Genomic DNA, 113,286 nt, shown 5'->3' on the forward strand with positions numbered 1-113,286 from the left:
ATCAGGTTGATAGGTCTGAGGTGGAAGTGTGGCGACACATGGAGCTGACAGATACTAATCGATCGAGGACTTAACCACATTTTGAATGATGTCACACCTGTTATCTAGTTTTGAGAGAATAAGTTTTTTCAAAAAAACACTTGATTTTCTCAAGAATACATAGTATAATGTTAAATGTCACTGAAATTGTCTGGTGATGATGGCGAAGAGGTCACACCCGTTCCCATGCCGAACACGGAAGTTAAGCTCTTCAGCGCCGATGGTAGTCGGGGGTTTCCCCCTGTGAGAGTAGGACATCGCCAGGCAGACTTCATTCCGCAGTAGCTCAGTGGTAGAGCTATCGGCTGTTAACCGATCGGTCGTAGGTTCGAATCCTACCTGCGGAGCCATTATTGGAGAGCTGTCCGAGTGGTCGAAGGAGCACGATTGGAAATCGTGTAGGCGGTCAACTCCGTCTCAAGGGTTCGAATCCCTTGCTCTCCGCCACTGATACTTATACATAATTACAATTGAAAGTCTGGGCCCGTTGGTCAAGCGGTTAAGACACCGCCCTTTCACGGCGGTAACACGGGTTCGAATCCCGTACGGGTCATTATATGATGGAGGATTAGCTCAGCTGGGAGAGCATCTGCCTTACAAGCAGAGGGTCGGCGGTTCGAGCCCGTCATCCTCCACCATTATATCATCGCGGGGTGGAGCAGTTCGGTAGCTCGTCGGGCTCATAACCCGAAGGTCGCAGGTTCAAATCCTGCCCCCGCAACCAAATTTTAAAATGGTCCGGTAGTTCAGTTGGTTAGAATGCCTGCCTGTCACGCAGGAGGTCGCGGGTTCGAGTCCCGTCCGGACCGCCATTTAAATACTTAGGCTCGGTAGCTCAGTTGGTAGAGCAACGGACTGAAAATCCGTGTGTCGGCGGTTCGATTCCGTCCCGAGCCACCACCTATGCCGGTGTAGCTCAATTGGTAGAGCAACTGACTTGTAATCAGTAGGTTGGGGGTTCAAGTCCTCTTGCCGGCACTGTTTTTTCAAAATTTAATGTGGAGGGGTAGCGAAGTGGCTAAACGCGGCGGACTGTAAATCCGCTCCCTCAGGGTTCGGCAGTTCGAATCTGCCCCCCTCCACCATTTATAGGGGCATAGTTTAACGGTAGAACAGAGGTCTCCAAAACCTCCGGTGTGGGTTCGATTCCTACTGCCCCTGCCAAATTTATGACATCTTGAGATTATGGCGGTTGTGGCGAAGTGGTTAACGCACCAGATTGTGGCTCTGGCACTCGTGGGTTCGATTCCCATCAATCGCCCCATATTATCATTGGGCTATAGCCAAGCGGTAAGGCAACGGACTTTGACTCCGTCATGCGTTGGTTCGAATCCAGCTAGCCCAGTCTCACTTTTTATATCAACTGCATATAGTGTATTAAGTCCATTAAAAATGCGGAAGTAGTTCAGTGGTAGAACACCACCTTGCCAAGGTGGGGGTCGCGGGTTCGAATCCCGTCTTCCGCTCCAATTACGGCGGCATAGCCAAGTGGTAAGGCAGAGGTCTGCAAAACCTTTATCCCCGGTTCGAATCCGGGTGTCGCCTTCTTATTGCCGGGGTGGTGGAATTGGCAGACACACAGGACTTAAAATCCTGCGGTAGGTGACTACCGTGCCGGTTCAAGTCCGGCCCTCGGCACCAATTTTACTTACATGGTAAGTTGAATTGGTGTTTGTGTTTTATCATTATAACTAATCATATTAATGATCTACTTATGTAGATCATTTTTTTAATGCTTTGATTTATCATAACAAGTTAAGTTCCGAGGCCTATTATAAAGCGGCTGTATAGCTAGTCTTTCAACACTTTTATTTTATATTTCCATAAAAACTTTTTTGAAATACGTTGACACTTTATGAGATCCATGATATATTTATATTCGTCGGTTAGATACGACGTAAAACTTGCCGGTGTGGCGGAATTGGCAGACGCGCACGACTCAAAATCGTGTTCCTTCTGGAGTGTCGGTTCGACCCCGACCACCGGTATACTGAAAAACCCGTTTCTTAACAGAAACGGGTTTTTATTTTTTATTAAAGAAAAGGAGCCTCGGCTCCTTTTTATACTTACTCAGCGTATTGGTCTAGGATCTCTTCTAGCACCTCTTCTAGCTCTTCTGTATCTTCAAGCTCTGATTGGCTGAAACGGACGCGTACAAGCTGTTCTCCGTCATTATACATCTCTTCCAGCCGCCCTCGGAGTCCTCTTGCTCTGCGGTCGACTTCGAAAATGATTTCCAAACCGTCTTCGTCTAAAAGGAAAATGAGCTCTAATTCATCAAGCATCTGACGATAATATCCGGAAGTCGGAACGAATTCGAATTCCTGAACGAACGGAAGACGACGCTGGAAGTAGGGCGCTTGTTCGCAGTCTGCTTCGTTAAGACGGAAGCCCAGGTTTTCGATTGCTTCAAGCACATTTTCAATCCAAGGGTGCGCTTCAACGAAAATGCGGTCATGATCGGATTTATCGATACCGCCTTGAATGTCAAGGTCTGTCACCACGGCAACCTCTACTTTCCCTACAGTGATCGGCGTATCTAGAGGCAGAGTGAATGTGAACGGAAATTGATGCTCTTCACCAGGCTGAATGGTAAATGAACCAGTGACCCGGAAAGAATGAATTGTAGCGTATTTCCGGTGCTCTTCATCGTCTTTTACAATGACATACCGTGTACTAAGCTGTAAATCGATATAACGGATGTCCTGAGCGATTTTTCCGCCTTTGACATGTACAGTTCCCTGTACTTCTTCTCCAGGAAAATATGCGTCTTTCTCTAAAATAGTATCAACTTTTGCTGCTCCAATTCCGGCACTTGCCGCAAGCTTCTTAAAAAGTGACATGTTAGATCTTCCCCTTTTTCTTTTTTCTCAACAGATATACGTAAGAAGGAGGAAAAAAGATTCATCTGATTCATACTTTTTTCCTATTATTCGTCTCGGCCTAGGGACAGACTAAGAAAATAAAGGAGTGGATGGAAGTGAATAAAGAAAGTTTGGTTGCAGATGAATTACACAGAATGTTTTTGGCTGGTGAGCTGCAAATCACAGTAGAGGAGGATATAAACAATATTTCCGAAAGGCTGAGAAACGGTGATCTCAGTTTAGACCGATTAAGCGGTGAAGACGCGTTTATAAAAGAAACGGTAAACGAGGCTTTAAGAAGAGTGGAGCAATAAAAAAGAGACGGCATCTCATCTTTGAGATCCCGTCTCTTTTTGTGGTCTTTACTGCAAGATAAAAGCGTAATTGCTCACCCGAGCCACCCCTTTTCTAACAGAAGATCTGACAGTTCATCATGGAGATAAACAGTTGTATCTAATTGATCATGCAATGCTCTTCTGATGTGGGGATTTTCGGCTTCTGTTATTGCGACAGTGTATTTGTTAATGCTGGTTTTTATTGTTGTTAACAAATCAAGAATATCTTTGGGACAAAGACTTTGTTCAATGGGAAACCACCTCCTTTGTTTTTTTAGCAGCTCCTGATAAGAAAGTATTTGGCTTTGTTTCTTGCTTCTATACAAAATGCTATAATAAGCAACAAATTTTGTTGGGGGGTGTGATGATGAAGCAGATTATTGCGATGGGGGGCGGGGGTTTTTCGATGGATCCGGATAATTTGTCCCTCGATCAATATATCCTCAATCAATCAAAACGAGAGCAGCCTCGTATTTGTTTTTTGCCGACGGCGAGCGGAGATTCCCAAAACTATATTCAGCGGTTTTATCATGCATTTAAAACACTGGATTGTGTGCCGTCTCACTTATCTTTGTTTAAGCCGCCATCAACAGATTTAGCTTCTTTTGTTATGGAAATGGACGTGATTTATGTTGGCGGTGGAAATACGCGGAATTTACTTGTGTTATGGAAAGAGTGTGGGCTGGATCATATTCTCAGGGAAGCATGGAAGAACGGTGTGGTTGTAGCTGGATTAAGTGCCGATGCGATCTGCTGGTTTGAAGAAGGGGTGACAGATTCAGCCGGACCGCTGACAAGTTTGAAAAGTTTAGGTTTTTTGCAAGGGAGCTTTTGTCCCCATTATGACGGGGAAAAGGATCGGAGACCGGCATACCACCAGCTGATATCTAACAAGTTCTTATGCAGTGGCTATGCAGCGGATGATGGGGCTGCTCTCCATTTCATAAATGATCAGCTGTTTCAGACTGTGAGTTCAAGGTCGGGTGCAAAGGCATATCGGGTGATGATGGCTGAACATGAAATAGCTGAAATCCCGTTGCCGGTCAAATATTTAGGGTGAAATTGGCTGAATATTATCTATATTCCTCTTTTTTTCAGATTGATTTTATGATAAGATGAGTGCGAAATCAATAGTTACTGGGGGTGCCCGCTTTCGGGCTGAGAGAGAAGGTAAGCTTCTTAACCCTTTGGACCTGATCTGGTTCGTACCAGCGTGGGGAAGTAGAGGAATTGTTTTTGTTATTGTCGTGCTGGGCAATAATATGTTTCTTTCTGACTGTAACCGGGTTCATTTATATGAATCCGGTTTTTTGTGCTGGTTATGGGCTTGATTTTGTCCTTTCAAATGTAGAGAGGGGAAGGAAAGTAATGCAAAACAATTCAGTGCAGCAAGCCAACATTTCCATTATGTCAAGTTTTTCAGGCAGCAAGAAGGTATACGTGGAGGGTTCTTCTTCGGACATCCAAGTGCCGATGAGGGAGATTGCATTGAGTCCGACGACGGGATCGTTCGGCGAAGAGGAAAACGCGCCTGTGCGTGTCTATGATACAAGCGGACCGTATACGGACCCTGAAGTAACCATTAATATTCAAGAAGGATTAAAGCCGCTCCGCCAAAAATGGATCACAGAGCGCGGTGACGTGGAAGAGTATGAAGGTCGGGCTATAAAACCAGAAGATAACGGTTATAAAAAAGCAAATCCAAACGTAAGCTACCCAGGATTAAAGCGGAAACCGCTGAGGGCGAAGGCAGGTCAAAATGTCACACAAATGCACTATGCAAAAAAGGGGATCATTACACCTGAGATGGAATTTATCGCCATTCGTGAGCATGTGTCTCCTGAATTCGTCAGAGACGAGGTAGCCAGCGGCCGGGCGATTATTCCTTCAAACATTAATCACCCTGAAAGTGAGCCAATGATTATCGGCCGGAATTTTCATGTGAAGATTAATGCGAATATCGGGAATTCAGCGGTTACGTCATCCATTGAAGAAGAAGTGGAAAAAATGACGTGGGCCATCCGCTGGGGAGCAGATACAATGATGGATCTCTCTACCGGAAAAGATATTCATACGACGCGTGAATGGATTATCCGCAATTGCCCCGTGCCTGTGGGAACTGTTCCGATTTATCAGGCGCTTGAAAAAGTAAACGGCGTAGCGGAGGATTTAACGTGGGAGATTTATCGTGATACGCTAATCGAGCAGGCAGAGCAGGGAGTGGATTATTTTACGATTCACGCGGGTGTTTTGCTTAGGTATGTACCGCTGACTGCCAAACGGACAACTGGTATTGTGTCACGCGGGGGAGCGATTATGGCGCAGTGGTGTCTGGCTCATCATCAAGAAAGCTTTTTATACACACATTTTGAAGAAATATGTGAGATTATGAAAACGTATGATATTGCTTTCTCTCTTGGGGATGGTTTGCGTCCCGGATCAATTGCTGATGCCAATGACGAAGCGCAGTTTGCTGAATTAGAGACGCTTGGAGAGCTGACGCAAATTGCCTGGAAGCATGATGTTCAGGTGATGATTGAGGGTCCTGGACATGTTCCGATGCATAAAATCAAAGAGAACGTCGATAAACAAATGGACCTTTGTAAAGAAGCGCCTTTTTACACATTGGGGCCGCTGACAACGGATATTGCTCCGGGATATGACCATATTACTTCAGCGATCGGAGCGGCGATGATCGGTTGGTACGGGACAGCAATGCTTTGTTATGTAACGCCGAAGGAGCATTTAGGGCTGCCAAACCGTGATGATGTTCGTGAAGGAGTCATTACATATAAGATCGCTGCGCACGCTGCGGACCTTGCAAAAGGGCATCCCGGAGCGCAACTCCGGGATGATGCGTTATCGAAAGCCCGTTTTGAATTCCGCTGGCGGGATCAGTTTAATTTATCTCTTGATCCGGAGAGAGCCCTTGAATACCATGATGAAACCCTGCCTGCTGAAGGAGCAAAAACCGCTCACTTTTGTTCCATGTGCGGTCCGAAATTTTGCAGCATGAGAATTTCACAGGATATTCGGGATTATGCGAAGAAAAACGATCTCAGTGAAGCAGAAGCCATAAATAAAGGATTAAAAGAAAAAGCAAAAGAGTTTGTCGATACGGGAAGCAATTTATATCAATAAAAAAATGAAGATGGAGAATGCTCCATCTTCATTTTTTGTAGAAAAACAGAGAGCGTCGAAGCGGCGGAATGCTCTGTTCAAAACGGAAAACATTTTCTGGATCATATTTCGTTTTGACACGGCGGAGTCGTTCAACGTTTTCGCCGTAATATGTTCTTGGCCAGTTTCTGATTTCGATATCTGGCCAATTTACGTAGTCTCCCATCGTTTCTTTCGAAAGGGACGTTCTCAGCCCCTCAATCCAGCGGACGTTTTGTCTTTTTTCTTCAGGAGATGTCCAGTTTGTTAAGTATTCCTGGGCGATGATTGCATCACGATAATAAAATGCCGTTTGGTCGGGAGCGATCCGTCCGGCTGCCCCGCCGAGTGCTTGCTGCCAGACACTGGCGTTTTGATTCGGAGCGTGCTCTAAAAAGTGTTTTATTGTTGAAATCGCACGTTCTGATAATGGCTTTTCAATGAAAGAGCCGGAGCGTTTCATTTTTTGAGGCTGATTGCCTCCCGGGCTGTTAAAAAAGGTTACCGCTTCGATGAACGGCATTGTTTTTACCATTCCGCTTGTTGGGCTTCCTGCTTTCAATAAAGGCTTTAACAGTTTTTTTAACTCTGTTTTTGGCCCGACAAATTGGCCGAGGGCTTCTATGCGGTTTACTTCTTTAGGCCAAAACTCTATTGATGATGTAAGCCGGTCATCTGTATACGGGGCCCAGTGCTGCCACGTGTTAAATACTTCCTCAAAATCATCCCATCCCCATGTTATAGAAAAAATCGACACTTGAGAGATGGGCACTGCTTTAAATGTCATGGAGGTGACTATGCCGAAATTGCCTCCTCCGCCTCCCTGAGACGCCCAAAATAAGTCTGGATGATTAGAACAGCTGACTGTAATCAGATCAGCGCCCTCTTTTTCGTCTGCTACGATCATCTCAAGCTGCACGAGGCTGTCGCAAGTAAGGCCGGCAGCCCTTGTTAAAAGTCCAATTCCCCCTCCGAGAGTTAAACCTGTGAGCCCTACATTAGCAATGGTGCCTGCGGGAAGCGTCAGGCCGTATTGCCAGAGTGTCCGATAGACTTCTCCCAATTCAGCCCCCGCTTCAATATAGGCCAGCTTTTTATCCTGATTCACAGTTATTTTTTTCATCTCGCTTAAATCAATAACAAGACCGTTATTTAAAAGGGAAAAGTTCTCATAGCTGTGTCTGCCGCCTCTAATACGGAAAGGCACACGGTTTTCACGCGCCCATTTCAGCGCATTGAGTGCATCCTGTTTGTTTTGGCAAAACACAATGATGTCAGGATACCTTTCTAAGCTTAGGTTAATATTGGTTCTTGCTTCGTTATAGTCCGGATCATCCCGTGTCACGATACGTCCGGTCAATTTTGTCTTTTCCACACTCCCACATCTCTTTCTCTCGTATTCTAGTTTCTCTAGCTTATGCGTCAGGGGAAAAGAGTGTATAAGGAAAAAGCGGGGATGCAATCTGATACAGTGTCAACACCCTCAAAAAATAGTTGACAGGTCGGTATTGTATGAATTAACATGGTCAGTACAAATTTTTCAAATTTATCGCGCTGATCGGAACACCGAAGGCTCTTATCGTTTAGATAAGGGCCTTTTTTGTATGAAAAAGGAGGGATTATTGATGGGAGTCAAAAAAGAAAAGGGGAGAAAACGATTCAGGAAGCGAAAAACCTACGGGAATCAGATTTTGCCGCTTGAGCTGCTGATTGAAAAAAACAAACGAGAGATTATAAACAGCGCGGAGCTCATGGAAGAAATTTATATGAAGATTGATGAGAAGCATACGCAATGTGTAACTAAATATAAAAAAACCCGCTGATTACAGCGGGTTTTTGCATTTCTACATTAAGCATCTTTTTTAATCGGCAATCCAAGGCCTTCTGCCACGCGTTTTCCGTATTCAGGATCCGCTTTGTAGAAGTGCTCGATTTGGCGCAGCTTGATTTCTTCTTTTTCTACCGGCTTCATAGCATTAACGATATTTTCAACAAGGCGGGTACGTTCATCTTCACTCATTAAACGATACAGATCACCGGCTTGAGTGTAGTGATCGTTGTGATCGTAGCTTACGCTGTCAGCGATACCTTGTACCGGATATGCTGCTTGTTTATCCTCAGGTGACTCTTTTGGACCGCCGAAGCTGTTAGGCTCGTAATACACAGATCCGCCGCCGTTATCGTCAAAGCGCATTTGTCCATCACGCTGATAATTGTTTACTTTGTTGCGTGCGCGGTTGATTGGCAGCGCTTGATGGTTTGCACCGACACGGTAGCGGTGTGCATCATGATAAGCAAACAGTCGGCCTTGAAGCATTTTATCCGGTGAAACATCAATACCAGGCACGAGTGTTCCAGGTGAAAATGTCGCTTGTTCTACCTCTGCAAAGTAGTTTTCCGGATTTCTGTCTAGAACCATGCGTCCGACCTCGATTAACGGGTAGTCTTTTTGAGACCAAACTTTTGTGACATCAAACGGATCGAAACGGTACGTGTTTGCATCTTCTAAAGGCATGATTTGCACATATAGTTTCCATGCAGGATAATCACCGTTTTCGATTGCATTGAAAAGGTCTTCTGTATGGTAATCAGGGTTTTCACCAGCAATTTTTGCTGCCGTATTGACATCAAGGTTTTTTACGCCTTGTTCCGTTTTAAAGTGATATTTAATCCATACGCCTTCGCCTTCGGCATTTGTCCATTTGAATGTATGGCTTCCGAAGCCGTGCATGTGGCGAAGTGTTGCAGGAATTCCGCGGTCAGACATCAGGATTGTCACTTGGTGAAGTGACTCTGGTGAAAGTGACCAGAAATCCCATACAGCCGTAGGGTTTTTCAGGTGTGTTTTTGGATCTCTTTTTTGTGTATGGATGAAATCAGGGAACTTAATCGCATCGCGGATAAAGAATACAGGCGTATTGTTGCCGACGATGTCGTAGTTTCCTTCTTCAGTATAAAATTTAACAGCAAATCCGCGCGGGTCGCGAACTGTGTCAGCAGAGCCAAGTTCACCGGCAACTGTTGAGAAACGGATGAACAACGGTGTGCGTTTGCCGACTTCAGAAAGGAAAGCGGCTTTCGTGTATTTTGTTACGTCGTTTGTCACTTCAAAATATCCGTGTGCGCCTGCTCCTTTGGCGTGAACAACACGTTCAGGAACACGTTCTCGGTTGAAATGGGCCAATTTTTCGAGTAGATGTACATCTTGAATTAAAGTTGGTCCGCGAGAACCGGCAGTCATTGAGTTTTGATTATCTCCAACCGGAGCGCCCCAGCTAGTTGTCAGTTTATTTGAACTCATGTTATCACCTCTTGGAATTTATAAGAACATAATATCATCTCTAAGTAAAAAGTCAATATTATTTTATAATTATTATAAAATAGTTATCTCTATTAAGCGATATCTAGTATTGAAAGTGTGGAAAAACCTTGTTGGAACAGCTTTTTATGGCACTTGATAATTTTTGAAGAAATAATTTTTTCTTCTCTATTTGCGAAATAAGCAGAGTAAGTGATAAACAAGGATATCAAAAATCGTATTTAAAAAAGAGTTGACATATCGGAATAATTTGAATTAACATGTTATTCAAACAAAAAAACAATTGGGCAGCTGATCGGACCGCCGAAGGCTCTCATCTCTACAAGAACAGAGATGGGGGCCTTTTTGTTTTTTTTGAAGGCGGGGTTGGCAGAAAGAGAGGGATAAAAGTGGCTGTGACCATCAGCATCAAAGAAAAGGCATTTGTTCAAGAGGGCCGCAAAAACACGGTCTTAGAGAACATAGAATTATCAATCGCACCAGGCGAATTTCTAACGCTTATCGGACCGAGCGGGTGCGGAAAAAGCACCCTGTTAAAGATTATTGCAGGGCTTGATTCTGAATATGACGGGAGTGTTGAAATTAACGGCCGCAGCGTAACAGCTCCGGGTATTCAGCAAGGATTTATTTTTCAGGAACACCGCCTCTTTCCTTGGCTGACTGTTGAGCAGAATATTGCCGCCGACTTGAATTTGAAGGACCTAAAAGTCAAACAAAAGGTGAATGAACTGATCGAGATTGTCAGATTGAAAGGATCGGAAAAAGCATATCCGCGCGAGCTGTCAGGCGGCATGTCACAAAGAGTAGCCATCGCCCGGGCCCTTCTGCGGGAGCCTGAGGTGCTGCTTTTAGATGAACCGTTTGGTGCACTCGACGCATTTACAAGAAAACACCTGCAGGACGTGCTGCTGGATATATGGAGGAGGAAAAAAACAACGATGATTCTCGTGACTCATGATATAGATGAATCTGTTTATTTAGGAAATGAGCTTGCGATCCTTAAGGCCAAACCGGGGAAAATCCATAAGCTGATGCCCATTCACCTGGCGTATCCGCGGAACCGGACGACTCCGGATTTCCAGGCGATCAGACAGAGAGTGCTGTCGGAATTCGAGAAAACAGAAGATTTGGAGTACGCAGAAGGATCAGGGATATAGAAAGGGCGGAAGCGGAAATGAAAAAAGGACTCATTGTATTGGTAGCCGTTATTTTTCTGCTCGCAGGCTGTGGAGCAAATGGAGCCAGCGGTGACCACAAACAATTGAAGGAAATTCGTATTGGTATTCAGCAAAGCTTAAGCCCGCTTTTGATCGCAAAAGAAAAAGGCTGGTTCGAAGATGCATTTGAAAAAGAAGGCATCAAAGTGAAATGGGTGGAGTTTCAAAGCGGTCCGCCCCAATTTGAAGGCCTTGCGGCAGACAAACTTGATTTTTCTCAAGTCGGTAATTCGCCTGTGATTGCTGGACAGGCGGCAGGCATTAACTTTAAAGAAATCGGTTTGTCTCAGGACGGTTTGAAAGCAAACGGCATCCTTGTCAATCAAAACAGCGGCATTCAAGACGTTAAGGACTTAAAGGGAAAGAAAATTGCAGTCGCCAAAGGCAGCAGCGGGTTTGATTTTTTGTATAAAGCGCTTGATCAAGTGGGGTTGTCAGCTAACGATGTGACAATTATTCAGCTTCAGCCTGATGAAGCAGCTTCCGCATTTGAAAATGGATCTGTTGATGCCTGGTCCATTTGGGAGCCGTACTTGTCCTTAGAAACAATGAAACACGGAGCAAAAATCCTTGTGAACGGAGAAAGCACAGATTTATATTCACCGGGTTTTACTTTAGTAAGAACAAAGTTTTCAGAGGAGCATCCAGACGAAGTGGTCCGTTTTCTGAAGGTGTTTAATAAAGCCGTTGTATGGCAAAAGGAACATCTGGATGAAGCAGCGGACTTGTATTCTGACATTAAAGATCTCGATAAAAAGGTCGTCGAAAATGTGCTGAAAAATACTGAACCTCTGAATGAGGTCATCAGTGACGACATTGTGAAAGCGCAGCAGGAAACAGCAGATTTTCAATTTCGAACAAAGGCGATAGATAAGAAGATTGATGTGAAGGATGTTGTCGATAACACTTTTATCAAAAAAGCATTAAAGGAACATTCCTCAGGAGGTGATCAATGATGAAAGCAGAGGCTGCGGGCTCGCTGCCCAAAACGAATGCGGAAGCGGTGCGAAAAAAGCCCGGAAGGAAGAGATACGGCTGGATGAAGGGGCTTTTACTGCCCGCTGTCATCATTGCCATCTGGCAGGTCATCGGCGGGCTGGGGGTTGTGTCCGCTACAGTGCTGCCTACACCTGTTACGATTGTTCTGACCTTTAAGGAGCTTATTTTGTCCGGCGAACTGTTCGGCCATCTGCAAATCAGCATTTATCGGGCGGCGCTTGGTTTTTTGCTTGGCGCGGGGCTTGGATTGATGATCGGGACTTTGGCCGGATTCTCCAAACGGACGGAGCTGTATCTTGATCCGTCGTTGCAAATGCTTAGAACCGTACCTCATCTGGCCGTCACGCCGCTGTTTATTTTATGGTTCGGATTTGACGAAGTATCTAAAATTTTGCTGATTGCGCTCGGTGCCTTCTTTTCTGTCTATATCAATACGTTTAACGGCATCCGCGGGGTTGACGCGAAGCTGTTTGAAGTCGCCCGGGTGCTTGAATTTAAATGGCATCAGCAGATATCCAAAGTGATATTGCCGGCAGCCCTGCCCAATATATTGCTAGGCATTCGCTTATCGCTCGGCATTGCATGGCTCGGGCTCGTTGTGGCAGAGCTGATGGGCTCAAGCTCGGGAGTCGGCTATATGATCATGGATGCGAGACAGTTTTCACAAACGAATAAAGTCTTTGCAGGGATTATCATTTTTGCAGTGGTTGGAAAGCTGACGGATTCCTTCGTCAGGCTGCTGGAACGAAAGCTGTTAAAGTGGAGAAACAGCTACGAAGGATAAAAGATATAAAGGGGAGATGAATATGGAAATTCTTTGGTTTATACCGACTCATGGAGACGCGAGATATTTAGGATCTGAAAGTGATGGACGGACTGCGGATCATCTTTACTTTAAACAAGTCGCGCAGGCGGCAGACAGGCTGGGATATACAGGAGTTCTTCTGCCAACGGGAAGATCGTGCGAGGACCCGTGGCTTACAGCGTCGGCGCTGGCAGGAGAAACAAAGGACTTAAAGTTTTTAGTCGCGGTAAGACCTGGTTTAATGCAGCCTTCTCTGGCAGCCAGAATGACATCAACCCTAGACCGCATTTCAGACGGCCGGCTGCTGATCAACGTTGTGGCTGGGGGCGATCCGTATGAGCTGGCAGGCGATGGCCTGTTTATCAGCCATGATGAGCGCTATGAAGCAACAGACGAATTTTTAACCGTTTGGCGGAGACTTTTGCAGGGAGAAACGGTTTCCTATGAAGGAAAGCATATAAAAGTGGAAAACAGCAATCTGCTTTTCCCGCCGCAGCAAGAGCCGCATCCGCCCATCTATTTCGGTGGTTCGTCACAGGCTGGGATTGAAGCTGCCGCAAAGCATACAGACGTATACTTGACATGGGGTGAGCCGCCTGAACAAGTAAAAGAAAAGATAGAGAGAGTCAAAAAGCAAGCGGCAAAAGAAGGGAGATCCGTTCGATTTGGCATTAGGTTGCATGTCATTGCCCGTGAAACTGAACGAGAGGCGTGGGAAGCGGCAGAGCGCTTGATCAGCCACTTGGATGATGACACCATTGCCAAAGCGCAGGCAGCTTTGAGCCGTTACGACTCTTCAGGCCAGCAGCGGATGGCCATCCTTCATCAAGGCGATCGGACGAAACTTGAAATCAGCCCGAATCTGTGGGCGGGGATCGGCCTGGTCAGAGGAGGGGCAGGAACAGCTCTTGTCGGTGATCCGCAGACGATTGCCGACCGGATAGCGGAGTACCAGGCACTCGGCATAGAATCGTTTATATTCTCCGGCTATCCGCATTTAGAAGAAGCGTATTATTTTGCAGAGCTTGTATTTCCGCTTTTGCCGTTTGAAAATGATCGGACGAGAAAGCTTCAGAACAAAAGGGGAGAAGCGGTAGGAAACACTTATTTTGTCAAAGAGAAAAATGCATGAGTTTAACTAAAATACAGTCCCCGAACATGGTATGATATTCAAAAAAAGGGGGCTTTTTTTCTGAAAACATTGAGAAGCGCGGCAGTCATTTGCCTCATAGCTATGCTGTCAGCATGCGGACATTCAAAACAGATGGAAATCAAAGCGGCGGACATATCAGAACTTGAAAAAAACAGAATGGATGTTGCAGCTTCACAGGCATTCACTGCTGAAGCCGTCAATATCGGTGAAGGTATTTCTTCAGCTGACATGTACATCGAACATTATCAAAAGGGAAAGCTTGTTGAGAGGTTAGGACCGGCTAGTGCAGATTATTCAGAGGAAAAACCCGATACCATACAATTTGTTTATTTTGAGAATGAAGAGGGGGAAGGAAAGAATAAACATACCACCATTCATTTTGGCATTGTGGATAAACAGGGAAATATAGCGGCTGATTCATCGGTGAAACGCGACGATAGCACAACACGGGAAATGACTCAGAATATTTCATCGCCGGAACCGATTACTTTCGAGAAGCCTGCTTTGATCGGCAGCAGTATTAGAGGGACTGACGAGACAATGCACACCTCTGAACATAAAAAAGAGCTCATTAAGCATCAAGATGCGTTACTGTATTATGTGGAATTGCATCATTAGAATGGGCGGCTTCAGGCCGTCTGTTTTACAAAGCGGTATGCTTGCTTTTTTGAATGGTGCATGATACATTTTAAATCGTAATAATTTCGATTTAAAAGGGAGGCTATGTGACTTGGCTAAAAAATCAAAAGTGGCAAAAGAGTTAAAACGCCAACAGCTTGTTGAACAATACGCTGATATTAGACGCGCGTTGAAGGAAAAAGGAGATTACGAGGCACTCAGCAAGCTGCCAAGAGATTCAGCACCGGGAAGGCTTCACAACCGCTGCATGGTAACGGGGCGCCCGAGAGCATATATGAGGAAGTTTAAAATGTCCAGAATCGCTTTCAGGGAGCTGGCCCATAAAGGCCAGATTCCCGGTGTGAAAAAAGCAAGCTGGTAAGAAAAAACTCTGGCCGATTACAGCGCGCCGGAGTTTTTTTCGTTTTTCTTGAAAGAGATGACGTAGGAAAGGTGTTGGATGATCATGATGATAAACACAATAATAATAGGGAAAAACGGAATACGCGATTGAAAAAGCGGATAAAAAATGAGAAGAACGGCTGCGGCAGGCAGCGAGAAGTAGACAGCGATATATGACGCGCGGCATGCTTTTGCCGTCATCATCTGCTCTCTTTCATCCTGCTCTTCAAACTCATCAGGCAGAAGAAGCTGCTTTCTGGCAGGGCGGCTTTTTTTCTGTAAGTACAAATAAACCGCAGACGCCGCAACAAACAGAATAAAGGGGGTGAGGTTTAATTCAAATACCATCCCGCCGCTCTTTGTGCCGAAAAAAGATGCTATGCCTTCTGAGGCTTCAAAGTATGAAATCAGCGTCCAGCATGCAAGGCCAAATAATACAAGGTGAAAAGCTGCTTTTGTTTTCATGCTCATCTTAGTTTTCCTCCTCTAACCAAAAGACATCCTCCATTTTCATGGAGAAGGCTTTGCAGATTTTCAGTGCTAACAGCAGTGAGGGAACATAATCGCCTTTTTCAATCGCTGCCACAGTCTGTCTTGTGACGCCGACCGTTTCTCCGAGTTTTTCCTGAGAATAGCCGAAGCGTGCCCTCAGCTCTTTTACTTTATTTTTCATCATGACGTCTGTCCCCTTCACAATCCCGATTGATTATATTGTATAGTATACTTAACATTATGTAAATGAAACTTAACAACTTTACAAAAAGATAACTTTTTTTCGACAAATTTTTTATATTCCCTTGACGAAAAATAAATAAACATGTAATATAAAAAAAGTCAGAGCGGTACTGTTACTGACAACCACAAATGCGGGTGTAGTTTAGTGGTAAAACCTCAGCCTTCCAAGCTGATGTCGTGAGTTCGATTCTCATCACCCGCTCCATACATACGTTATTAACGCAGTGTTTCGTTTCTCAGATAAACGAAGTATTGCGTTTTTTTATGTAAAAAAGAACACGACATTCGTGTTCTTTTACGTAAGCCAATGTACTGTATGGGTGCCGCCGTGAATTTGTTCAAACATTTTCGTTAATGATGATAAGAGGTTAACAGTGCTGCTTTTCTCAATAGATGGCGGGAAAAAAATGATTTGCAGCATATTCTTAGTCTCGTTTGAAACGGGATAGTGGTTGACGCTGTTTTTGAAATCGCCAAAAATGCCGTTTTCATCAGAGAAAAGCAGTATATTTTCTTTTTCTCCCAATGAGATTTGGACCGGCTCATGAAGCTTTCCGGCATCATAAATCATAATAGGCAGAGAATATTTTAATGCGAAAAAATCGATTGTGTCATGGGCCGAGTCTTTACTTTCCATGAATTGTTCCTTGGATATCGGGACCAGCATGTCCTCCATTGGGGTTGTTTCTCCCTCAAATGAAGGGTTAAGCTGTTTAAAGAGTTCCTGCCATTCCTTGACGAAGGATTCATCGGACATACCGCCGTCCGCATAGTCGAAAAACAAGGATTCTTGAAACAGGCGGAGTCTGCCTTTCAGCATTTGCGGTGAGGAGCCGACTTCGATATTCTCATAAATGACAGCAGCTGCATGTAAGCCGGCCGCACGTTCAGTAATAACAGAATCAAGTTTGATATTCACTAGCATTCACTCCAGTTACGTGATATCAACCTATTATAAACGCTGTATCGTTTTATCACAAAGAAAGGAGGCTGTGCAAAACATGAACGTTTATCAGCTCAAAGAAGAATTAATTGAATACGCGAAAAGCATTGGCGTGGACAAGATTGGTTTTACGACCGCTGATACTTTTGACAGTTTAAAAGACCGTTTGATTCTTCAAGAATCACTCGGCTATCTCTCCGGCTTTGAAGAGCCAGATATCGAAAAAAGGGTGACGCCGAAGCTTCTTTTGCCGAAAGCGAAATCAATTGTGGCAATTGCTCTCGCATATCCTTCCAGAATGAAGGATGCGCCGAGAAGCACGAGAACTGAGCGCAGGGGCATTTTTTGCAGAGCTTCCTGGGGAAAAGACTATCATGATGTGCTGAGGGAAAAGCTTGATCTGCTGGAGGATTTTCTAAAAAGCAAGCATGAGGATATCAGAACGAAGTCAATGGTTGATACAGGTGAATTGTCTGATCGCGCCGTTGCGGAACGTGCCGGAATCGGATTCAGTGCGAAAAACTGTATGATCACAACACCCGAGTATGGCTCTTATGTGTATTTGGCGGAAATGATCACAAATATCCCTTTTGAGCCTGATGTGCCGATTGAAGATATGTGCGGGTCCTGCACGAAATGTTTGGACGCCTGTCCGACGGGAGCACTGGTTAATCCCGGGCAGCTTAATGCGCAGCGCTGCATCTCTTTTCTGACCCAGACAAAAGGATTTTTGCCTGATGAATTCCGGACAAAAATCGGAAACCGCCTGTACGGGTGCGATACGTGCCAAACGGTATGCCCTCTCAATAAAGGGAAGGATTTTCATCTACATCCGGAAATGGAGCCTGATCCTGAGATTGCCAAACCGTTATTGAAGCCTCTTTTGACCATCAGTAATCGGGAATTTAAGGAGAAATTCGGGCATGTCTCAGGTTCTTGGCGCGGGAAAAAACCGATTCAGCGAAACGCCATTCTCGCGCTTGCGCATTTTAAGGATGCTTCCGCACTGCCTGAATTGACGGAACTGATGCACAAGGATCCGCGTCCTGTCATCAGGGGGACAGCCGCATGGGCAATCGGAAAAATCGGAGACCCCGCCTACGCGGAAGAGCTTGAAAAAGCGCTGGGAAAAGAGAAGGATGAAGAGGCAAAGCTGGAAATTGAAAAAGGAATTGAGTTGCTAAAAGCTTCAGGCATGACTAAACAAGGCCTGTCCTGACATACGTATAGAGCAGAAGGAAAAAACACTTGAGATCATCCAAGTGTTTTTTCTCTATAAAAAAGTATGGCGGGTGGGGTGAGCTTGAAGCACATTTTAGAACAATTAGCGGAGGAGCGGCTGGGCTTTCTGGTTAACGGGCATGCTATGAGACAGGAGTCTCAAGTCGGAGACCTTAAAGTCATGGAGCGTAAGAAAAAGCTTCTGGAAAAACGTAAAGTTGACATCATAAAAGCGAAAGCAAAGGCCGTGATTAATCATGTGCGGGTTGAGGATGACGGAACGACCTGCCTTTCGTATACCATCCATTACGAATACGTGTGTAAGGAACAAGATGACAGCTTGTATATAGAAGAGCACATAGAGGAGCGAATGGCTTTCCTGTATGATCACATTTTGATTAGTGATCAGGAAATTGCGAAAAAGCCGGCTGGATTTCATGAAGGGACCAGTATTATTGACTATTCTGAAGCTGAAGAGGAAAGAGAAGCGTTTGGCAGGGCTTTTCAATACGATCGTCTCGGCGCTGTCCAATATGCCGAGAAATTTTGGAACAAGCGCAATCCTGCTTATAAAAATTTCAGCGATAACTGTACAAATTTTATTTCTCAGTGTCTTCATGCAGGAGGCGCGCCGATGCGCGGTCATCCGAACAGGGGATCAGGCTGGTGGATGAAACAAAGCTCATGGAGCTACAGCTGGACGGTGGCGCACTCTATGAAAATGTATTTGTCGAATTCAAAGGCCGGACTGCGTGCGGTGCGGGTGAAATCAGCGGAAGAACTGATGCCGGGCGATGTGATTTGCTATGACTTCGAAGGAGACGGCCGCTTTAATCATACAACGATTGTCGTGGCAAAGGACAAAGGCAATATGCCGCTTGTCAACGCCCAGACCTATGACAGCCGGATGAGATATTGGTCATATGAGGATTCTACGGCATACACGCAGTCAATACGATATGCCTTTTTTCATATCGTTGATGATACGACAAAAGAGTAATTAATGTTATAATGATGGGCGGATAAGAAAAACAGAGGTGAACATTGTGGCATTACATGTCGTTTTATATCAACCAGAAATTCCCGCTAACACAGGGAATATTGCACGTACTTGTGCAGCAACCAATACAACGCTACACCTGATTCGTCCGCTCGGCTTTTCAACGGATGATAAAATGCTGAAGCGTGCCGGACTCGATTATTGGGAGTTTGTTAACGTTGTGTATCATGATTCGTTAGAAGAATTGTTTGAGGCATATGAAAAAGGCCAGTTTTTCTTTATTACAAAATTTGGCCAGCAGCCTCATACATCATTTGATTACACTGATCTTGACGAGGATTATTTCTTCGTGTTCGGAAGAGAAACAAGCGGTTTGCCAAAGGATTTAATTCAAAATAATATGGACCGCTGCCTGCGTCTTCCGATGACAGAGCATGTCAGATCGTTAAATCTGTCCAATACTGCCGCGATTCTTGTTTATGAAGCGCTGCGCCAGCAAAATTACCGTGATTTAAAATAGTGAAAAAACCCGCTCATCGATGATGGGCGGGTTTTTTTGCGGATGTTGAAATGCTTTGTTTCGTTTTTGGGCTTAACAACGTAACAGTGTTATGTTACAATGCACCCATCAAAGGAGCTGGACTTATGGAAGAACAATTAATCTCTAAAAAAGAATTACTTGAAAGAACATCGATTTCATACGGTCAGCTGTATCGATGGAAGCGGAAAAACTTAATACCTGAGGAATGGTTTATTCGTAAATCCACATTTACAGGGCAAGAGACGTTTTTTCCGAGAGAGGAGATTTTAAAACGTATATCAATGATTCAAAAGATGAAAGAAAATTTGTCTTTGGATGAAATGAGGGAAATGCTGTCGCCGAAAATGAAGGATGTCAGCATGACCGCTGATGAATTGCTTCATAAAGGTTTGGTTTCAAGGCCTGCTCTTGAAGCCTATTCAGAAGACGGAGGAAGTCCGGTTTTTTCATCCAGCGATTTGCTTTCGCTATATGTGCTTGAGGGACTGCTGCAGTCTGGAAATGTCAGCCTTGCAGAAGCAAAAATGGCTGCAGAGGTATTAAAGAAGCATGATAATGAAGAGATTGAAAAACAGACGGAGCTGATTGTGCTCCGCAAGCTCGGTGTCACAACTTGTTTTATAGCGGCTGCGGCGGACAGCATTTTGTTTGAATCATCCGTAAAGGTTGTGGAACGGGTAGATTTATTAAAAGCTTCAGAGGAATTAAAAACAACATTTATGCAGGAGGGCCATCAATGGATGTAGTGGAAAAGCTGGTGATAAACGGATCAGGAAGTTCAAAGGGAGGAACATTTCAATCTGTTGAGATTAATGGCAGCGGGACAGTGGCCGGGGACGTGGAGTGTGATACTTTTTCTTTTAATGGAAACGGAAAAGCTGACGGCAGCGTCAAAGCGAAAGCGGTAACCATCAGCGGTTCAGGAAAGATACATGGAGACGTTGAAGCAGAATCTATCCGGATTAATGGCACTGGTTTTATCCAAGGAGAGGTATCTGCAAAACAATTGAAAATCGCTGGATCATCAACATTTGGCGGCACTGTCAAGGCTGATGGCATTGACATTAGCGGAAAAGCTGTCATGGAAGCAGATTGTGAAACGGAAACCTTTCAATCAGAAGGGAAATGCAAAATCAGCGGGCTTTTAAATGCAGACCAGGTGATCATTAAGCTTTCTGCAGGGGAAAGCTATGCGCGGGAGATCGGCTGCCGCCATCTTCAAGTGACCTGCAGAAAAGGAATGCTGACATTGCTCAGATTGATGTCGCAGCCTGTTCTAACAGCAGAGCTGATCGAAGGTGACGTGATTGAATTGACAAATACAAAGGCGAAAACCGTGCGCGGAAATAAAGTGGTCATCGGCCCGGATTGCCAGATTGAAACTGTCGAATACAGCGGGGACTATACCTGTGATCCAAGCGCATCGGTTGAAACATCCACAAAGTTGTAAGGAGGATCGTAATGGAGACAACAAAACTGGGAAATTTAAAATTATATGGCGCTGGGCATGCCGCAGGAGGCGCGTATCACAATGTCAGCATCAAAGGAGAAGGTGTAGTTGGAGACGGGCTGTCTGCTGTAGGCTGCCGCATATACGGAACGGGCCTTTTTCTCGGAAAAGCAGAGACTGAGCGGTTGCGTGTGCTCGGAGAAAGTGAATGTAAAGGCGATCTGACAGCCGGCAAAATCAATATATATGGGACAATGAAAGTCAGCGGCTCACTTCAATTTGATCGATTCAATCTGAAAGGCCAGACTGAAATTGGCGGGAATATGACTGGAGAATCCTGCGATGTGAAAGGGAAGCTCAGCGTAAAAGGTGATTGTGAAACAGAAATGTTCCATGTCACAGGCTGTGTTGATGTATCGGGGTTATTAAATTCGGGTGAGATCAAGCTGGGATTGAGCCATGATATAAGCCATGTGCAGGAAATCGGCGGAACAACAATTACAGTGAAAAGACGCGCGAGTTTTTTTAACCGGAAGAAAGTGAAGCTGATCGCCGATGTCATAGAAGGAGATCGGGTTTATTTGGAGAATACCGAAGCGGCAGTTGTCAGGGGAAAAGAAGTGATCATCGGGCCGGGATGCAGTATCGGAACAATTGAGTACGAAAACAAATATGAATGCGATCCGCATTCACAGATTAAAGAAAAAACAAAACTGTAAAACATTGTTCTGTTATACAAAAAGGGTGCTCTTTCAGGAGCACCCTTTTTTATTCTTTTCCAGGCTTGCTTTCGTATCCTGCGGTAAAAATTGATACTAAAAAAGTGACAATGACACCCATCATGATGATTGTTTTCACCGTCTCTCCCCCTCTTCAATTTTTCCGTGCTGTCCGAGTCTGGATGATTCTGTATTTTTCTTTATTATGAACGGTCGCAGTCTGCCTTGTCAACGATGTATAAGTATCTTTATTTTTAAGAAACCAAAGCATGTATCACGAGATGGCGGCATAGATTGTATCAAAGTACCTTATTTGCATAGTGTATCAAACATGATAGAGGAGGTCCTTATGGATATATTAAAGAAAATTGAACAGTACAGAGAGGAAGAGCAGCGGCTGAAATGGGAGGGAACTTTCGCCGATTATTTGGAGATTATTAAAGAAAATCCGATGGTCGCGCAATCTGCTCATTCTCGAGTTTTTAATATGATAAAAGACAGCGGGATAGAGGAGATTGACGGACGCAAGAAGTACAGTTTTTTTGACCGCGAGCTGTTCGGGCTTGAAGAATCTCTGGAGCGTCTAGTGGAAGAGTATTTTCATCCGGCTGCCAAACGTCTAGATGTCAGAAAGCGGATTCTATTGCTGATGGGACCTGTGAGCGGCGGTAAATCCACGTTGGTCACGATGCTCAAAAAAGGTCTCGAAGCGTACACGCTGACAGATAATGGCGCTGTATATGCGATTAAAGGCTGCCCGATGCACGAGGACCCTCTACATTTAATCCCCCATCATTTACGCGATGACTTTTACAGAGAATACGGCATTAGAATAGAAGGAAGTCTTTCTCCTTTAAATGTCATGAGGCTGGAGGAAGAGTACGGAGGAAGAATTGAGGATGTGAAGGTGGAACGCATCTTCTTTTCAGAAGATAAGCGTACGGGAATTGGAACATTCAGTCCCTCTGATCCGAAATCTCAGGATATTGCCGATTTGACGGGGAGTATTGATTTCTCAACAATCGCCGAGTACGGTTCAGAATCGGATCCGCGCGCTTACCGGTTTGACGGAGAGCTGAATAAAGCGAACCGCGGGATGATGGAGTTTCAGGAGATGCTGAAATGTGATGAGAAATTTCTCTGGCATTTGCTTTCCTTGACACAGGAAGGGAATTTTAAAGCTGGACGGTTTGCGTTAATTTCTGCTGATGAGCTGATCGTGGCTCACACGAATGAAACGGAGTATCGCTCATTTATTGCTAATAAGAAGAATGAAGCCCTGCACTCAAGAATCATTGTGATGCCGGTTCCTTATAATTTAAAAGTGTCTGAGGAAGAGAGAATTTATGAAAAAATGATCGCAGAAAGCGATGTGGCGGATGTTCATATTGCCCCGCATACGTTGAAGGTCGCCGCGATGTTCTCAATCCTTACCCGGTTAAAGGAGCCGAAGCGGTCGGATATTGATCTGGTCAAGAAAATGAGACTGTATGATGGAGAAAGTGTGGAAGGATATAATTCTGTCGACGTTGAGGATATGAAAAAAGAATATAATGATGAAGGCATGAGCGGCATTGATCCGCGGTACGTGATCAACCGGATTTCTTCAACGATTATCAGAAAAAATATGGAATCGATTAATTCTCTCGATGTCCTTCGCTCCTTAAAAGAAGGTCTTGATCAGCACCCATCAATTTCAAGCGAGGACAGGGAGCGGTATTTGAATTTTATTTCTGCCGCCCGCAAGGAATATGACGACATTGCGAAAAAGGAAGTTCAAAAAGCGTTTGTGTATTCGTATGAAGAATCAGCAAAAACACTTATGGACAATTACCTCGATAACGTAGAGGCTTATTGCAATAAAAATAAGCTTCGTGATCCTTTGACAGGAGAGGAAATGAACCCTGACGAAAAGCTGATGAGATCCATCGAAGAGCAGATCGGCATTTCGGAAAACGCCAAAAAAGCGTTCCGCGAAGAAATTTTAATCCGCATCTCGGCCTATGCGAGAAAAGGCAAGCGGTTTGATTACAATTCCCATGAAAGACTGCGTGAAGCTATTCAGAAAAAGCTGTTTGCTGATCTGAAGGATGTCGTTAAAATTACGACTTCAACAAAAACGCCGGATGAACAGCAGCTGAAAAAGGTAAATGAAGTCGTGGCCCGTTTAATTGATGAGCACGGCTACAACTCGACGAGCGCCAATGAGCTGCTGAAATATGTCGGCAGCCTGCTGAACCGATAAGCAACGTGACCCGTCCGAATAGGGCGGGTTATTTTGTCCCATTTTCTAAATAGTTTGTCAATTAAACGTGCTTTTGTGCATATGATGAATATAAATCTTTTCGAAAGACTTGTTTCATAATCTGGCACAAGCCGGAATACGTATGTATCACGACCACAAATGGTTAAGGAGGGGAATTCATGTCCCAAAATGACAGCGGCCATTTTTTGATTTCTGAGGAAAACTGGTCCCTCCATCGCAAAGGCTTCGATGACCAGCAGCGCCACCAGAAAAAAGTGCAGGAAGCGATCAAAAACAATCTTCCGGACCTCGTAACTGAGGAAAGCATTATTATGTCTAATGGAAAAGATGTAGTGAAGATCCCAATCCGTTCACTTGATGAGTATAAAATCCGTTATAACTATGATAAAAATAAACATGTAGGGCAAGGAGACGGCGAGAGCCAGGTTGGAGATGTTGTGGCCCGGGATGGATCAGACAAAAAACAAGGGCCTGGAAAAGGGCAGGGTGCCGGTGATCAGGCAGGCGAGGATTATTATGAAGCGGAAGTTTCATTAATGGATTTAGAAGAAGCGCTTTTTAAAGAATTAGAGCTTCCGAATCTCCAGCAAAAAGAGCGGGACAATATCATTCATACAGATATCGAGTTTAATGATATCCGTAAAACAGGGTTAACCGGTAATATTGATAAGAAAAGAACGATGATGTCAGCCTTTAAACGAAACGCAATGTCAGGAAAACCGTCGTTCTATCCAATTTATCCGGAGGACCTGAAATATAAGACGTGGAATGACATCACAAAGCCCGAATCAAAAGCCGTCGTTTTAGCCATGATGGATACAAGCGGCAGTATGGGGGTTTGGGAAAAATACATGGCCAGAAGCTTCTTTTTCTGGATGACCCGTTTTTTGCGGACAAAATACGAGACTGTGGAAATTGAATTTATTGCCCATCATACAGAAGCAAGAGTGGTCTCGGAGGAGGATTTTTTCTCAAAGGGAGAAAGCGGCGGAACAATTTGTTCTTCCGTATATCGGAAGTCGCTTGAGCTTATTGATGAAAAGTACAATCCCGCCCGCTATAACATTTACCCGTTTCATTTTTCTGACGGTGACAATCTGACATCTGATAACGCGCGCTGTGTGAAACTGGTCAATGATATTATGAAGAAGGCCAATCTATTCTGTTACGGCGAGGTCAATCAGTACAACAGGCATTCAACGTTAATGTCTGCATATAAAAATGTAAAAGATGAGAAATTTAAGTACTATATTTTAAAACAGAAATCTGATGTTTTTCAGGCTCTAAAGAACTTTTTCAGAAATGAAGAGTCTGGTGTAAGCCATCAATTTTCGTAATGAAAAGCCCATTTCAGGGCTTTTTTTTATTTAATAAAAGCAAGAAAACGCTTGCGAAAAAAATACGGGAGAAAAAGAAATTTTTCCTTTGACAAATCTTCTTTCATTTATTAATATTTTATCTTGTGAACTATTATTGAGGAATGAGGTGAAAAGGAGTTGACTGAATCAGAACGTGCTTTGCTCACTTTTGAACAGCTCTTCGATACGTCTCGGGCGATATATAAAAAACAGAAGAAGATATTGGAGATTGTGCTTGAGCCTTTTGATATTACAGTCCTTCAATATTTGCTGATGTTTAAAATTCATCAAAGCGGAAGCACCCCGCTGAGCAAGCTGGCAATGTCGCTTGATCTTAAGCCTGCTTCTGTGACGCGGATGACAGATATTCTGTATAAACGCCAATTGATGAATCGATATGACAGTCCGGATGACCGCCGTATCGTCATGATTCAGTTAACCGAAGAGGGGGAAGAACTGATAGAAAAAGCCGCTGTGCAATATGCAAAAATGGGTGCTGGCTTGTACCAAAAGCTTGATACCTCCCAGCTGCAGTATTTGCGCAAACTAGCCGGAAGCTTAACGAAGCTTGCTGAAGGCTGTTCAGAAAAAAGCGGTAATTAAAAACTTCTCACATATTTTCACCAGCTTTCCGCAAAATGATAGAGGATGAAACGAAAGGAGAAAACAAAATGAACAGAGGACGTTTAATTCTGACCAACATTATCGGTTTGATTGTTGTTCTTGCAATTATAGCTGGAGGTGCTTATTACTATTATCAAAGCACAAACTACGTAAAAACAGATGAAGCAAAAGTAGCGGGCGATATGGCTGCTATTACTGCTCCAGCAGCAGGTAAAGTATCTGACTGGGATCTGGACGAAGGAAAAACAGTGAAAAAAGGCGACACAGTTGCAAAAATCAAAGGCGAACAAACTGTTGACGTAAAATCCATTATGGATGGAACAATTGTGAAAAACGAAGTGAAAAACGGACAAACCGTACAAGCTGGTACAACAATTGCACAAACGATTGACATGGACAACCTATACATCACAGCAAATATTAAAGAAACAGATATTGCGGATATTGAAGTAGGAAATAGTGTAGACGTAGTAGTTGACGGAGACCCTGATACAACATTTGACGGTACTGTAGAAGAAATTGGCTATGCGACTAACTCAACTTTTGATATGCTTCCATCTACAAATTCAAGCGGAAACTACACAAAAGTAACACAAAAAATTCCTGTGAAAATTTCAATCAAAAACCCATCTGATAAGGTGCTTCCTGGAATGAATGCATCTGTTAAAATTTCTGAGTAAAACAGATCAGTCATCAAACCATGAAAGGAGGTTGTCTTAGATGGCTACAGGCAAAGAAAAAAATGCAAAAAACCCTATGTCATTGCTGATTGTGCTAATGGCGGGTTTATTTTTGGCAATCCTAAACCAAACACTGCTTAATGTTGCAATGCCGCACTTAATGACTGAATTTGGCGTAAGTGCAACGACGATTCAGTGGCTGACAACAGGTTACATGCTTGTTAACGGTGTATTGATTCCGTTATCTGCTTTCCTGATTACACGATTTGGCCAGCGGAGTCTCTTTCTCGTCGCGATGTTTTGTTTTACGCTCGGTACGTTAGTCTGCGGTATCGCACCTAACTTCTCTACAATGCTGATCGGCCGTTTGATTCAGGCCGTGGGCGGAGGTATCTTGCAGCCGCTCGTTATGACAACCATTCTGTTAATTTTCCCGCCTGAAAGCAGGGGGAAAGGAATGGGGATTTTCGGGCTAGCGATGATGTTTGCTCCAGCGGTCGGCCCGACTCTTTCCGGGTGGATTATTGAGCATTATACATGGCGCATTATGTTTTACGGACTTGTGCCGATCGGCGCAATTGTTATCATTGTGGCTTTCTTCATCTTTAAAAATATGGTGGAGCCGCAAAAAATCAAACTCGATACTCTTGGCGCAATCCTCTCGATTGTCGGATTCGCCTCCTTATTATACGGGGTCAGTGAAGCCGGATCTGACGGCTGGACCGACCCGATTGTATTGTCTACAGTTATTATCGGAGCCATTGCAATTGTTGCTTTTGTTGTTCAGCAATTGCGTCATGATGATCCGATGCTTGATTTCAGAGTGTTTAAATATGACATTTTCTCACTCTCGAGTGTCATTAATATCATTATTACAGTGGCACTTTACACTGGTATGTTCCTTTTACCGATCTATCTGCAAAACCTGGTCGGCTTTACGGCGCTTCAATCCGGTCTGCTTCTGCTTCCGGGTGCGATCGTTATGCTGATTATGTCACCGATCTCAGGTATTTTGTTCGATAAATTCGGACCGAGACCGCTTGCGATTATCGGGCTTCTCGTGACAGTGGTAACAACCTATCAATACACGCAATTGACAATTGATACACCATATACACACATCATGCTGATCTATTCAATTCGTGCATTTGGTATGTCTCTCTTAATGATGCCAGTCATGACAGCCGGGATGAACCAGCTTCCTGCCCGTCTGAACAGCCACGGAACGGCGATGAGCAACACGCTTCGCCAAATCAGCGGATCAATCGGAACAAGTTTAATTACGACGATTTATACAAACCGGACGACATTCCATTATTCACAAATTGCAGATAAAACAAGCACGGCGGACCCGAACTTCCTCCATGCGTTCCAAAATGCAGTTTCGAATTTAATGGTGAATATGAATGTGTCTTATGATACGGCGAAAACATATGTGTACTCACATATTTATAAACACGCATCACTCGATTCCAATGTCATGGGGATAAATGATGCCTTTATGTGGGCAACCTTATTCTGTGTAGCAGGTCTGATTTTAAGTATCTTCCTGCGTGACGTCAGAAAAGATAAATTGCGTAAGAAGAAAAAAGAGGAGCTTTCATTACTTCCTGCTCCAAAAGAAGCTAAGGAATCTTAATCTGTACAGGGAGGTTTCCTGAATGAAAATTTATGTAGTGTATGATAGTGAAGGCGAACATACTAAAGTGCTTGCAGAAGCGATTGCTGAAGGCGCGAGAGAAAACGACACGGCTGAAGTGTTCATCGACCATGTAGATCAGGCTGATATCCGCAAGCTTAAAGATATGGATGCGATTATTTGGGGATGCCCAGGGCATTTCGGAACAATCAGCTCCGGTCTTAAAACTTGGATCGACAGACTTGGCTACTTGTGGGCTGAAGGCGAGCTGATCAACAAAGTCGGTGCTGTCTTCTGCACAACGGCAACAACACACGGCGGCTTGGAAATGACAATGCACAATTTAATCACGCCGATGTTCCACCAAGGCATGATTGTTGTCGGACTGCCTGGCAACGTGCCTGAAAACGCACTTTATGGCTCTTATTACGGAGCAGGTGTCACTTGTCCGGTAGACAGTGATGAGTTAATGTCTGAGGAAGGTATTCAGCTTGGACGCGCGTTGGGAAGACGTGTCAGCCAAGTCACAGGAAACCTAACAGCAGGACAGTAAGGAGAGGTTGAAATGGCCATTATTATAGCAATAATTGCTGCTGTCATTGTCATTGCGGCCCTTATTACATTTAACGTCCGCAACGCCTCACCTGGACCTGAGAAGCAAGAAGCAACCGATAGAATCGCACCTCCAGAAGAGGAAAAAAACGAAGCGCATTACCCTGCTGAAGCAAGGGCTGCCGAGCATACGCCATCCGTTGTCAAAAACGATTCTCCAAAAGAGAAGCGTGACACAATGGGTGATGATATTTACAGGCAGGCGCTGCAAAAGTTTAAGCATTCTGATGAAGTTCATGCAGAAGAAGAGGTCACTGAGGAAAGTGACAAAATGCAGGACCGCAGCTATCGTGATGCGCTGCTCTCTATGAAAAATAAGAAAAAGTAATGAAAAAGGCAAATCCGTTTACTCATGCGGGTTTGCCTTTTTTACTGTTTCCATCAATTATGTTTTTATCAAATAAATCCATGGAATATGTTGTATTCCATCTTGATCTAGTGTACTATGTTACTCATACACCGAGGGTTTTTTCCGGGAGGTAAAGACATGAATTCTTTTTTAGGTTTATTAAAGAAAGATATCAAGCTTTCAAGAATGTGGCTGCTAGTATGGATATGCGGAATCATTTTCTTATTGGGAACAGGCCATATTATAGCTTCTCGCACGAAAGAACCTCTAGTCATTTTTGGTTTTTTTGTTGCAGTTGCTTTTTTTCTGCTTTTCTTATCTCCTGTTTTTGTGTTTTATCACCTTCGCAAGGAAGGGAAATCACAGCTTTGGCTGTACAATCCAAATGGCGGCTTCTGGCTGTTTTCTTCTAAATTGGCAGCATCTTTGCTCTATCAATTTGTGATTCAGTTGGCATTAACAGCCTATGGCATATCGATGTATCATATGCTCTCTGTAAAAAATCTGCTGGAGCATCAAGTTGATATAACGAGTACAGTGGCTTTGCTGAATATGTATGGGCTTATTTCTTCGTTAGATATGTCAGTAACAGTCATTGTGTTTTGGGCTGTTTTTCACTCTCTCAGAAATTGGCGCGGAATGCGGTGGGCTGCGATGGTTCTGTTGGTTGCAGTGTGGTTATTCTTCGATGAATACATCATAAGCCCTTTGGTTGAATCTCAAAAGCATTTCTGGCCTGTAACAGTCTATTGCAATTTTGATTTCCACTTCCACAATGTTTGGAGATTGGAACTAAAACCTATCCATCTGTCTGTGCTAGGGTTGCCTATTACTTTAGTCATCACATTCTTGCTGCTCATTATGGCTTCAAAACTGCTTGATCGTAAAGTAGAGGTGTAAATATGGACAATCAATTCCAATCCTCGAAACCGATTTATCTGCAGATCGCTGATCAGATCTTTTATAGGCTGGTCAGGAAGGAGCTGCTCCCAGGAGACAAGCTTCCTTCAGTAAGAGAAATGGCGATTCAAACTAAGGTAAATCCCAATACAATTCAAAGAACTTACAGTGAGATGGAAAGGCTGGGTATTGTGGAGACAAGAAGAGGTCAAGGGACGTTTATTGCGGAAAAAGCAGAAATCGTAGACGAGCTGAAAGACAAGCTGACACGAGAGGTGCTGGAAGGCTTTGTCAAGCAAATGAAAGAGCTGGGGCTAACGAAAGAGGAAATGGTAGAAGGGATTAAAACATTCACAGAGGGAGGCTAAAATGGAAATCAAGCTAGAACATGTATCAAAAAAATACGGCCGCCATACGGCCGTCAATGATGTGTCAATCACCCTATCATCCGGACGGATTTATGGCCTGATCGGACCGAACGGCAGCGGCAAGTCAACGACCCTGAAAATGATGGCTGGCCTTCTGTTTCCGACTTCAGGATTTGTGAAAGTTGATGAAGAGCAGGTTACGAGAGAAATGGTGCGTCAAACGGCTTATCTTACTGAGCTTGATATGTTTTATCCGCATTTCACTGTTAAAGATATGGTGAATTTTTATCAGTCGCAGTTTCCTGATTTTCAAACAGAACAGGCTTATAAGCTATTGAATGAGATGCAGCTGAATCCGGAAAAAAAGATCAAAAAGCTATCAAAAGGAAATCGGGGCCGGCTGAAAATCGTTCTTGCTTTAGCGAGACGGGCAGACGTCATCTTGCTTGATGAACCTTTTTCCGGGCTTGATCCGATGGTCAGGGATTCCATCGTAAACAGCCTTGTGTCGTACATTGATTTTGAGCAGCAGATTGTCGTGATCGCGACACATGAAATTGATGAAATTGAGACTTTGTTAGATGAAGTAATCATCCTCGCCAATGGAGAAAAAGTTGCGCAGCGTGAAGTAGAAGATATTCGTGAACAGGAAGGCATGTCTGTTTTGCAATGGTTTAAATCAAAAATGGAAGTTTGCTAGAAAGAGGAGGAATATGATGAAAACAGTGTTGGAATTGAAAAACGTGACTAAAAACATCAGAGGCCGAACGATCATTGATGATCTCAGTTTTACGATTCGTGAAGGCGAGGTATTCGGTTTTTTGGGACCAAACGGAGCGGGGAAAACGACAACCATCCGGATGATGGTGGGGTTAATGAAGCTGTCGAAAGGTGATGTCCTCATTTGCGGCCAATCAATTACGAAAGAATATGCCAAGGCGATTAAGCATATTGGAGCGATCGTTGAGAATCCCGAGCTGTATAAATTTTTGAGCGGATATAAAAATCTCCAGCAATACGCAAGGATGGTCAAGGGTGTCACGAAGGAAAAAATTGATGAAGTTGTTGAGCTGGTCGGTTTAACAGACAGAATCCACGACAAGGTGAAAACATATTCTCTAGGGATGAGACAGCGTCTTGGCTTGGCACAATGCCTTCTGCACGATCCGAAAGTGCTAATTTTGGATGAACCGACAAACGGCCTTGATCCGGCGGGGATCAGAGAAATCAGAGATCATTTAAAGAAGCTGACCCGAGAAAGAGGAATGGCTGTCATCGTTTCAAGCCACCTGCTGTCAGAAATGGAACTGATGTGTGATCGAATTGCGATTCTGCAAAAAGGAAAGCTGATCGATATTCAAAATGTAAAAGATGAAAACATTGATGAGAATGATACATATTTCTTCCAGGTTGAGCAGCCGAGTGAAGCCGCTACTGTTTTAAATCAGTACGATTTGCTGAGTAAGACAAATGGTGTAGAAATCAAACTGGCTAAAGAGGAAGTCCCTGCGGTTATTGAATTGCTGGTGATGCAGCAAATCCGTATTTATGAGGTCAAGGTCATAACAAAATCATTAGAGGACCGTTTCTTAGAAATGACAGGTGAAACAAAAGAGGAGGTTCAGCATGCTTAATTTGATTTATAATGAGTGGCTCAAAATTTTCAGCCGTGCCGGAACATGGGTGATGATCGGAATTCTGGGGCTGACAATGGTTGGATTTGCATTTTTGGCGAATCATTTTTCTGCTGGTGAATCAAATTCCCATTGGAAACAAGAGCTTCAAGCACAAAACGCCGAATTAAAGAAAGAAATCAAAGAAGATCCTTCACTGAAAGATGGGTATAAAGAAACAATCACACTCAATGACTATCGCATCGAGCATAATATCCCTAGTGACACGGGCTATACGGTATGGTCTTATGTAACGGATTCAGCAAACTTTACCATCCTTACCGGTCTGTTTACTATTATCATCGCGGCCGGAATTGTCGCGAACGAATTTAATTGGGGAACGATTAAGCTATTAATGATTCGGCCGCTCAGTCGTTTTCAAATTTTGATGTCCAAATATATTACAGTTCTCCTGTTTGGGCTCCTGTTGCTGTTGATTTTATTTATCGGTTCTACTTTATTAGGGTTGATCTTCTTCGGAACGGGTGGTGAAACCGCCGCGAATATTCATTTAATCTATAAGGATGGCCATGTCATTGAGCAAAACATGATGGGGCATTTGGCCACAACGTATCTTTCTGAATCCGTCTCGGCTTTAATGGTGGCGACGATGGCGTTTATGCTGTCTGCGGTATTCAGAAACAGCTCTCTTGCGGTTGGTTTTTCCATCTTCTTGTTGGTTGCCGGTACGACTGCAACTGCATTTATTGCAGCGAAATTTGACTGGGCAAAGTATATATTGTTTGCTAATGTCGACTTGACTCAGTATGTGGATGGCACACCGTTAATAAAAGGGATGACTATGACGTTTTCTCTCGTCATGCTGGCGATCTACTTTATCATCTTCCTGTTGCTTGCTTTCGGAATCTTCATGAAGCGGGATATTGCAAACTAATAAATAAAGCTGTTTTGCTTATGCAAAACAGCTTTTTTGTCAAAATAAAAACTGCAGGTTTGCACCTGCAGTTTTTCATATCAATTTATGCTTACGCTTCTTTAGTAACGTTAGCAGCTTGTGGTCCGCGGTTTCCTTCAACGATTTCAAAAGAAACAGCTTGGCCTTCTTCTAAAGTTTTGAAGCCTTCGCCTTGAATAGCAGAGAAATGAACGAATACATCGTCTTGACCTTCTACTTCGATGAATCCGAAACCTTTTTCAGAGTTGAACCATTTTACTTTACCTTCTAACATGAAATTTCCTCCTAAAGCGATCATAACGCTTAAATTCACTATTCTTGCTCTTAACAAACTTTCAAGACGAAAACTCTTACAAAACTTTCTTCTTAAAGATAGTTCGAACAAAAATAATTACCTTTACTCTACCAGTAATCTTCGGAAAAAACAACTGCTTATTGAAACTTTTTTCGGAAAATACCATATTTATTTTTCAATTTGATATTTATTTGCGGAAATTCATCTGCTTTCTCGATATGTGATCATACGTTTGCCTTAGTATTTCTTCATTTTGGGAAGATAAGTAATAGGAATTGACAACCTTATTGGATATGAGTAAGGTAAAAGTTAATCAATATTACAAATGACAACGTTTATCAACTAAGAGAGCGTATGATTTTTATGTCTGATATTGCTTGCATGCTCTAATACATAGATAGGAGTATGGTCACAATGAAAAAGTGGCTTATATGCAGTTTTGTCCTTGTTCTTCTCGTTTCATTTACTGCATGTTCACCGTCTGCAGAACATGAATCGATAAAAATCGGGATTGCTGAGTCTGACGGGGCAATATGGAACTATATTGCTCAAAAGGCTGAAGAGGCAGGGCTGGATATTCAGCTGATCCCTTTTTCTGATTATGCGGAGTCTGATATCGCACTTGCTAACAAAGAAATTGATGCCAACGCCTTTCAAACCATTTCATATTTTCAGTCGTTCACTCAAAAATACAAACTTAATTTGGCACCGCTCGGAACGACATACATAACGCCCATGGGCATTTATTCAAAACGATATGACCGAATCCGAGATATACCGCGAGGAGCTGTCGTTTCTGTTCCGGATAAAGCGTTCGATTTTGGCAGGGCGCTTACGGTGCTCCAGGAAGCGGGTTTGCTAACGCTGAAAAACGGATTTAACGGAACAGGTTCAGTTGATATGATTAAAGATAATCCGAGACACCTGAAATTAAAAGCTGTCCGGCAACAGGATGCAGTGAGCGGTGCCGACGTGTTTGTCATGAAACCATCAGAAGCAAAAAAAGCGGGCCTGAACCCGAAAAAGCATACGCTAAAGAGCGGCGGACCCATGTCTGAGGAAGAGATGAATTTGATTGTTGTCAGAGCGGAGGATCAAGATCGGGAAGCGCTGCAAACCATTCTTGAGCTTTATCAAGCTGATGATACAGCGGCATTTATAGAAAAAGAATATCAGGGAGATCTTGTCCCGGCTTTTCTGCCTTTGAAACGTCTTTCAGATTGGAAGAATGAATTCGAACATTGAATTCATTCTTTTTTTTCTGAAAAACACACTCTGTTCCGTCCCGTTTCTTTCGCTTTGTAAAGCATTTGATCGGCAAGAATGGGCAAGGATCCTGGCTGTTCCGTATTATTGGGGTAATGAGCGGCCCCTAGTGATATCGTAACTGAAAGCTCTTCACCGTTTGTTAATACAATCGGTGCATCACTTACAGTTCTCCTGATCCGTTCAGCGATTCGGGCTGCTTTATCAAGAGAACAGTTCGGCAGGAGAACGGCAAATTCTTCACCGCCGATCCGAGCGGCAGGATCTGTATTTCGGATGCTCTGCTTCAGACGTAACCCCAGCTCTTTGAGCACCTGATCTCCTTCATGATGGCCATATTGGTCATTGATGGTCTTAAAATGATCGATATCCATATAAATCAGTGCAAATTGAAAATGCGGGGTATCGGCCGCCTGCTGATACAGAGCTTTCGTGGTTTCTTCAAACTTTCTTCGGTTATACACGCCTGTTAAAAAGTCAAAGTGCGCCTGAAACTTATATTGTTTAAAAAGAAGATGTGCATTTGTTTCATGATCAATAATATATAAACTGAGCATGCCGCCCGCTATTGATATGATCCAAAAATACAAATGAAGTTCGTATGAATGTAAATCTATAAGAAAATAAAAGGAAAAGGAGATCAAGCTATTTGTGATTATTAAAAGATAGAAAGCATGTTTTAGTTGAACTTTTTTTCTTCTAGAAACAATGAGTGACGGAATGGCAGCGATACAAATGATAATAACCGAGTATAGTGCAGATGTGTTCATCGTAATCAGCAAGCGGCCTGCAGTGATCATGGCCAGGGCCGTTGCCGTTGAAACCCAGCCTCCATAAAGAGCGGCAATCATAATAGGGATATTTCGAAGATCAATAATTGAATGCTGATAGGTAAATCCAAAAACCATCAGAATAACCCCGAGCAAACCGCAGGCCAGTCCTTTAACAGCTTGAAAAGATATGCTGTCTTTTTTATGTACTAGCCTTTCTTTAAACAGGTGGGTGAAGAGATAATTAAATGTGATTAAAATGGTCAAATTTACAAACAGTTCTTTCAGCAAATATTATCACCCTTATATAAGGTACTAAAGATGGAAGGGAAAGAAAAGAACAAAAAAGGCATTATATAAGGTTTTTTTACTTGAATTGATAAGTTAAAATAATTCGCACTTGACCCATCGGAATTAGTGTAATATAGTAAATGAGAAAATTTGAAGGGAGAGTTTACCTGCTTTGGAGACTTTACTGGTTGTATTACATGTATTTATTTTATTTTTACTTATCTTAGGGCTCTTTGTTATGCAGAAAAAACATGTTTCCTTCTCTAAACGTGTATTTACTGCGCTGGGGCTGGGGATTGTATTCGGATTTGCGCTTCAGCTGATTTACGGCCCGACTTCAAATATAGTCATTCAAACAGCCGACTGGTTTAATATTGCCGGGGGCGGATATGTCAAATTGCTTCAGATGGTTGTCATGCCGCTCGTCTTTATTTCGATTCTCGGTGCATTTACAAAGCTGAAGCTGACAAAAAATCTTGGGAAAATCAGCGGTTTGATTATCGGGATTTTAGTAGCAACAACAGCAGTTGCTGCAGCTGTCGGTATCGCGTCCGCGCTTTCATTTGATCTGCAGGCGATTCAGGTTGACCAAGGAAGTACAGAGCTTTCACGGGGACAGGAGCTTCAGCAGAAATCAGAGGATATGACAGCGAAAACGCTGCCGCAGCAGATTGTTGAACTGCTGCCTGGAAACCCGTTTTTAGATTTTACGGGAGCTAGACCGACTTCAACGATCGCTGTCGTTATTTTTGCCGCTTTCCTTGGAGTGGCATTCCTCGGCGTAAAACACAAACAGCCGGAACAGGCAGAAACATTTAAAAAACTGGTTGATGCCGTTTATGCCATTGTCATGCGTGTTGTCACACTCATTTTGAGACTGACGCCTTATGGGGTGCTGGCCATCATGACAAAAACAATTGCAACGAGTGATCTTGACAGCATTCTAAAACTGGGCATGTTCGTGATTGCATCATATGCCGCGTTAATCACTATGTTTATCATTCATTTGCTGCTGCTGACGTTCAGCGGCTTGAATCCGGTGATTTATTTGAAAAAAGCGGTGCCTGTACTTGTATTTGCATTTACGTCAAGGTCTAGCGCAGGTGCTTTACCGCTGAATATTAAAACACAGAGAAGCATGGGTGTACCGGAGGGAATCGCAAACTTTGCCGGTTCGTTCGGTCTTTCGATCGGCCAAAATGGATGTGCCGGCATTTATCCTGCGATGCTGGCGATGATGATTGCTCCGACTGTCGGCCAAAATCCATTTGACCCGGTGTTTATTATCACTGTTATCGCAGTCGTTGCCATCAGCTCCTTCGGGGTTGCCGGAGTCGGCGGCGGAGCGACATTCGCGGCGCTTCTTGTTTTATCATCATTAAACATGCCTGTCGCGCTCGCCGGTTTGTTAATCTCAATTGAACCGTTAATCGACATGGGGCGTACTGCTTTGAATGTCAGCGGAAGCATGACATCCGGTCTTATTACAAGTAAGGTCACAAAAGAAATTGATCAAGGGGCATTTCATGATCAATCCAGAGTGATTGAAGCTGAAGAAGCGTAACATATGAAAACGTGTAATCCAAGAGGATTACACGTTTTTTTAACGGCCGGGTTCTAAGTCCTCCAGCATTTCCATCATCGTGTTGTCGTCCATGACATTCATTGCGCTTTGTTCAAAATGAATGGGTTCAGCATAATGCGGCTGTCTTTTTTTCGCGGCTGTCTCAGTTTGCCTAGTTTGAGACTGTGTATGCTGGTGCTGTGTTTGCTGCTGTCCGGCGTGCTGGTGCTGACGGCCATTTTGCCGCTGGCTTTGATGTTGCGAACGGTCTTGATTATCCCCGCTGCCTCCGCCAAATGCTTGTTTGACTATGTTTCCTACATTAGAAGCATCAAATGTGTTATTTTCTGAATTTCTTCTGTTCATTTGGCCTGTGATAAACCCGCTGATTCTTTGGCGGATCTGAGGTGATAATGCAGCAATAAGCATAGTTGATCCTATGATCAATGCTGCGGGGCTGATTCCTCTTCGCTGGTTGAACAACATGATCCCTCCTTTGCAGTGTATTCATATTTTCCCCCTCGTTAGACAAATTAACCGTTATATTTCCCGGGAAAGCATTTCCTCCAGATTTGCATGCATAATTAAACCCAGTTAGAAAAACCTATAAGTAAAGTGATAAAGGAGGAATTCACATGTTTGGAAAAAAACAAGTCCTTGCGTCTATGCTTCTTATCCCTTTGCTTATGACTGGCTGCGGTGTGGCCGACCAAGGTGAGGGCAGACGTGATAATAATGATGTAAGAAACGTAAATTATCGAAATCCGGCCAATGACGATATGCGGAATGTAAACAATCGGGATAACGTTGACAACAATGTTAATGATAATGTCAATAACAATCGTGTAAATGACGATAATAACAACGACCGAAAACTTGAGGTTGCTGATGAAGCAGCTGATAAAGTAACAGACCTAAAAGAAGTAAAGCATGCCGATATCATTGTGGCTGGAAATCAAGCCTACGTTGCAGTCGTTTTAACCAATGGAAATAAAGGTGCAGTAGAAAACAATCTGAAGAAAAAAATAGCCAAAAAGGTAAGATCTACTGACAAAAACATTGATAATGTTTACGTTTCAGCTAACCCTGATTTTGTAGAGCGTATGCAAGGATATGGAAAGCGTATTCAAAATGGTGACCCAATCGCCGGATTATTTGATGAATTTACACAAACTGTACAGCGCGTATTCCCTAACGCTGAATAAATGAAAAAAGCCGCACAATTTGTGCGGCTTTTTCTTTGCGTTAATGACACACTGCGAACTCAGGCTGCATAGAGTAAAAATAAAAAGGTACAAGACGGACCGGCTCAGGGAGGGAGACGTTTGCGGGATGGCATAGGAAAGCGTGCGGCATCCGCTCTATTCCTGTGCGGAGTCCTTGTGATGCTGGCTGTAAGCTCAGCCATCGTATCAAGCGCGATGTATATCCTGTCTTTTCCAGGTCAGGCATCTGGAATAACAAAAGAACAAGTGACGAAGCACATGAAGAAAGAGTCATTCAAACAGGCCGATATTTATTACACTTCTAAGGAAAAGTCCTTACTGCCATTGACGAAAGAAACGCTTGAATATGCGGTCAGTATTAATCAGATTATGATTGGATATTCGAATCAAAAGCCTATTGACATTATTTTTTTTCCTAATGAAAAACAGATGGAGGCTTACTCCGGTTTATTGGATGTAGTTGGTTTTTATTCTGAACGGGAGCAGCTGATCGGATTGTTGCCTGAAGAGAAAAAGAAACTGTTAGAAGGGGACGAGGTAGCGGTTTATTTGTACCAGAGATTGTTGATTCATGAATACTCGCACCATGCGTTTCACCAGAAATTGAAGGAGCTTGAGACGGATCCCGATGAGTTTCCGTTATGGTTTCATGAAGGGTTAAGCGAGTGGATTGCGAACTATGAATTGCTCATAGATCCGATCACGTTTTCTGTCGTGCCCTTTGACCGTTTGCAGACTGATCGAGACTGGCAGGAAGCCAGAGCCGAATATGACACTGATGTCTATTTGCAAAGCTTTTATATGATCGATGAGCTGACGGACAAATACGGGAAAGACATTATTTCAGAAATGATTAAGGAAACGGCAAAAAAAGGGGACTTTGAAAAAGGGTTTAAATCAGCAACAAAGGAAAGTCTTGATCAATTTGAAAAAGATTTTAAGAAAAAATTTGAAAAAAACAGTGCGGCATTGGATAGTATCTATCCAATGCCTTTGTTATTAGTGAAGTCCTTGCTGACCCATTCCGCCTTGTGTCGGAGGCATTTGTCCTTGGGCAGGGGCGAATGAATTTCTCAGCTGTTCCATATCCTGCGCATCAAGCTGAGGAACCTGGTAATAGCCGTGTTTGTTTTGGTATAGGAAAATTTCAAATGCCATTTCAACATACTCCTGAATTTGCGCAGACAGTACGCGTCTTACGGCCGGATTTGTCATTTCCAGAGAAGCCATCGTCAGCATAGAAGCTTGTGCTTTAATCGCGCAAAGCATTTGTCGGCTGATGATGCTGTCATCAATATCATTCATGGATTGAACAGGTTTTTTAGGCTGTGACGGCTGCATGCCGTAAACAGTCTGGTTGTCTTCCTTCATCATATAAGTTGCTGTTTTTTGTGAAGGTTCGCTTCCTGTTTTGAAGCATTCTGCAGTTATATTGTATTGAGATGTGATGAATTGATGTTGACGATCAAGGATGTTTAGTAATTCTTGATCCTTACAGAATTGTCTCAGCATCATAAACTGATCAAGCACAGTAAGTGTTCCGGAAAGCACCTCATGCATATCAAACATTTCATGTCCGCCGTGGTTTTTATGCGGTTTGCCAGGAATACCTTTGTTCATTTGGGATTGCTGCTGCTGATTGAACTGATCCAAACCGAATTCCTCCTTTTTTTTCAGATCAGCTGTATTTTGTGTCAGTCTGCCGTGTATTATGCAGAAGCCTGAAAGGAATTATATGCTGTCTGTCGAAATGATAAGCAGACAAAATCGTTGGTCATTATGTGTATAAGGGAGGAAATATGATGAGGCGTATTCTGCATATTGTGTTGATCACGGCATTAATGTTCTTAAATGTAATGTACACGTGCGAAGCTGTAAAGGCAGCTGAACCGCAGCAGCCTATATCGATTGAGAAGGCAATACAGCAAAAAGAAGGACAGGCGCTTGTCGAAGGATATGCAGTCGGCCAGGCTGTTTCCCCGCAGCATTATAAGCTGACAAGCCCTTTTTCAAATGATTATAATGTTGCGCTGGCAGACCGTAAAAACGAAACATCGCCCGAACACATCCTTCCTGTGCAAATCCCCTCCGCCTTCAGAAGCCAATTTGGGCTGCAAACCAATCCGCTTCTTCTTGGGAAAAAGATAACGGTTCAAGGAAAGCTTGAAAATTACTTTAACACGACAGGACTTAAAAACGTTCAGTCGATGAACGTAACCGATGACACAAAAACTCCGCCGGCTGAACAGCAAGTGACCATAAATGAAGCACGGGGAAGGCTGAATGAAGAAGTAACGATAAAAGGGATCATTACAGCTGATCAAAACGCAATCGGAGGCGGGAAGCTGTCGACCTTTTTGCAAGATGAAACCGGAGGCATTAACATTTATTCGCCATCCCCTGAACAATTTCCCGAATTAAAAGAGGGTATGGATGTCACGGTGACAGGGAAAATCACGTCTTACCAGGGGCTGAAAGAAATCGTTCCAAGCTCATCAGGCATCAAAATCAACCAGTCAAATCAATCCCTCCCCGCCCCCAAACACTTAACAATCAATGAACTTATTAACGGCAGCCTAGGTGATCAGTATGAAGGACGCCTTGTGAAACTAACCGCTTTTGTTTCCTCAATTCCAAGTTCTCCTGCCGGCGGCGGTTACAATGTAACAATGATTGATGACGACCATCATGCAATGACGCTCCGGGTTATGAATGAAACAGGGGTGATAAACGAGCTTGATGAGGGCAAATGGTATGAATTTACCGGTGTGTTAAGCAGATACCAAACCTTTCAGCTGCTTCCGCGAAAATCGGCTGACCTGAAGCTGCTTGAAGAGCAGCCCGCACCTCCGTCTGCAGAGGGAGAATATGAAGGGATTGTTGACCGGGTAGTTGACGGCGATACCATTCATCTCAAATCTCCGGTGCTTGGAACGACAAAAATCCGGTTTGTAAATGTAGATACACCCGAAACATATCACACACCAAAAAATGACGCAGATGAAAATCAATTAAGATTTGGCAAAAAAGCATCTGACTATCTAAAAACGGTTCTGTCCCCGGGTGATAAAATTACTGTCAAGGTCGGGAGTGAAGCCAAGGACAGCTATGGCAGATTGCTCGGACAAGTCATAACCGAATCAGGTTCAAACGTGAACTTAGAGCTTGTAAAAAACGGCTATGCTCCGACGTATTTTATTTGGCCGGTTGACAATGAAGAGGATTATCAGCAATTTCAGGCCGCAGTAGCCGCTGCAAAAAAAGACCAAAAAGGAATTTGGAATGAAAACGATCCGCTCATGGAAATGCCGTTTGAATTCAGAGCCAGAGAGCAAGGGAAAGGCCTGACAAGATATGTGGGGGACTCGTCGAATAAAACATATGTGCAGCCAGCTGACTGGAAGAAGATAGCTGTGGAAAACAGAATTTTCTTCGCCTCAGCAAGTGAAGCGGAGAGCGCGGGATATAAAAAAAGGCAAACGGCACCTCAAGAACATGTGCCGCTTAGAATTCTCAGCATGAATGATCTGCATGGCAAAATCGATCAGCAATATGAGCTTGATCTTGATGGAAATGGAATTGCAGACGGCACGTTTGGACGCATGGATTATGCCGCCGCATATTTAAAAGAAAAAAAGGCTGAAAAGAAAAACTCGCTGATTGTGCACGCGGGAGATATGATCGGCGGAAGCTCTCCAGTTTCCTCTCTTCTTCAGGATGAACCGACTGTAGAACTGATGGAGGACATCGGATTTGATGTCGGAACCGTGGGAAACCACGAATTTGATGAAGGCACGGATGAACTTCTGAGGATCTTAAATGGCGGTGATCATCCGAAAGGCACAAGCGGATATGATGGACAGAACTTTCCCCTTGTATGTGCCAATTGTAAAATGAAATCAACTGGAGAGCCCTTTTTGCCGGCTTATGACATCATAAATGTGGAGGGCGTACCCGTTGCTTTTATCGGGGTTGTCACACAGTCGGCAGCTGGCATGGTTATGCCTGAAGGAATAAAAAATATCGAGTTTACAGATGAAGCAACCGCGGTGAATAAGGCGGCCGAAGAGCTCAAGAAAAAAGGCGTGAAGGCCATCGCGGTTCTCGCACATATGTCAGCTGAACAAAACGGCAACGCCATTACCGGTGAGTCTGCTGATCTTGCAAACAAAACAGATTCTGAAATTGACGTGATTTTTGCCGCGCATAATCATCAGGTAGTTAACGGCGAAGTGAATGGAAAACTGATTGTTCAAGCGTATGAATATGGAAAAGCGATAGGTGTCGTTGATGTAGAGATCGATAAAACAACAAAAGATATTGTCAAAAAGTCCGCGGAAATCGTATATGTGGATCAAAGTAAAATCCAACCTGATGCCAGCGCTTCAGCCATTTTAAAGAAATACGAAGCTATTGCTGAACCGATTATCAGCGAGGTAGTCGGCGAAGCAGCTGTTGATATGGAAGGCGGGTATTCAAATGACGGTGATACACCTCTTGGAAACCTGATTGCGGATGGAATGAGAACTGCCATGAAAACGGATTTCGCCCTTATGAATGGCGGCGGCATACGTGAAACGCTGAAGAAGGGGCCAATTACGTGGGGAGACCTTTACAATATTCAGCCGTTTGGAAATGTGTTAACGAAGCTTGAGATTAAAGGAAAAGATTTAAGAGAGATTATCAATGCTCAAATCTCGCCGGTTTTTGGGCCTGACTACAGCATCAGCGGGTTTACGTATACGTGGGATAAAGAAACCGGAAAAGCAGTTGATATGAAAATGGCAGATGGCACCGAGATCCAGCCCGATGCCACATATACATTGACCGTCAACAACTTTATGGCGACGGCGACAGGAGCCAAATATCAGCCAATCGGACTGCTGGGAAAAAATCCGGTGACAGGGCCTGAGGATTTGGAAGCGACAGTTGAGTACGTGAAGAGTTTTGATGAGCCAATTGCGTATACAAAAGAGGGAAGAATTAAGCTTGCTGAAGCCAGTGATATTGAAGACCCTGTAACAGAAGACCCGATAACGGAAGAGCCTGGAGATGATCCGGGGACGGAGGATCCGATTAAAGAGGATCCAAGGCCAGATGAAGATTTGCCTGATATAAAAGAAACTCCGGGAACAGCACCGGTTCATCAGCTTCCGCCTTCAGCCATTTCGAGATTCAATGAAATACCAATCAACAACACAAAAACCGCTGATACTGCTAATAGCATCAGCACATTGCCGTTACAAACCGAGACTGCGGAAAGCGGGTCTGATCATCAGCTTCCGGATACGTCAGCGGGCTACTATAACTTTATGGTAATCGGTGCGGCGGTGACATTGTCAGGAACTTATCTATATGTCAGAAGAAAAAGGAGCGCCTCCAGAACGTGAAAAAAGTTATTCCACTATTCATCATTGCTGCCGGCCTAGTGATCGCAGGCTATGGAGGCTTTAAATTGATCGATACGAATATGAAAACGGAACAGACATTAAAAGAAGCAAAACTGGCGGCTGAAAAGCCGCAGGAACCTTTGGGGACGAAAAATAGCACAGATCAAGCAAAGAACAAAGCATCATTTAAGCCTGAGACCGGCCAAGCGAGCGGCATTTTAGAAATACCGAAAATCAATGCAGAGCTTCCGATCGTGGAGGGCACCGATGCTAATGATTTAGAAAAAGGTGTCGGGCATTACAAGGACAGCTATTATCCTGATGAAAACGGGCAAATTGTGCTGTCGGGGCATCGGGATACCGTGTTTCGCCGGACGGGAGAGCTGGAAAAGGGGGATCAGCTCCGTCTTCTCCTGTCATATGGAGAATTCACATATGAAATTGTAAAAACAAAAATTGTCGATAAGGATGACACATCTATTATCACGCTCCAGCATGAAAAAGAAGAGCTTATTCTGACGACCTGCTATCCGTTTTCATACGTCGGAAATGCCCCGAAACGCTATATTATATATGGAAAACGAGTGACTTAAAAAGCCGAGGCGGTGCCTGCGGCTTTTCTTCATGAAAAATATGTGCGGCAAAGGTTTTCCATATCAGCAGGAAAAGGGGCTTCAGCAACTATGAGCTCGTCTGTTATCGGGTGAACCGCTTGTACTTTATTGGCGTGCAGTGCCTGCCTGTTTAGCAGCTTGCTCCCGCCTCCGTAAAGCGAGTCTCCTGTCAACGGATGTCCGATGTTCGCCAGATGAACACGAATTTGGTGTGTTCTGCCTGTTTCCAGCTCTAATTCAACGAGTGACAGCCGCTCTTTCGCATTGCTGGCCATTACCTTGAAATGAGTGACGGCTGTTTGCCCGCCTGGTGAAACCCGGCGTCTTGTCGGGTGTGATCGGTCTCTGCCGATCGGTGAATTAATTGTCCCTTTTTTCGTCCGTAGCTTACCTTCAGCGATGGCGGTATACGTACGCTTCAGCGTCTTTTTCTCTAACTGCTGGTCTAAGATGGCGTGTGCCAAACGATGCTTGGCAAAAACGATAGCGCCAGATGTATCCTGATCAAGACGATGGACGTGGCGCACCTTACATGTTTCGCCATTTATCTGATAATGATACGCGATCAAATTAGCCAGTGTGCCGGTTTGCCCATCCTCATTCGGATGCGTTGCGATGCCAGCGGGTTTATTGACGATGAGCATATGATTGTCCTCATATAAAATATCAAGCTCGCCATACTCCGGAATGACCGAAGATGCTTCACTTTCCTGAAGATCAATGAACACGCGGTCTCCCTTTTTTACAATCATATTGTTTAAGACGGATTCGTGATTGACCTTTATCTGTTGATGGGACATCCAGTCTTGTATCACTGGTTTAGAAGCTTTGAGCGCTGTTTTGAGTACGGAAAACAGCCATTGGCCGTCCTGCTTTTCATTGATGAGGATCTCAAGCCCTCTGCCTTTTTGGTTCATGTTAAATGGCTCCTTTTCGAAGCGGAAGGCTGCTGTTTCTCATAGGAAACACTTACCTTAGCTTTCGCGTTTTTTTCTGTGCTATTCTTGAGTAAGACTTAGGATATTCGATGGCAAGAAAGGTGATTGACGTGAGAATTGTGAACGCAGCAACTGCAGAACAGGAGAGCTTTATCAAGGAGCTGACTATGGAGCTGATCCATGATGTATTTCCTCTTTATTTCTCCGAACTGGACATTCAGCGCTTTAAAAAGAAAGGCGTTCTGTCTTTAAATAACCATTATTACCAAGGAACATTAAAAGAAGCATTTCAAATTATGGCTTGTTTGCAAATGATACATATTATCCTGACCAAGCCTTCGCCGCACTCTGATTTGAGTGATCAGGCGATTTTTGAAAAAAACAGCAAGATGCTGAATGATTTTGGGATTTATTTTCCGTTTGCTTTTTCTGACTTTCAAAAGAAGACTAACAAAGCCTTTTTCGGTCAAAGAAGGCTGATATAATCATGCGGCAAGGGCTTTTCTATTTTTAGAAAAGCTCTTTTTGTATCAGAGAAATCATATCATAAAACCTTTCCTCTAACTCCCTTTTTAAACGGCTCGTGTCTGAACATACTAATGATTGAAAGGGGTGCTGACAATGAGTTCAGTTAAAGATACAATGACAACGCAGGTGGCAACCGTTTCTCCGAATCAAACGATTCAGGAAGCGGCTTCTCTAATGAAACAGCATAACGTCGGGGCGATCCCCGTTGTAGAGCAAGGTGTTTTAAAAGGAATGCTGACTGACCGTGACATTGCATTAAGAACTACAGCTCAAGGCCGTGATGGCCAGACACCCGTTTCAGAAGTGATGTCAACAGAACTCGTATCAGGAAACCCTAATATGAGTCTGGAAGACGCGTCGCAGCTGATGGCCCAGCACCAAATCCGCCGCCTTCCTATTGTAGATCAAAACAATCTAGTCGGGATCGTTGCGCTTGGAGACCTGGCAGTCAATCAGATGTCGAACGAGTCTGCGGGATCAGCGCTGACAAACATTTCTCACCAAAACATTCATTAATAAGAAAGAGCTTGCAGTGTGCAGGCTCTTTCTTCACATAAAACCTTACTTTTTGAAAGCAGACTTGTTTCGGGGTATAGTTGAGTGTATACATATGTCTCAATTCGGACTAAAGGAGTGTACCCAGTGATTAAAGCGTTAATTTTTGATTTTGACGGGCTTATTCTAGATACAGAAACACACGAATATGAAGTTCTCAGGAAATATTTGAAGAGCACGGCTCAGTGCTGCCGCTATCTGTCTGGGGAAAGGTCATCGGAACTGCTGCGGGTTTCCGGCCTTTTGACTATTTAGAAGAGCAGATCGGGAAAAAGCTGAACCATGAAGAGCTCACACAATTGAGAAGAGAGCGGTTCGCCAAACGCATGGAAACAGAAAAAGCGAGACCTGGTGTCGAAGCGTATTTGAATGCGGCAAAGGATTTAGGCTTAAAAATAGGCCTTGTCTCCAGCTCTGATTATAAATGGGTGTCCGGCCATTTGAAGCAAATCGGCCTGTTTGATGATTTTGAAGTGATTCAAACGGCTGATGATGTGGAAGAGGTGAAGCCGAATCCTGAGCTCTATTTATTGGCGGCAAAGAACCTGGGGGTATCGCCAGCGGAATGTCTCGCGTTTGAGGATTCTGTCAATGGTTCGATTGCTGCGAAACGCGCAGGAATGAAGTGTGTCATTGTCCCGAATAAAGTAACGGGCACCTTGATGTTTGAAGACTATGATCACAGGCTTGAATCAATGGCGGAAATGGAGCTCGCCCTATTGCTTGATCATCTGAACTCACAAAACTAGAAAGGAGCGAGTAGGTTGTCTGAGAAATTAGATTTGACCCGGTTTGAAAAGAAAATGGTTATCCGCAATATCGAAGAGAAAGACATCGACAAAATTATCGATCTTCAAAAGGACTGCTTTCCGGGGATGGAACCTTGGAAGCGAGAGCATTTAATCAGCCATTTGGAGCATTTTCCAGACGGGCAGTTTTGTGCAGAATTCGAAGGTGAAATTATCGGTTCGTGCTCAAGTCTCCTGATTAACTTTGATGAATATGATGACCGCCATACGTGGCAGGACATTACAGATGACGGTTATATCACCAACCATAATCCTGACGGCTTGAATATGTACGGAATTGAAGTCATGGTGCACCCGAAATACAGACGAATGAAGATCGGCCACCGTTTGTACGAGGCGAGAAAGGACTTAGCCAGACGCTTAAACCTGAAAAGCATCATCATAGGCGGACGGATTCCAAACTATCACAAATATGCAGATGAAATGACAGCGAGAGAGTATGTTGAACAGGTGACACGCCACCAAATATACGATCCGGTTCTTTCTTTTCAGCTGATGAACGGCTTTACCCTTATGCGAATTAACCCGAATTATCTCCCAGATGATACAGCTTCGATCAAGTATGCGACGCTGATGGAATGGAATAATGTCGATTATCTACCGCAGCAGACAAAACGCTATTATAAATCGGCGTTCCCTGTTAGAATTTGTGTGATCCAATACGAAATGAAGAAAATTTATTCCTTTGAGGAATTTGCGAATCAAGTAGAATACTATGTCGATGTTGCTTCCGACGCAAGATCTGATTTTGCGGTGTTCCCGGAAATTTTCACAACCCAGCTGATGTCTTTCCTTGAGGAACGGTCACCGAGCTTGGCGGTGCAGAGAATTACCGAGTATACAGAAGATTACATCAGCCTGTTTACTGACTTGGCTGTGAAGTATAACGTCAACATTATCGGCGGATCTCATTTCGTCGAAGAGGAAGGCAAGATCTATAATATCGCTTACCTGTTCAGACGGGACGGAACAATCGAAAAGCAATACAAACTCCATATTACGCCGAATGAACGCAAATGGTGGGGGATCAGCGCAGGAGACCAAGTTCGCGTGTTTGATACGGACTGCGGGAAAATCGCGATCCAGATCTGTTATGACATTGAATTTCCTGAGCTTGCCCGGATTGCGGCTGATAAAGGAGCCAAAATCATCTTTACGCCATTTTGTACAGAAGACCGTCAAGGCTATCTGCGTGTCAGATACTGTTCGCAGGCAAGAGCGGTTGAAAATCAAATTTATACGGTTATCTCGGGAACGGTTGGAAACCTTCCGCAAACGGAAAACATGGATATCCAATACGCCCAGTCAGGCATCTTTGCCCCGTCTGATTTTGAATTCGCCCGAGACGGCATTGTCGGCGAAACAAACCCGAATATTGAAATGGTCGTCATTGGCGATGTTGACCTGGAAATTCTCAGAAGACAGCGCCAAAACGGTACAGTGCGCCAGCTAAAAGACAGACGGCGTGATATTTACCATATTCAATATAAAAAATAACCCGAAAAAACCCGCCTGAATTGGCGGGTTTTTTTAAACAAAAGCGGAATTGTTTAGGTGCTTTCTTTAAAATAAAAGTAAATTGTATAGTGGAGGTGCCTTATGGAGTTTCTGTATTTTCGCCATTTCCTATATCATACAGAAAACGGCTAGGCTTCACATTGCTATTGCAATGGCTGTCCAAGTTGTTTCGAGTGCGACCTTTATCAGTACGATGCTGAGCATTGTCACTTTGCCTGTTTTGCTTTGGAAGCTGCATCATCTTTCTTCTTGAGAAAGGGGATGTTTTATTATTTACGCGGTTTATTGACTCTGACCCGGTCTGGCTTTATATTGAAGGCAGGGAAATCATCACCAAGACATCACATAAAGAGAAGGTCTGTTTCAATTGAATTGGCATTATAGGGAACGCTAATGAAATGGAGATGATGGGGATGGAAAACATTCAGCAAAATCAGGGATTAAAGCAAAAAGATGAGCAATTTGTGTGGCATGCCATGAAGGGAGCGCATCAAGCGGACAGCCTGATAGCCCAGAAGGCCGAGGGGGCCTGGGTAACCGACATAGACGGACGCCGCTATTTGGATGCGATGTCCGGTTTGTGGTGCGTCAACATTGGTTACGGCAGAAAGGAGCTTGCGGAGGCTGCCTATGAGCAACTAAAGGAGCTGCCTTACTACCCGTTAACGCAAAGTCACGCACCCGCAATTCAACTGGCGGAAAAGCTGAATAAATGGCTTGGCGGCGATTATGTTATCTTTTTTTCCAACAGCGGATCGGAAGCAAACGAAACTGCTTTTAAAATTGCCCGCCAGTACCATCTGCAAAACGGCGACCACAGCCGTTATAAATTCATCTCAAGATATCGGGCATACCACGGCAATACATTGGGAGCGCTCTCAGCTACCGGACAGGCGCAGCGGAAATATAAATACGAGCCTTTGAGCCAAGGATTTCTGCATGCAGCTCCGCCAGATATATACCGGAATCCTGATGATGCAGACACGCTTGAAAGCGCAAATGAAATCGACCGCATCATGACATGGGAATTAAGCGAAACGATTGCCGGGGTCATTATGGAGCCCATCATTACAGGCGGGGGCATCCTAATGCCGCCGGACGGATATATGAAAAAGGTGGAGGACATTTGCCGGCGCCACGGAGCCCTTTTGATTTGCGATGAAGTGATCTGCGGATTTGGACGGACAGGTGAGCCGTTCGGGTTTATGCACTACGGTGTGAAGCCTGATATCATTACGATGGCAAAGGGAATCACAAGCGCGTATCTGCCATTGTCAGCGACTGCTGTGAAACGGGACATTTTCGAAGCGTATCAGGGGGAAGCTCCTTATGACCGTTTCCGCCACGTGAACACGTTCGGCGGAAGCCCGGCTGCCTGTGCCTTGGCGTTGAAAAACCTGCAAATTATGGAGGACGAACAGCTGATTCAGCGATCCCGCGATCTTGGAGCAAAGCTTTTAGGTGAGCTTCAAGCTCTGAGAGAACACCCGGCAGTCGGGGATGTTAGAGGAAAAGGGCTGCTGATCGGAATCGAACTCGTCAAAGACAAATTGACTAAAGAGCCGGCTGATGCTGCCAAAGTAAACCAAGTGGTTGCGGCGTGCAAAGAAAAAGGGCTGATCATCGGCAAAAACGGCGATACAGTCGCCGGTTACAACAACGTCATCCAGCTCGCACCGCCATTTTGCCTGACAGAAGAGGACCTTTCCTTTATCGTGAAAACGGTGAAAGAAAGCTTTCAAACGATATAATATAAAAGTGATTTATTAAAGGAGCACATGATGAGTTTTCACAACCAGCCGATTTTACCGGCTATTCGCAATATGAAGCAATTTGATGAGTTTTTGAACAGTTCGTTCTCTTACGGTGTTATTCTTGATATTCATCTCGGCCAGCTGAAGGGCGTGATCAAAGAAGCGCAAAAGCACGGAAAGAACATGATGGTGCACGTCGATCTCATTCAAGGGATTAAGCATGACGAATACGGTGCGGAATTTATATGTCAGGATATCAAGCCCGCTGGGATTATTTCCACAAGATCGAACGTGATTGCCAAAGCGAAGCAGAAGAAAATTTATGCCATTCAGCGCCTGTTTTTGCTTGATACAAGCGCGATGGAGAAAAGCATGGAGTTTATCGGCAAGCATAAGCCTGACTTCATCGAAGTGCTTCCCGGCATCGTTCCGTCACTCATTCAGGAAATAAAAGAGAAAACAGGGATTCCCATCTTTGCCGGGGGGTTCATCCGTACGGAAGAGGATGTAGAGCAGGCATTGAAAGCGGGGGCTGTAGCTGTCACAACATCTAATACCAAATTGTGGAAAAAATATGAAAACTTTTTGACGGAAAATGATTGACACCGCTTTCATGCACTGATACAATTGCACTAGGTTAATACATTGTGATGGAGAACTCGGAGACCACAGCAGCTCTTTACGGCAAATGTTTATGCACCCGTAAAGCGGTTTGTTGTGGTTTTTTTATTCTCTTCTTCTCTATCATGCTTTTTAATCGTGACTTTAGGAGGAATGTGCTATGACAGCATTTTGGGGAGAAGTCATCGGTACGATGCTGCTTATCATTTTTGGTGCAGGTGTTTGTGCAGGTGTCAATTTAAAGAAATCGCTTTCATTTCAGTCTGGCTGGATTGTTGTTGTATTTGGATGGGGATTGGGTGTTGCGATGGCGGCATACGCGGTTGGCGGCATCAGCGGTGCCCATTTGAATCCGGCGCTAACGATAGCGCTTGCATTTGTAGGAGATTTTCCTTGGAAAGAGGTTCCGGTTTATATTGCGGCGCAAATGATCGGAGCGATCATCGGTGCGGTGATTATCTATCTGCATTACCTCCCGCACTGGAAGTCAACGGATGATCCCGCTGCCAAGCTGGGTGTTTTCTCAACAGGGCCCAGCATTCCGCATACATTTGCAAACGTTTTAAGCGAAGTGATTGGGACATTTGTCCTTGTGCTTGGAATCTTGGCCATTGGGGCAAATCAATTTACAGAAGGACTTAATCCTTTAATCGTCGGTTTCCTCATTGTAGCAATCGGTATTTCTCTGGGAGGCACCACCGGCTATGCTATCAATCCTGCACGTGACTTAGGTCCGCGGATAGCCCACGCTTTTCTTCCGATTCCGGGGAAGGGCTCATCAAACTGGAAATACGCATGGGTTCCGGTAGTCGGCCCGATTTTAGGCGGATCATTCGGCGGCGTATTTTACAACGCTGCATTTAAAGGGCACATCACAAGCAGCTTCTGGATTGTAAGCGTTATATTGGTTGTGGTATTGTTAGGACTCTATGTTTATACGAAATCACATTCTGCTAAAACATTATCAAATTCAAAATATATTTAATCAAAGGGGAGACATCTTATGGAAACGTACATTTTATCCTTAGATCAGGGGACGACAAGTTCAAGAGCGATTCTGTTTAATAAAGAAGGCAAAATCGTTCACTCTGCTCAAAAGGAATTTACACAATACTTCCCGCATCCTGGCTGGGTTGAGCATAATGCCAATGAAATTTGGGGCTCTGTCCTCGCGGTTATCGCCTCAGTCATCTCTGAATCAGGAATCAGCGCTTCTCAAATTGCCGGCATCGGCATCACGAACCAGCGCGAGACGACGGTTGTGTGGGATAAAGATACAGGAAGTCCTGTCTATAATGCAATCGTTTGGCAGTCCAGACAGACGTCCGGCATTTGTGAGGAACTTCGTGAAAAAGGATATAATGATAAATTCAGAGAAAAAACTGGGCTTTTAATCGATCCATACTTCTCCGGCACGAAGGTGAAGTGGATTTTAGACAATGTGGAAGGCGCAAGAGAAAAAGCGGAAAAAGGCGAGCTGCTGTTTGGAACGATTGATACGTGGCTCATTTGGAAAATGTCAGGCGGAAAAGCGCATGTGACCGATTACTCCAATGCCTCAAGAACACTGATGTTTAATATTTACGATTTAAAATGGGACGATGAACTGCTCGACATTCTAGGCGTACCGAAATCCATGCTCCCTGAAGTGAAGCCGTCTTCCCATGTGTATGCGGAGACTGTTGATTATCACTTCTTCGGAAAAAATATCCCGATTGCGGGAGCGGCAGGCGACCAGCAGTCCGCATTGTTCGGCCAGGCATGCTTTGAAGAAGGCATGGGGAAAAACACTTACGGCACAGGATGTTTCATGCTGATGAATACCGGGGAAAAAGCAATTAAGTCTGAACATGGGCTTTTGACAACAATCGCTTGGGGCATTGACGGAAAAGTGAACTATGCGTTAGAAGGAAGCATTTTTGTCGCTGGCTCTGCCATCCAGTGGCTTAGAGACGGATTGAGAATGTTCCAGGATTCATCGCTTAGCGAATCTTATGCAGAGAAAGTGGATTCAACTGACGGCGTGTATGTTGTTCCGGCCTTTGTCGGACTGGGCACGCCTTACTGGGACAGTGATGTGCGCGGTTCGGTTTTCGGCCTGACAAGAGGGACAACAAAAGAGCACTTTATCCGTGCGACACTGGAGTCATTGGCTTATCAGACAAAAGATGTGCTTGACGCAATGGAAGCAGACTCAAACATTTCATTAAAGACGCTTCGTGTAGACGGAGGAGCTGTGAAAAACAATTTCCTAATGCAGTTCCAAGGAGACCTGTTGAATGTTCCTGTGGAGCGCCCGGAAATTAATGAAACGACTGCACTTGGCGCGGCTTATTTGGCGGGTATCGCTGTGGGATTCTGGAAGGACCGTTCTGAAATCGCGAACCAGTGGAATCTGGATAAACGGTTTGAGCCTGAATTAGAAGAAGAAAAACGAAATGAGCTGTATAAAGGCTGGCAAAAAGCCGTGAAAGCAGCTATGGCTTTCAAATAAAGTAATACTATGGTATAATGGTTACAAGTTAATAAGAACGGTCCTGAGATGAGGAGAGACCACAGCACCAAAGTGTAAGCATGCACTTTGGCTGTTGTGGTCTCTTTTTCTATTTACCGTGACAACAAGGAGGAAACGTAATGATGAAACATCAATTTTCAAGTCTTGAAAGAGATCGCATGCTGACAGACATGACGAAAAAAACATATGACCTATTTATTATCGGAGGAGGAATTACAGGAGCCGGAACAGCTCTTGACGCGGCATCAAGGGGAATGAAGGTCGCACTAAGCGAAATGCAGGACTTTGCGGCGGGAACATCAAGCCGATCAACGAAGCTGGTACATGGCGGCTTGCGCTATTTAAAACAATTTGAAGTGAAAATGGTCGCTGAGGTAGGAAAAGAGCGGGCGATTGTGTATGAAAACGGCCCGCATGTCACTACACCGGAATGGATGCTGCTTCCGTTTCATAAAGGCGGCACATTCGGTTCATTTACAACATCTATCGGGTTAAGAGTTTATGACTTCCTTGCAGGTGTGAAAAAGTCAGAACGAAGAAGCATGCTTTCAGCAAAAGAAACGCTGCAAAAAGAGCCTTTGGTGAAAAAAGACGGCTTAAAAGGCGGCGGGTACTATGTGGAATACCGCACTGACGATGCGAGACTGACCATCGAAGTCATGAAGGAAGCGGTGAAATTCGGGGCAGAGCCTGTGAATTACTCCAAAGTGAAGGAGCTTCTTTACGAAAAAGGCAAAGCCGTCGGCGTATTAATTGAAGATGTGCTGACAAAGAAAGAATATAAAGTGTATGCGAAAAAAATTGTCAATGCTACAGGCCCTTGGGTCGATCAGCTCAGAGAAAAAGACCATTCGAAAAACGGAAAGCATTTGCAGCATACAAAAGGCATTCACCTTGTATTTGACCAGTCTGTCTTTCCGCTGAAACAGGCTGTATATTTCGATACACCTGATGGACGGATGGTATTTGCGATTCCTCGTGAAGGCAAAACATACGTGGGAACAACAGACACTGTTTACAAAGAGGCGCTGGAGCATCCGCGGATGACAACGGAGGATCGTGATTATGTCATCAATTCAATCAATTACATGTTCCCGGAACTGAATATCACTGCGAATGACATCGAATCCAGCTGGGCGGGGCTGCGTCCGCTGATTCATGAAGAAGGCAAAGATCCTTCTGAAATTTCACGGAAAGACGAGATTTGGACATCTGACTCAGGCCTGATCACCATTGCCGGCGGAAAACTGACTGGATACAGAAAAATGGCGGAGCACATCGTTGATCTTGTCCGTGATCGCTTAAAAGAAGAAGGCGAAAAGGATTTTGGACCATGTAAAACGAAAAACATGCCAATCTCTGGCGGGCACGTCGGCGGTTCGAAAAATCTCATGTCCTTCGTTACCGCGAAAACACAAGAAGGAATTGCAGCCGGATTATCAGAAAAAGACGCAAAACAGCTGGCGATCAGATACGGCTCTAACGTAGATCGCGTCTTTGACCGGGTAGAAGCGCTGAAAGATGAGGCCGCGAAACGCAACATTCCGGTTCATATTCTTGCTGAGGCAGAATACAGTATAGAAGAAGAGATGACTGCAACCCCTGCTGACTTCTTTGTCCGCAGAACGGGACGTTTATTTTTCGATATCAATTGGGTAAGAACATATAAAGATGCCGTTATTGATTTTATGAGCGAGCGATTCCAATGGGATGAGCAGGCAAAAAACAAACATACAGAAAACCTCAACAAGCTTTTACACGATGCGGTCGTACCGCTTGAACAATAAATCATAACGGGCTGTCTGCAGCCCGTTATTTCTTTTTACGTGCCGAAAGGGCCAGATCTCAGGTTATCAAGTGACAGAGGCACCCGCTTCATATAAAATAATGGCATAAGCTGATACATAGGAGGACGAATATGACTTGGAGAAAGAGCTATGAACGCTGGAAACAGACAGAACATTTAGACCCGGAATTAAAAGAGCGCCTTATTGAATTAGAGGGGAATGAACAGGCCCTTGAGGACTGTTTCTATAAAGACCTTGAATTCGGTACCGGCGGAATGCGCGGGGAAATCGGCGCCGGGACAAATCGGATGAATATTTACACTGTGCGCAAAGCATCGGCCGGGTTTGCGGCATACATCTCGAAGCAAGGTGAGGAAGCGAAAAAACGGGGCGTTGTCATTGCTTATGATTCCCGCCATAAATCTCCGGAGTTCGCGATGGAAGCGGCAAAAACACTTGCGACACAAGGCATCCAAACATACGTGTTTGATGAGCTTCGCCCGACGCCAGAGCTGTCATTCGCTGTCAGACAGCTGAACGCTTATGGGGGAATTGTAGTAACGGCAAGCCATAACCCGCCTGAATATAACGGCTACAAAGTATACGGGGATGATGGCGGCCAGCTGCCTCCAAAGGAAGCGGACATCGTCATTGAGCAGGTAAACGCGATTGAAAATGAGCTGACGATCACAGTGGACGAAGAAAATAAGTTAAAAGAAAAAGGCTTAATCAAAATCATCGGTGAAGATATTGATAAAGCTTATACAGAAAAACTGACGTCCATTTCTGTACATCCTGAATTATCGGAAGAAGTAGATGTAAAGGTTGTTTTCACACCGCTGCATGGAACTGCAAATAAACCGGTCAGACGCGGACTTGAAGCACTCGGCTACAAAAATGTAACGGTTGTCAAAGAACAGGAACTGCCGGATTCAAACTTCTCCACTGTTACATCGCCAAACCCGGAAGAGCATGCGGCATTCGAATATGCCATTAAGCTTGGGGAGGAGCAGAATGCAGATATTCTCATCGCGACAGATCCTGATGCTGACCGCCTCGGCATCGCGGTGAAAAACGATCAAGGCAAATATACAGTGCTGACAGGAAACCAAACCGGAGCGCTGCTGCTTCATTACCTGCTTTCTGAAAAGAAAAAACAAGGTATCCTGCCTGATAACGGTGTTGTTCTCAAAACGATCGTCACAAGTGAAATCGGCCGTGCTGTAGCTTCTTCATTCGGCCTTGATACGATTGATACGCTGACAGGCTTTAAGTTTATCGGTGAAAAGATTAAGGAATACGAGGCATCAGGCCAGTATACCTTCCAATTCGGTTATGAAGAGAGCTACGGTTATTTAATCGGGGATTTTGCCCGCGATAAGGACGCCATTCAGGCTGCGCTTTTGGCAGTTGAAGTTTGCGCGTTCTATAAAAAACAGGGAATGTCATTGTATGAGGCGCTCATCAATCTCTTTAACGAGTATGGTTTCTATCGTGAAGGGCTGAAATCCCTGACGCTGAAAGGCAAACAAGGAGCAGAGCAAATTGAAGCGATTCTTGCTTCCTTCAGACAAAATCCGCCGCAGAAAATGGCGGGCAAACAGGTTGTCACAGCAGAAGATTACGCTGTAAGCAAACGGACGCTTCTGACTGAAAGCAAAGAAGAAGCCATCGACTTGCCAAAATCAAATGTATTGAAATACTTCCTGGAAGACGGGTCTTGGTTCTGTCTTCGTCCTTCTGGAACTGAGCCGAAGGTGAAATTTTATTTTGCCGTAAAAGGGTCATCTTTGGAAGACAGTGAACAGCGTCTTGCCGCCCTTTCTGAAGATGTAATGAAGACGGTGGATGAAATTGTTGAGTCAACAGCAAAATAATTCAAGTATGAGCTGGGTCATTGTAAATGATCCGGCTTTTTCTTTTTCTCATCCAAAAGTCTGAAAGAAAATCATCCTACAAGTGAAGTAATGAAATACAAAAAACTGGTATAATCTTAAATACAAGATCAATGCCGGAGTGAGAAACGTGAGCAAAACGAGGATGGAAAAATTAAAAACGCTGAAAACGATTGCGGAAACCTTAAATCAAGGGCACGATATCAAAGCAACACTGGATGAGGTTTTAAAAGAGTTGCTGAGTCTGACAAACCTTCAATCCGGATGGATTTTTCTGATCGAAGAAGATGGGTCTTATACGTTAGCGGCCGACGCTTATCTGCCCCCGGCTTTAAGCCGCAAGGAAAAAGTGCTGATGTGCGAAGGAGAGTGTTACTGCCTGACGAAATTCAATAACGGAGGGCTTAGAAAAGCTGCAAATATCATGAACTGCAAACGCATCGAATCAGCAGAAAACCTGCATTGTTTTGACACAGAAGGGATTACGCATCATGCAACTGTGCCTTTAGAAGACGGGGACAGAAGATTCGGATTGTTAAATGTAGCGGCGGCCGGAAAAACCATGTTTGATGAGGAAGAGCTGCATTTACTCGAATCTGTCGCCTTTCAGATCGGAACGGCAATCCAGCGTATGAGGCTTTCTGAATATCAACAAAAAAATGCTCTTTTAATGGAGCGTAACCGACTCGCTCAGGAGCTTCACGATTCTGTCAATCAAATGCTGTTTTCCGTCAGTTTAACTGCCAAAGCTGCGAAGACACTAACAAAAGATGAGAATTTACAGCAGATGATTGATTTCATCCAAAACCTATCACAGGACGCGCTCGCAGAAATGAAAGCGTTAATTTGGCAGCTTCGCCCCGGAGGATTGGAAAAAGGGCTGGCTGAAGCCATTAAAAGTTATGGTGCGCTCATTGGATTGAAGATCATTTTTACACAAAAAGGCAGTCCTGTTCTGACTGATGAGCAGGAGCATATGCTATGGCGTGTCGTACAGGAAGCTTTAAATAACTGCAAAAAGCATGCCGGAACGGATACGGCTTATGTTAGTCTGACTGCTTCTTTGTGCCATGCGGAGCTGGATATAATCGATCATGGGGCAGGATTTCGCTATGAAGCGCATGCCGGTCTGCCTTCACTTGGCATCAAGGGTATGAAAGAACGGGCGGAAAAAGCCGGCGCTAAGTTTTGGATTGAGTCAGCGCTTGGAACTGGAACAAAGCTGTCCATCAGGCTTCCGCTAACAAGCCGAAAAGGAGGGGCGGTATGAAAATTGTAATTGCTGATGATCATCATGTTGTCAGAAAGGGTCTGCGTTTTTTCTTTGCCACCCAGGATGATATTGAAGTTGTCGGAGAAGCTGCAACCGGAATAGAAGCTCTCCGTGTCATCGAAGAGACAAAGCCGGATCTTGTGCTAATGGATCTGTCTATGCCCGAGATGGACGGCATTCAAGCCATTAAAAAAGCAATACAGCAATTTCCGGAGACGAATATCATTGTGCTGACGAGCTACTCTGATCAGGAGCACGTCATCCCCGCGCTTCAGGCAGGCGCGAAGGCGTATCAATTAAAGGATACGGAGCCCGAGGAATTGGTGAAAACACTAAGACAAGTGCATGCTGGCGAATACAAGCTTTCTACAGCTATTATGCCCCATGTGCTGACACATATGAAAAATCAGCACGACCCGGAAAAAGAAAAATACTATCAATTAACAAGAAGGGAAAAAGACGTTCTGACTGAAATAGCGAACGGGAAAAGCAATAAAGAAATCGCAGCAGCCTTGTTTATTTCAGAAAAAACAGTAAAAACCCATGTATCGAATCTTTTAGCAAAACTTGAAGTGGCCGACCGCACGCAAGCAGCGCTTTTCGCAGTGAAATATAATCTGAATGGAGAGATCTCGAAATGAACATGTTAGTCATAAATGGCACGCCTAGAAAACATGGCAGAACAAGAATTGCAGCATCCTATATTTCAGCTCTGTATCACACGGATTTGATTGATCTAAGCGAATTTGTATTGCCGATTTTTAACGGTGAAGCTGATCAATCTGAATTGTTGAAGGTACAGGAGCTTAAGCAACGCGTTTCTAAAGCGGATGCGATTGTATTATTATCGCCTGAATATCACAGCGGCATGAGCGGCGCTTTAAAAAATGCCTTGGATTTTCTAAGCAGCGAACAATTCAAATATAAGCCCGTTGCATTATTGGCAGTAGCGGGAGGCGGAAAAGGCGGCATCAATGCGCTGAACAATATGAGAACTGTGATGCGGGGTGTCTACGCCAATGTCATTCCGAAGCAGCTGGTGCTTGATCCGGTGCATATTGATGTTGAACATGCTACAGTGGCTGAAAACATTAAGGAAAGCTTAAAAGAGCTTGTTGAAGAACTCAGCATGTTCGCAAAAGCAGGAAATCCCGGCGTCTAAACGCCGGGATTTGTTTATGTGAGAAGGGCTATTTGATCTTCATAAGTCAGCTCTGTGGCATGATCAATATAACGGAGAAGGGAATACAGCATCTTTTCTAAAACGGCGTAATCCTGTTCAAAATGATACGCATGCAGAAAATGCTCAATTCGTTTTGACAACAAATCGTCCTCTGTACGCACCATTAAAATTAATAAATTATCCCATTGAGAACGATGGGTGTAATAAAGCGCTTTATCGTAATCGGCATAATCCATGAATCGCTTCTCCTTTCTTGGGTGAGAAGTTCATGATTAGTTTATGCCGCATCCTCTGTAATTGACGGGGCAAAACTTGGCGTCTGCGGCAGTAAAGGGGTAGCAATATGAGGGAGACATAAAATCAAAATGCCTGAATGAAGATATCGCTTTTGGTAAACCTATGAGGGAACATATTCTGGGTACAGGAGACTGAAAAAATGAAATCTCTGCCGTATACCATCGCGCTTCTTTTTTGCGGATTGATTATCGTGTCAATGGCTGCAAAAGGTCATTCAACGGACACAAACGAGTCCGTTCATAAGTGGGAACAGCTTGCCTGGAGCAAAATTCAGGATGAATATAAGGACGCTTCATTTTCTGATTATGCTTATATAGGGCGTACAGAGGTGAATGATCAGCAGACGAAAGATGTCTTTCGGGTAACAGTCAGACAGAAAGATGACACTTTTTCTGTTCGGGCCGAAGTCTATTTTCATCCGGTGACAAATCATATGATCAGCATCAACGTCTTTAGGCTCTAATAAAAAACTGTACAGCCGTTAAGGCCGCACAGTTTCTGTTTTTAGAAATATCGTTTTGCACCGAGATAGCGCTGTTTCCAGTAAGAGTTGTTCATATTGGAAATGACAACTCCGGAATCGTTGGCATTTATGAATTCCCCGTTGCCTAGGTAAATTCCGACGTGGGAAGGGCCGGCTTTATATGTTGTAAAGAAAACGAAATCTCCGACAGCAGGCTGGCTAACTGATTTCATTGTGTTCCAATATCCCGCTGCCGTTAATCTAGATACGGAAGTGACTTTGTTCAGTACATAGTAAATGAATCCGCTGCAGTCAAACCCGGACGGTGTCGTGCCTCCCCAGCGATACGGAACCCCAAGCTGCGCTTTAGCGGCCGAAATCATTGTGTTAATCTTCGCACTCGTTGAGCTGGTGGTGTTTGAAGAACCGGATGAAGACGATGATGAAGCTTTTCCGGAAATGACCAGCTTTTGGCCAACCTGCAAGACATCCGTTTTTAAATTGTTTTTCTCACGAATCTGCTGAGCTGTTACATTAAATTTTTGAGCAATCACCCATAAGGAATCACCGCTTTTCACCGTGTATGTAGTCGTCGTGCCGGAGCTTGCATTTGACGAAGAAGACGACGATGATGAAGAGCCTGAAGATGCTTTACCTGTCAGCTTCAATACTTGTCCAACGTAAAGCACATCTGATTTCAGATTGTTGATATTTCGGATTTGCTGTACAGTCAGGTTATAGTTGTTTGCGATTTTCCAAAGTGAATCACCGCTTTTAACGGTATATTTAGTTGTTGCTGAAGTTTGGTTCGATTTGGATGAAGTGTCTTTAGAAGACGTATCAGAGCCATTTGATTTTGTTTTCAACACCTGATTCACGTAAATGGTGTCTGATTTTAAGTTGTTCAAGACCTTCAATTCAGCGATGGACATATTGACTTTGTTTGCAATTTTCCAAAGTGAATCTCCAAGCTGCACCTTATATGTTCCCGTAGAAGATGAGGAACTTGAACTCTTATTAGAACTGCTTTTTGAACTGGAGCTTGAACTCTTATTAGAGTTGCTTTTTTTACTGGAACTAGAGCTTGAAGAAACAGTACCGGACACCTTTAATTTCTGCCCAGCACGAATTAAATCGCTGCTTAGTCCGTTTAATTTTTTCAGTTCCTGCACCGTCATTTTAAACTCATTTGCGATCAGCCAAAGTGAATCTCCGCTTTTCACTGTGTAAACAGAACTTCCGCTCTTCTTGGTTGTTGAGCTTGAAGTAGATGAAGAAGTGCTGGATTTGCTGCCTGGAATAGTAAGCGTCTGGCCGATCGACAGAACAGTAGTCGAAAGATGATTGGCGGATGTGAGGGCCGCCACACTTGTGTTATAGGTTTGGGCCAGTTTCCATAAAGAATCTCCGCTTTTGACCTTAATCGTTGCTGCTTCAGCTGGTGTCACTACTAAAGTTGTGCCGACAATCGCAGATGCTGTCAGCCCTGCTGCTAATTTCTTTTTCATCTTAGCTCTCCTTTTTCCCCCAATGATTTTGCATTTGCTGTTTCTTTTTTATATCGGCACATTTGTCTCATCGTTTTGCCTTTTTATAAAAATAGCCAAATTATCTTAACAATAAGGGGGAAAAAGGGCATAAAAAAAGAAGGAATCATGGATCTATTCCTTCATTTTTAAAAGCTTCATGATATCTTCCTTGTTTTTGACGAGGTCGCGCAGTGTATATTTGTCTAAAACCGCAAGATAGGCCAAAAGCGCTTCATTCAGCACATGTTTTAAGCCGCAAACCGGGGAAATAACGCAGAGATTCTTGTTCACATCAAAACATTCAACAATATTAAAATCGTCCTCCGTTTTTCTGACAACCTCACCGATATTGATGTCTTCAGGGGACATGCCTAATCGTATGCCGCCGCCCCGTCCGCGTATCGTTTCTACGTAGCCGAGCTGGCCGAGCCTGTATATGACTTTCATGAGATGATTTTTTGAAATAGAATACGTTTCGGCAATCTGTTTTATATTTGAAAGTTCTCCGGGACGCTCTGCAGCCAGAAAAATCAACACTCTTAATGAATAATCTGTATAATTGGTTAACTTCATAATAAGACCTCAGAATAAGACATTTTCTATATCTTATCATAATCGATTGAAAAATGAAAAAAAAGGAATTAAAAAACATGCACCCAGCTGGGGGCATGTTTTTTGCTTACATGTCATTCGGCGGATTTTGGTTTTTACGGTTTTTTTCGATTTCTGTGTTTTGCATTTTGCGTTCAAATGTAGACAGATAACGTGATGCAAAATCCTTACCGCCAAGGCCGAAGGATAAACCGAAAGCGAGTGCGAAGCCGCTAAGAACGATGATGAACGCGGAATTGACGATTGTCGCAGCGACACCAAGCTGATCCAGGGCCATAAAGAAAGCAAGTGCGATAATCGTATATTTAGCAATAGGCGCTAAAGACTTGAATTCCTGGCCTTTTATCATGCTTGCGAGCACTTTTCTCACCAATTCTCCTGCGTAAAGGCCGAGTCCGAGAATGAATACTGCGACAAGGACATTCGGCAGATACGCGATGATGCCAGTGGCAATTTCTACGAGGAAGTGCAGCCGAACAATTTGAAGCGCCTCAGCTGTAAAGAGCAGAATGACAATGATTTGCGCAATCATACCGACAACTTGAGACAAGGACAGCTTTGCAGGCGTTCCGGCATCCATGCCCATTTTCCCTAAGACAGAATCAAAGCCTGCGCGATGGAGCAGTCCGGACACCATGGATTTCACCCATTTTCCTGCCCAGATACCCGCTAAAACAAGCACGATGGCAATCATGATGTTCGGAAGCATGTTTAAAATCGTATTCAGCATAGAGACAGCCGGTTTTGAAATGCCGGCGACATCCAGCTGATCAAGCGCTGAAATGACCACCGGAATCATAATCAGCACATAAGCGATTGTTCCGATGACTGCTGAAAGGCTTGTGTCTTTTAAGTAAATTGATAAACCCATACGTGCCGCGAATCTTTCTGTTCCGATGCTTGCAAGGAAATTCGTAATGATATCACGGACGAGGCGGGCAACAAGCCAGCCGATTAATACGATAAGCGCCGCTGCAAATAATTTCGGCAGAAAAGCGAGCACGCTTTCCATCATATTTGTAAAAGGACCTGAAATGCCGCTGATTTTCAAAGAAGATAAGACCCCTGGCAGAAAAACAAGCAGCACGAGATAAAAGACAATTTGTGAAGCGGTATTGACAGCCTGGTGAATATCTTTTCCTTCAGACACCAAATTCCACTTGCGCAGTTTGTCACTCGTGTTCAGCTTCATCCCGATTTTTTTGACAAGGAAGCTCAAAACAGAGGCTGCAGCCCATCCTAACAGCAGAATGAGTCCGGCTTTCAGCACGCTTGGGATCGCCGCTGCAATCGCCGAAAGCATACTGACAAACGGCGATGCCACTGTTGTCAGGTGCAAAATGTTAAAGAATAAAATAAAGACGATGATCAGTGCGATAAAATAAACGACCTTGCTTATGACTTTTTCCGAGGAATAGCGTGAAGGCTTTTTCCCAGCAAAGAGCTTGTCGTCGATTTTTGTTTTGCTGAGTCCTTTGTATACCGCTTTTTCAATGATTTTAGCAATAGCCCATCCGATTAATAAGACGAGTAAAGCAATGATTACGTTTGGCAGCTTACTGAGATAAGAAGAAAGCACGTCTGCTACATTCAATTGGTATCGCTCCTTTTTCGTAGTATGGTGTGTGTTTACCCACTGATCCAATAAGCAAACAGATGAATGTGCCGGGGGAATTTTTTCTTGCCCGAGTGAGACTATCATCTTTTGTCTGGCGGGCTCATACATTATAGATAAGTCCAAGTAGGGGGGATTCGGTTGAACGCGGAGGAGAAGAAGGGATTACAGCGGGCAATTGAGGAAATTACCGAAATTGCAAAAGGATTCGGCCTTGATTTCTACCCGATGAGATATGAAATCTGCCCGGCTGAAATTATTTATACATTTGGCGCGTACGGGATGCCGACAAGATTCAGCCACTGGAGCTTCGGCAAGCAGTTTCACAAGATGAAGCTGCACTATGATCTAGGGTTAAGTAAGATCTATGAGCTGGTCATTAACTCAGATCCATGCTACGCTTTTTTGCTGGACAGCAACTCACTGATCCAAAATAAATTGATTGTCGCACATGTTCTTGCCCATTGCGATTTCTTCAAAAACAACTGCCGTTTCCAAAACACGAAGCGCGATATGGTGGAAAGCATGGCGGCAACGGCTGAACGGATAAAACACTATGAGCAGGTTCACGGGATTAAAGAAGTCGAATCTTTTTTAGATGCGATCCTTTCGATTCAGGAGCATATCGATCCGTCGTTGGTCCGACCAAAGCTCCAATGGAGTGTGGATGATGAGGAAGAGGAGATTGAAGAGGCAGCCACGCCTTACGATGATCTATGGTCTTTGGATGAAAAGAAACCGAAAAAACAAGTGAAAAAATCGAAAAAACCGTTCCCGCCGCGGCCTGAAAAAGATATCCTGCTTTTTATCGAGGAGCATTCCCGGGAGCTGGAGCCATGGCAGCGCGATATATTAACGATGATGAGAGAGGAAATGCTTTATTTCTGGCCTCAGCTGGAAACCAAGATTATGAATGAGGGCTGGGCTTCCTATTGGCACCAGCGAATTATACGTGAGCTTGATTTAACCTCTGATGAAGCGATCGAGTTCGCCAAGTTGAATGCAGGTGTCGTTCAGCCGTCCAAAACAGGCATTAATCCTTATTATTTAGGGTTGAAAATATTTGAAGACATTGAAAAGAGGTACAACAACCCGACGGAGGAAATGAAGAAAATGGGCGTGCAGCCTGACTCCGGCCGGGAGAAAATGTTTGAGGTCAGGGAGATTGAATCCGATATCTCTTTCATCCGCAATTATTTAACCAAAGAATTAGTCATGCGCGAGGATCTTTATTTGTTTCAAAAACAGGGCCGAGATTATAAAATCATCGATAAACAGTGGAAGTCGGTGCGCGACCAGCTCGTAAGCATGCGGGTAAATGGCGGATTTCCATATTTGACAGTAAACGACGGCGATTATATGAAAAATAATGAGCTCTATATTAAGCATTGGTATGAGGGCATAGAGCTGGATTTGAAATATTTGGAGAAGGTGCTCCCTTATTTATTCCAGCTTTGGGGAAGAAGCGTGCACATTGAGTCTGTGCTTGAGGATAAGGAAGTCATGTTTTCGTACGACGGAAAAGGTGTTCACCGCAGATATTTATAAAAAAGAGGATGCAGCGTTCTGCATCCTTTTTATTTTCCAGTTTTTAAAATCTTAAATATGATGTTTGCCTGGTCCGTATTGTTAATCAATCCGCGGAATTTTTCTTTTCCGGGGCCGTACGCGTATACCGGTACTTCTTCGCCGGTATGATCGGTACTCGTCCATCCGCTGTTGGAGCGGGTATTAAAAATCTTGATGATGGCTTTGTAGGCCCCTTTGCTTTTGTCAGCCTGTGCAGCTGCTTCAACGCTTTTGATCTCTTCAGATGTGACTTTCAGATTGGCATAGCGGGCGAGCACATCTTTAACCGGCTTGCCTTCACTGATTTTTTTGGCCATGAATTCAGGTGTTTTCTTAGCGGAGAGAATCGGTTCTGCGTGCCAATTCTTTTCCCCGTTTGCGCCAATGGTAAAGCCGCCGGTTGTATGGTCAGCAGTTGCAATCACAAGTGTATGTTTGTCTTTTTTCGCAAATTCAATCGCGGCTTTATAGGCCTGTTCAAAATCTTTAACCTCGCTCATGGCTCCTACTGTATCATTGTCATGGGCCGCCCAGTCAATCTGGCTCCCTTCGACCATCAAGAAAAATCCTTTTTTATTTTGGTTCAGGCGATCAATTGCTGAAACCGTCATTTCTTTGAGAGACGGTGTTTTGCTGTCACGGTCGAGCGCCTTAACAAGCCCTCCATCTGCGAAAAGCCCGAGCACCTGCTGATCTTTATTTTTCTTCAATGCTTGTTTAGTTGTCACATAGCTGTAGCCGGCTTGTTTGAATTCCTTTGTCAAGTTTCTGTCCTTGCGGTTAAAATAAGATTTTCCGCCGCCGAGCAGCACGTCTATTTTATGTTTGCCTTTTATTTTGTCATCCATATAGCTGTTGGCGATTTGGTCCATGTTTTTCCGTGATTCATTGTGGGCGCCATATGCGGCTGGAGTGGCGTGGTTAATTTCAGACGTGGCGACAAGCCCTGTTGACTTGCCTTGCTGTTTGGCCTCTTCAAGTACAGATTTCACTTTTTTTCCGTTTTTATCGACGCCAATTGCATTGTTATATGTCTTAACGCCTGTCGCTAATGCTGTTCCGGCTGCTGCTGAATCTGTAATATTATAGTCAGGGTCATCCGGATGCGTCATCATCATGCCTGTCAGGTTCCGGTCAAATTCTGTTAACTTCGGGTTATTCGGTGTGTCACCGTTATTTTTCATGGAACGGTAGGCTCTTATGTAAGGCGTCCCCATGCCGTCGCCTATCATCACAATGACATTTCTGATCTCAGCTTTGTCTTGTTTTTTGGCGCTGGCCTTTTCTGTTTGCTGCAGCTCAGCTCCGGCAAAGATTCCAGCTGTAAGGACAGAAACAGCGGCGATTGGCAGAAATTTTGATTTCATATTTTGAAACAAATTCATTTTCTCATGCCTCCTTTAATGTATTCCGTTTATCATGTTAGGGAAATTTTGTTAAATGCGGCTGTTGATCATGTAAACAATAAGTAAAGCCTTGTAAGGAAATGAAAAAACGCTTTTCGTTATCTTGCCTTATTTGATGTAAAGCATTCATTTTTCAGAAAAATCTTTACCTCTCTGTCTTTGCATGATATGTTTGTTTAAATAAAAAAACTGCGGATAACCGCAGCTCTCCTCGAATATTCTTTATCACTCATTTTTCCGGTATGTGAGCCGACCCCGAAAGTTTTTCATTTATTTCCTTTATGTTGAAAAACATCCCATAAAACATGACAAAAGCACTCGTTTTTTGTCACCTTTGCAACGAAAATGAAATATTTAATACCCTTAAAAACTTTTTTTTAGAACGAATAATTAAGAAATTTGTCACATGAAGTCAAGACTATTTCTGATGGGAATCTATCCTTATAATAGAAATCAATAAGATTAATTAAAAAAAGAGATACATATATAGAGAGTTAACATTTGGGGAGGAAAATATGAAAAAGCAAATCATTACAGCTACGACAGCAGTTGTTTTAGGATCGACGTTATTTGCAGGAGCGGCATCTGCACAAAGCATTAAGGTGAAAAAAGGCGACACGTTATGGGATCTTTCAAGAAAATACGACACAACGATCAGTAAAATTAAATCAGAGAACCACCTTCGTTCAGACATTATTTATGTGGGACAAACTTTATCGATTAACGGCAAATCTACGAGTTCAAAAAGCAGCAGTTCTTCTTCCTCTTCTTCTACATACAAAGTAAAGAGCGGGGACAGCCTTTGGAAAATTTCAAAAAAATACGGCATGACAATCAATGAACTGAAGAAGCTGAATGGCTTAAAATCAGATTTGCTTCGTGTTGGACAAGTCCTGAAACTGAAAGGTTCAACTAGTTCAAGCAGCTCCAGCTCATCAAAAGTGTCATCGTCTTCAACTTCTACTTATAAAGTGAAGAGCGGAGACAGCCTTTCTAAAATTGCGAGCAAATACGGCACTACGGTTAGCAAATTAAAAAGCTTAAACGGCTTAAAATCAGATGTAATCTATGTCAACCAAGTATTGAAGGTGAAAGGAACAAGCACAAGCAGCTCAAAACCTGCTTCATCTTCATCATCTTCAAGCAGCAAAACGTCATCTACATCACTTAATGTGAGCAAACTGGTTTCTGATGCAAAAGCGTTAGTCGGAACGCCATATAAATGGGGCGGAACGACAACTTCCGGCTTTGACTGCAGCGGATTCATTTGGTACGTACTGAATAAACAAACAAGTGTGGGCAGAACAAGCACTGCAGGATACTGGAGTTCTATGAAGAGCATTGCCAGCCCGTCTGTTGGTGATTTCGTCTTCTTCACAACATATAAATCCGGCCCTTCTCACATGGGGATTTACATTGGAAACAACAGTTTCATTCATGCAGGATCTGACGGCGTACAAATCAGCAGCCTGAACAACAGCTACTGGAAGCCTCGTTACCTCGGTGCGAAAAGATTCTAAATTTTAGAGAAAACCCGTTCATTGGAACGGGTTTTTTTCATTAGACGGAGCACAGGCGTTTTGGTTGCTCCTAAAAATGAAAATGTGATAAAAAATCCAAGAATTTTTTTTCTTTCTTATTTTCATAAAGGGCAATCGCGTAAGCGCCGGCATAGGGCAGCTGTACAGACTGATAAGGAATTCTGATCATCTGTTTCTCTGCTAACTCACGCTTTACTGTAGATAAAGGCAGAAATGAAACTCCGAGTCCTTCCTTGATAAACCGTTTCGTTATATGTGTTTGAGTGACCTTCATTGTTCTCACAAATGGAAATGTCATTCTGACTTGACGGAGCAAGTCGTCCCAGTAATCAGGATGATTGTGGGTCAAAAGCAGGTATTGTTCGAGCACCTCTTTGGCATCAATTTCTTTGTCTTCTATGAAACGCTTATCGGGCGGGGCAACAAGGACGACAGGGTCTTTGTATAAGCAGTGGCAGCTTAAAGAAGAAGACTGTACCTTTAAACAGCTTAGTCCGATATCTGCTTCCCCGGCTTTAATCAGTGACGCGATTTCCGCTGATTCGAAAATCGTAACCGCCATTTCTGTTTCCGTATTCATTGCTGTGTACCGTTTCATGACAGAAGGAAGAACAGTATCTGCAATAAGCGGAGAAACCGCGAGCTGTAAGGTTTGAGAGTAGCCTTGTCTCACTCTGTGAAGCTCTGCCATGCTGTTTTCATAATCATCAAGAAGCCTGAGCGCATACGGCAAATACGCCCTGCCTTCATCAGTCAGCTGGATTTGCCTGCCTTTACGCTCGAACAGCTTGCAGCTGATTTCTTTTTCTAATTGCTTGATATGTACGGTCACAGTAGGCTGAGATAAGAAAAGCGTTTCCGCCGTTTTTCGGAAGTTCTCATATTTTGCAGCGGTCACAAAGGTGTGAAGCCATTTGAAATCCATTTCTATTCTCCCTCTGATTAATATTTTTAATTAATTCCCTTTAAAATATTCATTATTTTTTAAATATTATATTTACTATAATAACAGAAAAGGATAGGGGGAATACAAATGGTACATTACGGATTAAAGGGAATTACATGTGTGGAAACATCCATCAGCCATATTGATGGTGAAAAAGGGCGTCTGATTTACAGAGGACATCATGCAAAAGACATCGCACTGAATCACAGCTTTGAAGAAGCGGCTTATTTGATTTTATTTGGGAAACTGCCTTCAACTGAAGAATTGCAGGTATTTAAAGATAAGCTGGCTGCGGAACGGAATCTTCCGGAACATATTGAGCGCTTGATTCAATCACTGCCAAACAACATGGACGATATGTCGGTGCTGAGAACGGTTGTTTCAGCATTGGGGGAAAATACGTACACATTCCATCCGAAAACAGAAGAAGCAATCCGGTTGATTGCAATCACGCCTTCCATCATTGCATACAGAAAAAGATGGACGCGCGGTGAACAAGCAATTGCACCTTCTTCCCAGTACGGACATGTCGAAAACTACTATTATATGCTCACAGGTGAACAGCCTTCAGAGGCAAAAAAGAAAGCGCTTGAAACCTATATGATTCTGGCCATGGAGCATGGCATGAACGCATCGACTTTTTCGGCACGGGTCACGTTATCTACAGAGAGTGATTTAGTGTCAGCCGTCACGGCTGCTCTCGGTACGATGAAAGGTCCGATGCATGGAGGCGCTCCTTCTGCGGTGACAAAAATGCTTGAAGACATTGGAGAAAAAGAACATGCTGAAGCATATCTGAAAGAAAAACTCGAAAAAGGAGAGCGCTTGATGGGATTCGGCCACAGGGTGTACAAAACAAAAGACCCGCGGGCAGAAGCTTTGAGACAGAAAGCAGAAGAGGTGGCCGGCAATGACCGTGATCTTGATCTTGCGCTGCATGTAGAAGCAGAAGCGATTCGTTTGCTAGAAATCTACAAACCGGGACGAAAGCTGTACACAAATGTTGAATTTTACGCAGCTGCAGTGATGAAGGCCATCGATTTTGACGATGAATTGTTTACTCCGACCTTTTCAGCAAGCCGAATGGTAGGGTGGTGCGCCCATGTACTGGAACAGGCAGAAAACAACATGATTTTCCGCCCGTCAGCGCAATATACCGGTGCCATTCCCGAGGAAGTGCTTTCATAACATATTTTGGCGTTTATTCATTTCTGTCGTGTGGTAACGTTCAGTATCAACCACATGTCTAGGAGTGATGAATGTGAACCCAATGGACAGACAAACAGAAGGACAAGAACCGCAGCATCAGGACAGACAGCCGGGCATTGAGTCAAAAATGAATCCGCTGCCGCTGTCAGAGGACGAGGATTATCGAGGAAGCGGAAAACTGAAAGGAAAAGTTGCGATCATTACTGGAGGCGACAGCGGAATAGGGAGAGCAGCAGCTATTGCCTTTGCTAAAGAGGGGGCTGATATTTCCATTCTATACTTAGACGAGCATTCGGACGCAGAGGAAACACGCAAACGGATCGAAAAGGAGAATGTCCGCTGCCTGCTTATCCCGGGAGATGTTGGGGACGAGAACCATTGTGAACAAGCTGTGCAGCAAACAGTGGACCATTTTGGTAAACTCGATATCTTAGTGAACAACGCCGCTGAACAGCATCCCCAGGACAGCATTCTCAATATTTCAACAGAACAGCTGGAAAAAACCTTTCGCACAAATATTTTTTCCATGTTTCATATGACGAAGAAAGCTTTGCCTCACCTGCAAGAGGGGAGTGCCATTATTAATACGACATCGATTACCGCTTATGAAGGGGATACGGCGTTAATTGATTATTCCAGCACAAAGGGTGCGATTGTTTCCTTTACGCGTTCCATGGCGAAGTCGCTTGCAGATAAAGGCATCAGAGTGAATGCGGTGGCGCCCGGTCCGATTTGGACACCGCTTATTCCGGCGACATTCCCTGAGGAAAAAGTGAAACAGCACGGCTTGGATACCCCAATGGGAAGACCGGGACAGCCGGTTGAGCATGCAGGCGCCTATGTTCTGCTTGCGTCTGACGAATCTTCCTATATGACAGGGCAGACCATTCATGTGAATGGCGGCCGTTTTATTTCAACGTGATCAACGAAAAACCAGCTCCAGAGCTGGTTTTTTTGTGTGGTTAAAAATTTCAAAATAAAAAATTTGTCGATTTTTCTAACAATTTTGTTTTCATTTTTGCAATTTTATATATAATATTGAGTAGGAGAAAGGAATGATTCGCGACCAGTACAAATATAGTAGAAAAAAAGAAAAATGACCATTGTTGCTCATGAATTCAGAAAATTCAAATAAAATATATAAAAATAGATGATCGGGAGTTGAAGGGGAATGAAAGGGAGCGTTTTTAGGAAGAAAAGCATTCAGGATTTAATCGCTGCGACGAGCGGGGAAAAGTCTTTAAAAAGAGAATTAGGAGCATTTGATTTAACGTTGCTTGGAATCGGCGCCATTATTGGCACAGGGATTTTTGTTCTGACGGGAACAGGCGCAGTCACGGCCGGTCCCGGGCTGACGATTTCATTTGTTGTGGCGGCGTTGGCTTGTTTATTCGCCGCCCTGTCTTACGCGGAATTTGCGTCAAGTGTGCCTGTTTCAGGTTCGGTGTATACATTCACTTATGCGACATTGGGAGAGCTTATGGCCTTTATTATCGGGTGGGATTTAATTTTAGAATACATGCTGGCGGTAAGTGCAGTGTCGGTCGGCTGGTCTGGTTATTTCCAATCGTTTTTATCAGGGCTTGGCATTCATCTTCCGGTTGCTTTAACAGCGGCACCGGGCGCAGTGAAAGGCACCTTTACCCTGTTTAATCTTCCTGCATTCGTCATTGTAATGGCGATCACATATTTGCTTTATTTAGGCATCAAAGAATCAAAAAGAGTCAACAATATCATGGTTATCTTGAAGATACTGGTTGTTCTGCTGTTTATCGCGGTGGCAGCCGTTTACGTGAAGCCGCACAACTGGCAGCCGTTTATGCCAATGGGCTTTGGCGGCGTATTCAGTGCAGCGGCGCTCGTATTCTTTGCTTTTATCGGATTTGACGCTGTATCCTCTGCTGCGGAAGAGACGAAAAATCCTGCGAAAGATCTGCCTAAAGGCATTATTTTCTCTTTACTGGTCTGCACGATTTTATATGTCACCGTATCAGCGATCATGACTGGGGTTATCCCGTTTGCTCAATTTGCGGGTGTGGATCATCCGGTTTCTCTAGTTCTTCAAAGCGCAGGACAAAACTGGGTGGCTGGCATCATTGATATTGGCGCCGTGTTGGGAATGACAACAGTTATGCTCGTGATGCTTTACGGGCAGACACGCGTCATGTTTGCCATGTCGCGTGACGGACTTGTGCCGGGCTCACTTTCTAAAGTGCATCCAAAGCACAAAACACCTTATGTAGCCACTTGGTTTTTCGGAACGATGTCGGCGCTTCTCGGCTCACTTGTTCCGCTGGATGAACTTGCAAAGCTGGTAAACATCGGGACGTTGTCGGCATTTGTCCTGATTTCTGTGGCAGTTATCGTTTTGAGAAAGAAACAGCCTGATCTTCCGAGAGCTTTTAAATGCCCGGGAGTTCCCGTGATCCCAGGCCTGGCGATTCTGTTCTGCCTGTTCTTGATTTTAAATCTGGGATGGGTGACGATTGTCCGCTTCCTAGTGTGGCTGTTAATCGGCTTGGTAATCTATTTTCTGTATTCAAGAAAGCATTCAAAATTAAATCAATAACCTTTTGATAAAGAGAGCGGCCATACAGGCCGCTCTCTTTTCTGTTCTTGGCAAATGAATCTATAGAAATGAAGACAAAAATAAGAGATAATATAGGCTGGAAAGGAAGTGACGTTTATTGTCTGAGCAAAAACCAGTCCAATGGGCTTCGAAAATCGGTTTCGTCATGGCAGCCGCCGGCTCGGCTATCGGCTTGGGCGCGATTTGGAAGTTCCCTTACGTAGCGGGGACCAATGGGGGAGGAGCCTTTTTTCTTATCTTCGTGTTATTTACCATTCTCTTAGGCTATCCGCTTTTGGTGGGGGAATTTATTTTTGGAAGACGGAACCAGACGAATGCCATTGATGCATATAAAAAAGAAGCGCCGCGATCAGCTTGGTTTCTTACGGGGTGGATCGGCGTAGCTGCGTGTTTCTTAGTGCTGTCGTTTTACAGTGTAATCGGGGGATGGATTTTGCTGTATATCGTGAAAACAGCGTCAGGATCACTGTCCGGGCTTTCTCAAGCACAGTATGGCGCTCTTTTTGCTTCTATTATCCAAAATCCGGTGCAGACGCTCGCGGCTCAGCTTGTCTTTATGGCACTGACTGTACTCGTTGTCGCAAGAGGGGTTCAAAAAGGGATTGAACGGGTAAGCGCGGTGATGATGCCGATTTTGTTTTTATTGTTTATTCTGCTCGTTCTTCGGTCTCTTACGCTTAATGGTGCAATGGAAGGCGTAAAGTTTCTGCTTGTGCCTCATTTCGGCGATCTGACTCCGGAATCCATATTATTCGCGCTGGGACAGGCCTTCTTTACGTTAACACTGGGGGTTTCGGTGATGGTGACCTACAGCTCCTATTTGCCGAAAACACAAAATATCCCTCGTTCGGCAGCCTCCATTGTCTTGATGAATATCATTGTGACACTCTTGGCAGGTTTGGCTATTTTTCCGGCGGTTTTCTCATTCGGTTTTCAGCCAAATGAAGGACCGACATTGCTGTTTACAGTGCTTCCGGCCGTTTTTGAACAGCTTCCGTTCGGCACGTTGTTTTTTATCGGCTTTCTCGTTGCATTTTTATTTGCAGCCTTAACCTCAGCATTTTCGATGGTTGAAATTATCGTTGCCACAATCGGAAAAGGGGACGAAAAGAAGAGAAAAAAACTGTCATGGACGAGCGGGCTTTTGATCTTTTTGGTCGGAATCCCATGCTGCTTGTCTTATGGCGTTTTGAGTGATGTGCACCTATTTGGCAAAACGTTTTTTGATATTGCCGATTTTACCGTCAGCAATGTTTTGATGCCTTCAGGCGCTCTGTTAATTTCTCTATTTATCCCGCTGAAAATTTCGAAAAGCGAACTCTTGGCTGAAATGCGAAATGGATCAAATGCAGGTAAAGCATTCTTTTACACATGGTTTTATTTGCTTCGTTTTATCGTGCCGCTTGCCATTATTATCGTGTTCTTAAATTTAATCGGAATTTTATCATTTTAAAAAACAGGCTCCGTTTCCGGGGCCTGTTTTTTATTTAATAAGATGATATCAACGGTGCCCATGCCGTTTTCAGTTTTTGGATGCCGAGCCTGATATCCTCTTCTGACAAACCGCCATAACCGATTAAGACAGAAGTAAAAGGCGTCTGTTCTATATATGAGGGAGACACGGGATAGAGGGTTACACCGTGGTCAGCGGCTGCTTTTATTGCTTCTTCCTCACTTGCTGGAAACAAAAGGCGCAGCAGGATGTGAAGCCCCGAGTTCTTACCGAGAATCTCAACGGTGTTTCCTAGTTCAGAGCGGATGGCTTCTAACAGGACAGCGTGTTTTTTTCGGTATAAGCTTCTCATTCTATTTATGTGTTTTTGCCACTCTCCGGTTTCGATGAAGTCTGCCAGTGCCAATTGCGAGTGAACAGAGACGGTCTGCTTCATTAACTGAGCGTTGTTTTTGATCGGTTCCATGAGTTCAGAGGGCACAATCATGAAGCTGAGCCGCAAGGAAGGCAGAAGTGACTTTGAAAAAGTGCCCAGATATATGACTCTGCCATTCGGATCAAGGCCCTGTAAAGACGGAATGGGATGGCCGCTGTAGCGAAATTCTCCATCGTAATCATCTTCTATAATGAATGAATTTGTTTCTGCCGCCCATGCCAGCAGCTCCTGTCTGCGGGTAATCGTCATAATGGTCCCAATCGGAAACTGATGCGAAGGAGTCGTATACATGAGATAAGGTTTCTGGCGATAGAGCTCATCCGGCAGGACGCCTTCTGCATCAGAACAAATTGGAGTGACATCCATGTGATTTGCTTCAAACATCCTTCTTGAACGGTGAAAGCCCGGTTCTTCAAAGCCGATTTTTGTACCTGGCTTTAGCGAAAGGCAAAGAATTTGCAGAAGCACGGTGGTTCCTGCGCCGATGATAATCTGGCCGGGTTCGCAATTTACTCCCCGAGACAGCCTGACGAATCGGGCAATCATGTGCCTGAGTTCGTATTCTCCTTGAGGGTCGCCAGAGGTGTGAAACGATCTGGAATAGCGATCAAGACTTTTTACTATGCTTTTTCTCCATGCGTTAAAGGGAAAGAGGGTCGGATCAACGTTGCCCTGATGGAAGTCAATAGCAGGTGCGTTCTTTTCATGTAATCCCGGCTGTACAGACTGCTGAAAATGGTCAGGAGCTGTCGGGAATCCTTGTTCTACTTCCGCCGCGAACCAGCCGATTTTCGGCTTGCTTTTGACATAACCCTCAGCAGTTAATTGCTCATAAGCCCGTTCTATAGTTGCCGTGCTGACATCGAGCAAGCTGGAGAGCCTGCGTTTTGACGGAAGTCTTGTTCCCTTTGTTATTCGCGCATGTGAAATTTCTTGTTTAAAAAAGGTATAAAGCTGCTCATACAGCGGTGTTTTGCTCTTTTTATCAAGAAACGGCGTAATATCCATCTCATGTCTCCTTTGTATCTGGCATGGTCATTTTTTCTGAGATTGGCTATTTGGAAAATGCCATTTATTAGCTATGCTCATTGTAACGAAAGGAAAGGGGATTGAGAAGATGATCCATACGAAACAATTAACCTCGAAAGAAGAATGGGCTGAGTCGTATCCGATTATGAGTGAATTGAGAACAGAACTGGATATAGAGACGTATTTACAAAGGCTTGAAGCCTGTGTGCAGAAAGAATCGTATATGCTGTTTGCCTTATATGAAAATACAGCAATCAGAGCGCTGTGCGGGGCTCTGCCGAGAGTTTCCATTCATAAAGGAGAGCACTTGTGGATTGCGGATCTTGTTACAACGGCACCTTGCCGATCAAAGGGATACGGCAAAATGCTTTTGGATTATGCCTCAGACTGGGCGAGAAAAGCCGGACTCGGTTTTGTCAGTCTTTCATCTGGCCTTCAGCGTAAAGACGCACATCGATTTTATACAGATAAAATGGGTTTTACTATAGAAAGTTATTTGTTCCGAAAACCGGTGTAATGAAAAAAAGACGCCTGAAAAGGCGTCTTTTTTAAAAGCCAAACTGTAAATTCGTATCTACAGATACAATGGTATACACACAAATAATCACAAAGAGATTAAGGATGACGCCGAGCAGGCCTGGACCTGTGCGCCCTCTCTTGATGAAGAGTTCAACAACGCCGAACGGAACGGCAGCCATGGCGAACGGAAGCATTTGATAGGAATAAAACGTGACGTTGCTGATAATGGCCAAATTTAGCAACAGCAGGGACAGAACCGCTGTCCCGACAGAGATCCAGCCGAATACATTGTGTTCTTTAAAAATTCTTACCAGTTCCATAATTCCACCTCGCCGACATTCGCTGATTTTACAGATTTATTTTTCAGCATGCGCTGGATTTCCTTGGTTGGCCCTGTAACGACCGAACCGTATACATTGACACCGTTTTTCTCTACATAATCTAATCGGTTATCTACATTCAGGTCTTTCCGTTTTGAAATGACCTGAGCCCATTTTTCGTGTTTGGACATGAATTTCAGGGCGTTGATAAACTGATCGCCATTCGACTTGCCTTTTGTATTAAGGGCGGCCAGGAACTTTGAATCCTTTCCAGGATAGCCAAGAGGTTCTGTGGAAGCTGTCTTATTTGTGTTTTTCTCTGTTTCGATTGCGTTCCACAAAAAGCTCACATCATAGCCTTTGAATTTGTTATACACGTCTTTTGTCGGATATGCACGGTCATATGAAAGGTAGACCTCTGATACCGTTCCTTCAGGCAATGTGCTTAACGTTTTTTCTGCTTTTGCGGTCGTTTGTTCAGACTTGTTTGAAGGATGTGTAAAGTAATGGCCGGTTTTATTCACTTCTAAGTCATAGTAGTTTACTGCCGGCGCTTTTACTTTGTTATAAAACATTTCAACCCGTTCATTCCCTACGGCAGCCGTCTTCGTGCCAATCTGCTTTTGCAGCGGGAATTCAGTATTCATCCCAAATAGCTTCACTTGGCTTTTCAGTCCGGAAGTATCAACAAGAACATTCGGCATGGTCAGGGCTACAGTGACTGCGGCAGTTTCCATAAACTCATTGCCGGTGCTGTGTTTTCCACCCATTCCGTAATAGAGGTAGCTTCCCAGCGTACAAAGCGGCAAAATCATCAATGTCGAAATGACGGCAAGCACAGAAATTCGCAAATAAGACTTGCGTTTGCCGTAGGCTAAAATCGCTTTTTGTTTTTCAGGACTGATGCTGAGATCCCAATCGTTATCGTCCTCGAGTTCGCTTTCAATCAGTTCCTGATATACTTCGAGCTTCTCAAGTTCTTCCTCAAATGCAGTCATTTCCTGGTCGCTCATTTCCCCATTTTTATATTGATCAAAACGCTTTTTAAATTCTTCATTCATCATTAACACCTCTATTATAAAGTGCTTTCAGCCGCTGTCTGGCACGAAATAAAACACTTTTAAAATTCGCCTCTGAAATATTCATAATATGGGATGCTTCTTTGTAGTTTAACTCTTTTAAATAATATAGCGTTAAGGCCTCCCGATAATTATCGGGGAGCTCGGACATATAACCAGTCAGCACTTCCTTTATCTCTACCTGATGGGCAGGACTTTGAACAGCATTTTGAAAGAGGCTTCCGATTAAGTCATCAGAAATGGTTACTTCTTTCTTATGCTTTCTGACGTAATCAATGAAGGCGTTTCGCGCCACTTGAAAAAGCCAGGGCTTTACTTTGCTGTGATCATAGGAGTGAATGTGTATGTATGCCCGCATAAAGGTTTCCTGCAGTAAGTCTTCAGCAAGATGCTTGTCTTTTGTCATGGAGAGCAGGAACCTGTAAACATCATTCATGTACATTTGGTAAATTTCATCGATCGTCACTGCCTTTTCTCCCCTCTATGTTATACACGCATAAGAAAGGTTTAAAGTTGCACATTACATGCAAACGGCTTTTTTATACCTAATCAAACACCATTACTATATAGTACCCAAAAATGCCCGCAAAAGATAGTGCGGAGAAATGTTTAACATTTTTTCCAGAGGGGAAAAGATAGTGAAAAAGTGAAGGAGTGGCACAATGGAATATACCAGTATAGCAGATACAGGAATAGAAGCCTCCAGAATCGGCCTCGGCACATGGGCCATTGGCGGAACGATGTGGGGAGGCACTGACGAAAAAACATCGATTGAAACAATCCGAGCCGCTCTTGATCAGGGGATTACACTGATTGACACCGCACCGGCTTACGGCTTCGGGCAGTCCGAGGAAATTGTCGGAAAGGCAATCAAAGAGTACGGCAAAAGAGACCAGGTGATTCTCGCAACGAAAACGGCTCTGGACTGGAAGAACAACCAGCTGTTCCGCCATGCGAACAGAGCGAGAATTGTAGAGGAAGTTGAGAATTCTTTGAAACGGCTTCAAACAGACTATATTGATCTTTATCAGGTGCATTGGCCCGATCCGCTTGTGCCAATTGAAGAAACGGCTGAAGTCATGAAGGAATTATATGATGCGGGAAAAATCCGGGCGATTGGCGTCAGCAATTTTTCAGTTGAACAAATGGATACATTTCGCGCCGTCGCACCTCTCCATACGATTCAGCCTCCATATAATCTGTTTGAAAGAGAGATGGAAGAGAGTGTTCTTCCTTATGCGAAAGATAACAAGATAACAACATTATTATACGGCAGTTTATGCAGAGGGCTGTTAACAGGCAAAATGACCGAAGAGTATACATTTGTGGGCGATGATCTGCGTAATCACGATCCAAAATTCCAGAAGCCCCGCTTTAAAGAGTATCTTTCTGCTGTCAATCAATTGGATAAGCTGGCGAAGACACGTTATGGAAAATCAGTGATTCACTTGGCTGTCAGATGGATCTTAGATCAGCCGGGAGCGGATATCGCTCTTTGGGGGGCAAGAAAGCCTGGGCAGCTTGAGGCCCTATCTGAGATTACAGGCTGGACGCTGAACAGTGAAGATCAGAAAGATATCAATACTATATTGGAAAATACGATATCAGACCCTGTCGGACCGGAGTTTATGGCCCCGCCGACCAGAGAGGAAATATAACAAAAGCTGAGGGCGAATCCTCAGCTTTTTGGCGTTTTAACGGGAGAAATCTTAAAAATTAGTACCAGGTAATAAAAAATGTTGTTATAATAGATGACAGAAAGAATCATTGATTACGACAAAGGAAGTGCGATATGTATAAGTTTTGTGCAAATGCTTTAAAAGTTATTCTTTCTCTTCGTGGAGGAGTGAAGGTGTATAACAAAGAAAACCTTCCGGCCGATTCAGGTTTTGTCATCGCGTGTACACATTCCGGCTGGGTTGATGTGATTACACTCGGAGTCGGGATTCTTCCTTATCAAATACACTACATGGCGAAAAAAGAGCTTTTTCAAAATAAATGGATCGGTTCGTTTCTGAAGAAAATTCATGCCTTTCCGGTAGATCGGGAAAATCCCGGGCCAAGCAGTATTAAAACGCCGATTAAGCTGCTGAAAGAAGGAGAGATCGTCGGTATCTTCCCAAGCGGAACAAGAACCTCTGAGGATGTGCCTTTGAAAAGAGGTGCGGTGACGATTGCGCAAATGGGGAAAGCGCCGCTTGTCCCCGCTGCATATCAGGGCCCTTCAAGCGGAAAAGAGTTATTCAAAAAAGGAAAAATGAAGCTGATTATCGGTGAGCCTCTTCACCAGGCTGATTTTGCCCACCTGCCTTCAAAGGAAAGACTTGCAGCAATGACAGAGGCTTTGAATCAGCGGATTAAAGAACTAGAGAATAAACTTGATCAGCTATAAGGCGTTCTGAGAGATTGCCCTGAAACTGTGAAAATAAGAAAAGCACCTTATACAAGGTGCTTTTCTTATTATGCTTCCTGCTGGTTAGCTGTCTCCAGAAGTTCTTCTTCTTGAAGCTTTTTCACTTCAATATATGCGACGTGGTGGCCGTCAATTTCATTAATGATGAATTCGCAGCCCTCTTCGATGATGGAATCATCTTTTTCAACATCGTATTTTTGAGTAAGGAACCAGCCGCCGATTGTATCGACTTCTTCGTTCTCTAAATGGATGCCTAGCAGGTCGTTTACTTGGTCAATTAACACTTTTCCGTCAAGAATATAATGGCCTTCGCCGATTTTGCGGATTTCGCTAATTTCATCAATATCAAATTCGTCGCGGATTTCACCGACAATTTCCTCAATGATGTCCTCAACCGTCACGAGTCCGGCAGTACCGCCGTATTCATCAGACAAAATGGCCATGTGGACCCTCTCTTTTTGCATTTTGACAAGCAGGTCTTGGATCGGCGCAGATTCAATGACATGAATGATCGGGTTGACGAATTGAGAAATGGTGGAATCAACAGATACCTCACCGCTGATGCAGGCGGTCAGCACTTCTTTAATGTTAATAACTCCGATAATGTTATCTTTATCGCCCTCTTCCACAGGGTAGCGGGTATATTTTTCAATCTGAATGATGTCCATCATTTCAGAAATCTTGATATCATGCGGAAGGCTGACAATTTCGGTCCGCGGAATCATAATTTCTTTCGCGAGCCTGTCGTCAAATTCAAAGATTTTATTCACATATTTAAACTCTGATTGGTTGATTTCACCGCTTTTATAGCTTTCAGACAAAATGATACGCAGCTCTTCTTCTGAGTGTGCCAGTTCGTTTTCTGAAACGGTCTCCAGGCCAAATGCTTTGGTCAATAACCGTGCAGAATTGTTCAAAAGCCAAATGAATGGGAACGCGATGCGGTAAAACCAAATCAGCGGTTTCGCAAACAGCATAGACACTGCTTCCGCCTTTTGGATAGCGACTGTCTTAGGTGCAAGTTCTCCGACAACAACGTGTAAGAACGTGATAATGGCATACGCAAAAATAAACGATATGACATGTGAAAGGGAACCTGGTACGTTCATTTGTACGAAAAGCGGGTGAAGCAGCCTTTCGATCGTTGATTCACCTAAAACCCCTAATCCGATGGAAGTCAATGTAATTCCGAGCTGACACGCAGATAAATATTCATCAAGATGCGTGGTCACTTTTTTTACGGCTATTGCTGCTTTATTTCCTTCCGCGATCAGCTGATCGATCCGTGAGCCTCTGATTCTGATAATGGCAAACTCAGATGCCACGAAAAATGCCGTCAGGGCGATTAAAACAGCAACTAAAATCAAATTCACTATGTCCAATTAGAACCTTCACTCTAGCAATGAGAATGAAGGTAACACCTCCTGTTAGATAAAATGGTTTTAACTTAACAGCAGCATAAATGATTGGAACACGGCGAGCTTTTCAGGCGGGAGTTTGCTTTTCAGCTTGTCACGATCCTCGGGCTTCAGCCGTTCAAACCGATGCAAGATTCCGGAGATGTTTTGATTCATATGATCAATTTCTAATGCCAGATTTCCAATTTCATCATCAAGTTTAGCTGAAGAGGGAAACTGGTTCTCCAGTCGATCTTTAATATCGGACAGGGCCAATCGCTGCTTCTTGCAATCTACAATAAATATAAGTCGTTTGAGTGCATTTTCGTCGTAGTAACGGTAATTTGAACAGGATCTGGCCGGCGTAAGCAGACCGAGATTCGTATAATAATCAACTGTCCGTTTCGTTACTCCGGCGAGCGCCGCTAGTTCACTGATGCGATAAGTCTCAGCCCCATCTATATCCCTCCCAACCATCACGTTATAGTTATGAGAATAGTTTAATATATGAACGGTGTCTTGCACAAGTTTATTGTTTTTTTCAGACCGGAATTGGAAGTTGTGGAATTCATCATCTGATTGAAGTAACATAGGAAGATAGAATTTTCAAATTTTTTATATGCGGAAGGGACAGATGAAATTGGCTGGGTTATCCCGGGAAGTTGAAGAAAACTTAAATAAAGGATCATGGATTCGCAAGCTGTTTGATGAAGGTGCAAGGCTGAAGAAGGAGTTCGGGGAAGACCAGGTATTTGATTTTTCACTCGGCAACCCGATTGTTGAACCGCCTGAAGCTTTTAAGAGAGCGTTAATAGAGGAAGCTGAAAAAGGCAGCCACGGATACATACAAAACCAAGGGCTTCCTGCAGCGAGAGAAAAAGTCGCGCAATTTCTGGGGTCGCGTTTTGAAGCTGATTTCTCAGCGGAGCGTATCGTCATGACGGTGGGCGCGGGAGGCGCTTTGAATGTTGCGTTAAAAAGCATCGTAAACCCTGGGGAAGAGGTCATTATTCTCGCACCTTATTTTGCTGAATATAAGTTGTATATTGAGAACTACGGGGGAAAGGCCGTCAGCTGCCCGTTGACAGGCCGGTTTGAGATCGACATTGATGCGGTAAGGCAATCGATCACTCCACAGACGAAAGGGCTGATCCTCAATACACCGCATAACCCCACAGGCACGGTTCTCAGCCAGAAAAATATAGACGATTTAGGCGCTTTATTAAAAGAAATAGAAGAGAAGAGCGGCCAGAGGATTTATGTGCTGTTTGATGAACCGTACAGTCAATTAATCTATGATGAAGAGCTGGCAAATCCGTTTCAATCGTACCATCGTGTGATATTGGCTAGCTCATTCAGTAAAGATCTCGGCATAGCCGGGGAGCGGCTCGGATATATCGGATTGGACAGCCGAATGCCGGATGCGGACCTTTTGATCAACGCTTTTGTGTATTGTAATCGAACGCTTGGATTTGTGAATGCCCCTGTCATGATGCAGCGGGCTGTGGCACGAATGGATGATTTAAGAGTAGACGCGAGCGCTTATAAAGAGCGCCGGGATTTAATGGTAGACATTTTAAAAGAAGCCGGTTTTGAATTTGAAATGCCAAAGGGAGGTTTCTTTGTTTTTCCGAAATCGCCGATTGAAGATGAAGTTGCATTTTGCGTGCATGCCGCCCAAAAATACAAATTATTAATTGTGCCGAGCAGCGGTTTTGGAATGAGCGGGCATTTCCGATTATCCTTCAGTGTGCCGATCGAGCAGATTAAAAACTCACGGGACATTTTCATTTCTTTATATAAAGATTTTGCTTAAGAAGGCAAAGAAAAGAAAACAGTTTTCAAGGCTGTTTTCTTTTTATATCCGCAAAATCCTTCCTCTTCGAATCCAGACAGGCGCAGAATTGACAAGCAGGCATGCAGTTAAGGTTTTCTTCATGATAAAAGTCTAAAAATTAAAAATCATTTTTGGAATGAGTTGTGTTACAATAAAATATACAATTTATAATCAAACTTTGACTTTTGGAGGTGGTATGATGGGGCCCTCTGCTTAGGCAACAATACACCGCGTACCTCAATGTTAAGGAAAAATGATTATATCAGGAGGTGACTCCTTATCCTTTGTTGAGAGGATAGGGTTAAATGGACGATATTGACAGTCTGATTTTAATTGGCGTGCTCATTGCTTTAACCGCGTTTTTCGTTGCAAGCGAGTTTGCGATTGTTAGAGTGAGGAGATCCAGAATAGATCAGCTTATCACAGAAGGAAACAAACGGGCGATACTCGCAAGGCGTGTCATTACAGATTTGGATGAATATTTATCCGCATCCCAGCTAGGCATTACATTGACATCAATCGGGCTTGGCGTACTGGGTGAGCCGGCCTTTGAACGGCTGCTGCATCCACTGTTTGAACCGCTCGGCTTGCCAGACTCGGTTTCACATGCAGCCTCTTTTGCAGTCGCGTACGGCTTGATCACGTTCCTGCACGTTGTTGTAGGTGAACTGGCCCCGAAAACGGTCGCGATTCAAAAGGCAGAACAGCTGACTTTACTGATAGCGGGCCCTTTGCGTTTATTCTATTTGCTCCTGTTTCCGTTTATTTGGATCCTCAATGGATCGGCGCGGCTTTTATGCGGGATGTTCGGTTTGAAGCCTGCGTCAGAACATGATGGTTCCCATTCTGAGGAAGAACTCAGGATGCTGTTATCTGAGAGTTTAAAAAACGGAGAGATTAATCCGTCTGAATATAAATATGTGAATAAGATTTTTGAATTTGATAATCGGATCGCCAAAGAAATTATGATACCGCGGAAGGAAATGGCTGCTGTGTCAACTGAGATGACGATGGCCGAGATGCTTGAAGTCATGCTGAAGGAAAAATACACGCGCTGGCCAGTCACAGATGGAGACAAAGACAGTGTGATCGGTTTGGTCAATACGAAGCATTTGTTTTCTGATTTGCTGTTTATGACAGAAGAAGAACGAATGAAGATGACGATCCATCCGTATGTGAGGCCGGTCATCGAAGTGATTGAAACGATCCCGGTTCATGATTTGCTGATTAAAATGCAGCGCGAGCGCATTCATATGGCAATATTGTCGGATGAATACGGAGGAACCTCGGGACTTGTGACGACAGAGGATATTCTTGAGGAAATTGTCGGAGAGATCAGAGATGAATTTGATGAAGATGAACAGCCGCTGATCCAAAAGCTTGGCGACGGCCATTATGTGATAGATGGAAAGGTTCGGATCGATCAGGTGAACAGCCTTCTTGGCGCATCGATTCAAGAAGACGTCGATACGATCGGCGGGCTGATATTAAAAGAAAACATCGATATTGAGGCTGGTGAATCCATTCGCATCGGTTCATATACGATAAAGGTGCTGAAGATGGACGGCCGATTAATCAAGCAAATCGATATAAAAGAAGAAGCCGGCAACACAACCGGGATTACGGCGCACCACAAGCTGCCGCTGCCCGATCCTGTGATGCTGAACAGTGCAACCTTGAGCGAGAAATAAGCTCAAGGTTTTTTTACATTGTGATTGTCCAGCCGCACCAAAATGCCAAAAGCGATCCGCAAAGTGTCAGGGCGATGTACAAGATGCTTTCTATTACACGTTTGGCCATAAGGAGTTGAATACTTTCAACGCTGAAGGTGGAAAAGGTCGTAAAGGCGCCAAAAAACCCCGTGCCGATGATAAGCGAGACCGAAACATTTGCAACGTGAAGTCCTGTAAATATTCCGAGCCCGAGAGCTCCGAGAATATTGACTGTCAGTATGCCAATGGGCAGGCTGAGACCTTTGGTTTTGGCGGTTATGACATTGCCAAGCCAGAAGCGAAGCATTGCGCCAAGTCCGCCCCCTATGAAAATACCCGCTAGTGTCATCTTTCCTGCAGCCCCTTTCTTTGCTGAATGCCTGCTATGCGCCGTCCCGCAAAAACACCAATCAGTGCAAATATGATCCCTGATATCAATGAGGCTGCCACATATAAAAGAGCCAATGAGGGTTGTCCTTGCAAAAGCATCACTGTTTCCTTAGAAAACGTGGACATTGTTGTGAAGCCTCCGCAAAAGCCGGTGCCTAAAAAAGCCGACAGCAGAGGCCGTTTTGCCCCGATCATAAAAAATCCGGTCAAAATGCCTAATAGAAGGCTGCCTGCCGCATTTTCCAGCCAGGTTGCCGCCGGGAACTGACCGGTGTGTATCCATAAGTTTAATCCGTATCGGAGGCAGGCGCCAAGCGCGCCTCCGATAAAAACCGCGCTATATATTTTCATGTTTGCCATCCTTTATGATGAAATCCGGGTAATCTGTAACGATGCCGTCCACGCCCATGGCTTGTAATTTTGCCGCTGTCTTTTGATTGTTGACAGTCCATGCAAATATGTTTAAGCCATTTTTATGGACGGAGCCGATCATCAGACGGTTGAGCCGTGTGTATTTTATATTGACATAGTTTGCAAAAGAGCGGAAGGCCTTCATCTGATTTCTGGACAGCATGCCAAAGTTGGGCCTTGTAATGACCGCTGTCGGAATCGAAGGATAAAGCTCGCGGAACCTTTGGACGGAGCGGAACTGAAAGGATTGAACAATATTATTGATAGAAAAAGAAAATTGCCCTAATAGCTGTCCCACCTCTTCTTCAATTCCGACTTGAGACGGATGGCCTTTTAGTTCAATTAAAAGGCCGATTTTTTTGTGGTAGCGCTTGAGCACCGCTTCCAGGGTCGGAATACGCTCTCCTTGAAAAGCGGGGCCGTACCAGCTTCCTGCATCGAGTTTTTGCAATTCCTCCAAGGTAAAATCCTTAACAAAGCCCGATCCGTTTGTTGTTCGGTCAACCCTGTCATCGTGTATCACAACAATCTGCCTGTCTTTTGTAAGCTGGACATCCAGTTCGATCATATCTGCATTCATTTTCACCGCAAGGTCAAATGCGGCAATCGTATTTTCCGGAGCGTAGCCGGATGCTCCGCGATGGGCAATGATGTACAAGCTAAGTCAGCTCCTCGTATGGGCATTTCTGTTATTGTATCAAAACCATATATGCACCGCGATACAAACTGGTGAATTTTTTCTGCCATATCGGAATGGTACGGGCTGAGGAATGCGTATAACTAAAAAAAGACACTCAGCGTATCAGAACACATTTCGTCAGAAAATTAGGTCTTTCGACATGTTCACAACAAAATATGATCCTTTATAATAGCAAAAAAGGAGGCGAGATCATGGGAAAAGGGAGAATCAGAGTGGAGGAAAGAATTAAAGCCGAAACGGATGCTGAAATGCAAAAAGCAACTCTCCTTGATCAGACACAAACGAAAAAAGGTAAGTGACTGTCCCTATTGAATCTGGCTGATAGATGAATTGAGAAATGACCCCGGCGTTTCGCCGGGGTTTTGTGCTGCAAAAGACATTTAAATGAACATCCTTACGAATATTTTAGTATAATAAACAATTGATTGGGATAGAGGGGAGACAGTCATGCCGGATTATCTGCAGCAGTATTTTACGCTTGATAACATCATACAAATCGGCATCAGCTTGGCGATTTTGCTGGTGTTTCTTATACTTAGAAAATTATTCACAAGATATTTCTTTAACCTGCTTTTTAATTTGTCAAACCGGCCGAAAACAGAAATTTTTAAACAGGTGGTTCTGGCGTTTGATAAGCCGGCCAGATGGTTTTTTGTTGCCCTTGGGCTGTTTTTAGCGATCCGGTATTCACCGTTTTTAGATGAGCAAATGTCGGTCATCAGCAAAATATACCGCTCACTGATTGTGGCGCTCTTGTGTTGGGGTCTTTGTAATTTGACCGCAACATCGTCGTTTATCTTCCATAAGGTGAATCAGCGCTTCGAGCTTGACATGGATGACATTCTGGCCCCGTTTTTATCCAAATTGCTCCGTTTTGTGATCATTGCGCTCAGTGTCAGTGTGATCGCTCAGGAATTCAATTATGATGTAAACGGATTTGTAGCGGGCCTTGGTCTTGGCGGACTGGCTTTTGCGCTTGCCGCGAAGGATACCATCAGCAACTTCTTCGGCGGTATTATTATTATTACTGAAAAGCCGTTTACAATTGGTGACTGGGTGGAGACGTCGACAGTAACAGGATCAGTCGAGGATATTACCTTTAGGAGCACGAGATTCAGAACAGCACAGGGGGCGCTTGTAACGGTGCCGAACTCTACGCTGTCGATGGAAGCGATCACGAACTGGACAAGAATGACCAAACGCCAGATTACGTTTTCCATCCATGTGTCCTACGCTACGCCGATTGAGAACCTTGAACGCTCCATTCATTCTCTCAGAACAATGCTTTTAGAGCATGAGGGCGTTGATAATGAAACAATCATGGTCAACTTCGATACGTTTGCCGACAGCTACTACAATTTATTTTTTAACTTCTATACAAAAACGACAGTTTGGGCTGAAAACCTTAATATTAGAGAGGATATCAACTATAAAATTATTGAGATTTTAGGTGCAGAAGGTGTCCAGTTTGCATATCCCGGCCAAATGGTTGTTGTCAAGCAAAAGCACGAGAGCGACCCATTCCAGGTGAATCTAAATAAAAAGGAAAAGGAACGGGCTTAAAAGAGAGACTTCGTCTGACAGAGGCGGAGTCTTTTTCATGGTAAAATAAGAGAAAAAGGCGGTGTTGAGTTGGAAGCATTCAAAAGTATTCTACATGAAGCACAGAGAATTGTTGTGCTGACCGGAGCGGGAATGAGCACAGAATCAGGGATTCCAGACTTTCGTTCAGCAGGGGGCATTTGGACGGAAGATGCCTCAAGAATGGAAGCGATGAGCCTTGATTATTTTTTAAGTCATCCGCGTCTGTTTTGGCCCAAATTCAAAGAATTGTTCCAGATGAAAATGAGCGGCAGCTTTGAACCGAATGAAGGACACTTGCTTTTAGCTGAGCTGGAGAAGCAAGGGAAGCAGGTCGATATTTTTACGCAAAACATTGACGGTCTTCATAAAAAAGCGGGGAGCAGGCATGTATACGAACTGCATGGTTCTATCCAGACAGCAGCTTGTCCGGCATGCGGCGCCCGATATGATCTTCCCCATTTGCTGGAGCGGGAGGTGCCGGAGTGCACGGCGGCCGGAAACAATGGGGACATTTGCGGAACGGTATTAAAAACCGATGTTGTTCTCTTTGGCGACGCCGTCATGCACTTTGACACCCTTTATGAAAAGCTGGATCAAGCAGATCTTTTATTGGTTATCGGCACGTCTCTCGAAGTGGCTCCGGCTAGATTTGTGCCTGAGGATGCAAGTCTGATTCCCGGCATGAAGAAAGTCATCATAAACCTTGAACCAACGTATTGCGACAGCTTGTTTGACATGGTCATCCATCAAAAAATCGGCGAGTTTGCCCGAAGTTTGGGCATAAAAAAGTGAGCCGCCTTATGCGCCTCACTTTTTTATTCATGAACAGGAACCATTGTGTCCTCTAATACACCGAAGGAATAGCCTTTTTCTTTTAATTTATTGATTAGTACCGGCAGCGCGTTTACGGTAGCGGGAAGATCATGCATGAGAATCACATTCGGGCGGCCTGAAGAGCTTTGTTCCATATTTTCAAGCTGCTCTAACACGGCCGTCACATACTTTGAATTTCGGTATTTCCAGTCCATGCTGTCAATCGTCCAATCCCAGTACACAAAACCGTCTTTCTCAAGATTGCGGATTTGTGAGGGGGTTAGTGACGGCTTGCTTCCGTAGGGCGTTCTGACAAGAGCGGTTTTATAACCTGTAATGTCCTGCAGCGTGTCACGCGCCTCCTGCATTTCTTTTAACGGAGATGTCGGTGATTGATAGAACAATCTGTTATTGTGGGTAACGCCATGTAAACCTAGTGCGTGGCCTTCCTTTTCTGCTCTTTTCACAGCTTGTTTGAATTCGTTCATCCGCGGTGACAGCATAAAAAACGTCGCTTTTACATCAGCGCTTTTCAGTACATCGAGCAAGCGGTTTGTAAAGGCTGACGGGCCGTCATCGAAGGTTAAGTAAACCGTTTTATCTCCCATGTCCTGCTTTGTCTGCAGATGTTTTATCAGCAGATCGGGGGAGTCGTTTTTCAGCTTAAGGCTTTCCTTCTCATCTCGAAGCTGTCCGTTAGTTGTGACAGTGACTTCCTTTGCTTTCGTTGAACTGTTGGAATAACCCAAAATCACCATAAGCAAAAGCAGCACACATAAAACTGCTAAACTTGCAAATTTAAAAGCAAGCGAAACTGCAGAAGGAGAAGCCTCTCCTCTCGTTTGTCGCATAACAATCTCTCCATTGGCATAAAATCTCTACATAATGCTGTACAGCAGGCAGCTTATGAAGATGCCTTATGTTTACAACCTATGTATTACCAATCAAGTATACAGGAATAAAACTGGAAAGCACATAGAAAATTTGTCGAAATGTCAGATTTTAAGGAAAAAATAAACTCCTTTCCGCTATAGATCTCTTGATCTTTCTGTTTTTCAGCTTGTCCAATATGGTAGAATTAGTGACAATGACAGCTTGAATGACATCAGGGACATCTCGAAAAGGGAGGGCTTTTATGAAGGTTTTAGTCAATGGCCGGCTGATTGGGCGCAGTGAAGCATCAATCGATTTGGAAGATCGCGGTTATCAGTTTGGTGACGGCATCTATGAAGTGATCAGGGTGTACAAAGGAGTATTGTTCGGCTTACGTGAGCATGCAGAGCGTTTTTTCAGAAGTGCTGCTGAAATTGGAATTTCACTTCCATTCAGTATAGAAGATCTCGAGTGGGACCTGCAAAAGCTTGTACAGGAAAATGCGGTCAGTGAGGGAGCGGTATACATTCAGACAACAAGAGGTGTGGCCCCGCGAAAACACCAGTATGAAGCCGGGCTTGAGCCGCAGACTACTGCTTATACGTTTACGGTGAAAAAACCGGAGCAAGAGCAGGCATACGGAGTGGCGGCCATTACAGATGAGGATCTTCGCTGGCTAAGATGTGATATCAAAAGTCTGAATTTACTGTATAATGTCATGACGAAGCAAAAGGCCTATGAAGCGGGAGCATTTGAAGCCATTTTACTTAGAGACGGCGTTGTTACGGAGGGTACTTCCTCTAACGTTTATGCCGTTATCAACGGCACGGTGCGAACACATCCGGCTAACCGGCTCATTCTCAATGGAATTACACGGATGAATATTTTAGGACTGATTGAAAAGAATGGGATCAAACTGGATGAGACTCCTGTCAGTGAAGAAGAGTTGAAACAGGCGGAAGAGATCTTTATTTCGTCAACGACGGCAGAAATTATTCCGGTCGTGACGCTCGATGGACAATCGGTCGGAAGCGGGAAACCCGGACCGGTGACCAAACAGCTTCAGGCTGCTTTTCAAGAAAGCATTCACCAGGCTGCTAGCATTTCATAAATGAACGAAGAAAAGAGCCCGCTTTTTACAGCGGGGCTCTTTTTATTTTTTAACAAATCCAATCAAAATGGAGATCATCGGCGATATATAGAGGAAGAACGTAAACGGGATGTAGTCTATGACTGGAACACCAAGTGCGCTCGCCATAAATGCGCCGCTGACGCCCCAAGGAATCAATGGGTTAATTAATGTTCCGCCGTCCTCTAATGATCTTGTCAGAAATTTTCGCTGGATGTTTTGTTTGTCATATAAGGATTTAAATGATTGTCCCGGTATTAATATCGATAAATACTGTTCGCCGGTTGCCAAGTTGACGCCGATGCTTGAGCAGACAGTTGCTGCAACAAGACGGCCTTTTGAGCGGATGCCTTTCATGACGCCTTCCAATAGTGCAGAAATCAATCCGATTTTCTCCATCAATCCGCCGAGTGCAAAAGCAATCATAATGAGAGAGACAGAGCCCATCATGGATTGCAGTCCGCCTCTGTTGATAATTTTAGCGGCTGCCTCATTGTCAGTTTCGAAAGTTGTGCCATTTTGCAAAGCTGTCATAAACGCCTGCAGGCTGCTGTCGGGTACAAAAATAGCAGTCAAAATTCCCGAGGAAATAATTCCGGCAGTCAGAACGGGGATTACTGATACCCGTTTAATTGCCAGCAAAACGACTAAGAGCGGAGAAAGAAGGGCCCACGGTGTCACGTTTGCGGCATCTTTTATTCCGGTTATGACCTGCTGAATATTATCGGTTGAAGCAGCGTCCGCTGACACTGATGAACCGAGAAAGTAAAACAGAACGACAGTGATGAGCAAAGCTGGAATGGTTGTACCCATCATATGGCGAATGTGTTCAAAGATCGGTATTTCGCCTATTCCGGCTGCAAAGTTGGTTGTGTCCGACATCGGCGACATTTTATCCCCAAAACAAGCGCCGCATATGACTGCGCCTGCTGTCCATTCAAGCGGAACGCCGGCCGCGCTCGCCACGCCGATCAGCGCTACCCCGATTGTGCTAACAGTTGTCAGGCTTGAGCCAACAAGTGTGCTGATAATCATACATGAAAACAAAGCAGTCAACAGAAGATGGCTTGGTTCAATAAAGGATAGGGCATAAACTGTCACAGTCGGTATGGCGCCACTGTACATCCAGGCGCCGATTAAGATGCCGATTAGCGCTAGAACGATAATCGGCTGTACGCCGTTTTTGATCCCGTCTACAATCCCTTTTTCAATGCTCTTCCAGGGAAATCCAAACCATAAAGCTGCTGCTGAAAGCATGACAACACTTAAAAACAGCGGGATATGAGGTTCTACATGAAGCAAGAATAAGCAAGAAATAATAATGCATAACATGAATATAAATAAACCGACGGCTAACGGAAACGTCAGCTTTTTTTGAGAATCCAAAATAACACCCCATATTTATCTTTAATGCTTTTGTGCTTTTGGGCACGAAAGCATTATAACAGAAAAAAACGAAAATCTATGTTTTTTCACAATTATGAATATAAAAGAAGTGAGCACAGGGCGTGCTCACTTTACAATCAGGACGGGTATATCCGATTTCGCTGAAAGCTTTTCACTTACACTTCCGAATATTAGCTTTTTCAGCCTGTTTTGGTCTCTGCTTCCGGTTACGATCATATCGGCAGAAATGCGGTTTGCATGCTCGATAATTGATTCAGCCGGATCGCCTTCTAATATATCGATATCTCCATCTGCCTGCTGTTCATTCAGCATCATTCTGGCTTCGGCGATGACTTCTTCCGTACGGTCTTCATAGATCATTGGCTCAGGTGATGTTACATCCGATATCAGCGGATCAGGAACACTTGTCATGCCTCCGCTGATATAGCTTGCCTCAGCTGCGGGTCTGGGCGGGTCGATGACGGTCTGATTGTCTTTCATATCATGTGAATGGGCGACGGTAATAGCGGCATTTACGGTTTTAGCAAGATCAATGGCTGTCTGAAGCGCTTTCTTACTATTTTCACTTCCGTCAAACGCAACGATGATACGGTCAGCATGGAACATCCTTCTCACCCTTTCAAAGCGTCTTACAACACTACTACCCGAATTTGAGCACAATTAACCTTTTCCTATTCAAGTAATGATTGACAATAAAAGGTTTTGTTTATATGATGATAAAAAGATGAAATCAGAATGGAAGGAGGGTTTGCTATGCCAAGGAATTTGCATGTTTATCAAACAGTTTCATATTGGCGCGGCAAACCTTTTGTTCTGTTTTCGTGAACGGTTTTTTAGGTCGGACCGCGCGCTGAAAAGCGCTGTGCGTAACATATCGGTTAAAAAAGGCATGGAGCTGACGCTTCATGCCTTTTTTATATACAAAATCTAAGGAAAGACAGGTGTATGGGATGTGAAGACAAATACAGAGGCGAGGGCTGTTCGTGCCAAACTGGATGAAAAAAGCTGCAAGGAAAAAATTGAAGGCGGCTGATGAGGAGATGGGGATAGATGTTTTCAGTTTTGAAAAAGCTTGGCTGGTTTTTTAAGGCGTACTGGCTGCGCTATACGATTGCGATTGTCCTTTTATTAGCAGTCAATGTCATTGAAATGTTTCCGCCTAAGCTCTTGGGGAACGCCATAGATGATATGAAAGCAGGGGCGTTTACTGCGGAAGGACTGCTGTTTTATATCGGTATCTTTTTTGTGCTGACGGCGGCCGTGTATATCATGTCTTATTTTTGGATGCATCAGCTGTTTGGCGGAGCGAATCTGATGGAGAAAATTCTTCGTACGAAGCTGATGGGGCATTTGCTGACTATGTCGCCGCCGTTTTATGAAAAAAACCGGACAGGCGATTTAATGGCACGAGGGACAAATGATCTTCAGGCCGTCAGTTTAACGACAGGGTTTGGCATCTTGACGTTAGTCGATTCTACGATGTTTATGATGACGATCTTTTTGACGATGGGGTTTTTGATCAGCTGGAAGCTGACCTTCGCCGCCATTATCCCGCTTCCAGTCATGGCGATTGCAATCAGTCTATATGGAAGTAAAATTCATGAGCGGTTTACTGAGGCCCAAAACGCGTTCGGGGCGCTGAATGACAGAGTGCTGGAATCTGTTTCAGGCGTGCGGGTGATTCGCGCGTATGTTCAGGAAACAAACGATGTTCGCCGGTTTAATGAAATGACCGCTGATGTTTATCAGAAAAATATGAAAGTGGCTTTTATTGATTCACTGTTTGAGCCGACGGTGAAACTGCTTGTCGGCGCAAGCTATCTGATTGGGCTCGGCTACGGAGCGTTTCTTGTATTCCGGAACGAGCTGACGCTTGGAGAGTTAGTGTCCTTTAACGTTTATCTCGGCATGATGATTTGGCCGATGTTTGCAATCGGTGAACTCATTAACGTGATGCAGCGCGGCAATGCGTCATTAGACCGGGTAAATGAAACTCTTTCTTATGAAACGGATGTGACAGATCCAAAACAGCCCGCTGATCTTAAAGAGCCTGGAGATATCGTTTTCAGTCATGTCAGCTTTACATATCCAAGCTCAACAAGTGACAATCTTCAGGATATTTCATTTACGGTGCGAAAAGGGCAGACTGTCGGGATTGCAGGTAAAACCGGGAGCGGAAAAACGACAATTATTAAGCAGCTTTTGCGCCAGTACCCTCCAGGTGAAGGGAGCATTACATTTTCAGGCGTACCGATTCAGCAAATCCCTCTTGATCGGCTCCGCGGATGGATCGGATATGTGCCTCAGGATCATTTACTGTTTTCACGGACTGTAAAAGAAAATATTTTATACGGAAAACAGGATGCAACTGATAAAGAGGTTCAGCAAGCCATTGCCGAAGCACATTTTGAAAAAGATTTGCACATGCTTCCGTCCGGTCTGGAGACAATGGTCGGTGAAAAAGGCGTGGCACTGTCAGGCGGGCAGAAACAAAGAATTTCGATTGCGAGAGCACTCATGGCGAATCCGGAAATCTTGATTCTGGATGATTCACTTTCCGCTGTAGATGCCAAAACAGAGGCTGCAATTATCAAGAACATCAGAGAAAACCGCAAAGGAAAAACGACATTTATTTTGACACACCGATTATCCGCGGTAGAGCACGCTGACCTGATCCTTGTGATGGACGGCGGCGTCATTGCTGAGAGAGGCACGCATCAAGAACTGCTGGCCAATAATGGGTGGTACCGGGAACAATATGAAAGACAGCAGCTGTTCACTGCGGAAGAAGGGGGAGCAGGGGCATGAAAATAGGAAAAACGTTATGGAGATACGCACTTCTTTATCGAAAATTGCTGATCACGGCCGTCCTATTGCTAGCTGTCGCCGTCGGTGCAGAACTGACCGGGCCGTTTATTGGCAAGAAAATGATAGATGACCATATCCTCGGTATTGAGAAAACATGGTATGAAGCTGCGGAAAAAGATAAAAATGCCGTTCAGTTTCACGGCGTCTCATATGTCAGAGAGGACCGATTGCAGGAGCCTGTTTCAAAAGCAAAAGAAGCGCATATTTATCAAGTGGGAATGGCGTTCTATTTTGTTGATCAGGCTGTCAGCTTCGACGGGAATAGAACGGTTTCTGACGGGAAGCTGACGATCACAAACGGAGACAAGAGCCGGGCATATGCTGCCGAAAAGCTGACTAAGCAGGAACTTTTCCAGTTCTATCAGCCGGAAATAAAGGGAATGGTGTTTCTGATCTGCCTGTATGGGGGCTTGCTTGTGTTTTCGGTATTCTTTCAATACGGACAGCATTATCTGCTGCAGATGAGCGCCAATCGGATTATTCAAAAGATGAGGCAGGACGTGTTTTCGCACATACAGAAAATGCCGATTCGCTATTTTGACAACCTTCCGGCCGGAAAAGTCGTTGCGCGGATTACCAATGATACGGAGGCTATCAGGGATTTATATGTCACAGTGCTTTCAACATTTGTGACAAGCGGAATCTATATGTTCGGGATATTCACGGCTTTGTTTCTGCTTGATGTGAAGCTTGCGTTTGTATGTCTGGCAATTGTGCCGATTATCTGGCTGTGGTCGGTCATATACCGGAGATATGCGTCATATTACAACCAAAAAATCCGCTCGATAAACAGTGACATTAACGCAAAAATGAATGAGTCAATTCAAGGCATGACCATTATTCAGGCTTTCCGCCATCAAAAGGAAACAATGAGAGAATTTGAGGAATTAAATGAATCACATTTTTATTTCCAAAACAGGATGCTGAATTTAAACTCCTTAATGTCCCATAATCTGGTCAATGTCATCCGCAATCTTGCGTTCGTCTGTCTGATCTGGCATTTTGGCGGTGCGAGCCTGAATGCGGCCGGGATTGTTTCTATCGGTGTGCTGTACGCGTTTGTCGATTATTTGAACCGGTTATTTCAGCCGATCACAGGCATCGTCAATCAGTTTTCAAAGCTGGAGCTTGCAAGGGTCTCCGCCGGGCGTGTTTTTGAACTGCTTGAAGAAAAGAATACGGAAGAAGCGGGTGAACCGGCGAAGGAGCGCGCGCTGGGGCGGGTTGAATTTCGTGATGTGTCATTTGCGTATCAAGAAGGTGAAGAGGTATTAAAGCATATTTCCTTTACTGCGCAAAAAGGCGAAACCGTAGCGCTCGTCGGCCATACCGGATCAGGAAAAAGCTCGATTTTGAATCTTCTGTTTCGTTTTTATGATGCGCAAAAAGGTGATGTCTTAATTGATGGAAAAAGCATTTACAACATGTCAAGACAGGAACTCAGATCCCATATGGGCATTGTGCTTCAGGACCCGTACTTATTCTCGGGTACAATCGGATCTAATGTAAGTCTGGATGACGAAAGAATGACTGAAGAAGAAATAAAAAATGCACTGCGGCAAGTCGGTGCTGAGCCGCTTCTTAAGAAGCTTCCGAAGGGCATTAATGAGCCCGTGATTGAAAAAGGCAGCACGCTATCCTCTGGAGAGCGACAGTTAATTTCTTTCGCTAGAGCTTTGGCGTTTGATCCCGCGATCTTGATTTTAGATGAGGCAACGGCGCATATTGATACAGAGACAGAGGCCGTAATCCAGAAAGCGCTTGATGTCGTCAAACAAGGACGCACCACCTTCGTCATCGCTCACCGGCTTTCAACAATCAGAAATGCTGATCAGATTTTGGTTCTTGATAAAGGAGAAATTGTTGAGAAAGGGAACCACGAGGAATTGATGGCATTAGAAGGCCAATATTATCAAATGTATGAACTGCAAAAGGGACAGAAACATTCCATTGCATAATGCTCAAAAAACCCAAAACAATTGTGTTTTGGGTTTTTGGTTTATGTAGTCAATAAGCCAGTCCGACACGGTATCCGACATACTCACCTGTAACGAGCTCACGATATAAAAAGTCCGCAGTATCGCCGACCGAAATGCTTGTGCCGCCCTCAGGCAAAACGTTACGCTCCGTACGATAAACGCCGGTTGCTGTTCCGTCCGGGAGGTAAGTGGGGCAGATGATTGTCCAGTCTAATGATGATTCTTTAAGCATTTCGTATACTTTTGCATGCTCCTTGGCTGCGCGGGTCTGCTTTCGTTTCGATTCATTTGTTTCAAACCGGTATTTTCCCGGTTCATATCGGGAATCTAGGATCCCTGCGGTGCCGATCGTAATAAGCCGTTTGATATGCTGTTCCTCCATAGTGGAGAGAATGTGTGCCATAGCAGTTGACAAGGTATCATCACCATCTGTGCCTAGACAGCTGATCACGATTTCAGCATTTTCCATTATTTTTTTCACATCTTCTAAGCGGCGGGCGTTCCCCATGACGGTTCTGTCTTTTGAAAGGGGAAGATCAGCATGTTGAGATCTGATCAGAGCGAAAATATCAAATCTTTCATCTGCTGCAGCTTGTGTTAAAAAGGCTTGTCCGACGCGGCCGCTGGCTCCTAATAAAGCGATTTTCATCAAAAAACCTCCTCGCCTTTCATTATAAAAGGATGTTCTCAGTTTGAACAGCGCGGGAAAGAATACCTGTACAAATAAACAGAACGATGGGAAACATATTCATGAATCATGGATACACTTACGAACTGAACCAGCTCCCAATTCACAATGGTGATGAATGACACCCCGATTCCCTCCCTTTTTTTCTAGGATATGTGGAGCAGGAAAAAAGGGTGACAAAATAAAGAGAGCGCGGAAACCGCGCCCTCTATAGCCATATATTGAATTGTTATTGAACTCTGCCGCCCATTTGCTGCTGAGCGAAAGATACTAAACGTTTTGTGATTTCTCCTCCGACAGAACCGTTAGCGCGAGAAGTTGTGTCCGCTCCAAGGTTAACGCCGAATTCAGAAGCGATTTCAAGTTTCATTTGATCGATAGCCTGAGCTGCGCCAGGAACTAGTAAGTCATTTGAAGAGTTTTGGTTAGCCATGTGTAAAATCTCCTTTTTATTTAGTATGGTTGGGTTAACTGGAGTTGCACCAATCTGTGAACCCTTCTCGGGTGTCACTGCCGCCTCGGCGTAACCCAATGCTTTGCCGGCTTGTTACTACGTATTATGTTAAAATTGCCGGAAACTCATGCGGAGAATTGTGTGGTAAATCTTGAGAAAGAAAAAAAGCTTAGCCGTTTAGGCTAAGCTAGTCATAAATATGAAAAAGCATCAGTTCATGTATCTCGTTTGTAAGAGCAGGCTCGTCAGCGCGGGCGGGAAACAAGTCTCCCCATTCAATCTCACCGCTCTTATGATAGATGCCTTCATAATGGGTCCCTTTATAATAAAATGAAATTTTCCATCCGGGCAGCTTTTCTTTTGGGAACAAAGGTTTCCAGCTGAAATGAGAAATCATTACGGCCACGCTCCTTACATTTGGTATCAATTGACCTGAATATAAACGGCTTATGTTCATTGTATCATTGTTCCAGAACATCATTGAAGAGGCCTTAATATGCAGTTTGTCCCAGCCTTGGATAAAGATAAGCCCGCTTTATTAAAAAAGCGGACAGGTTACGAAGGCCACAATGCTTCAGGAGATATGATTGCCTTCTCAGATAAATATGACGCGTATTCAAAGCTTCTTCGTTTTGTAAGAGAATCAACATGATGCAAATTTGGATGAGAAAAAATGCTTCGGCCCGGGCGCGAATTCGCTTCAAACATCCATACTTTACCGTTCTGATCAATGCCAAAATCGAAACCGATCTCCCCGATAAACCCCTCGATATGATCATGAAGGACATGGCTTGCCGTCAGTGCCGCTGCAGAAAGCTTTTTAATGACCTCAACTCTTTCAGCGGGATCATCGTATACTTCCGCAAGTGTCTTTACAGTGCCGCCGTTAGAAAGATGTGTTGTAATGCTGTTCTTTCCGGAAATTTTTACGGCGATTGCTGTCACTGTCCATTTTCCTTTTCTGTTTTTATTGGTATGGACACGGAAATCCGCTGGTTTGCCTTGAAATTCGATGAGATCAACACCTTGCTGAATGAGAAAGTCGGACGGGTTGTGCTGTTTTTGAAATTCTGCAAGGAATGAGGCGGCATCGGAATAATCAATCGAAGTAAATGTTTTGGCGTCATTCGTATGCTTTACCGTCAAGCCGTCATCTGTTCTTGTCAGCTGATAAATGCCGGTGCCGAGTGCTCCATTTGCCGGTTTGATATAGACTTTTTTGTATGCGCCACAGAGCTCATCAATCAGCTCCACAGACGGTGTCAGCTCGGATCTAGGCAAAAAGGGTGCCGTTCTCGGATCTTTTTCGAGCAATTGATGAACGTTCCATTTATTGAAAAACGTTTTATTAAACCATGGGATCTGATATTCATCGATCAGCCTCTTTTTTGTATGTTGCAAGAGAAGTGAATCTTCAATTTTTCGGTTCGGCAAACGGTCATAAACGACGTTCGGCAATGGAACGATTTTTTTCTCCCAGCCGTTTTCCCTGTAAAGGAGGCCTTCAATCGTGCCTTCCTCCCAATTGATTTGGTGCGCGCCAAAAACGAAGCAGTAGCCCCCGGCTTGCTCGTGTAACGTGACAAGTTTAGAAAAAAAGAGGGAACGATCCTTAAATGGACGTTCAAGAGATACAGTAAACCCTGCCGTAAAGATGCCGACTAACGGCCCGATATGCACTGTATGATCATGAATCAGTATATCAGCCCTGCTTCGGTGGGGAAGCAAAAGCTCATGAAACAGATTTTCAGAGAGAAGCACGGTTTGTTCCAGATGCCGTCTGTAAGCAACGTGGCATCTGACAACCTTCGTTCCGAATGCGGCATGCAAAAGTCCGTCTTGCTTCAGCGAAGAGGGCAGAAACAGGGTGTTTTCACTGGTTTTGTCTATGCCGATCAAAAACCGTTTAGGATTCACGCGGAAGAACTCCTTTCTGGCTTTGCTCAGAAAACAGATATTGGCAGCGCTTTAGGGGACAAGTGTACAGCTGTTCTTTTTGCTCGGGAGAGACACGCAGGATTGACTTCCTGCCTGGTTTGGAATTGATATCTAAAATCCAAATTCTCCCGTCCTTTGCAAGACATATATCAAGACCGAGTTCAAACAACGGCCCATAGCGCTCGTCAAGATAATACGGAACCGATTGGGTAATTGAAAACACATCATCTAGTAAAACCACTTGCTGTTTTTTCGGTATATCTTCAAACCAGGAGTCAAATGTCAGCGCATCAGATCCGCCTGACAAATTGGCCAGCAACCCGTGTTTGTATCCGCGTCTTACTGCCTTTCCGACTGTATTCCATTCACCTGCTTCGTTTTTTTCCATAAACAGACGAATATCACAAGGGTATTGTTCCTTATCTTGAATGTTTAAGTAAGGCTGAAGCAAATATTGATGCTGAAGCACTTTTTTGCACCATGTCTTAAAAGAAGTCTGGTTGGAAAACGTTTTTGTCTGCTTATCCTTTCCGATGTGATAAGTAGCTGTGATGTTTTTTTTGCCCAGCTTCAAAAGAATCACGCCTCTGCCTCCCGCGCCGAATGCCGGTTTAAGGATGCAGGCTTTTTCTTTGGATAAAAAGGAGTGAATTTGTTCGTAGCGGCTCACCTTTATCGTTTCGGGAATATAGGGATTGATTACAGAGTGCTGCTGCAAATCGTGAAGGACGGTCCACTTATCGGGAAGACCCCGCCCGATAAATTCCGTTTTCGGATATTTTTTGAGCCACTCAACGATTGGTTTTGCTTTTTGGGAATGTGAATCCTTGCCGTAAAAACAGCGATCATAAATATAATCTGGAATCGCCATTTCAGTTTCGTTCCATGTGCTGCTGGCCGAATGATAGACCGATGCTTTGACACGCAAAGTGTCAGGTGAAATATCAAATGGTGTAAACCGGATGAAACGTATGCCGAATTCGGGTGCTCTTTTGGCCAGTTCTGCGGAATAATCCGCTTCATGCTGGCGGGATAAGGACATAAAACCGAGTGTTATCATGGTGAGACTCCCCCTTTTATTCAAAAGCTGCCGGCGGGTGTCCGCAGCTTTACACTAAATACATGTAAGACGAACGCAGCTGACGGTATTCTACTTTACAGAATACGATTCTCCACCTTGCCCTATTCCAAAAGAACAAGCTGATTTTCTAAGAACAGGAATTTGTCTCCTCGTTTGCTAAGTGATTGCATGAGCCTCTATAATACGTATAGGTACATAATCTATATGAAAAAAGCTGAAGCACAGATGGAGGAAGATGAATAGGAATGGGTATTGCAGGAACCTTTATTTTTATGATCGTGATCGGCGCTGCTATTGGAGCGGTGACCAATCATTTAGCAATTCAAATGCTGTTTAGGCCGTATAAAGCGTACTATTTGTTTGGGAAGCGAGTTCCTTTTACGCCCGGGCTGATTCCGAGACGGCGAGATGAACTTGCAAAACAAATGGGACTGATGGTAGTCAATCATCTCTTAACCCCTGAAGGCATTAAAAAGCGGCTCGTCTCCGATGCAGCCAAAACGCAGGCTCTTCGAGTGGGGGAACAGCTGATTCAAAAGCTGTCACTTTCTGAAGTGACAGTAAAAGAAGCGCTTGAAAAAGCCGGGATGAAGCGCCCCGAAAAAGCTGCTGATGCATGGATCAGCAGCTGGACGGATGATAAGCTGAATGAGCTTTTCCGCCAATACGGGGACCAATCGTTAAAAGAGCTGGTGCCTATAGAGGTGCAGGAAAAGCTTGAGGAAAAAATTCCGATGATTTCAGGATATATATTGTCACGGAGTGTCCGTTATTTTGAAAGTGATGAAGGAAAAATCCGTCTTGGCAATATGATTGATGACTTTTTAAAAGAGCGCGGCATGCTTGGAAGCATGGTGCAAATGTTTCTTGGCAATTCAAGCCTTGCGGATCGCGTGCTGCCGGAGCTGCTGAAATTCTTGCGGAATGAGGAAACAAATAAATTGCTTTCTGATCTCTTAAAAAACGAATGGGGCAAGCTGAGGGAGTATACGTTTAATGAAGCAGACGAAAAATGGAATGCAAAGGCGCTCATTTTCAGTTTGAAACGAAGAATGCTGCAAGCATTTTCGACTGCCCCTTTCTTCAACAATACGATTGGCACGCTTACCGTCCGCTATGAATCTGAGCTGACCCAGCAAATGCTGCCGGCACTGTTAGACAAATTGCTTGAAGGGATTTCGTCCAACCTTGAAAGTGTCTTAAAACGGTTGCGTCTTGAGGAAATCGTCAAGGAGCAGGTGGATCAGTTCCCGGTGGAGCGTCTTGAAGAAATGGTGCTGTCCATTTCAAAAAAAGAATTTAAAATGATTACCTATTTGGGGGGCCTTCTCGGCGGAATTATAGGCGCGATTCAAGCACTGTTTGTCATCCTTTTTTAAGAAGAAATGGTTTTTGATTAATGAAAGGAGCTCCATAGTCTGTTATAGTGGAGTGGTATGTCAAACGGCAATGATGAAAGGAGCTATTTACAATGGCTGTTAATTTTTATGATGTAGCGTATGATCTGGAAAATGCATTACGCGGGAGCGAAGAGTTTACCCGTTTAAAAAACCTTTACGACGAAGTTAACGCAGATGAATCAGCGAAGCGCATGTTCGAAAACTTCCGTGATGTACAGCTTAGACTCCAGCAAAAACAAATGGCAGGAGAAGAGATTACACAAGAAGAAGTGACGCAGGCTCAAAAAACAGTAGCGCTTGTACAGCAGCACGAAAAAATTTCTCAGCTGATGGAAGCGGAGCAGCGCATGAGCATGCTGATTGGTGAATTGAACAAAATCATTATGAAGCCTTTGGAAGAGCTTTACGGCAGTGTTGAAGGCTAATCAGCAAAATCCCTTCTTGGATAAGAAGGGATTTTTATTCATTCAGCAAACTTGGAAATCCAATGAATCTTTTACCTCTCCATTGATGATCACTGATAATGTATGAATACCTTTGTAATGCTTTCTGGTGGTTAAATCCTTAAAGGATTGGATTCTTGTGTATAACTTTGTTTCGTTTTTTCGTATATTTGTTTCAGTTATTTTAAATACTTTCTGATGACGCTGGCCTCTTGCTTTTACAAAATCAATTGCGTACTCAATTCTTACTTTTTGATCCCTGTCTGAATGAATATAGAAAGAAAATTCAAGGCTTTCGCCAATAACTATACGTTTGGGCTGACATGTTAAATCATGTAGTTGTATCGAATCAGCATTTTCATAACCAAAAAGCGCTAAGGCTTGTTTATCACCCTTTTTTAATAAGGTCCGATAGGCGTGTTTGATAATCCAGTCTGTATGGGGATGTGTTCCGTACCATTGATCTGCGACTTTTCTCAGTAAATGAGGATGCGTTTTTGATATATCATTAAGGTTGTTGGCCACGCTTTTCCTTACATATAAGGACTCGTCCTGCATCAGCTTCTCAAGGATCGGCAATACGGGGGAAGGGTCCGATTTCAAAGCCGGTATCGATTTTCCCCATGGCAGGCGGGGCCTGCTGCCTTCGCTCGCAAGTCTTCTCACGTGTTCATTTTTATGCTCAGACCATGCAAGCAATTGTGCAATCATCTTTTCTTGATCTAACAGCAAAAAAGGCCTTACAGCAAATTCTGAGGTCGAATATTGCGTAAAGTATTCCAATGCCTTTATTGATTCTTCCCAATGCGCTAACCCGTACTGTTCCACATAATCTGGAAATAAAATTCCGCTGAGTCCTTTAAAATGAGGTGCTGTATCCCGTAAAATTGCGAGCGCTTCAACGTATTGTTTTGGCAAAGTTTCGTATAAAGAAACTGTCACGCGGCGCATCCGCTCTTTTAAAGTGAGTTCAGGCCAGTCCTCCAGCCGTAATGTATCCAAGAATCTGTTTTTGTTAAAATCAGGATAGGATGACCTTACATGATGGATCAACTGAGATATCAGTTCTTCATTATATATTTCTTTTAAATCAGCCATATAAAACACCGCTTTTTCGTTTATTATTTATATTGTATGGGAATGTACGTTCTGGATCAAGTGTATGGTCCTAAAAATTAACAACTGATCCTACCACGGATATACAAAAGTTGGTTACTTTTTTTAGTTAAAAAAACCCTTGTCATCGGAAAGGAAAACTGAGATAATAACATTGAAAGCGCCTACACTTACCTATTTCAAATGGATACGGTCGCATATCATGCCGTTATATAGAGGGGATAAGCAACAGAGAGTAAGTGTTCGGAGCGCATCATTGGTCAAACAAGGGGTTCCTGATACATGATTTTTCGTAAATCGAAATAACGATATTAGGGAGAATGGCTGCTTCGATCGTATCCTATCAACAAGCCATACATAAAGTCTGCTGAGCCAGGCTTTTTTTGCTTTAAGAAAAGGTTGTTCTAAACACAGAGACAGGGTCATATCCTATACACAAGTACAGTCATCAAGGAGGGGGACATCTCTGTGTCAAAACAATTGCTTGCCTTAAATATAGATGGAGCGCTGCTTCGGTCGAACGGGAAGATTCATCAGGCAACGAAAGACGCGATTGAATATGTAAAGAAAAAAGGGATTTACGTCACACTTGTGACCAACCGTCATTTTCGCTCAGCACAGAAAATAGCGAAATCGCTAAAGCTTGATGCCAAGCTGATCACCCATAGCGGGGCATATATCGCTGAGAAAATTGACGCCCCGTTTTTTGAAAAAAGAATTTCTGATGATCATACCTTTAACATTGTTCAAGTGCTGGAGAGCTATCAATGCAATATTCGGCTTCTTCACGAAAAGTATTCCATCGGAAACAAGAAAAAGGTGAATTCGAATTTATTGGGGAAAGCGCTCATTCATCCGTCTGACCCGATCTTTTATCCAGTCCAGTTCGTTGAATCATTAAGCGATCTCCTCATGGATGAGCCGGTGAGTGCACCCGTCATCGAGGTGTACACGGAGCACGACATTCAGCATGACATTACAGAAACGATTACAAAAGCCTTCCCTGCGGTGGACGTGATTCGCGTAAACGATGAGAAGCTGAATATCGTCCCGAAAGGTGTCTCGAAGGAAGCGGGTTTGGCCCTCGTCGCTTCAGAGCTGGGCCTGAGTATGGATGATGTCGTGGCCATTGGGCATCAGTATGACGATCTGCCGATGATCGAACTTGCCGGTCTTGGGGTAGCGATGGGGAATGCCGTTCCGGAAATTAAGAGAAAGGCAGATTGGGTTACAAGGTCCAATGACGAGCAAGGTGTCGCTTATATGATGAAGGAATATTTCCGAATGCAGCAGCGAAAAGGATTTCTTGATAAGTTCCACATGAAACGTGTGTAAAAAAGCCGCTCGCACCCTGACAGGTGCGGCGGTTTTTTTGCCGGATTGATTTTAGCAGTTTATTTCTGTACACTAAAGAAAGTTTTGAATCTGATAAATTAGGTGATGAAGTTGCAAATTAAAATAGAAGGCATACATGATGACCGCCTGCATCGGCCTCTGCAAAATATTGCAAATTTGTTTTATGAAGAGTGCGAGCTTGCGTATGGCGGAGAGGAGCCCGCAGATTTTGTCATTTCTTTAGCGTTGTCACAAACGGATGAGCATGTGACGGTTTCGGGAGAAGTGAAGGGAACTGGCATAAAGGAACAGCATACAAAAATTTTTTCTCCCGGCATGAATGAAAAAGAAGCTTTTAAGCAAGTGAAAAACACAATTTCTTATGTGTATCTCAATCTTCTTCAGGCGCATACGGGCATTACGCAGAAGTGGGGAATCCTCACAGGAATCCGGCCCACAAAGCTGCTTCATAAAAAACTGCAAAACGGAATGTCCAAGGAGCAAGCGCATGCTGAGTTGAAAAAAGATTATTTAATTCATGATGAAAAAATCATGCTAATGCAGGAAATTGTTGACCGTCAGCTGGCGGCAGTGCCGGATTTGTACCGAGTAAAGGATGAAGTCAGCATTTATATCGGCATTCCGTTCTGCCCGACAAAATGCGCGTATTGCACATTTCCTGCGTATGCCATCCAGGGACAGGCAGGCAGAGTCGGCTCATTCCTATGGGGACTGCATTACGAAATGCAGAAAATCGGTGAATGGCTGAAGGAGCATGATGTTAAGGTTACAACCATTTACTTTGGCGGCGGGACACCGACAAGCATTACAGCGGAGGAGATGGATCTGCTGTATGAAGAAATGGTCCGCTCCTTCCCGGATGTGAAAAACATTCGTGAGATTACGGTGGAGGCCGGTCGTCCTGACACGATTACAGAAGAAAAACTCGCCGTTTTAAACAAATATGACATTGATCGGATCAGCATCAATCCGCAATCCTATGAAAACGAAACGCTAAAGGCGATCGGGCGGCACCATACGGTTGAAGAGACCATTGAGAAATATCATCTGTCACGTCAGCATGGCATGAATAATATCAACATGGACTTGATTATTGGTTTGCCTGGGGAAGGCGTGAAGGAGTTCAGGCACAGTCTTTCAGAAACAGAAAAACTGATGCCGGAATCCCTTACCGTTCATACTCTTTCATTTAAACGGGCGTCAGAAATGACGAGAAACAAGCATAAGTACAAAGTTGCCGGCAGGGAAGAGGTTTCTCAAATGATGGAAGACGCGGTAGCCTGGACGAAAGAGCATGGGTACGTGCCTTATTATTTATACCGCCAGAAAAACATTCTTGGAAACCTTGAAAACGTCGGATACTCTTTGCCGGGACAAGAAAGCATCTACAACATTATGATTATGGAAGAGGTGCAGACGATTATTGGCATCGGCTGCGGCGCTGCTAGTAAATTTATTGATCGGGATACAGGGAAAATTACGCATTTTGCGAATCCGAAAGATCCGAAATCGTACAATGAGCGCTTCGAGCACTACACGGACGAAAAAATCAAATATTTAGAGCAGATTTTTGAGAAGACGACAAAGCAGCACTGATTACAGTGCTGCTTTTTTTATCCCTGTTTTTTTGCGGGCTGGACATCAGGCTTCCATTTAAATACCTTGTTCAGCAAGCGGTAAATTCGTTTTGATTCCTTTGTTACAAGCGGTCCCAAAATCGCCAGAATGAGGACATATAATGCGGCAAACGGCTTTAATGTGGCCGACAGTCCGCCGGCTATTCCGAGATTCGCAACGATAATCGAAAATTCTCCCCGCGATACGATCGTCAGCCCGATATTCGATGAAGCCTTATGAGAAAGCCCTGCGCGTCGTCCTGCCACCATTCCGGCGATAAAATTTCCCAGAATGGTCAAAATCACTGCACCCAACGCAAGCCAAACCGCTTCACCAAGCGAAAAAGGATCAATGCTGAGGCCGAAGCTGAAAAAGAACATCGCACCGAAGAAGTCGCGAAACGGAACGACGAGGTGTTCAATCCTATCGGAATGCTCTGTTTCTGAAAAGACCAAACCGAGCAGCAGCGCGCCGATTGCTTCTGCTACATGAATCGTCTCGGAAAACCCGGCGATAAAAAAGAGCGCTGCGAAAATGACGATAATAAACACTTCGTTTGAGCGAATGTCCAACAGTTTGTTCAACAGCGGCGGGAGTTTTCTTGCTGCGATAAAAAACAGCAGCATATAACCGAAGGCGATCAAAATGGACAAGAGTGCACTCCCTACGGATGTCGCATCACCTAGCACAAGGCCGGAAACAACGGACAGATATACGGCAAGGAAAATATCTTCAAACATGATGATGCCGAGAATCAATTCGGTTTCCGGATTGGCGGTTCTTTTTAAATCAACGAGCACTTTTGCGACAATCGCACTTGACGAGATTGTGATGACGCCTGCGAGGATGAGGACTTCCAGAAAGGAAAATCCGGTGATAAACCCGTAAAGCAGTCCGAGGCTGAAGTTAATCAAAATATAAATCGTTCCGCCGACCGCGATTGATTTTCCTGATTTGATTAACTTCCCGACAGAGAATTCGAGTCCGAGATAGAAGAGGAGGAACAGTACGCCCATTCGCCCGAAAAACTCGATGATTTCACTGCTTTGAATAAATGTTAGATCAATAATCCCTATTTTCGGCGCGTGCGGTCCAACAAGCATTCCCAGCACAATCAGAAACGGAATAATCGAAAATTTAATTTTATTGGCGATCACACTGGCGATTGCCACAAGGACAAGTGCAGTTCCGACTTCAAATACAAGATGGTCCATCGGGGCTCACACGCCCTCTCCAGAAAGAAAATCGTGAATCAGTTTCTTCAGATGCTTTCTCTCACCTGAGAGGACAAGGGTGTCATTTTCTTCAATAATCGAATCGGCTCCGGGATTTAGGAGCTTTTCCTGGTTGTGTTTGATAATGGCAATTACAGTGACATCGTAATTCTGGCGAACATCAAGCTCTCCGAGTGTGCGCCCGATCGATTTGGCGCCTTTTTCGACCTTAAACCATTCAATAATAAGATCGCTGAAGGCCATTTCGATGGACTCCAGAGCTTGCGGTTTATAGACCATGCCCCCGAGAATAGCTGCAATTTGCCTTGCTTCAGAATCATCCAATGAAATATTTGAAAGAAGCTCATCCGGGTCCCGGTCATTAAACCGGTAAATTTCCCTTCTTCCGTCATCATGAATGATAATCGTCATTTTTTCGTGGCTTCTTGTTTCGATTTCAAACTTTTTGCCGATGCCCGGCAGATCGTTTTCTTTAATATTCAATGAAAATCCCTCCGAATGTAGTGTTGGCAGTATGGGGTGAGTTACAAAGAAAACTTGAGCAAATTATATTCGGAGGTAATTAGACTGGTATTTGACAGGGACGGCACAAGCCTTTTCCAGCCTGTTTATCAGCGGTTCGTCAAGTGGTTTGACAGAGAGCTGCCTGACAGACTGCGCCAGCGGGCTGTACTCTTTGATCAGCTCAGCCGGGTGCATGCTGCCCGGCGCCGGCGTTTTTGCCGATTGTGTTTCCTGCGGATATGAGGACATAGGCACATAGCTGTCAGTGCTTGCTTCAAACTGGGAAGGCAGAACCACGTCCGAAGGGGGAAAGTACACCATAAATAAACTTAACAGAAAACTGATCAGCAATTTATCCATGTTCCTTTCCTCCCTTCTCGTCAAGATATCCCTTCTTTTTCACTATATAAAACTTTATGTTTCCATTCAAACAATATGCATTTTTCAGTATCTATTGACCTTGAAAAATAAAAAGGTTTATTTGAGGATGGCGGGGAATGTATAGGAGAAAGAAAAAAGCAAGCGCATACATGGAGGTGCTTTATATGGAGTTTGTTCAATATGCATGTAATGGGGCCGTTGCAGAGATTATCCTGAATCGGCCTGATGCCCATCACGCCCTGAATGAACAGATGCTGTCTGAATTGAAGGAGGCAGTCGAAATGGCGGCTGCAAGCGAGGCGCTCATCGTTCTCCTGAGAGGAAGCGGGAAAGGCTTTTCGGCCGGCGGTGATATCAGGATGATGACATCAGAGCATGACTCTGATCAATTTAAACGGCTGATGGATACGATTGAGGCTGTCACCCTGAATTTATATCAGATGAAGAAAGTGACAATTGCAGCCATTCATGGCGCTGCTGCGGGACTGGGCCTGAGTTTGGCGCTTTGTGCGGACATTGTGCTCGCTGAAAAAAACGCCGTTCTCGCGATGAATTTTATCGGCATTGGGCTTGTTCCGGACGGCGGAGGACATTATTTGCTGAAGAAAAGAATCGGTGAAGCAAAAGCGAAAAAACTGATTTGGAGCGGAAAAACACAATCTGCCTCGGAAGCTGCCGATATGGGGCTTCTTGATGGGACATTTGCTGGAGACCCTGCCGAAGGCGCAAGACCCATTATCGAAACCTTGTTGGCCTCCCCTCTTTTGGCGATGATCGAAACGAAAGCTATTTTTCAAAGCCTCCAGATTGAAGAACTGAAAAAAGTGCTATCCCTTGAGCGCAGCGCCCAAGAGAGAATGAGAAGGACCAAGGATCACCAAGAAGGAATCCGTGCCTTTTTAGAAAAACGGGAGCCGAAGTTTCAAGCGTAACAGATCAGCCGGAAAGCTGATCATCTGTGAAACAAAATCAGCTTTCCGGCTGCATTGACTAAACGATGAGTATGACTATGAAGCTCTTTTTCTTTTAAGAGGGCTTCACCATGCGTTTTTGCCGCTTCTTCATGTTCTGCCTCGAATCGCTCGTTTACCAGCGTGTTCCCCGAAGGATCAAATACGGTAAGGAAATAATCAGCCATCAGGTTTCTCCTCCATTTTAAGGTTTATCAGTCTTTCTTCATTTATATTCTAAAAAGGAAATCAAAATCCTTTATTATGCTTTATCCAAAATTAGTATATAATGGGTCAGGGAAGGAGGAGATTCAGTGCTTACAATTGATCACGTAACGAAGACATTTGGAGATTATAAAGCCGTTGACGGATTGGACTTAGATATTCCGGAACAGCAAATGTTCGGTTTATTAGGCGCAAACGGAGCGGGAAAAACAACGACGTTTCGCATGATCCTAGGATTATTAAGCATTACGGAGGGCTCAATCAGCTGGAAGGGCCGTCCTGTGAATTATCATATCAGCAACAAAATCGGTTATTTGCCGGAAGAGCGGGGCCTTTATCCGAAAATGAAGGTAAAGGATCAGCTTGTCTATCTCGCCAGATTAAAAGGGATGGAGAAGCGGGAGGCTGTAAAAGAGCTCGGGACATGGCTTGAACGCTTCAATATTACAGATTACGAGAATAAGAAGGTGGAAGAGCTTTCAAAGGGGAATCAGCAGAAAATCCAATTCATTTCGGCAGTTTTGCATAAGCCGGAGCTCCTGATTCTTGATGAACCATTCAGCGGCTTGGACCCTGTCAATGTCGAGCTGTTAAAAGAGGCTGTGATCTCACTGAAAAACAGCGGTGTTTCTATTTTATTTTCAAGCCATCGGATGGAACATGTGGAGGAGCTTTGTGAGAACCTTTGCATATTGCAGAAAGGAAAACCGGTTGTACAAGGCAAGCTGAAGGAGATCAAGCGTTCTTTCGGTAAAAAGAATGTTACCATTCACTCCGATGACGATCTGCGCTTTTTGCAGTCTCATGAAGGCATTCTTCAATGGAAGGAAACGGCAGACGGTGTCAAGCTGCAGATTGCCAATGAAGACATTTCTCAAGAGATTTTTGCTATGCTCCAAGGAAAAGGGTTTATCAGAAAGTTTGAGCTTGAAGAGCCGTCACTGCATGATATTTTTATAGAAAAGGTGGGGGCCGTCTATGAATAAATTTTGGATCATGCTTTCTCATACATACAAAAATAAGATTATGGCAAAATCCTTTATTATTTCGACTGTCATCACGGTGCTGCTTGTTTTAGTTGTAACAAATCTGGAGTCGATCATTTCTTTGTTTCAAGGTGACGATGCGAAAGAAAAAATCGCCGTTGTTGATGAAACAAACGAATTATATCCGGTTTTTTCTAAGCAGCTGAAAGCGGTGGATACAGACGGCGATCTTGATGTGAAGCTGTCGAAGCAATCGGAGGATGAGGTCACAAAGCAAGTCAAAGATGAATCACTCGATGGCATGCTCATCATCAAACGAGATGAAAAAGGGACCATTTCAGGAACATATAAAGCGTTAACGATTTCTGATGAAAGCACGTATCAAACGCTGCAGCAGGCGCTGACGCAAACCAAAACAGCTGTCGGAACAGCGGAGCTCGGCGTGTCGCAGGAAACGATTAGCAGCCTTTATGCGCCTGTTACTGTGGGGCAGAAGGCGCTGAAAGAAGGGGCAAAGTCTGAGGAAGAGCTTGGCCAGACGGTAGGGCTTGTTTACATTATGCTGTTCGTCATTTATTTCTCGGTGATTATGTATGCCAGCATGATAGCGATGGAGGTCGCAACCGAAAAATCTTCGCGAGTTATGGAAATCCTGATCTCAAGTATGCCGCCGATCCAGCAAATGTTTGCAAAGCTGCTTGGTATCGGGCTTGTCGGGATCACACAGCTTGCTATTATTATAGGAGCCGGCTCTCTGTCGCTTAAGCTGAACCAAAAGAGCGAAACGGCTTCATCTGTCGGCGGGTTCCTTAATCTGACCGACGTATCTGCAACCACTGTCATCTATGCTGTCATTTTCTTTTTGCTCGGATACTTTTTGTACGCGACACTTGCCGCGTTTCTCGGCAGTGTCGTCAGCAGAATAGAGGACGTGCAGCAAACGATCACGCCGATGACGCTTTTGGTTGTCGCCGGTTTTATGATCGCGATGTTCGGTTTGAATGCGCCTGACGCAGGATTTATTACGGTAACTTCGTTTATTCCGTTCTTTACGCCAATGATTATGTTCCTGCGCGTCGGCATGCTTGAT

Annotated in this window: 114 protein-coding genes, 17 tRNA genes, 1 rRNA gene, 2 pseudogenes and 1 riboswitch (1 of these 135 only partly in view); of the genes and pseudogenes, 93 read left to right on the forward strand and 41 right to left on the reverse strand. The window is 44.1% G+C overall.

Annotated features, from left to right (window positions below; all coding sequences use genetic code 11):
• The first annotated feature begins 189 nt into the window (after positions 1-189).
• The 17 genes from rrf to AC07VD_RS05375 all read left to right on the forward strand — a co-directional run bounded on the left by rrf (position 190) and on the right by AC07VD_RS05375 (position 2,027).
• Positions 190-305 (forward strand): 5S ribosomal RNA (rrf, locus tag AC07VD_RS05295).
• 9 nt (positions 306-314) lie between these two features.
• Positions 315-389 (forward strand) — tRNA-Asn (locus tag AC07VD_RS05300).
• 5 nt (positions 390-394) lie between these two features.
• Positions 395-486, forward strand: a tRNA-Ser gene (locus tag AC07VD_RS05305).
• 34 nt (positions 487-520) lie between these two features.
• Positions 521-592, forward strand: a tRNA-Glu gene (locus tag AC07VD_RS05310).
• Between the two features lie 9 nt (positions 593-601).
• A tRNA-Val gene (locus AC07VD_RS05315) sits at positions 602-677 on the forward strand.
• Between the two features lie 9 nt (positions 678-686).
• Positions 687-763 (forward strand) — tRNA-Met (locus AC07VD_RS05320).
• Positions 764-774: 11 nt separating this feature from the next.
• A tRNA-Asp gene (locus tag AC07VD_RS05325) sits at positions 775-851 on the forward strand.
• Positions 852-863: 12 nt separating this feature from the next.
• Positions 864-939: transfer RNA gene (locus tag AC07VD_RS05330), tRNA-Phe, on the forward strand.
• Between the two features lie 5 nt (positions 940-944).
• Positions 945-1,017 (forward strand) — tRNA-Thr (locus AC07VD_RS05335).
• A 22-nt stretch (positions 1,018-1,039) separates the two neighbouring features.
• Positions 1,040-1,124, forward strand: a tRNA-Tyr gene (locus AC07VD_RS05340).
• A gap of 5 nt (positions 1,125-1,129) precedes the next feature.
• Positions 1,130-1,203 (forward strand) — tRNA-Trp (locus AC07VD_RS05345).
• A gap of 24 nt (positions 1,204-1,227) precedes the next feature.
• Positions 1,228-1,303 (forward strand) — tRNA-His (locus AC07VD_RS05350).
• A 9-nt stretch (positions 1,304-1,312) separates the two neighbouring features.
• Positions 1,313-1,384, forward strand: a tRNA-Gln gene (locus tag AC07VD_RS05355).
• Between the two features lie 49 nt (positions 1,385-1,433).
• Positions 1,434-1,508: transfer RNA gene (locus AC07VD_RS05360), tRNA-Gly, on the forward strand.
• Positions 1,509-1,513: 5 nt separating this feature from the next.
• Positions 1,514-1,584 (forward strand) — tRNA-Cys (locus tag AC07VD_RS05365).
• Between the two features lie 7 nt (positions 1,585-1,591).
• Positions 1,592-1,680 (forward strand) — tRNA-Leu (locus tag AC07VD_RS05370).
• Positions 1,681-1,945: 265 nt separating this feature from the next.
• A tRNA-Leu gene (locus AC07VD_RS05375) sits at positions 1,946-2,027 on the forward strand.
• 78 nt (positions 2,028-2,105) lie between these two features.
• On the opposite strand, the gene spo0M is transcribed toward AC07VD_RS05375, so the two are convergent.
• Positions 2,106-2,882, reverse strand: a complete 777-nt coding sequence (gene spo0M, locus AC07VD_RS05380) for a sporulation control protein Spo0M (protein ID WP_494721633.1) — start codon at positions 2,880-2,882, stop codon at positions 2,106-2,108.
• Between the two features lie 131 nt (positions 2,883-3,013).
• On the opposite strand from spo0M, the gene AC07VD_RS05385 reads away from it, so the two are divergent.
• On the forward strand, positions 3,014-3,217 hold the full coding sequence (locus AC07VD_RS05385; protein WP_014479229.1) for a hypothetical protein: 204 nt from the start codon (positions 3,014-3,016) through the stop codon (positions 3,215-3,217).
• 74 nt (positions 3,218-3,291) lie between these two features.
• Here AC07VD_RS05385 and AC07VD_RS05390 read toward each other — a convergent pair whose 3' ends face one another.
• Positions 3,292-3,564, reverse strand: coding sequence for a spore coat protein (locus tag AC07VD_RS05390; RefSeq protein ID WP_072692951.1), 273 nt, complete (start codon positions 3,562-3,564; stop codon positions 3,292-3,294).
• Positions 3,565-3,605: 41 nt separating this feature from the next.
• On the opposite strand from AC07VD_RS05390, the gene AC07VD_RS05395 reads away from it, so the two are divergent.
• Together AC07VD_RS05395 and thiC are read left to right on the forward strand one after the other, a co-directional pair.
• Positions 3,606-4,298, forward strand: coding sequence for a Type 1 glutamine amidotransferase-like domain-containing protein (locus AC07VD_RS05395; protein ID WP_217017882.1), 693 nt, complete (start codon positions 3,606-3,608; stop codon positions 4,296-4,298).
• 69 nt (positions 4,299-4,367) lie between these two features.
• Positions 4,368-4,475: riboswitch (TPP riboswitch) on the forward strand.
• Between the two features lie 131 nt (positions 4,476-4,606).
• On the forward strand, positions 4,607-6,379 hold the full coding sequence (thiC, locus tag AC07VD_RS05400) for a phosphomethylpyrimidine synthase ThiC (RefSeq protein ID WP_494721634.1): 1,773 nt from the start codon (positions 4,607-4,609) through the stop codon (positions 6,377-6,379).
• Between the two features lie 28 nt (positions 6,380-6,407).
• Here the strand turns inward: thiC and AC07VD_RS05405 are convergent, their stop codons facing one another.
• Positions 6,408-7,772, reverse strand: coding sequence for an FAD-binding oxidoreductase (locus tag AC07VD_RS05405; protein ID WP_217017392.1), 1,365 nt, complete (start codon positions 7,770-7,772; stop codon positions 6,408-6,410).
• A 250-nt stretch (positions 7,773-8,022) separates the two neighbouring features.
• Here AC07VD_RS05405 and senS point away from each other — a divergent pair, with 250 nt between their 5' ends.
• On the forward strand, positions 8,023-8,220 hold the full coding sequence (gene senS / locus AC07VD_RS05410; RefSeq protein ID WP_003245192.1) for a transcriptional regulator SenS: 198 nt from the start codon (positions 8,023-8,025) through the stop codon (positions 8,218-8,220).
• Positions 8,221-8,246: 26 nt separating this feature from the next.
• Here senS and katA read toward each other — a convergent pair whose 3' ends face one another.
• On the reverse strand, positions 8,247-9,698 hold the full coding sequence (katA, locus tag AC07VD_RS05415; RefSeq protein WP_014476225.1) for a catalase KatA: 1,452 nt from the start codon (positions 9,696-9,698) through the stop codon (positions 8,247-8,249).
• A 407-nt stretch (positions 9,699-10,105) separates the two neighbouring features.
• On the opposite strand from katA, the gene AC07VD_RS05420 reads away from it, so the two are divergent.
• The 6 genes from AC07VD_RS05420 (at position 10,106) to rpsN (ending at position 14,890) form a co-directional block, all read left to right on the forward strand.
• The gene (locus tag AC07VD_RS05420; protein WP_349611946.1) at positions 10,106-10,873 is read left to right on the forward strand and encodes an ABC transporter ATP-binding protein; all 768 of its coding nucleotides are present in this window, start codon (positions 10,106-10,108) and stop codon (positions 10,871-10,873) included.
• Positions 10,874-10,890: 17 nt separating this feature from the next.
• A complete protein-coding gene (locus AC07VD_RS05425; protein ID WP_134983321.1) occupies positions 10,891-11,889 on the forward strand; it encodes an aliphatic sulfonate ABC transporter substrate-binding protein in 999 nt (332 codons plus the stop codon).
• On the forward strand, positions 11,886-12,716 hold the full coding sequence (locus tag AC07VD_RS05430) for an ABC transporter permease (protein WP_124059610.1): 831 nt from the start codon (positions 11,886-11,888) through the stop codon (positions 12,714-12,716). Before AC07VD_RS05425 ends, AC07VD_RS05430 begins: the two co-directional genes overlap by 4 nt.
• A 22-nt stretch (positions 12,717-12,738) precedes the next feature.
• The gene (gene ssuD / locus AC07VD_RS05435) at positions 12,739-13,869 is read left to right on the forward strand and encodes an FMNH2-dependent alkanesulfonate monooxygenase (RefSeq protein WP_124059612.1); all 1,131 of its coding nucleotides are present in this window, start codon (positions 12,739-12,741) and stop codon (positions 13,867-13,869) included.
• A 69-nt stretch (positions 13,870-13,938) separates the two neighbouring features.
• Positions 13,939-14,508 carry a YgaN family protein gene (locus AC07VD_RS05440; protein ID WP_494721635.1) on the forward strand — a complete coding sequence of 190 codons (570 nt, stop codon included), beginning with the start codon at positions 13,939-13,941 and terminating at the stop codon, positions 14,506-14,508.
• 112 nt (positions 14,509-14,620) lie between these two features.
• Positions 14,621-14,890: a 30S ribosomal protein S14 gene (gene rpsN / locus AC07VD_RS05445; RefSeq protein WP_124059614.1), complete on the forward strand. Its 270-nt coding sequence runs from the start codon at positions 14,621-14,623 to the stop codon at positions 14,888-14,890.
• Positions 14,891-14,907: 17 nt separating this feature from the next.
• On the opposite strand, the gene AC07VD_RS05450 is transcribed toward rpsN, so the two are convergent.
• Together AC07VD_RS05450 and AC07VD_RS05455 are read right to left on the reverse strand one after the other, a co-directional pair.
• Positions 14,908-15,381 carry a membrane protein gene (locus tag AC07VD_RS05450; RefSeq protein ID WP_014476230.1) on the reverse strand — a complete coding sequence of 158 codons (474 nt, stop codon included), beginning with the start codon at positions 15,379-15,381 and terminating at the stop codon, positions 14,908-14,910.
• Position 15,382: 1 nt separating this feature from the next.
• Positions 15,383-15,583: a helix-turn-helix transcriptional regulator gene (locus AC07VD_RS05455; protein ID WP_009966860.1), complete on the reverse strand. Its 201-nt coding sequence runs from the start codon at positions 15,581-15,583 to the stop codon at positions 15,383-15,385.
• 193 nt (positions 15,584-15,776) lie between these two features.
• On the opposite strand from AC07VD_RS05455, the gene AC07VD_RS05460 reads away from it, so the two are divergent.
• Positions 15,777-15,850: transfer RNA gene (locus AC07VD_RS05460), tRNA-Gly, on the forward strand.
• Between the two features lie 90 nt (positions 15,851-15,940).
• Here the strand turns inward: AC07VD_RS05460 and AC07VD_RS05465 are convergent.
• A complete protein-coding gene (locus AC07VD_RS05465; protein ID WP_124059616.1) occupies positions 15,941-16,564 on the reverse strand; it encodes a B3/B4 domain-containing protein in 624 nt (207 codons plus the stop codon).
• An 82-nt stretch (positions 16,565-16,646) separates the two neighbouring features.
• Between AC07VD_RS05465 and queG the strand changes: the two genes are divergently transcribed.
• The 19 genes from queG (at position 16,647) to AC07VD_RS05560 (ending at position 32,883) form a co-directional block, all read left to right on the forward strand.
• Positions 16,647-17,807, forward strand: a complete 1,161-nt coding sequence (queG, locus tag AC07VD_RS05470) for a tRNA epoxyqueuosine(34) reductase QueG (protein ID WP_124059618.1) — start codon at positions 16,647-16,649, stop codon at positions 17,805-17,807.
• 66 nt (positions 17,808-17,873) lie between these two features.
• Positions 17,874-18,809: an amidase domain-containing protein gene (locus AC07VD_RS05475; RefSeq protein WP_072592515.1), complete on the forward strand. Its 936-nt coding sequence runs from the start codon at positions 17,874-17,876 to the stop codon at positions 18,807-18,809.
• 37 nt (positions 18,810-18,846) lie between these two features.
• The gene (gene trmL, locus AC07VD_RS05480; RefSeq protein ID WP_003233442.1) at positions 18,847-19,329 is read left to right on the forward strand and encodes a tRNA (uridine(34)/cytosine(34)/5-carboxymethylaminomethyluridine(34)-2'-O)-methyltransferase TrmL; all 483 of its coding nucleotides are present in this window, start codon (positions 18,847-18,849) and stop codon (positions 19,327-19,329) included.
• Between the two features lie 125 nt (positions 19,330-19,454).
• The gene (locus AC07VD_RS05485) at positions 19,455-20,096 is read left to right on the forward strand and encodes a YhbD family protein (RefSeq protein WP_014479247.1); all 642 of its coding nucleotides are present in this window, start codon (positions 19,455-19,457) and stop codon (positions 20,094-20,096) included.
• Positions 20,087-20,800: a bactofilin family protein gene (locus AC07VD_RS05490; protein WP_029946417.1), complete on the forward strand. Its 714-nt coding sequence runs from the start codon at positions 20,087-20,089 to the stop codon at positions 20,798-20,800. The genes AC07VD_RS05485 and AC07VD_RS05490 overlap by 10 nt, the downstream gene beginning before the upstream one ends.
• 11 nt (positions 20,801-20,811) lie before the next feature.
• The gene (locus AC07VD_RS05495; RefSeq protein WP_024572712.1) at positions 20,812-21,519 is read left to right on the forward strand and encodes a polymer-forming cytoskeletal protein; all 708 of its coding nucleotides are present in this window, start codon (positions 20,812-20,814) and stop codon (positions 21,517-21,519) included.
• A 349-nt stretch (positions 21,520-21,868) separates the two neighbouring features.
• Complete coding sequence (gene prkA, locus AC07VD_RS05500; protein WP_014476240.1) at positions 21,869-23,764, forward strand: serine/threonine protein kinase PrkA; 1,896 nt, start codon at positions 21,869-21,871, stop codon at positions 23,762-23,764.
• A 179-nt stretch (positions 23,765-23,943) separates the two neighbouring features.
• A complete protein-coding gene (gene yhbH / locus AC07VD_RS05505; protein ID WP_003233432.1) occupies positions 23,944-25,122 on the forward strand; it encodes a sporulation protein YhbH in 1,179 nt (392 codons plus the stop codon).
• A 159-nt stretch (positions 25,123-25,281) separates the two neighbouring features.
• Positions 25,282-25,746, forward strand: a complete 465-nt coding sequence (locus AC07VD_RS05510; RefSeq protein WP_003233431.1) for a MarR family transcriptional regulator — start codon at positions 25,282-25,284, stop codon at positions 25,744-25,746.
• A 35-nt stretch (positions 25,747-25,781) separates the two neighbouring features.
• Entirely contained in the window at positions 25,782-26,447 is a 666-nt protein-coding gene (locus AC07VD_RS05515) for a biotin/lipoyl-containing protein (protein WP_014476241.1), read from the forward strand.
• Between the two features lie 40 nt (positions 26,448-26,487).
• Entirely contained in the window at positions 26,488-28,086 is a 1,599-nt protein-coding gene (locus tag AC07VD_RS05520; protein WP_003233429.1) for an MFS transporter, read from the forward strand.
• A gap of 22 nt (positions 28,087-28,108) precedes the next feature.
• Positions 28,109-28,639, forward strand: a complete 531-nt coding sequence (locus tag AC07VD_RS05525; protein ID WP_015252498.1) for an NAD(P)H-dependent oxidoreductase — start codon at positions 28,109-28,111, stop codon at positions 28,637-28,639.
• 12 nt (positions 28,640-28,651) lie between these two features.
• Complete coding sequence (locus tag AC07VD_RS05530) at positions 28,652-29,026, forward strand: hypothetical protein (RefSeq protein WP_003233427.1); 375 nt, start codon at positions 28,652-28,654, stop codon at positions 29,024-29,026.
• On the forward strand, positions 29,026-29,181 hold the full coding sequence (locus AC07VD_RS05535; RefSeq protein WP_015383180.1) for a hypothetical protein: 156 nt from the start codon (positions 29,026-29,028) through the stop codon (positions 29,179-29,181). The genes AC07VD_RS05530 and AC07VD_RS05535 overlap by 1 nt, the downstream gene beginning before the upstream one ends.
• A 4-nt stretch (positions 29,182-29,185) precedes the next feature.
• Entirely contained in the window at positions 29,186-29,947 is a 762-nt protein-coding gene (locus AC07VD_RS05540) for a hypothetical protein (RefSeq protein WP_494721636.1), read from the forward strand.
• 2 nt (positions 29,948-29,949) lie between these two features.
• Positions 29,950-30,315 carry a GntR family transcriptional regulator gene (locus AC07VD_RS05545; protein ID WP_015252495.1) on the forward strand — a complete coding sequence of 122 codons (366 nt, stop codon included), beginning with the start codon at positions 29,950-29,952 and terminating at the stop codon, positions 30,313-30,315.
• A 1-nt stretch (position 30,316) separates the two neighbouring features.
• On the forward strand, positions 30,317-31,015 hold the full coding sequence (locus AC07VD_RS05550) for an ABC transporter ATP-binding protein (RefSeq protein WP_015252494.1): 699 nt from the start codon (positions 30,317-30,319) through the stop codon (positions 31,013-31,015).
• A gap of 16 nt (positions 31,016-31,031) precedes the next feature.
• Positions 31,032-31,949, forward strand: coding sequence for an ABC transporter ATP-binding protein (locus tag AC07VD_RS05555; RefSeq protein ID WP_029317524.1), 918 nt, complete (start codon positions 31,032-31,034; stop codon positions 31,947-31,949).
• Entirely contained in the window at positions 31,942-32,883 is a 942-nt protein-coding gene (locus tag AC07VD_RS05560; protein ID WP_003233421.1) for an ABC transporter permease, read from the forward strand. Before AC07VD_RS05555 ends, AC07VD_RS05560 begins: the two co-directional genes overlap by 8 nt.
• A 91-nt stretch (positions 32,884-32,974) precedes the next feature.
• Here the strand turns inward: AC07VD_RS05560 and cspB are convergent, their stop codons facing one another.
• Positions 32,975-33,178 (reverse strand): cold shock-like protein CspB, encoded by a 204-nt coding sequence (gene cspB / locus AC07VD_RS05565; RefSeq protein WP_003224086.1) that lies wholly within the window; start codon positions 33,176-33,178, stop codon positions 32,975-32,977.
• A 435-nt stretch (positions 33,179-33,613) separates the two neighbouring features.
• Between cspB and AC07VD_RS05570 the strand changes: the two genes are divergently transcribed.
• Positions 33,614-34,444 (forward strand): MetQ/NlpA family ABC transporter substrate-binding protein, encoded by an 831-nt coding sequence (locus tag AC07VD_RS05570; RefSeq protein WP_024572925.1) that lies wholly within the window; start codon positions 33,614-33,616, stop codon positions 34,442-34,444.
• A gap of 2 nt (positions 34,445-34,446) precedes the next feature.
• Here the strand turns inward: AC07VD_RS05570 and dgcK are convergent, their stop codons facing one another.
• Entirely contained in the window at positions 34,447-35,526 is a 1,080-nt protein-coding gene (dgcK, locus tag AC07VD_RS05575) for a diguanylate cyclase DgcK (protein WP_003233417.1), read from the reverse strand.
• Between the two features lie 172 nt (positions 35,527-35,698).
• Here dgcK and tcyP point away from each other — a divergent pair, with 172 nt between their 5' ends.
• Positions 35,699-37,090, forward strand: coding sequence for an L-cystine transporter TcyP (gene tcyP, locus AC07VD_RS05580; RefSeq protein ID WP_003244685.1), 1,392 nt, complete (start codon positions 35,699-35,701; stop codon positions 37,088-37,090).
• A 39-nt stretch (positions 37,091-37,129) separates the two neighbouring features.
• On the opposite strand, the gene AC07VD_RS05585 is transcribed toward tcyP, so the two are convergent.
• Entirely contained in the window at positions 37,130-37,576 is a 447-nt protein-coding gene (locus AC07VD_RS05585; protein WP_069322471.1) for a hypothetical protein, read from the reverse strand.
• A 149-nt stretch (positions 37,577-37,725) separates the two neighbouring features.
• On the opposite strand from AC07VD_RS05585, the gene AC07VD_RS05590 reads away from it, so the two are divergent.
• Together AC07VD_RS05590 and AC07VD_RS05595 are read left to right on the forward strand one after the other, a co-directional pair.
• Entirely contained in the window at positions 37,726-38,295 is a 570-nt protein-coding gene (locus AC07VD_RS05590) for a YhcN/YlaJ family sporulation lipoprotein (RefSeq protein WP_024573573.1), read from the forward strand.
• Positions 38,296-38,415: 120 nt separating this feature from the next.
• On the forward strand, positions 38,416-39,384 hold the full coding sequence (locus tag AC07VD_RS05595; protein WP_003245770.1) for a hypothetical protein: 969 nt from the start codon (positions 38,416-38,418) through the stop codon (positions 39,382-39,384).
• On the opposite strand, the gene AC07VD_RS05600 is transcribed toward AC07VD_RS05595, so the two are convergent.
• A complete protein-coding gene (locus tag AC07VD_RS05600; RefSeq protein ID WP_009966881.1) occupies positions 39,316-39,969 on the reverse strand; it encodes a spore coat protein in 654 nt (217 codons plus the stop codon). The two genes, AC07VD_RS05595 and AC07VD_RS05600, sit on opposite strands and share 69 nt — an antisense overlap.
• A 149-nt stretch (positions 39,970-40,118) precedes the next feature.
• Here AC07VD_RS05600 and yhcR point away from each other — a divergent pair, with 149 nt between their 5' ends.
• Positions 40,119-43,706, forward strand: coding sequence for a sortase-dependent nonspecific endonuclease YhcR (gene yhcR / locus AC07VD_RS05605; RefSeq protein ID WP_494721739.1), 3,588 nt, complete (start codon positions 40,119-40,121; stop codon positions 43,704-43,706).
• Positions 43,703-44,299, forward strand: a complete 597-nt coding sequence (gene srtD, locus AC07VD_RS05610; RefSeq protein WP_017695407.1) for a class D sortase, LPxTATN-specific — start codon at positions 43,703-43,705, stop codon at positions 44,297-44,299. The genes yhcR and srtD overlap by 4 nt, the downstream gene beginning before the upstream one ends.
• Before the next feature lie 29 nt (positions 44,300-44,328).
• On the opposite strand, the gene AC07VD_RS05615 is transcribed toward srtD, so the two are convergent.
• On the reverse strand, positions 44,329-45,237 hold the full coding sequence (locus AC07VD_RS05615) for an RluA family pseudouridine synthase (protein WP_342819620.1): 909 nt from the start codon (positions 45,235-45,237) through the stop codon (positions 44,329-44,331).
• Positions 45,238-45,347: 110 nt separating this feature from the next.
• On the opposite strand from AC07VD_RS05615, the gene AC07VD_RS05620 reads away from it, so the two are divergent.
• From AC07VD_RS05620 to yhdA, 14 genes and pseudogenes are all read left to right on the forward strand, one after another.
• Entirely contained in the window at positions 45,348-45,743 is a 396-nt protein-coding gene (locus AC07VD_RS05620) for a YhcU family protein (protein WP_015252484.1), read from the forward strand.
• 136 nt (positions 45,744-45,879) lie between these two features.
• Positions 45,880-46,302, forward strand: coding sequence for a CBS domain-containing protein (locus tag AC07VD_RS05625; RefSeq protein WP_003245462.1), 423 nt, complete (start codon positions 45,880-45,882; stop codon positions 46,300-46,302).
• 126 nt (positions 46,303-46,428) lie between these two features.
• Positions 46,429-47,090, forward strand: a pseudogene (locus AC07VD_RS05630) (HAD family hydrolase).
• Between the two features lie 15 nt (positions 47,091-47,105).
• Complete coding sequence (locus AC07VD_RS05635; protein ID WP_014479282.1) at positions 47,106-48,647, forward strand: bifunctional GNAT family N-acetyltransferase/carbon-nitrogen hydrolase family protein; 1,542 nt, start codon at positions 47,106-47,108, stop codon at positions 48,645-48,647.
• A gap of 172 nt (positions 48,648-48,819) precedes the next feature.
• Positions 48,820-48,921 (forward strand): annotated as a pseudogene (locus AC07VD_RS05640) (hypothetical protein); the annotation flags it as partial.
• 145 nt (positions 48,922-49,066) lie between these two features.
• Complete coding sequence (locus AC07VD_RS05645) at positions 49,067-50,419, forward strand: aspartate aminotransferase family protein (protein ID WP_101169434.1); 1,353 nt, start codon at positions 49,067-49,069, stop codon at positions 50,417-50,419.
• A 27-nt stretch (positions 50,420-50,446) separates the two neighbouring features.
• Complete coding sequence (gene glpP, locus AC07VD_RS05650; protein ID WP_101169435.1) at positions 50,447-51,025, forward strand: glycerol uptake operon antiterminator GlpP; 579 nt, start codon at positions 50,447-50,449, stop codon at positions 51,023-51,025.
• A 178-nt stretch (positions 51,026-51,203) separates the two neighbouring features.
• Complete coding sequence (gene glpF / locus AC07VD_RS05655) at positions 51,204-52,028, forward strand: glycerol uptake facilitator protein GlpF (RefSeq protein ID WP_003233386.1); 825 nt, start codon at positions 51,204-51,206, stop codon at positions 52,026-52,028.
• An 18-nt stretch (positions 52,029-52,046) separates the two neighbouring features.
• Positions 52,047-53,537 (forward strand): glycerol kinase GlpK, encoded by a 1,491-nt coding sequence (gene glpK, locus AC07VD_RS05660; RefSeq protein WP_003233384.1) that lies wholly within the window; start codon positions 52,047-52,049, stop codon positions 53,535-53,537.
• Between the two features lie 140 nt (positions 53,538-53,677).
• Positions 53,678-55,345: a glycerol-3-phosphate dehydrogenase gene (gene glpD / locus AC07VD_RS05665; protein ID WP_128992574.1), complete on the forward strand. Its 1,668-nt coding sequence runs from the start codon at positions 53,678-53,680 to the stop codon at positions 55,343-55,345.
• Between the two features lie 131 nt (positions 55,346-55,476).
• Positions 55,477-57,222: a phospho-sugar mutase gene (locus tag AC07VD_RS05670; protein WP_342819621.1), complete on the forward strand. Its 1,746-nt coding sequence runs from the start codon at positions 55,477-55,479 to the stop codon at positions 57,220-57,222.
• Between the two features lie 148 nt (positions 57,223-57,370).
• Positions 57,371-58,510 (forward strand): two-component system sensor histidine kinase YhcY, encoded by a 1,140-nt coding sequence (yhcY, locus tag AC07VD_RS05675; protein ID WP_029726343.1) that lies wholly within the window; start codon positions 57,371-57,373, stop codon positions 58,508-58,510.
• Positions 58,507-59,154 carry a two-component system response regulator YhcZ gene (gene yhcZ / locus AC07VD_RS05680; protein WP_021479675.1) on the forward strand — a complete coding sequence of 216 codons (648 nt, stop codon included), beginning with the start codon at positions 58,507-58,509 and terminating at the stop codon, positions 59,152-59,154. The genes yhcY and yhcZ overlap by 4 nt, the downstream gene beginning before the upstream one ends.
• On the forward strand, positions 59,151-59,675 hold the full coding sequence (yhdA, locus tag AC07VD_RS05685) for an FMN-dependent NADPH-azoreductase (protein WP_086343626.1): 525 nt from the start codon (positions 59,151-59,153) through the stop codon (positions 59,673-59,675). Before yhcZ ends, yhdA begins: the two co-directional genes overlap by 4 nt.
• Positions 59,676-59,689: 14 nt before the next feature.
• On the opposite strand, the gene AC07VD_RS05690 is transcribed toward yhdA, so the two are convergent.
• Positions 59,690-59,932, reverse strand: coding sequence for a YhdB family protein (locus AC07VD_RS05690; protein WP_003233373.1), 243 nt, complete (start codon positions 59,930-59,932; stop codon positions 59,690-59,692).
• Between the two features lie 200 nt (positions 59,933-60,132).
• Between AC07VD_RS05690 and AC07VD_RS05695 the strand changes: the two genes are divergently transcribed.
• The gene (locus AC07VD_RS05695; RefSeq protein WP_217017426.1) at positions 60,133-60,456 is read left to right on the forward strand and encodes a YqzG/YhdC family protein; all 324 of its coding nucleotides are present in this window, start codon (positions 60,133-60,135) and stop codon (positions 60,454-60,456) included.
• A gap of 41 nt (positions 60,457-60,497) precedes the next feature.
• On the opposite strand, the gene lytF is transcribed toward AC07VD_RS05695, so the two are convergent.
• The 3 genes from lytF to AC07VD_RS05710 form a co-directional block, all read right to left on the reverse strand.
• Positions 60,498-61,964 carry a peptidoglycan endopeptidase LytF gene (gene lytF / locus AC07VD_RS05700; protein ID WP_086343628.1) on the reverse strand — a complete coding sequence of 489 codons (1,467 nt, stop codon included), beginning with the start codon at positions 61,962-61,964 and terminating at the stop codon, positions 60,498-60,500.
• 153 nt (positions 61,965-62,117) lie between these two features.
• Positions 62,118-62,558 carry a nitric oxide-sensing transcriptional repressor NsrR gene (nsrR, locus tag AC07VD_RS05705; RefSeq protein WP_137200678.1) on the reverse strand — a complete coding sequence of 147 codons (441 nt, stop codon included), beginning with the start codon at positions 62,556-62,558 and terminating at the stop codon, positions 62,118-62,120.
• A 106-nt stretch (positions 62,559-62,664) separates the two neighbouring features.
• Positions 62,665-64,191, reverse strand: a complete 1,527-nt coding sequence (locus AC07VD_RS05710; RefSeq protein WP_423779684.1) for a mechanosensitive ion channel — start codon at positions 64,189-64,191, stop codon at positions 62,665-62,667.
• A gap of 162 nt (positions 64,192-64,353) precedes the next feature.
• On the opposite strand from AC07VD_RS05710, the gene spoVR reads away from it, so the two are divergent.
• A complete protein-coding gene (spoVR, locus tag AC07VD_RS05715) occupies positions 64,354-65,760 on the forward strand; it encodes a stage V sporulation protein SpoVR (protein ID WP_003233364.1) in 1,407 nt (468 codons plus the stop codon).
• A 29-nt stretch (positions 65,761-65,789) separates the two neighbouring features.
• Here the strand turns inward: spoVR and phoA are convergent, their stop codons facing one another.
• Positions 65,790-67,166, reverse strand: a complete 1,377-nt coding sequence (phoA, locus tag AC07VD_RS05720) for an alkaline phosphatase PhoA (RefSeq protein ID WP_494721637.1) — start codon at positions 67,164-67,166, stop codon at positions 65,790-65,792.
• Between the two features lie 536 nt (positions 67,167-67,702).
• Between phoA and lytE the strand changes: the two genes are divergently transcribed.
• Positions 67,703-68,707 (forward strand): peptidoglycan endopeptidase LytE, encoded by a 1,005-nt coding sequence (gene lytE, locus AC07VD_RS05725; RefSeq protein WP_003244816.1) that lies wholly within the window; start codon positions 67,703-67,705, stop codon positions 68,705-68,707.
• A 70-nt stretch (positions 68,708-68,777) separates the two neighbouring features.
• Here the strand turns inward: lytE and citR are convergent, their stop codons facing one another.
• On the reverse strand, positions 68,778-69,653 hold the full coding sequence (gene citR, locus AC07VD_RS05730; protein WP_216995925.1) for a transcriptional regulator CitR: 876 nt from the start codon (positions 69,651-69,653) through the stop codon (positions 68,778-68,780).
• A gap of 108 nt (positions 69,654-69,761) precedes the next feature.
• On the opposite strand from citR, the gene citA reads away from it, so the two are divergent.
• The 4 genes from citA to AC07VD_RS05750 all read left to right on the forward strand — a co-directional run bounded on the left by citA (position 69,762) and on the right by AC07VD_RS05750 (position 74,926).
• On the forward strand, positions 69,762-70,862 hold the full coding sequence (citA, locus tag AC07VD_RS05735) for a citrate synthase CitA (protein ID WP_494721638.1): 1,101 nt from the start codon (positions 69,762-69,764) through the stop codon (positions 70,860-70,862).
• Between the two features lie 73 nt (positions 70,863-70,935).
• Complete coding sequence (locus AC07VD_RS05740; protein ID WP_015483011.1) at positions 70,936-71,805, forward strand: SDR family oxidoreductase; 870 nt, start codon at positions 70,936-70,938, stop codon at positions 71,803-71,805.
• Positions 71,806-72,054: 249 nt separating this feature from the next.
• Positions 72,055-73,452 carry a branched-chain amino acid transporter BcaP gene (gene bcaP / locus AC07VD_RS05745; RefSeq protein ID WP_003245791.1) on the forward strand — a complete coding sequence of 466 codons (1,398 nt, stop codon included), beginning with the start codon at positions 72,055-72,057 and terminating at the stop codon, positions 73,450-73,452.
• Between the two features lie 118 nt (positions 73,453-73,570).
• A complete protein-coding gene (locus tag AC07VD_RS05750; RefSeq protein ID WP_003245615.1) occupies positions 73,571-74,926 on the forward strand; it encodes a sodium-dependent transporter in 1,356 nt (451 codons plus the stop codon).
• A 34-nt stretch (positions 74,927-74,960) separates the two neighbouring features.
• Here the strand turns inward: AC07VD_RS05750 and pdxR are convergent, their stop codons facing one another.
• Positions 74,961-76,370, reverse strand: coding sequence for a MocR-like pyridoxine biosynthesis transcription factor PdxR (pdxR, locus tag AC07VD_RS05755; protein WP_494721639.1), 1,410 nt, complete (start codon positions 76,368-76,370; stop codon positions 74,961-74,963).
• A gap of 109 nt (positions 76,371-76,479) precedes the next feature.
• Between pdxR and AC07VD_RS05760 the strand changes: the two genes are divergently transcribed.
• The gene (locus tag AC07VD_RS05760) at positions 76,480-76,908 is read left to right on the forward strand and encodes a GNAT family N-acetyltransferase (RefSeq protein ID WP_494721640.1); all 429 of its coding nucleotides are present in this window, start codon (positions 76,480-76,482) and stop codon (positions 76,906-76,908) included.
• Positions 76,909-76,939: 31 nt separating this feature from the next.
• On the opposite strand, the gene AC07VD_RS05765 is transcribed toward AC07VD_RS05760, so the two are convergent.
• Genes AC07VD_RS05765 through sigM form a run of 3 tightly spaced genes read right to left on the reverse strand, consistent with a single transcriptional unit; the run spans position 76,940 to position 78,775 of the window.
• Positions 76,940-77,230, reverse strand: coding sequence for an anti-sigma-M factor (locus AC07VD_RS05765; RefSeq protein ID WP_003233341.1), 291 nt, complete (start codon positions 77,228-77,230; stop codon positions 76,940-76,942).
• Positions 77,218-78,294 (reverse strand): anti-sigma factor, encoded by a 1,077-nt coding sequence (locus AC07VD_RS05770; RefSeq protein WP_015252469.1) that lies wholly within the window; start codon positions 78,292-78,294, stop codon positions 77,218-77,220. The genes AC07VD_RS05765 and AC07VD_RS05770 overlap by 13 nt, the downstream gene beginning before the upstream one ends.
• Entirely contained in the window at positions 78,284-78,775 is a 492-nt protein-coding gene (sigM, locus tag AC07VD_RS05775; protein WP_003224177.1) for an RNA polymerase sigma factor SigM, read from the reverse strand. Before sigM ends, AC07VD_RS05770 begins: the two co-directional genes overlap by 11 nt.
• A 196-nt stretch (positions 78,776-78,971) precedes the next feature.
• Between sigM and akrN the strand changes: the two genes are divergently transcribed.
• Positions 78,972-79,967, forward strand: a complete 996-nt coding sequence (akrN, locus tag AC07VD_RS05780; protein WP_348709618.1) for an aldo/keto reductase AkrN — start codon at positions 78,972-78,974, stop codon at positions 79,965-79,967.
• Between the two features lie 134 nt (positions 79,968-80,101).
• Entirely contained in the window at positions 80,102-80,701 is a 600-nt protein-coding gene (locus tag AC07VD_RS05785) for a 1-acylglycerol-3-phosphate O-acyltransferase (RefSeq protein WP_003233335.1), read from the forward strand.
• A 68-nt stretch (positions 80,702-80,769) separates the two neighbouring features.
• Here the strand turns inward: AC07VD_RS05785 and AC07VD_RS05790 are convergent, their stop codons facing one another.
• Together AC07VD_RS05790 and cueR are read right to left on the reverse strand one after the other, a co-directional pair.
• On the reverse strand, positions 80,770-82,104 hold the full coding sequence (locus AC07VD_RS05790; protein WP_009966903.1) for a hemolysin family protein: 1,335 nt from the start codon (positions 82,102-82,104) through the stop codon (positions 80,770-80,772).
• A 60-nt stretch (positions 82,105-82,164) separates the two neighbouring features.
• Entirely contained in the window at positions 82,165-82,596 is a 432-nt protein-coding gene (gene cueR / locus AC07VD_RS05795; RefSeq protein ID WP_010886460.1) for a Cu(I)-responsive transcriptional regulator, read from the reverse strand.
• A 157-nt stretch (positions 82,597-82,753) separates the two neighbouring features.
• Between cueR and AC07VD_RS05800 the strand changes: the two genes are divergently transcribed.
• Both AC07VD_RS05800 and AC07VD_RS05805 read left to right on the forward strand, forming a co-directional pair.
• Positions 82,754-83,935: a pyridoxal phosphate-dependent aminotransferase gene (locus AC07VD_RS05800; RefSeq protein ID WP_032721240.1), complete on the forward strand. Its 1,182-nt coding sequence runs from the start codon at positions 82,754-82,756 to the stop codon at positions 83,933-83,935.
• A gap of 326 nt (positions 83,936-84,261) precedes the next feature.
• Positions 84,262-85,647, forward strand: coding sequence for a hemolysin family protein (locus AC07VD_RS05805; RefSeq protein WP_021479661.1), 1,386 nt, complete (start codon positions 84,262-84,264; stop codon positions 85,645-85,647).
• A gap of 13 nt (positions 85,648-85,660) precedes the next feature.
• On the opposite strand, the gene crcB is transcribed toward AC07VD_RS05805, so the two are convergent.
• The 3 genes from crcB to AC07VD_RS05820 are packed head-to-tail and all read right to left on the reverse strand — an operon-like array spanning position 85,661 to position 87,127.
• Positions 85,661-86,017, reverse strand: coding sequence for a fluoride efflux transporter CrcB (crcB, locus tag AC07VD_RS05810; RefSeq protein WP_031315019.1), 357 nt, complete (start codon positions 86,015-86,017; stop codon positions 85,661-85,663).
• Complete coding sequence (locus tag AC07VD_RS05815) at positions 86,014-86,409, reverse strand: fluoride efflux transporter FluC (RefSeq protein ID WP_014479308.1); 396 nt, start codon at positions 86,407-86,409, stop codon at positions 86,014-86,016. Before AC07VD_RS05815 ends, crcB begins: the two co-directional genes overlap by 4 nt.
• Complete coding sequence (locus AC07VD_RS05820; protein ID WP_014479309.1) at positions 86,396-87,127, reverse strand: glycerophosphodiester phosphodiesterase; 732 nt, start codon at positions 87,125-87,127, stop codon at positions 86,396-86,398. Before AC07VD_RS05820 ends, AC07VD_RS05815 begins: the two co-directional genes overlap by 14 nt.
• A 233-nt stretch (positions 87,128-87,360) precedes the next feature.
• Between AC07VD_RS05820 and AC07VD_RS05825 the strand changes: the two genes are divergently transcribed.
• From AC07VD_RS05825 to srtN, 3 genes are all read left to right on the forward strand, one after another.
• On the forward strand, positions 87,361-87,468 hold the full coding sequence (locus AC07VD_RS05825; RefSeq protein ID WP_009966908.1) for a YhdX family protein: 108 nt from the start codon (positions 87,361-87,363) through the stop codon (positions 87,466-87,468).
• 148 nt (positions 87,469-87,616) lie between these two features.
• Positions 87,617-88,732, forward strand: coding sequence for a small-conductance mechanosensitive channel protein MscY (gene mscY, locus AC07VD_RS05830; RefSeq protein ID WP_129092363.1), 1,116 nt, complete (start codon positions 87,617-87,619; stop codon positions 88,730-88,732).
• Positions 88,733-88,801: 69 nt separating this feature from the next.
• Positions 88,802-89,545, forward strand: a complete 744-nt coding sequence (srtN, locus tag AC07VD_RS05835; RefSeq protein WP_014476294.1) for a sirtuin NAD-dependent deacetylase — start codon at positions 88,802-88,804, stop codon at positions 89,543-89,545.
• 23 nt (positions 89,546-89,568) lie between these two features.
• Here the strand turns inward: srtN and AC07VD_RS05840 are convergent, their stop codons facing one another.
• Positions 89,569-90,417 (reverse strand): polysaccharide deacetylase family protein, encoded by an 849-nt coding sequence (locus AC07VD_RS05840; RefSeq protein WP_021479657.1) that lies wholly within the window; start codon positions 90,415-90,417, stop codon positions 89,569-89,571.
• Between the two features lie 284 nt (positions 90,418-90,701).
• On the opposite strand from AC07VD_RS05840, the gene dat reads away from it, so the two are divergent.
• Positions 90,702-91,550: a D-amino-acid transaminase gene (gene dat / locus AC07VD_RS05845; protein ID WP_024571682.1), complete on the forward strand. Its 849-nt coding sequence runs from the start codon at positions 90,702-90,704 to the stop codon at positions 91,548-91,550.
• Positions 91,551-91,592: 42 nt separating this feature from the next.
• On the opposite strand, the gene nhaC is transcribed toward dat, so the two are convergent.
• Entirely contained in the window at positions 91,593-92,954 is a 1,362-nt protein-coding gene (gene nhaC / locus AC07VD_RS05850; protein WP_024571681.1) for a Na+/H+ antiporter NhaC, read from the reverse strand.
• 126 nt (positions 92,955-93,080) lie between these two features.
• On the reverse strand, positions 93,081-93,581 hold the full coding sequence (locus AC07VD_RS05855) for a universal stress protein (protein ID WP_015252456.1): 501 nt from the start codon (positions 93,579-93,581) through the stop codon (positions 93,081-93,083).
• Between the two features lie 163 nt (positions 93,582-93,744).
• Between AC07VD_RS05855 and AC07VD_RS05860 the strand changes: the two genes are divergently transcribed.
• The 3 genes from AC07VD_RS05860 (at position 93,745) to bmrD (ending at position 97,801) form a co-directional block, all read left to right on the forward strand.
• Complete coding sequence (locus AC07VD_RS05860; protein WP_010886461.1) at positions 93,745-93,906, forward strand: hypothetical protein; 162 nt, start codon at positions 93,745-93,747, stop codon at positions 93,904-93,906.
• A 119-nt stretch (positions 93,907-94,025) separates the two neighbouring features.
• The gene (gene bmrC, locus AC07VD_RS05865) at positions 94,026-95,783 is read left to right on the forward strand and encodes a multidrug ABC transporter ATP-binding protein BmrC (protein ID WP_003245157.1); all 1,758 of its coding nucleotides are present in this window, start codon (positions 94,026-94,028) and stop codon (positions 95,781-95,783) included.
• On the forward strand, positions 95,780-97,801 hold the full coding sequence (gene bmrD, locus AC07VD_RS05870) for a multidrug resistance ABC transporter ATP-binding protein/permease BmrD (protein WP_129092364.1): 2,022 nt from the start codon (positions 95,780-95,782) through the stop codon (positions 97,799-97,801). Before bmrC ends, bmrD begins: the two co-directional genes overlap by 4 nt.
• A 49-nt stretch (positions 97,802-97,850) precedes the next feature.
• On the opposite strand, the gene AC07VD_RS05875 is transcribed toward bmrD, so the two are convergent.
• The 6 genes from AC07VD_RS05875 to spaC form a co-directional block, all read right to left on the reverse strand.
• The gene (locus AC07VD_RS05875; RefSeq protein WP_129092365.1) at positions 97,851-98,471 is read right to left on the reverse strand and encodes an SDR family oxidoreductase; all 621 of its coding nucleotides are present in this window, start codon (positions 98,469-98,471) and stop codon (positions 97,851-97,853) included.
• A gap of 38 nt (positions 98,472-98,509) precedes the next feature.
• On the reverse strand, positions 98,510-98,635 hold the full coding sequence (locus tag AC07VD_RS05880) for a hypothetical protein (protein ID WP_003245136.1): 126 nt from the start codon (positions 98,633-98,635) through the stop codon (positions 98,510-98,512).
• 104 nt (positions 98,636-98,739) lie between these two features.
• Positions 98,740-98,943 (reverse strand): beta type acid-soluble spore protein SspB, encoded by a 204-nt coding sequence (sspB, locus tag AC07VD_RS05885; protein ID WP_003233287.1) that lies wholly within the window; start codon positions 98,941-98,943, stop codon positions 98,740-98,742.
• Between the two features lie 208 nt (positions 98,944-99,151).
• Positions 99,152-99,370 (reverse strand): YheE family protein, encoded by a 219-nt coding sequence (locus AC07VD_RS05890; RefSeq protein ID WP_010886462.1) that lies wholly within the window; start codon positions 99,368-99,370, stop codon positions 99,152-99,154.
• A gap of 149 nt (positions 99,371-99,519) precedes the next feature.
• On the reverse strand, positions 99,520-100,881 hold the full coding sequence (yheD, locus tag AC07VD_RS05895; RefSeq protein ID WP_129092366.1) for a spore coat associated protein YheD: 1,362 nt from the start codon (positions 100,879-100,881) through the stop codon (positions 99,520-99,522).
• Positions 100,871-101,962, reverse strand: a complete 1,092-nt coding sequence (spaC, locus tag AC07VD_RS05900) for a spore coat associated protein SpaC (protein WP_003245845.1) — start codon at positions 101,960-101,962, stop codon at positions 100,871-100,873. The genes yheD and spaC overlap by 11 nt, the downstream gene beginning before the upstream one ends.
• A gap of 266 nt (positions 101,963-102,228) precedes the next feature.
• On the opposite strand from spaC, the gene AC07VD_RS05905 reads away from it, so the two are divergent.
• A complete protein-coding gene (locus tag AC07VD_RS05905; protein WP_021479649.1) occupies positions 102,229-103,362 on the forward strand; it encodes a DUF445 domain-containing protein in 1,134 nt (377 codons plus the stop codon).
• A gap of 92 nt (positions 103,363-103,454) precedes the next feature.
• On the forward strand, positions 103,455-103,808 hold the full coding sequence (locus AC07VD_RS05910; protein ID WP_003224239.1) for a YlbF/YmcA family competence regulator: 354 nt from the start codon (positions 103,455-103,457) through the stop codon (positions 103,806-103,808).
• 42 nt (positions 103,809-103,850) lie between these two features.
• Here AC07VD_RS05910 and AC07VD_RS05915 read toward each other — a convergent pair whose 3' ends face one another.
• Positions 103,851-104,924: a DNA alkylation repair protein gene (locus tag AC07VD_RS05915; RefSeq protein WP_124059652.1), complete on the reverse strand. Its 1,074-nt coding sequence runs from the start codon at positions 104,922-104,924 to the stop codon at positions 103,851-103,853.
• Between the two features lie 486 nt (positions 104,925-105,410).
• On the opposite strand from AC07VD_RS05915, the gene AC07VD_RS05920 reads away from it, so the two are divergent.
• Together AC07VD_RS05920 and AC07VD_RS05925 are read left to right on the forward strand one after the other, a co-directional pair.
• Positions 105,411-106,277 carry a Cof-type HAD-IIB family hydrolase gene (locus AC07VD_RS05920; RefSeq protein WP_003233277.1) on the forward strand — a complete coding sequence of 289 codons (867 nt, stop codon included), beginning with the start codon at positions 105,411-105,413 and terminating at the stop codon, positions 106,275-106,277.
• Positions 106,278-106,388: 111 nt separating this feature from the next.
• Positions 106,389-107,894, forward strand: a complete 1,506-nt coding sequence (locus AC07VD_RS05925; RefSeq protein WP_124059654.1) for a coproporphyrinogen III oxidase — start codon at positions 106,389-106,391, stop codon at positions 107,892-107,894.
• Between the two features lie 17 nt (positions 107,895-107,911).
• On the opposite strand, the gene khtU is transcribed toward AC07VD_RS05925, so the two are convergent.
• The 3 genes from khtU to khtS all read right to left on the reverse strand — a co-directional run bounded on the left by khtU (position 107,912) and on the right by khtS (position 110,014).
• Positions 107,912-109,129 carry a K(+)/H(+) antiporter subunit KhtU gene (khtU, locus tag AC07VD_RS05930; RefSeq protein WP_014476307.1) on the reverse strand — a complete coding sequence of 406 codons (1,218 nt, stop codon included), beginning with the start codon at positions 109,127-109,129 and terminating at the stop codon, positions 107,912-107,914.
• Positions 109,130-109,135: 6 nt separating this feature from the next.
• Positions 109,136-109,633, reverse strand: coding sequence for a K(+)/H(+) antiporter subunit KhtT (khtT, locus tag AC07VD_RS05935; RefSeq protein WP_003233269.1), 498 nt, complete (start codon positions 109,631-109,633; stop codon positions 109,136-109,138).
• A gap of 63 nt (positions 109,634-109,696) precedes the next feature.
• Positions 109,697-110,014 carry a K(+)/H(+) antiporter modulator KhtS gene (khtS, locus tag AC07VD_RS05940; RefSeq protein ID WP_086343645.1) on the reverse strand — a complete coding sequence of 106 codons (318 nt, stop codon included), beginning with the start codon at positions 110,012-110,014 and terminating at the stop codon, positions 109,697-109,699.
• Between the two features lie 185 nt (positions 110,015-110,199).
• Between khtS and AC07VD_RS05945 the strand changes: the two genes are divergently transcribed.
• On the forward strand, positions 110,200-110,967 hold the full coding sequence (locus AC07VD_RS05945) for an enoyl-CoA hydratase (protein WP_494721641.1): 768 nt from the start codon (positions 110,200-110,202) through the stop codon (positions 110,965-110,967).
• Between the two features lie 20 nt (positions 110,968-110,987).
• On the opposite strand, the gene AC07VD_RS05950 is transcribed toward AC07VD_RS05945, so the two are convergent.
• Positions 110,988-111,173: a YhzD family protein gene (locus AC07VD_RS05950; protein ID WP_015715596.1), complete on the reverse strand. Its 186-nt coding sequence runs from the start codon at positions 111,171-111,173 to the stop codon at positions 110,988-110,990.
• Positions 111,174-111,299: 126 nt separating this feature from the next.
• Between AC07VD_RS05950 and AC07VD_RS05955 the strand changes: the two genes are divergently transcribed.
• Positions 111,300-112,196 carry an ABC transporter ATP-binding protein gene (locus AC07VD_RS05955; protein WP_064911661.1) on the forward strand — a complete coding sequence of 299 codons (897 nt, stop codon included), beginning with the start codon at positions 111,300-111,302 and terminating at the stop codon, positions 112,194-112,196.
• Positions 112,189-113,286, forward strand: the 5' portion of a protein-coding gene (locus AC07VD_RS05960) for an ABC transporter permease (protein WP_003244912.1). 162 nt of this gene lie beyond the right edge of the window; only the first 1,098 of its 1,260 coding nucleotides appear in the window; it begins with the start codon at positions 112,189-112,191; its stop codon lies off the right edge, out of view. The genes AC07VD_RS05955 and AC07VD_RS05960 overlap by 8 nt, the downstream gene beginning before the upstream one ends.

This window comes from Bacillus sp. GW821-FHT01G09, assembly GCF_059422205.1.

Excerpts from the sequence above, each read along its gene's own strand:
- spo0M (WP_494721633.1), bottom strand. The coding sequence starts at position 2,882 with ATGTCACTTTTTAAGAAGCTTGCGGCAAGTGCCGGAATTGGAGCAGCA.
- AC07VD_RS05385 (WP_014479229.1), top strand. The coding sequence starts at position 3,014 with ATGGAAGTGAATAAAGAAAGTTTGGTTGCAGATGAATTACACAGAATG.
- AC07VD_RS05395 (WP_217017882.1), top strand. The coding sequence starts at position 3,606 with ATGAAGCAGATTATTGCGATGGGGGGCGGGGGTTTTTCGATGGATCCG.
- thiC (WP_494721634.1), top strand. The coding sequence starts at position 4,607 with ATGCAAAACAATTCAGTGCAGCAAGCCAACATTTCCATTATGTCAAGT.
- senS (WP_003245192.1), top strand. The coding sequence starts at position 8,023 with ATGGGAGTCAAAAAAGAAAAGGGGAGAAAACGATTCAGGAAGCGAAAA.
- katA (WP_014476225.1), bottom strand. The coding sequence starts at position 9,698 with ATGAGTTCAAATAAACTGACAACTAGCTGGGGCGCTCCGGTTGGAGAT.
- AC07VD_RS05425 (WP_134983321.1), top strand. The coding sequence starts at position 10,891 with ATGAAAAAAGGACTCATTGTATTGGTAGCCGTTATTTTTCTGCTCGCA.
- AC07VD_RS05430 (WP_124059610.1), top strand. The coding sequence starts at position 11,886 with ATGATGAAAGCAGAGGCTGCGGGCTCGCTGCCCAAAACGAATGCGGAA.
- ssuD (WP_124059612.1), top strand. The coding sequence starts at position 12,739 with ATGGAAATTCTTTGGTTTATACCGACTCATGGAGACGCGAGATATTTA.
- AC07VD_RS05450 (WP_014476230.1), bottom strand. The coding sequence starts at position 15,381 with ATGAGCATGAAAACAAAAGCAGCTTTTCACCTTGTATTATTTGGCCTT.
- AC07VD_RS05455 (WP_009966860.1), bottom strand. The coding sequence starts at position 15,583 with ATGAAAAATAAAGTAAAAGAGCTGAGGGCACGCTTCGGCTATTCTCAG.
- queG (WP_124059618.1), top strand. The coding sequence starts at position 16,647 with ATGAACGTTTATCAGCTCAAAGAAGAATTAATTGAATACGCGAAAAGC.
- AC07VD_RS05475 (WP_072592515.1), top strand. The coding sequence starts at position 17,874 with ATGGCGGGTGGGGTGAGCTTGAAGCACATTTTAGAACAATTAGCGGAG.
- AC07VD_RS05485 (WP_014479247.1), top strand. The coding sequence starts at position 19,455 with ATGGAAGAACAATTAATCTCTAAAAAAGAATTACTTGAAAGAACATCG.
- AC07VD_RS05490 (WP_029946417.1), top strand. The coding sequence starts at position 20,087 with ATGGATGTAGTGGAAAAGCTGGTGATAAACGGATCAGGAAGTTCAAAG.
- AC07VD_RS05495 (WP_024572712.1), top strand. The coding sequence starts at position 20,812 with ATGGAGACAACAAAACTGGGAAATTTAAAATTATATGGCGCTGGGCAT.
- prkA (WP_014476240.1), top strand. The coding sequence starts at position 21,869 with ATGGATATATTAAAGAAAATTGAACAGTACAGAGAGGAAGAGCAGCGG.
- yhbH (WP_003233432.1), top strand. The coding sequence starts at position 23,944 with ATGTCCCAAAATGACAGCGGCCATTTTTTGATTTCTGAGGAAAACTGG.
- AC07VD_RS05515 (WP_014476241.1), top strand. The coding sequence starts at position 25,782 with ATGATAGAGGATGAAACGAAAGGAGAAAACAAAATGAACAGAGGACGT.
- AC07VD_RS05520 (WP_003233429.1), top strand. The coding sequence starts at position 26,488 with ATGGCTACAGGCAAAGAAAAAAATGCAAAAAACCCTATGTCATTGCTG.
- AC07VD_RS05525 (WP_015252498.1), top strand. The coding sequence starts at position 28,109 with ATGAAAATTTATGTAGTGTATGATAGTGAAGGCGAACATACTAAAGTG.
- AC07VD_RS05530 (WP_003233427.1), top strand. The coding sequence starts at position 28,652 with ATGGCCATTATTATAGCAATAATTGCTGCTGTCATTGTCATTGCGGCC.
- AC07VD_RS05535 (WP_015383180.1), top strand. The coding sequence starts at position 29,026 with ATGAAAAAGGCAAATCCGTTTACTCATGCGGGTTTGCCTTTTTTACTG.
- AC07VD_RS05540 (WP_494721636.1), top strand. The coding sequence starts at position 29,186 with ATGAATTCTTTTTTAGGTTTATTAAAGAAAGATATCAAGCTTTCAAGA.
- AC07VD_RS05545 (WP_015252495.1), top strand. The coding sequence starts at position 29,950 with ATGGACAATCAATTCCAATCCTCGAAACCGATTTATCTGCAGATCGCT.
- AC07VD_RS05550 (WP_015252494.1), top strand. The coding sequence starts at position 30,317 with ATGGAAATCAAGCTAGAACATGTATCAAAAAAATACGGCCGCCATACG.
- AC07VD_RS05555 (WP_029317524.1), top strand. The coding sequence starts at position 31,032 with ATGAAAACAGTGTTGGAATTGAAAAACGTGACTAAAAACATCAGAGGC.
- AC07VD_RS05560 (WP_003233421.1), top strand. The coding sequence starts at position 31,942 with ATGCTTAATTTGATTTATAATGAGTGGCTCAAAATTTTCAGCCGTGCC.
- cspB (WP_003224086.1), bottom strand. The coding sequence starts at position 33,178 with ATGTTAGAAGGTAAAGTAAAATGGTTCAACTCTGAAAAAGGTTTCGGA.
- AC07VD_RS05570 (WP_024572925.1), top strand. The coding sequence starts at position 33,614 with ATGAAAAAGTGGCTTATATGCAGTTTTGTCCTTGTTCTTCTCGTTTCA.
- AC07VD_RS05585 (WP_069322471.1), bottom strand. The coding sequence starts at position 37,576 with ATGTTGTTCAACCAGCGAAGAGGAATCAGCCCCGCAGCATTGATCATA.
- AC07VD_RS05590 (WP_024573573.1), top strand. The coding sequence starts at position 37,726 with ATGTTTGGAAAAAAACAAGTCCTTGCGTCTATGCTTCTTATCCCTTTG.
- yhcR (WP_494721739.1), top strand. The coding sequence starts at position 40,119 with ATGAGGCGTATTCTGCATATTGTGTTGATCACGGCATTAATGTTCTTA.
- AC07VD_RS05615 (WP_342819620.1), bottom strand. The coding sequence starts at position 45,237 with ATGAACCAAAAAGGCAGAGGGCTTGAGATCCTCATCAATGAAAAGCAG.
- AC07VD_RS05620 (WP_015252484.1), top strand. The coding sequence starts at position 45,348 with ATGGCAAGAAAGGTGATTGACGTGAGAATTGTGAACGCAGCAACTGCA.
- AC07VD_RS05625 (WP_003245462.1), top strand. The coding sequence starts at position 45,880 with ATGAGTTCAGTTAAAGATACAATGACAACGCAGGTGGCAACCGTTTCT.
- AC07VD_RS05645 (WP_101169434.1), top strand. The coding sequence starts at position 49,067 with ATGGAGATGATGGGGATGGAAAACATTCAGCAAAATCAGGGATTAAAG.
- glpP (WP_101169435.1), top strand. The coding sequence starts at position 50,447 with ATGATGAGTTTTCACAACCAGCCGATTTTACCGGCTATTCGCAATATG.
- glpF (WP_003233386.1), top strand. The coding sequence starts at position 51,204 with ATGACAGCATTTTGGGGAGAAGTCATCGGTACGATGCTGCTTATCATT.
- glpK (WP_003233384.1), top strand. The coding sequence starts at position 52,047 with ATGGAAACGTACATTTTATCCTTAGATCAGGGGACGACAAGTTCAAGA.
- glpD (WP_128992574.1), top strand. The coding sequence starts at position 53,678 with ATGATGAAACATCAATTTTCAAGTCTTGAAAGAGATCGCATGCTGACA.
- AC07VD_RS05670 (WP_342819621.1), top strand. The coding sequence starts at position 55,477 with ATGACTTGGAGAAAGAGCTATGAACGCTGGAAACAGACAGAACATTTA.
- yhcZ (WP_021479675.1), top strand. The coding sequence starts at position 58,507 with ATGAAAATTGTAATTGCTGATGATCATCATGTTGTCAGAAAGGGTCTG.
- yhdA (WP_086343626.1), top strand. The coding sequence starts at position 59,151 with ATGAACATGTTAGTCATAAATGGCACGCCTAGAAAACATGGCAGAACA.
- AC07VD_RS05690 (WP_003233373.1), bottom strand. The coding sequence starts at position 59,932 with ATGGATTATGCCGATTACGATAAAGCGCTTTATTACACCCATCGTTCT.
- AC07VD_RS05695 (WP_217017426.1), top strand. The coding sequence starts at position 60,133 with ATGAAATCTCTGCCGTATACCATCGCGCTTCTTTTTTGCGGATTGATT.
- lytF (WP_086343628.1), bottom strand. The coding sequence starts at position 61,964 with ATGAAAAAGAAATTAGCAGCAGGGCTGACAGCATCTGCGATTGTCGGC.
- nsrR (WP_137200678.1), bottom strand. The coding sequence starts at position 62,558 with ATGAAGTTAACCAATTATACAGATTATTCATTAAGAGTGTTGATTTTT.
- phoA (WP_494721637.1), bottom strand. The coding sequence starts at position 67,166 with ATGAATTTGTTTCAAAATATGAAATCAAAATTTCTGCCAATCGCCGCT.
- lytE (WP_003244816.1), top strand. The coding sequence starts at position 67,703 with ATGAAAAAGCAAATCATTACAGCTACGACAGCAGTTGTTTTAGGATCG.
- citR (WP_216995925.1), bottom strand. The coding sequence starts at position 69,653 with ATGGATTTCAAATGGCTTCACACCTTTGTGACCGCTGCAAAATATGAG.
- citA (WP_494721638.1), top strand. The coding sequence starts at position 69,762 with ATGGTACATTACGGATTAAAGGGAATTACATGTGTGGAAACATCCATC.
- bcaP (WP_003245791.1), top strand. The coding sequence starts at position 72,055 with ATGAAAGGGAGCGTTTTTAGGAAGAAAAGCATTCAGGATTTAATCGCT.
- pdxR (WP_494721639.1), bottom strand. The coding sequence starts at position 76,370 with ATGGATATTACGCCGTTTCTTGATAAAAAGAGCAAAACACCGCTGTAT.
- AC07VD_RS05760 (WP_494721640.1), top strand. The coding sequence starts at position 76,480 with ATGATCCATACGAAACAATTAACCTCGAAAGAAGAATGGGCTGAGTCG.
- AC07VD_RS05765 (WP_003233341.1), bottom strand. The coding sequence starts at position 77,230 with ATGGAACTGGTAAGAATTTTTAAAGAACACAATGTATTCGGCTGGATC.
- AC07VD_RS05770 (WP_015252469.1), bottom strand. The coding sequence starts at position 78,294 with ATGATGAATGAAGAATTTAAAAAGCGTTTTGATCAATATAAAAATGGG.
- akrN (WP_348709618.1), top strand. The coding sequence starts at position 78,972 with ATGGAATATACCAGTATAGCAGATACAGGAATAGAAGCCTCCAGAATC.
- AC07VD_RS05785 (WP_003233335.1), top strand. The coding sequence starts at position 80,102 with ATGTATAAGTTTTGTGCAAATGCTTTAAAAGTTATTCTTTCTCTTCGT.
- cueR (WP_010886460.1), bottom strand. The coding sequence starts at position 82,596 with ATGGTTGGGAGGGATATAGATGGGGCTGAGACTTATCGCATCAGTGAA.
- AC07VD_RS05800 (WP_032721240.1), top strand. The coding sequence starts at position 82,754 with ATGAAATTGGCTGGGTTATCCCGGGAAGTTGAAGAAAACTTAAATAAA.
- AC07VD_RS05805 (WP_021479661.1), top strand. The coding sequence starts at position 84,262 with ATGGACGATATTGACAGTCTGATTTTAATTGGCGTGCTCATTGCTTTA.
- crcB (WP_031315019.1), bottom strand. The coding sequence starts at position 86,017 with ATGACACTAGCGGGTATTTTCATAGGGGGCGGACTTGGCGCAATGCTT.
- AC07VD_RS05815 (WP_014479308.1), bottom strand. The coding sequence starts at position 86,409 with ATGAAAATATATAGCGCGGTTTTTATCGGAGGCGCGCTTGGCGCCTGC.
- AC07VD_RS05825 (WP_009966908.1), top strand. The coding sequence starts at position 87,361 with ATGGGAAAAGGGAGAATCAGAGTGGAGGAAAGAATTAAAGCCGAAACG.
- mscY (WP_129092363.1), top strand. The coding sequence starts at position 87,617 with ATGCCGGATTATCTGCAGCAGTATTTTACGCTTGATAACATCATACAA.
- AC07VD_RS05840 (WP_021479657.1), bottom strand. The coding sequence starts at position 90,417 with ATGCGACAAACGAGAGGAGAGGCTTCTCCTTCTGCAGTTTCGCTTGCT.
- dat (WP_024571682.1), top strand. The coding sequence starts at position 90,702 with ATGAAGGTTTTAGTCAATGGCCGGCTGATTGGGCGCAGTGAAGCATCA.
- AC07VD_RS05855 (WP_015252456.1), bottom strand. The coding sequence starts at position 93,581 with ATGTTCCATGCTGACCGTATCATCGTTGCGTTTGACGGAAGTGAAAAT.
- AC07VD_RS05860 (WP_010886461.1), top strand. The coding sequence starts at position 93,745 with ATGTTTATCAAACAGTTTCATATTGGCGCGGCAAACCTTTTGTTCTGT.
- bmrC (WP_003245157.1), top strand. The coding sequence starts at position 94,026 with ATGTTTTCAGTTTTGAAAAAGCTTGGCTGGTTTTTTAAGGCGTACTGG.
- bmrD (WP_129092364.1), top strand. The coding sequence starts at position 95,780 with ATGAAAATAGGAAAAACGTTATGGAGATACGCACTTCTTTATCGAAAA.
- AC07VD_RS05875 (WP_129092365.1), bottom strand. The coding sequence starts at position 98,471 with ATGAAAATCGCTTTATTAGGAGCCAGCGGCCGCGTCGGACAAGCCTTT.
- sspB (WP_003233287.1), bottom strand. The coding sequence starts at position 98,943 with ATGGCTAACCAAAACTCTTCAAATGACTTACTAGTTCCTGGCGCAGCT.
- spaC (WP_003245845.1), bottom strand. The coding sequence starts at position 101,962 with ATGATAACACTCGGTTTTATGTCCTTATCCCGCCAGCATGAAGCGGAT.
- AC07VD_RS05905 (WP_021479649.1), top strand. The coding sequence starts at position 102,229 with ATGGGTATTGCAGGAACCTTTATTTTTATGATCGTGATCGGCGCTGCT.
- AC07VD_RS05910 (WP_003224239.1), top strand. The coding sequence starts at position 103,455 with ATGGCTGTTAATTTTTATGATGTAGCGTATGATCTGGAAAATGCATTA.
- AC07VD_RS05915 (WP_124059652.1), bottom strand. The coding sequence starts at position 104,924 with ATGGCTGATTTAAAAGAAATATATAATGAAGAACTGATATCTCAGTTG.
- khtU (WP_014476307.1), bottom strand. The coding sequence starts at position 109,129 with ATGGACCATCTTGTATTTGAAGTCGGAACTGCACTTGTCCTTGTGGCA.
- khtS (WP_086343645.1), bottom strand. The coding sequence starts at position 110,014 with ATGGATAAATTGCTGATCAGTTTTCTGTTAAGTTTATTTATGGTGTAC.
- AC07VD_RS05945 (WP_494721641.1), top strand. The coding sequence starts at position 110,200 with ATGGAGTTTGTTCAATATGCATGTAATGGGGCCGTTGCAGAGATTATC.
- AC07VD_RS05950 (WP_015715596.1), bottom strand. The coding sequence starts at position 111,173 with ATGGCTGATTATTTCCTTACCGTATTTGATCCTTCGGGGAACACGCTG.